At 39.5% G+C, this 103,162-nt stretch carries 93 protein-coding genes, 12 tRNA genes, 1 rRNA gene, 3 pseudogenes and 2 riboswitches (1 of these 111 only partly in view); of the genes and pseudogenes, 82 read left to right on the top strand and 27 right to left on the bottom strand.

Annotated features, from left to right (window positions below):
- Nucleotides 1-41: 41 nt before the first annotated feature.
- From rrf to J7E81_RS07510, 13 genes are all read left to right on the top strand, one after another.
- A 5S ribosomal RNA gene (gene rrf / locus J7E81_RS07570) occupies nt 42-157 on the top strand.
- 42 nt (nt 158-199) lie between these two features.
- Nucleotides 200-274 (top strand) — tRNA-Glu (locus J7E81_RS07565).
- A gap of 9 nt (nt 275-283) precedes the next feature.
- Nucleotides 284-359 (top strand) — tRNA-Val (locus J7E81_RS07560).
- Nucleotides 360-398: 39 nt separating this feature from the next.
- Nucleotides 399-472 (top strand) — tRNA-Arg (locus tag J7E81_RS07555).
- 77 nt (nt 473-549) lie between these two features.
- A tRNA-Met gene (locus J7E81_RS07550) sits at nt 550-626 on the top strand.
- Nucleotides 627-639: 13 nt separating this feature from the next.
- A tRNA-Ser gene (locus J7E81_RS07545) sits at nt 640-732 on the top strand.
- A gap of 178 nt (nt 733-910) precedes the next feature.
- A tRNA-Met gene (locus J7E81_RS07540) sits at nt 911-984 on the top strand.
- Between the two features lie 3 nt (nt 985-987).
- Nucleotides 988-1,064: transfer RNA gene (locus J7E81_RS07535), tRNA-Asp, on the top strand.
- A 42-nt stretch (nt 1,065-1,106) separates the two neighbouring features.
- A tRNA-His gene (locus J7E81_RS07530) sits at nt 1,107-1,182 on the top strand.
- A 19-nt stretch (nt 1,183-1,201) separates the two neighbouring features.
- Nucleotides 1,202-1,276, top strand: a tRNA-Gln gene (locus J7E81_RS07525).
- 8 nt (nt 1,277-1,284) lie between these two features.
- Nucleotides 1,285-1,358 (top strand) — tRNA-Cys (locus tag J7E81_RS07520).
- 11 nt (nt 1,359-1,369) lie between these two features.
- Nucleotides 1,370-1,443: transfer RNA gene (locus tag J7E81_RS07515), tRNA-Gly, on the top strand.
- Nucleotides 1,444-1,447: 4 nt separating this feature from the next.
- A tRNA-Ile gene (locus J7E81_RS07510) sits at nt 1,448-1,521 on the top strand.
- A gap of 287 nt (nt 1,522-1,808) precedes the next feature.
- On the opposite strand, the gene J7E81_RS07505 is transcribed toward J7E81_RS07510, so the two are convergent.
- Entirely contained in the window at nt 1,809-2,588 is a 780-nt protein-coding gene (locus J7E81_RS07505; RefSeq protein WP_251028502.1) for a Cof-type HAD-IIB family hydrolase, read from the bottom strand.
- A gap of 180 nt (nt 2,589-2,768) precedes the next feature.
- Nucleotides 2,769-3,734 (bottom strand): LacI family DNA-binding transcriptional regulator, encoded by a 966-nt coding sequence (locus J7E81_RS07500; RefSeq protein ID WP_215041536.1) that lies wholly within the window; start codon nt 3,732-3,734, stop codon nt 2,769-2,771.
- Nucleotides 3,735-3,932: 198 nt separating this feature from the next.
- On the opposite strand from J7E81_RS07500, the gene J7E81_RS07495 reads away from it, so the two are divergent.
- The 8 genes from J7E81_RS07495 (at nt 3,933) to J7E81_RS07460 (ending at nt 11,333) form a co-directional block, all read left to right on the top strand.
- Nucleotides 3,933-4,697 carry a sugar phosphate isomerase/epimerase family protein gene (locus J7E81_RS07495; protein ID WP_215041535.1) on the top strand — a complete coding sequence of 255 codons (765 nt, stop codon included), beginning with the start codon at nt 3,933-3,935 and terminating at the stop codon, nt 4,695-4,697.
- Complete coding sequence (locus tag J7E81_RS07490) at nt 4,694-5,653, top strand: sugar kinase (RefSeq protein ID WP_215041534.1); 960 nt, start codon at nt 4,694-4,696, stop codon at nt 5,651-5,653. Before J7E81_RS07495 ends, J7E81_RS07490 begins: the two co-directional genes overlap by 4 nt.
- Before the next feature lies 1 nt (nt 5,654).
- Nucleotides 5,655-6,941 (top strand): MFS transporter, encoded by a 1,287-nt coding sequence (locus J7E81_RS07485; protein WP_215041533.1) that lies wholly within the window; start codon nt 5,655-5,657, stop codon nt 6,939-6,941.
- 132 nt (nt 6,942-7,073) lie between these two features.
- Complete coding sequence (locus J7E81_RS07480) at nt 7,074-8,051, top strand: LacI family DNA-binding transcriptional regulator (RefSeq protein WP_215041532.1); 978 nt, start codon at nt 7,074-7,076, stop codon at nt 8,049-8,051.
- Nucleotides 8,052-8,159: 108 nt separating this feature from the next.
- A complete protein-coding gene (gene hxlA, locus J7E81_RS07475; RefSeq protein ID WP_215041531.1) occupies nt 8,160-8,804 on the top strand; it encodes a 3-hexulose-6-phosphate synthase in 645 nt (214 codons plus the stop codon).
- On the top strand, nt 8,801-9,346 hold the full coding sequence (hxlB, locus tag J7E81_RS07470) for a 6-phospho-3-hexuloisomerase (RefSeq protein WP_215041530.1): 546 nt from the start codon (nt 8,801-8,803) through the stop codon (nt 9,344-9,346). The genes hxlA and hxlB overlap by 4 nt, the downstream gene beginning before the upstream one ends.
- A 365-nt stretch (nt 9,347-9,711) precedes the next feature.
- The gene (desA, locus tag J7E81_RS07465; RefSeq protein ID WP_215041529.1) at nt 9,712-10,743 is read left to right on the top strand and encodes a Delta(5) desaturase DesA; all 1,032 of its coding nucleotides are present in this window, start codon (nt 9,712-9,714) and stop codon (nt 10,741-10,743) included.
- A gap of 74 nt (nt 10,744-10,817) precedes the next feature.
- Nucleotides 10,818-11,333, top strand: a complete 516-nt coding sequence (locus tag J7E81_RS07460) for a response regulator (protein ID WP_215041528.1) — start codon at nt 10,818-10,820, stop codon at nt 11,331-11,333.
- A 227-nt stretch (nt 11,334-11,560) separates the two neighbouring features.
- Here the strand turns inward: J7E81_RS07460 and J7E81_RS07455 are convergent, their stop codons facing one another.
- The 4 genes from J7E81_RS07455 to J7E81_RS07440 form a co-directional block, all read right to left on the bottom strand.
- Entirely contained in the window at nt 11,561-11,749 is a 189-nt protein-coding gene (locus J7E81_RS07455) for a hypothetical protein (RefSeq protein WP_215041527.1), read from the bottom strand.
- A gap of 134 nt (nt 11,750-11,883) precedes the next feature.
- The gene (locus J7E81_RS07450; RefSeq protein ID WP_374104004.1) at nt 11,884-13,092 is read right to left on the bottom strand and encodes an MFS transporter; all 1,209 of its coding nucleotides are present in this window, start codon (nt 13,090-13,092) and stop codon (nt 11,884-11,886) included.
- A complete protein-coding gene (locus J7E81_RS07445) occupies nt 13,088-13,519 on the bottom strand; it encodes a MarR family winged helix-turn-helix transcriptional regulator (RefSeq protein ID WP_374104003.1) in 432 nt (143 codons plus the stop codon). Before J7E81_RS07445 ends, J7E81_RS07450 begins: the two co-directional genes overlap by 5 nt.
- A 140-nt stretch (nt 13,520-13,659) precedes the next feature.
- Complete coding sequence (locus J7E81_RS07440) at nt 13,660-14,250, bottom strand: guanylate kinase (RefSeq protein ID WP_215041525.1); 591 nt, start codon at nt 14,248-14,250, stop codon at nt 13,660-13,662.
- A 342-nt stretch (nt 14,251-14,592) separates the two neighbouring features.
- Here J7E81_RS07440 and J7E81_RS07435 point away from each other — a divergent pair, with 342 nt between their 5' ends.
- Nucleotides 14,593-15,171 (top strand): hypothetical protein, encoded by a 579-nt coding sequence (locus J7E81_RS07435; RefSeq protein ID WP_251028501.1) that lies wholly within the window; start codon nt 14,593-14,595, stop codon nt 15,169-15,171.
- Nucleotides 15,172-15,269: 98 nt separating this feature from the next.
- Here the strand turns inward: J7E81_RS07435 and J7E81_RS07430 are convergent, their stop codons facing one another.
- The gene (locus J7E81_RS07430; protein WP_215041553.1) at nt 15,270-16,154 is read right to left on the bottom strand and encodes an SDR family oxidoreductase; all 885 of its coding nucleotides are present in this window, start codon (nt 16,152-16,154) and stop codon (nt 15,270-15,272) included.
- A 220-nt stretch (nt 16,155-16,374) separates the two neighbouring features.
- Between J7E81_RS07430 and J7E81_RS07425 the strand changes: the two genes are divergently transcribed.
- From J7E81_RS07425 to J7E81_RS07380, 10 genes are all read left to right on the top strand, one after another.
- Nucleotides 16,375-16,548 (top strand): hypothetical protein, encoded by a 174-nt coding sequence (locus J7E81_RS07425; protein ID WP_215041524.1) that lies wholly within the window; start codon nt 16,375-16,377, stop codon nt 16,546-16,548.
- Between the two features lie 207 nt (nt 16,549-16,755).
- The gene (locus tag J7E81_RS07420; protein ID WP_215041523.1) at nt 16,756-17,724 is read left to right on the top strand and encodes a LacI family DNA-binding transcriptional regulator; all 969 of its coding nucleotides are present in this window, start codon (nt 16,756-16,758) and stop codon (nt 17,722-17,724) included.
- 224 nt (nt 17,725-17,948) lie between these two features.
- On the top strand, nt 17,949-18,920 hold the full coding sequence (locus J7E81_RS07415) for an ABC transporter permease (RefSeq protein WP_215041522.1): 972 nt from the start codon (nt 17,949-17,951) through the stop codon (nt 18,918-18,920).
- Between the two features lie 12 nt (nt 18,921-18,932).
- The gene (locus J7E81_RS07410) at nt 18,933-19,832 is read left to right on the top strand and encodes a carbohydrate ABC transporter permease (protein WP_215041521.1); all 900 of its coding nucleotides are present in this window, start codon (nt 18,933-18,935) and stop codon (nt 19,830-19,832) included.
- A 262-nt stretch (nt 19,833-20,094) separates the two neighbouring features.
- Nucleotides 20,095-21,702 (top strand): ABC transporter substrate-binding protein, encoded by a 1,608-nt coding sequence (locus J7E81_RS07405; protein WP_215041520.1) that lies wholly within the window; start codon nt 20,095-20,097, stop codon nt 21,700-21,702.
- Between the two features lie 99 nt (nt 21,703-21,801).
- Nucleotides 21,802-22,782 carry a carbohydrate kinase family protein gene (locus tag J7E81_RS07400; RefSeq protein WP_215041519.1) on the top strand — a complete coding sequence of 327 codons (981 nt, stop codon included), beginning with the start codon at nt 21,802-21,804 and terminating at the stop codon, nt 22,780-22,782.
- A gap of 2 nt (nt 22,783-22,784) precedes the next feature.
- Nucleotides 22,785-24,263 (top strand): glycoside hydrolase family 32 protein, encoded by a 1,479-nt coding sequence (locus tag J7E81_RS07395; RefSeq protein WP_215041518.1) that lies wholly within the window; start codon nt 22,785-22,787, stop codon nt 24,261-24,263.
- Between the two features lie 16 nt (nt 24,264-24,279).
- Nucleotides 24,280-24,846, top strand: a complete 567-nt coding sequence (locus tag J7E81_RS07390; protein WP_215041517.1) for a YesL family protein — start codon at nt 24,280-24,282, stop codon at nt 24,844-24,846.
- A gap of 189 nt (nt 24,847-25,035) precedes the next feature.
- Nucleotides 25,036-26,001, top strand: coding sequence for a quinone oxidoreductase family protein (locus J7E81_RS07385; protein WP_215041516.1), 966 nt, complete (start codon nt 25,036-25,038; stop codon nt 25,999-26,001).
- Nucleotides 26,002-26,017: 16 nt separating this feature from the next.
- Nucleotides 26,018-26,839 (top strand): MBL fold metallo-hydrolase, encoded by an 822-nt coding sequence (locus tag J7E81_RS07380; RefSeq protein ID WP_215041515.1) that lies wholly within the window; start codon nt 26,018-26,020, stop codon nt 26,837-26,839.
- Nucleotides 26,840-27,178: 339 nt separating this feature from the next.
- Here the strand turns inward: J7E81_RS07380 and J7E81_RS07375 are convergent, their stop codons facing one another.
- Nucleotides 27,179-27,931: an SAM-dependent methyltransferase gene (locus tag J7E81_RS07375; RefSeq protein ID WP_215041514.1), complete on the bottom strand. Its 753-nt coding sequence runs from the start codon at nt 27,929-27,931 to the stop codon at nt 27,179-27,181.
- Nucleotides 27,932-28,092: 161 nt separating this feature from the next.
- Between J7E81_RS07375 and J7E81_RS07370 the strand changes: the two genes are divergently transcribed.
- Nucleotides 28,093-28,476 (top strand): hypothetical protein, encoded by a 384-nt coding sequence (locus J7E81_RS07370; protein ID WP_215041513.1) that lies wholly within the window; start codon nt 28,093-28,095, stop codon nt 28,474-28,476.
- A gap of 81 nt (nt 28,477-28,557) precedes the next feature.
- On the opposite strand, the gene J7E81_RS07365 is transcribed toward J7E81_RS07370, so the two are convergent.
- Nucleotides 28,558-29,091, bottom strand: a complete 534-nt coding sequence (locus tag J7E81_RS07365) for a GNAT family N-acetyltransferase (RefSeq protein WP_215041512.1) — start codon at nt 29,089-29,091, stop codon at nt 28,558-28,560.
- A gap of 39 nt (nt 29,092-29,130) precedes the next feature.
- A complete protein-coding gene (locus tag J7E81_RS07360; RefSeq protein ID WP_215041511.1) occupies nt 29,131-29,283 on the bottom strand; it encodes a hypothetical protein in 153 nt (50 codons plus the stop codon).
- A 241-nt stretch (nt 29,284-29,524) separates the two neighbouring features.
- On the opposite strand from J7E81_RS07360, the gene J7E81_RS07355 reads away from it, so the two are divergent.
- Both J7E81_RS07355 and J7E81_RS07350 read left to right on the top strand, forming a co-directional pair.
- A complete protein-coding gene (locus J7E81_RS07355; protein WP_251028519.1) occupies nt 29,525-31,018 on the top strand; it encodes a GNAT family N-acetyltransferase in 1,494 nt (497 codons plus the stop codon).
- Between the two features lie 242 nt (nt 31,019-31,260).
- Nucleotides 31,261-31,539, top strand: a complete 279-nt coding sequence (locus tag J7E81_RS07350) for a DUF1292 domain-containing protein (protein WP_251028499.1) — start codon at nt 31,261-31,263, stop codon at nt 31,537-31,539.
- Between the two features lie 133 nt (nt 31,540-31,672).
- Here J7E81_RS07350 and J7E81_RS07345 read toward each other — a convergent pair whose 3' ends face one another.
- Nucleotides 31,673-31,864 (bottom strand): hypothetical protein, encoded by a 192-nt coding sequence (locus J7E81_RS07345; protein ID WP_251028498.1) that lies wholly within the window; start codon nt 31,862-31,864, stop codon nt 31,673-31,675.
- 295 nt (nt 31,865-32,159) lie between these two features.
- Between J7E81_RS07345 and J7E81_RS07340 the strand changes: the two genes are divergently transcribed.
- On the top strand, nt 32,160-32,834 hold the full coding sequence (locus J7E81_RS07340; protein ID WP_215041509.1) for a YetF domain-containing protein: 675 nt from the start codon (nt 32,160-32,162) through the stop codon (nt 32,832-32,834).
- A 90-nt stretch (nt 32,835-32,924) separates the two neighbouring features.
- Here the strand turns inward: J7E81_RS07340 and J7E81_RS07335 are convergent, their stop codons facing one another.
- Nucleotides 32,925-34,289: a S8 family peptidase gene (locus J7E81_RS07335; RefSeq protein WP_215041508.1), complete on the bottom strand. Its 1,365-nt coding sequence runs from the start codon at nt 34,287-34,289 to the stop codon at nt 32,925-32,927.
- Nucleotides 34,290-34,589: 300 nt separating this feature from the next.
- Between J7E81_RS07335 and J7E81_RS07330 the strand changes: the two genes are divergently transcribed.
- Entirely contained in the window at nt 34,590-36,047 is a 1,458-nt protein-coding gene (locus tag J7E81_RS07330; RefSeq protein WP_215041507.1) for a DHA2 family efflux MFS transporter permease subunit, read from the top strand.
- 145 nt (nt 36,048-36,192) lie between these two features.
- On the opposite strand, the gene J7E81_RS07325 is transcribed toward J7E81_RS07330, so the two are convergent.
- Nucleotides 36,193-37,137 (bottom strand): aldo/keto reductase family protein, encoded by a 945-nt coding sequence (locus J7E81_RS07325; RefSeq protein ID WP_215041506.1) that lies wholly within the window; start codon nt 37,135-37,137, stop codon nt 36,193-36,195.
- 492 nt (nt 37,138-37,629) lie between these two features.
- On the opposite strand from J7E81_RS07325, the gene J7E81_RS07320 reads away from it, so the two are divergent.
- Nucleotides 37,630-38,055 carry an ASCH domain-containing protein gene (locus tag J7E81_RS07320; RefSeq protein WP_215041505.1) on the top strand — a complete coding sequence of 142 codons (426 nt, stop codon included), beginning with the start codon at nt 37,630-37,632 and terminating at the stop codon, nt 38,053-38,055.
- Between the two features lie 49 nt (nt 38,056-38,104).
- Here J7E81_RS07320 and J7E81_RS07315 read toward each other — a convergent pair whose 3' ends face one another.
- Nucleotides 38,105-39,028: a PD-(D/E)XK nuclease family protein gene (locus J7E81_RS07315; protein ID WP_215041504.1), complete on the bottom strand. Its 924-nt coding sequence runs from the start codon at nt 39,026-39,028 to the stop codon at nt 38,105-38,107.
- Between the two features lie 138 nt (nt 39,029-39,166).
- Between J7E81_RS07315 and J7E81_RS07310 the strand changes: the two genes are divergently transcribed.
- The gene (locus J7E81_RS07310) at nt 39,167-39,733 is read left to right on the top strand and encodes an MOSC domain-containing protein (RefSeq protein WP_251028497.1); all 567 of its coding nucleotides are present in this window, start codon (nt 39,167-39,169) and stop codon (nt 39,731-39,733) included.
- A 62-nt stretch (nt 39,734-39,795) separates the two neighbouring features.
- On the opposite strand, the gene J7E81_RS07305 is transcribed toward J7E81_RS07310, so the two are convergent.
- A complete protein-coding gene (locus J7E81_RS07305) occupies nt 39,796-40,500 on the bottom strand; it encodes a DUF421 domain-containing protein (protein ID WP_215041502.1) in 705 nt (234 codons plus the stop codon).
- 830 nt (nt 40,501-41,330) lie between these two features.
- Between J7E81_RS07305 and J7E81_RS07300 the strand changes: the two genes are divergently transcribed.
- A complete protein-coding gene (locus J7E81_RS07300; protein WP_215041501.1) occupies nt 41,331-41,504 on the top strand; it encodes a hypothetical protein in 174 nt (57 codons plus the stop codon).
- 82 nt (nt 41,505-41,586) lie between these two features.
- On the opposite strand, the gene J7E81_RS07295 is transcribed toward J7E81_RS07300, so the two are convergent.
- Both J7E81_RS07295 and J7E81_RS07290 read right to left on the bottom strand, forming a co-directional pair.
- Nucleotides 41,587-41,802: a heavy-metal-associated domain-containing protein gene (locus J7E81_RS07295; protein WP_251028496.1), complete on the bottom strand. Its 216-nt coding sequence runs from the start codon at nt 41,800-41,802 to the stop codon at nt 41,587-41,589.
- Nucleotides 41,803-42,034: 232 nt separating this feature from the next.
- Nucleotides 42,035-42,490 carry a DUF1284 domain-containing protein gene (locus J7E81_RS07290; protein ID WP_215041499.1) on the bottom strand — a complete coding sequence of 152 codons (456 nt, stop codon included), beginning with the start codon at nt 42,488-42,490 and terminating at the stop codon, nt 42,035-42,037.
- 114 nt (nt 42,491-42,604) lie between these two features.
- Between J7E81_RS07290 and J7E81_RS07285 the strand changes: the two genes are divergently transcribed.
- On the top strand, nt 42,605-43,132 hold the full coding sequence (locus J7E81_RS07285; protein ID WP_215041498.1) for a CcdC protein domain-containing protein: 528 nt from the start codon (nt 42,605-42,607) through the stop codon (nt 43,130-43,132).
- 69 nt (nt 43,133-43,201) lie between these two features.
- Here the strand turns inward: J7E81_RS07285 and J7E81_RS07280 are convergent.
- A pseudogene (locus tag J7E81_RS07280) lies at nt 43,202-43,609 on the bottom strand (PTS sugar transporter subunit IIA); the annotation flags it as partial.
- 335 nt (nt 43,610-43,944) lie between these two features.
- Here J7E81_RS07280 and J7E81_RS07275 point away from each other — a divergent pair.
- From J7E81_RS07275 to J7E81_RS07260, 4 genes are all read left to right on the top strand, one after another.
- Nucleotides 43,945-44,940, top strand: a complete 996-nt coding sequence (locus tag J7E81_RS07275; protein ID WP_215041496.1) for a LacI family DNA-binding transcriptional regulator — start codon at nt 43,945-43,947, stop codon at nt 44,938-44,940.
- A gap of 179 nt (nt 44,941-45,119) precedes the next feature.
- Nucleotides 45,120-46,568 carry a sucrose-specific PTS transporter subunit IIBC gene (locus J7E81_RS07270; RefSeq protein WP_215041495.1) on the top strand — a complete coding sequence of 483 codons (1,449 nt, stop codon included), beginning with the start codon at nt 45,120-45,122 and terminating at the stop codon, nt 46,566-46,568.
- Between the two features lie 63 nt (nt 46,569-46,631).
- Nucleotides 46,632-48,101: a glycoside hydrolase family 32 protein gene (locus J7E81_RS07265; protein ID WP_215041494.1), complete on the top strand. Its 1,470-nt coding sequence runs from the start codon at nt 46,632-46,634 to the stop codon at nt 48,099-48,101.
- A gap of 21 nt (nt 48,102-48,122) precedes the next feature.
- Nucleotides 48,123-49,091 carry a carbohydrate kinase family protein gene (locus J7E81_RS07260; RefSeq protein WP_215041493.1) on the top strand — a complete coding sequence of 323 codons (969 nt, stop codon included), beginning with the start codon at nt 48,123-48,125 and terminating at the stop codon, nt 49,089-49,091.
- 136 nt (nt 49,092-49,227) lie between these two features.
- Here the strand turns inward: J7E81_RS07260 and J7E81_RS07255 are convergent, their stop codons facing one another.
- Together J7E81_RS07255 and J7E81_RS07250 are read right to left on the bottom strand one after the other, a co-directional pair.
- Nucleotides 49,228-50,121, bottom strand: a complete 894-nt coding sequence (locus J7E81_RS07255) for an ROK family protein (RefSeq protein ID WP_215041492.1) — start codon at nt 50,119-50,121, stop codon at nt 49,228-49,230.
- A gap of 42 nt (nt 50,122-50,163) precedes the next feature.
- Nucleotides 50,164-50,598: an ATP-binding protein gene (locus J7E81_RS07250; protein WP_215041491.1), complete on the bottom strand. Its 435-nt coding sequence runs from the start codon at nt 50,596-50,598 to the stop codon at nt 50,164-50,166.
- Between the two features lie 315 nt (nt 50,599-50,913).
- Between J7E81_RS07250 and J7E81_RS07245 the strand changes: the two genes are divergently transcribed.
- The 4 genes and pseudogenes from J7E81_RS07245 (at nt 50,914) to hpaB (ending at nt 57,695) form a co-directional block, all read left to right on the top strand.
- Entirely contained in the window at nt 50,914-51,726 is an 813-nt protein-coding gene (locus J7E81_RS07245) for a UTP--glucose-1-phosphate uridylyltransferase (RefSeq protein WP_215041490.1), read from the top strand.
- Between the two features lie 27 nt (nt 51,727-51,753).
- The gene (locus J7E81_RS07240; protein ID WP_215041489.1) at nt 51,754-53,751 is read left to right on the top strand and encodes a galactosyltransferase-related protein; all 1,998 of its coding nucleotides are present in this window, start codon (nt 51,754-51,756) and stop codon (nt 53,749-53,751) included.
- Nucleotides 53,752-54,120: 369 nt separating this feature from the next.
- A pseudogene (locus tag J7E81_RS07235) lies at nt 54,121-56,039 on the top strand (beta-glucoside-specific PTS transporter subunit IIABC).
- A 204-nt stretch (nt 56,040-56,243) separates the two neighbouring features.
- Nucleotides 56,244-57,695, top strand: a pseudogene (gene hpaB, locus J7E81_RS07230) (4-hydroxyphenylacetate 3-monooxygenase, oxygenase component).
- 95 nt (nt 57,696-57,790) lie between these two features.
- Here the strand turns inward: hpaB and J7E81_RS07225 are convergent.
- A complete protein-coding gene (locus J7E81_RS07225; RefSeq protein WP_215041488.1) occupies nt 57,791-58,213 on the bottom strand; it encodes an HIT family protein in 423 nt (140 codons plus the stop codon).
- Nucleotides 58,214-58,575: 362 nt separating this feature from the next.
- Here J7E81_RS07225 and J7E81_RS07220 point away from each other — a divergent pair, with 362 nt between their 5' ends.
- From J7E81_RS07220 to J7E81_RS07195, 6 genes are all read left to right on the top strand, one after another.
- Nucleotides 58,576-59,817, top strand: a complete 1,242-nt coding sequence (locus J7E81_RS07220) for a multidrug effflux MFS transporter (RefSeq protein WP_215041487.1) — start codon at nt 58,576-58,578, stop codon at nt 59,815-59,817.
- 172 nt (nt 59,818-59,989) lie between these two features.
- On the top strand, nt 59,990-61,228 hold the full coding sequence (gene fabF, locus J7E81_RS07215; protein WP_215041486.1) for a beta-ketoacyl-ACP synthase II: 1,239 nt from the start codon (nt 59,990-59,992) through the stop codon (nt 61,226-61,228).
- A gap of 206 nt (nt 61,229-61,434) precedes the next feature.
- On the top strand, nt 61,435-62,613 hold the full coding sequence (gene trpB / locus J7E81_RS07210; RefSeq protein ID WP_215041485.1) for a tryptophan synthase subunit beta: 1,179 nt from the start codon (nt 61,435-61,437) through the stop codon (nt 62,611-62,613).
- Between the two features lie 110 nt (nt 62,614-62,723).
- Nucleotides 62,724-62,802: riboswitch (ZMP/ZTP riboswitch) on the top strand.
- 145 nt (nt 62,803-62,947) lie between these two features.
- The gene (locus J7E81_RS07205; RefSeq protein WP_215041484.1) at nt 62,948-64,147 is read left to right on the top strand and encodes a phosphoglycerate dehydrogenase; all 1,200 of its coding nucleotides are present in this window, start codon (nt 62,948-62,950) and stop codon (nt 64,145-64,147) included.
- 267 nt (nt 64,148-64,414) lie between these two features.
- On the top strand, nt 64,415-64,855 hold the full coding sequence (locus J7E81_RS07200; protein WP_215041483.1) for a YaiI/YqxD family protein: 441 nt from the start codon (nt 64,415-64,417) through the stop codon (nt 64,853-64,855).
- A 108-nt stretch (nt 64,856-64,963) separates the two neighbouring features.
- Nucleotides 64,964-65,052: riboswitch (cyclic di-GMP riboswitch) on the top strand.
- 43 nt (nt 65,053-65,095) lie between these two features.
- Nucleotides 65,096-65,968: an amidase gene (locus J7E81_RS07195; protein WP_215041482.1), complete on the top strand. Its 873-nt coding sequence runs from the start codon at nt 65,096-65,098 to the stop codon at nt 65,966-65,968.
- Between the two features lie 91 nt (nt 65,969-66,059).
- Here the strand turns inward: J7E81_RS07195 and J7E81_RS07190 are convergent, their stop codons facing one another.
- The 3 genes from J7E81_RS07190 to ahpC all read right to left on the bottom strand — a co-directional run bounded on the left by J7E81_RS07190 (nt 66,060) and on the right by ahpC (nt 69,783).
- The gene (locus J7E81_RS07190) at nt 66,060-67,283 is read right to left on the bottom strand and encodes a glycerophosphodiester phosphodiesterase family protein (protein WP_215041481.1); all 1,224 of its coding nucleotides are present in this window, start codon (nt 67,281-67,283) and stop codon (nt 66,060-66,062) included.
- Nucleotides 67,284-67,461: 178 nt separating this feature from the next.
- Nucleotides 67,462-68,991 (bottom strand): alkyl hydroperoxide reductase subunit F, encoded by a 1,530-nt coding sequence (gene ahpF, locus J7E81_RS07185; protein WP_215041480.1) that lies wholly within the window; start codon nt 68,989-68,991, stop codon nt 67,462-67,464.
- A 228-nt stretch (nt 68,992-69,219) separates the two neighbouring features.
- On the bottom strand, nt 69,220-69,783 hold the full coding sequence (gene ahpC, locus J7E81_RS07180; protein WP_098527060.1) for an alkyl hydroperoxide reductase subunit C: 564 nt from the start codon (nt 69,781-69,783) through the stop codon (nt 69,220-69,222).
- A gap of 374 nt (nt 69,784-70,157) precedes the next feature.
- Between ahpC and J7E81_RS07175 the strand changes: the two genes are divergently transcribed.
- From J7E81_RS07175 to J7E81_RS07085, 19 genes are all read left to right on the top strand, one after another.
- Nucleotides 70,158-70,811, top strand: a complete 654-nt coding sequence (locus J7E81_RS07175; RefSeq protein WP_215041479.1) for a hypothetical protein — start codon at nt 70,158-70,160, stop codon at nt 70,809-70,811.
- Nucleotides 70,811-72,514: a GMC family oxidoreductase N-terminal domain-containing protein gene (locus J7E81_RS07170; RefSeq protein ID WP_215041478.1), complete on the top strand. Its 1,704-nt coding sequence runs from the start codon at nt 70,811-70,813 to the stop codon at nt 72,512-72,514. The genes J7E81_RS07175 and J7E81_RS07170 overlap by 1 nt, the downstream gene beginning before the upstream one ends.
- Before the next feature lie 73 nt (nt 72,515-72,587).
- Nucleotides 72,588-73,115 (top strand): DUF3231 family protein, encoded by a 528-nt coding sequence (locus J7E81_RS07165; RefSeq protein ID WP_215041477.1) that lies wholly within the window; start codon nt 72,588-72,590, stop codon nt 73,113-73,115.
- 300 nt (nt 73,116-73,415) lie between these two features.
- Complete coding sequence (locus J7E81_RS07160) at nt 73,416-75,287, top strand: V4R domain-containing protein (protein WP_215041476.1); 1,872 nt, start codon at nt 73,416-73,418, stop codon at nt 75,285-75,287.
- Nucleotides 75,288-75,587: 300 nt separating this feature from the next.
- A complete protein-coding gene (locus J7E81_RS07155) occupies nt 75,588-76,772 on the top strand; it encodes an acyl-CoA dehydrogenase family protein (RefSeq protein WP_215041475.1) in 1,185 nt (394 codons plus the stop codon).
- 48 nt (nt 76,773-76,820) lie between these two features.
- On the top strand, nt 76,821-77,300 hold the full coding sequence (locus J7E81_RS07150) for a flavin reductase family protein (RefSeq protein ID WP_215041474.1): 480 nt from the start codon (nt 76,821-76,823) through the stop codon (nt 77,298-77,300).
- 21 nt (nt 77,301-77,321) lie between these two features.
- Nucleotides 77,322-78,137 carry an FAD synthetase family protein gene (locus J7E81_RS07145; protein WP_215041473.1) on the top strand — a complete coding sequence of 272 codons (816 nt, stop codon included), beginning with the start codon at nt 77,322-77,324 and terminating at the stop codon, nt 78,135-78,137.
- A 30-nt stretch (nt 78,138-78,167) separates the two neighbouring features.
- Nucleotides 78,168-79,151 (top strand): DODA-type extradiol aromatic ring-opening family dioxygenase, encoded by a 984-nt coding sequence (locus tag J7E81_RS07140; protein WP_215041472.1) that lies wholly within the window; start codon nt 78,168-78,170, stop codon nt 79,149-79,151.
- Between the two features lie 73 nt (nt 79,152-79,224).
- A complete protein-coding gene (locus tag J7E81_RS07135) occupies nt 79,225-80,115 on the top strand; it encodes an alpha/beta fold hydrolase (protein ID WP_215041471.1) in 891 nt (296 codons plus the stop codon).
- 101 nt (nt 80,116-80,216) lie between these two features.
- A complete protein-coding gene (locus J7E81_RS07130) occupies nt 80,217-81,008 on the top strand; it encodes a 2-keto-4-pentenoate hydratase (protein ID WP_215041470.1) in 792 nt (263 codons plus the stop codon).
- A gap of 82 nt (nt 81,009-81,090) precedes the next feature.
- Entirely contained in the window at nt 81,091-82,392 is a 1,302-nt protein-coding gene (locus J7E81_RS07125; RefSeq protein ID WP_215041469.1) for an MFS transporter, read from the top strand.
- Between the two features lie 85 nt (nt 82,393-82,477).
- Complete coding sequence (locus tag J7E81_RS07120; RefSeq protein ID WP_215041468.1) at nt 82,478-83,443, top strand: fumarylacetoacetate hydrolase family protein; 966 nt, start codon at nt 82,478-82,480, stop codon at nt 83,441-83,443.
- Between the two features lie 286 nt (nt 83,444-83,729).
- Nucleotides 83,730-84,386, top strand: coding sequence for a YesL family protein (locus tag J7E81_RS07115; RefSeq protein ID WP_215041467.1), 657 nt, complete (start codon nt 83,730-83,732; stop codon nt 84,384-84,386).
- Between the two features lie 67 nt (nt 84,387-84,453).
- Nucleotides 84,454-85,359 (top strand): carbohydrate ABC transporter permease, encoded by a 906-nt coding sequence (locus tag J7E81_RS07110; RefSeq protein WP_374104002.1) that lies wholly within the window; start codon nt 84,454-84,456, stop codon nt 85,357-85,359.
- A 30-nt stretch (nt 85,360-85,389) separates the two neighbouring features.
- Nucleotides 85,390-86,223: a carbohydrate ABC transporter permease gene (locus J7E81_RS07105; RefSeq protein ID WP_215041465.1), complete on the top strand. Its 834-nt coding sequence runs from the start codon at nt 85,390-85,392 to the stop codon at nt 86,221-86,223.
- Between the two features lie 51 nt (nt 86,224-86,274).
- Entirely contained in the window at nt 86,275-87,639 is a 1,365-nt protein-coding gene (locus J7E81_RS07100) for an ABC transporter substrate-binding protein (protein WP_215041464.1), read from the top strand.
- Between the two features lie 123 nt (nt 87,640-87,762).
- Complete coding sequence (locus J7E81_RS07095) at nt 87,763-89,583, top strand: sensor histidine kinase (protein ID WP_215041463.1); 1,821 nt, start codon at nt 87,763-87,765, stop codon at nt 89,581-89,583.
- A complete protein-coding gene (locus tag J7E81_RS07090) occupies nt 89,576-90,838 on the top strand; it encodes a response regulator (RefSeq protein WP_215041462.1) in 1,263 nt (420 codons plus the stop codon). The genes J7E81_RS07095 and J7E81_RS07090 overlap by 8 nt, the downstream gene beginning before the upstream one ends.
- A 172-nt stretch (nt 90,839-91,010) precedes the next feature.
- Nucleotides 91,011-93,824, top strand: a complete 2,814-nt coding sequence (locus tag J7E81_RS07085; protein WP_215041461.1) for a DEAD/DEAH box helicase — start codon at nt 91,011-91,013, stop codon at nt 93,822-93,824.
- Between the two features lie 19 nt (nt 93,825-93,843).
- Here the strand turns inward: J7E81_RS07085 and J7E81_RS07080 are convergent, their stop codons facing one another.
- Nucleotides 93,844-94,242 carry a (deoxy)nucleoside triphosphate pyrophosphohydrolase gene (locus tag J7E81_RS07080; protein WP_215041460.1) on the bottom strand — a complete coding sequence of 133 codons (399 nt, stop codon included), beginning with the start codon at nt 94,240-94,242 and terminating at the stop codon, nt 93,844-93,846.
- A 268-nt stretch (nt 94,243-94,510) separates the two neighbouring features.
- On the opposite strand from J7E81_RS07080, the gene J7E81_RS07075 reads away from it, so the two are divergent.
- From J7E81_RS07075 to pdxA, 4 genes are all read left to right on the top strand, one after another.
- Nucleotides 94,511-96,202, top strand: coding sequence for a sigma-54-dependent Fis family transcriptional regulator (locus J7E81_RS07075; RefSeq protein ID WP_215041459.1), 1,692 nt, complete (start codon nt 94,511-94,513; stop codon nt 96,200-96,202).
- A gap of 157 nt (nt 96,203-96,359) precedes the next feature.
- The gene (locus J7E81_RS07070) at nt 96,360-97,322 is read left to right on the top strand and encodes a 2-keto-3-deoxygluconate permease (RefSeq protein WP_215041458.1); all 963 of its coding nucleotides are present in this window, start codon (nt 96,360-96,362) and stop codon (nt 97,320-97,322) included.
- Nucleotides 97,323-97,361: 39 nt separating this feature from the next.
- Nucleotides 97,362-98,657, top strand: coding sequence for a four-carbon acid sugar kinase family protein (locus J7E81_RS07065; protein WP_251028495.1), 1,296 nt, complete (start codon nt 97,362-97,364; stop codon nt 98,655-98,657).
- A gap of 1 nt (nt 98,658) precedes the next feature.
- Nucleotides 98,659-99,666, top strand: coding sequence for a 4-hydroxythreonine-4-phosphate dehydrogenase PdxA (gene pdxA, locus J7E81_RS07060; RefSeq protein WP_215041457.1), 1,008 nt, complete (start codon nt 98,659-98,661; stop codon nt 99,664-99,666).
- 91 nt (nt 99,667-99,757) lie between these two features.
- Here the strand turns inward: pdxA and J7E81_RS07055 are convergent, their stop codons facing one another.
- On the bottom strand, nt 99,758-100,105 hold the full coding sequence (locus tag J7E81_RS07055; protein WP_215041456.1) for an MFS transporter: 348 nt from the start codon (nt 100,103-100,105) through the stop codon (nt 99,758-99,760).
- A gap of 188 nt (nt 100,106-100,293) precedes the next feature.
- The gene (locus J7E81_RS07050) at nt 100,294-100,872 is read right to left on the bottom strand and encodes a DUF2087 domain-containing protein (RefSeq protein ID WP_215041455.1); all 579 of its coding nucleotides are present in this window, start codon (nt 100,870-100,872) and stop codon (nt 100,294-100,296) included.
- Nucleotides 100,873-101,130: 258 nt separating this feature from the next.
- On the opposite strand from J7E81_RS07050, the gene J7E81_RS07045 reads away from it, so the two are divergent.
- The 4 genes from J7E81_RS07045 to J7E81_RS07030 all read left to right on the top strand — a co-directional run.
- On the top strand, nt 101,131-101,790 hold the full coding sequence (locus J7E81_RS07045) for a DUF429 domain-containing protein (protein ID WP_215041454.1): 660 nt from the start codon (nt 101,131-101,133) through the stop codon (nt 101,788-101,790).
- Between the two features lie 338 nt (nt 101,791-102,128).
- A complete protein-coding gene (spxA, locus tag J7E81_RS07040; protein ID WP_215041453.1) occupies nt 102,129-102,524 on the top strand; it encodes a transcriptional regulator SpxA in 396 nt (131 codons plus the stop codon).
- A 28-nt stretch (nt 102,525-102,552) separates the two neighbouring features.
- Complete coding sequence (locus tag J7E81_RS07035) at nt 102,553-102,687, top strand: BA3454 family stress response protein (protein ID WP_215041452.1); 135 nt, start codon at nt 102,553-102,555, stop codon at nt 102,685-102,687.
- A 131-nt stretch (nt 102,688-102,818) separates the two neighbouring features.
- A protein-coding gene (locus J7E81_RS07030; RefSeq protein WP_215041451.1) for an RrF2 family transcriptional regulator crosses the window boundary here: on the top strand, nt 102,819-103,162 show its 5' portion. The gene runs 70 nt beyond the window's last position; only the first 344 of its 414 coding nucleotides appear in the window; the start codon lies at nt 102,819-102,821; the stop codon falls past the right edge of the window.

The following is a 103,162-nucleotide window of genomic DNA, read 5'->3' as shown; positions in this document are numbered from 1 at the left end:
TTATCTAGTTTTGAAAGAATGAACTTCTTTCAATTAAATAGTCTGGTAATTAAGGCGAGAAGGTCACACCCGTTCCCATACCGAACACGGAAGTTAAGCTTCTCAGCGCCGATGGTAGTTGGGACTTTGTCCCTGTGAGAGTAGGACGTTGCCAGGCTAGGCCCCTTTTGGGGCTATTATTTTGTCAATTTTAGATAATGGCCCCTTGGTCAAGCGGTTAAGACACCTCCCTTTCACGGAGGTAACACGGGTTCGAGTCCCGTAGGGGTCACCATCTTATTATGGAGGATTAGCTCAGCTGGGAGAGCATCTGCCTTACAAGCAGAGGGTCGGCGGTTCGATCCCGTCATCCTCCACCATGATTTATTTACGAAAGTGAACATTCACTTTACTATCTTGCGCCCGTAGCTCAATTGGATAGAGCGTCTGACTACGGATCAGAAGGTTATGGGTTCGACTCCTTTCGGGCGCGCTTATTTGCGGGAAGTAGCTCAGCTTGGTAGAGCACTTGGTTTGGGACCAAGGGGTCGCAGGTTGAAATTTGATTATGGCGGTGTAGCTCAGCTGGCTAGAGCGTACGGTTCATACCCGTAAGGTCGGGGGTTCGATCCCCTCCGCCGCTACCATATAGTTTTATACGGAGGAATACCCAAGTCTGGCTGAAGGGATCGGTCTTGAAAACCGACAGGCGGGTCAAACCGCGCGGGGGTTCGAATCCCTCTTCCTCCTCCATATTTACTTAACTTTTTATTTTTTTCCTTTTATTATCGCGGGGTGGAGCAACGAGCGTTGCCTCAATGATTAAACTGCGAGTTGTACCCATCGAGCTGCTGCTTGAATAAGCTTTCTGAGATGGGGACAGTCAGTAACAAAACATGGAGCATACTCCAAACTTTATAATTTCTATTATCGCGGGGTGGAGCAGTCTGGTAGCTCGTCGGGCTCATAACCCGAAGGTCGTAGGTTCAAATCCTGCCCCCGCAATTTGGTCCGGTAGTTCAGTTGGTTAGAATGCCTGCCTGTCACGCAGGAGGTCGCGGGTTCGAGTCCCGTCCGGACCGCCATTTTTATACGAGTAGCTTTAGCTGCTATTGATATATATTTCGGCGATTGTGGCGAAGTGGTTAACGCACCTGATTGTGGTTCAGGCATTCGTGGGTTCGATTCCCATCAGTCGCCCCATTTATATTAAAAAAACTATTGGGCTATAGCCAAGCGGTAAGGCATCGCACTTTGACTGCGACATGCGTTGGTTCAAATCCAGCTAGCCCAGCCATTTTTTTAGGCAGCATAGCCAAGTGGTAAGGCCGAGGTCTGCAAAACCTCTATCCCCGGTTCAAATCCGGGTGTTGCCTCCAAAATGTATATTGCGGGTGTAGTTTACTGGTAAAACCTCAGCCTTCCAAGCTGATGTAGTGGGTTCGATTCCCATCACCCGCTCCAATATGGGCCTATAGCTCAGCTGGTTAGAGCGCACGCCTGATAAGCGTGAGGTCGATGGTTCGAGTCCATTTAGGCCCACTTAAAAAACTGATTTCCATTTGAAAATCAGTTTTTTTTTTGTACGAGAAGGAAATGCTGTTTTGATGAGGACAAAAGAAGAAGAGCAAAGCTATGTACGTCCTCATGAGCGTTCATGGGGACAAAGAGTAAACGAATTAAACCAGAAATGTCCACATGAAGAGCTTAAGAGGACAAAAATGAGATAACCCTCCAATTTTTTTAAAAACCCGCCACACTTTTTCATCTTCAGTTTCTATTTAAATAAAAACGAACAGTGGCCAGCACTGTTCGTTAACTCGCGGGTACTAAAGAGCAAGACTTTTTTCCAACAGTCCCACCTTCATAAGTCCATTGAGGATCCCATGTTGAGTGGAAGAGGTTGTTATGACTTCAGCCGCTGCTTTTGCTTCAGGCACGGCATTGCCCATAGCCACTCCTGTTCCTACCGATGTCAACATCTCAATGTCATTTAATCCATCCCCAAATGCAAAGGAATTTTCTTTTTCAATATCTAATACTTCTAGAAATTTATGAATCCCGATTGCTTTTGAAGCGCCGCGCGGGAGAATATCGAAGGCAACATCATGCCATTTGACGAAACTGAAATCAGCGAAGTAATCGATATATCGTTGGGCATCTTTTTCGCTGCAGTATAAATGACCTTGATAGATCGACAATTGATTAAAATAATCCTTATCTACCTCAGGATAAGGCATCATCAAGGAATCGAAACTAGCTTCAATAAATGGATGGTTTTTCTCATTCACTTTATAATCATTATGACTACAATAGGCTAAGGCATGGCCGTTACGAAGTGCCATAGCAGACATGGATTGAAGGACACGAGGGTCAATTGGGTTGGAGTAGACCTCTTTTCCTTGGTACACCACATATTGTCCGTTCATGGAAACATAAGAATCAATGTTAAGTTCCTTTTGAATCCAATAAAACATCTTAGGGACACGGCCAGTCGCAATGACGGTCTGAATCCCTTTATCTTGAAGGAGCCGAACAGCTTTCTTCGTGGACTCTGGAATTACCTTTTTATCATCTAATAACGTTCCATCAATATCAAAAAATACCAATTGGATTTGTCAATTTAGCCACCTCCGGTAAGATACAACACCGTCGTTACGCTCTAGTGAGTTAGATCACGCCGACGGTTGTTGCAGGTCTTGCAACTACATCATATTTTATGAAACGCGTTTCAGGTCAAGGGGAATAATTAAAAAGACTTGAGCCGCCAGGTCAAGTCTTTACAAAGCTTATACAGTTTCGCGTTCAATTAATGCAGCCGGAATCTCTTGATGAAGAGCCTCATGACTATCGCTAACAACCTGGAGAAATAGTTTCTTGCCAATCTCGATAAGAGGAATTTCAATCGTCGTAATCCGCATCATTTGTGCGATTGGCTGATTGTTAAAACCAATAATCGCGAGATCACTTGGTATGGAAATATTGCGTTTTGGTGCACTGGTAACAAGACCGGCTGCAACCTCATCACTTGTTAGCAGCATAGCAGTTGGCGGATTTGACAATTGTTGAATCCGGTCTAATACTTTATTTCCATCCTCAAAGTGCAGACAATGAGTAATAATATATTCCGGATGATAGGGAAGCTGATATTTTTCCATAAAATGCTGATAGGCCAATGCCCTATTTTGGCTATTTGTACCTGAACTGCGGTAGATGCAATAGCCAATTTTACGATGCCCTTTCTGGTATAGGTACTCAAGAGCTGTCATGAAACCTTGATAATGGTCAACAAATGTAGAAGGAACATTCCTGCCTCTTGTATCTTCACATAAAGTAATGGGCCCATATGTTAAATATTCTTCAATAGTGGCCCAGCTGGAGGTCCTTGAACAAATCACTAGACCATCAATCTGCTTTTGTTTAAGCATTTGCAGGGCTTCAAATTCTTTGTCCTTTTCATAGCTGGTCTGGAATAAGACCAGCTTATAGTTATGTCTTAATGCTTCTGCAGCGATCCCTTTTATTAAGAGAGAAAAATATGGATGGTCAATAAAGGGAACAACCACACCAACAAGAAAGGTCTTGCCCATGCTTAAATGGACAGCATTAATATTCGGCTGGTAATTACTTTGCTTAATGGCTGCTAAGACCTTATTTCTTTTTTCCTCGCTTACATAGGGGTGTTTATTTAACACTCTTGAAACAGTGGTTACAGAAACTCCAGCCATCTTGGCTAAATCTTTAATGTTCGTCATCTCATCACCTACTTATTAAGTGCTTGGTTAATACGATTATAGTACAAACACTGGGCATTCTATATAAACGAAAAGATTTTTAAAAAAATAACAGTTGCAAAAACGCTTACATTGGGTTTATAATACAGATAAATCGATTTACTAAATCGGTTTACTAAAACGTTTTAGAATAATATTCATCTAGAAAGGGTCTTGATTATGAAAAATGTGATTGTCCCGTTAAATGCTTTTGACAGCATCGATGTGACAACTAACGGTCAAGCATCATTTGTCAAACTGATTGCTGAATCCGGTGCTTATGGGATAGAGATTCGTCGTGAATTATTGCCTGCAGTAGTTTTACCGCTTGGTAAAATAAAGCGAGAAATTGATCGATATGGACTATTCACTGTCTATTCAGCTCCAATTGAATGCTGGAAAGAAGATTATCAGTTAAACGAAGATCAGTTGAGTTATATTTTTCAAGAAGCTGTCATCCTTGGTGCAAAGTGGGTAAAGGTTTCATTAGGACATTTTCAGCAAGATAAATCAAATATAGCTGAACTGGGAAGATTCCTGGCAAAGCAAAAGGATCTGCAGCTTTTGGTTGAAAACGATCAGACACCTCATGGAGGAAATGTTCAGCAACTTCAGGCCTTTTTTGAAAGCGTTGTCGACCAAAATGTGCCTGTCAAAATGACCTTTGATACAGGAAACTGGTATTATTCAAACCAGGATGTAGAGGATGCACTGCAAAAACTAGCACCCTATGTAAGCTATCTTCATTTGAAACAGGTAACAGAAACGCTCGAAACCGTGCCGCTTGAGAGAGAGGGTGAACATAGCTGGAAGCAAGTTATCAGTAGTTTCCCGGCAGATATCGTGAAAGCGCTCGAGTTTCCAATCGTACCGAAAGAGAAAACGAAGGATTATATTCAAATGATTATCGATATGTCAAGAGAAAGGGAGGCGTTAGTAAAATGAGACCGCTAGATGTAGTAACATTTGGAGAAGCGATGACAATGTTTATCGCTAATCAGCCGGGTGCGTTACACGAAGTATGTCAGTTTACTAGAGAACTAGCAGGCGCGGAAACGAATGTGGCGATTGGGCTGGCGAGGCTGGGACTTTCCGCCGGCTGGGCTAGTAAGGTCGGAAATGATGCATTTGGCAAATTCATCATTGATCGGCTAAAAAATGAAAACGTCAACATTGATCATGTATGGTTGGTTGACAAGTATCCAACAGGATTCCAATTAAAATCAAAAGTGCTCGAAGGTGATCCTGAGGTTCAATATTTTCGAAAAGGTTCAGCGGCAAGTCATCTTAATGTAGCTGATTTTAAAGAGGATTACTTTTTAGCAGCAAAACACATGCATATGACGGGGATTCCGTTAGCAATATCGAACGAGGCAAGAGAATTTGCCCATCATGCACTTGCGTTTATGAAAAAAAATGGCCGCACGGTTTCCTTTGATACCAATTTACGCCCAAGTCTTTGGACTTCACAAGAGGAAATGGTGAAACATATTAACGGAGTGGCTTTTCAAGCTGATTATGTGCTGCCGGGTATTTCTGAAGGTGAAATGTTAACTGGTTACAAAGATCCTCGTGATATAGCTTCCTTTTACCTTGATAAAGGTGTTAAACTGGTCGTGATTAAGCTTGGCAGCGCGGGGGCTTTTTATAAAACAGCATCTGAAGAAGGAACGGTGCCAGGCTTCAAGGCTGAAAAAATTGTCGATACCGTGGGGGCCGGCGATGGGTTTGCTGTTGGGGTTATCAGCGGATTATTAGCTGGGCTTACCATTAAAGAAGCAGTGATAAGAGGAAATGCGATTGGTTCCCTTGCTGTTCAAACACCTGGAGACAATGATGGTTATCCGACAAAAGAGAAACTTTTAGCTTATATAGAAAAAAATACACAGGGAGTGAAATAGGATGAAACGAACGATTGCAAAACAAAGATGGCTACGCTTAATTCCAATCGCCTTTATTACCTATAGCCTTGCCTATCTTGATCGGGCAAACTATGGATTCGGAGCAGCGGCAGGATTAGCAAAAGATCTCCATATTACACCTGGTACTTCCTCATTACTTGGTTCGCTATTTTTCTTAGGTTATTTCTTTTTCCAAGTACCTGGTGCTAGTTATGCCGAAAAGAAAAGTGCAAAGAAATTGATTTTCTGGTCCTTGATTTTATGGGGCGGATTAGCTTCGGCAACAGGTCTCATTACCAATATTAAACTATTGTTTGTCATCCGGTTTGCACTTGGGGTAGTCGAAAGTGCCGTTATGCCGGCGATGCTTGTATTCTTAAGTCACTGGTTTACAAAAGCAGAACGGTCCCGTGCGAATACCTTCTTAATTTTAGGTAATCCAGCCACTGTATTATGGATGTCGATTGTATCCGGATACTTATTAAACTCCGTTGGCTGGAGATGGATGTTTATCGTTGAAGGAATGCCGGCAATTATTTGGGCATTCATCTGGTGGAAATTAGTGAATGACAAGCCAAGAGATGCCAAATGGTTATCAGAAGATGAGAAACGCGAGTTTGAATTACAGTTAGAAAAAGAACAAGAAGGTTTGAAAGCGGTTAAAAATTACGGTGAGGCTTTTAAATCAAAACCAGTCATCTTATTAAGTGCTCAATACTTTCTTTGGAGCATCGGGGTTTATGGCTTTGTGATGTGGCTTCCTTCTATTATCAAAGCGGCACCAAACATGGATATTGTGACAACCGGCTGGTTATCATCTGTACCGTATATTTTAGCTGTTGTGTTAATGTTAACGGCTTCCTATTTCTCTGATAAAACATTAAATCGCAGTGGTTTCGTTTGGCCATTTCTATTAATCGGTGCAGTAGCATTCTATGCTTCCTATGCACTTGGCACAAGTCATTTCTGGATTTCGTTCATCCTGCTTATAATTGCTGGGGGTGCGATGTATGCACCATACGGACCGTTCTTTGCGATTATTCCTGAAATTCTGCCTCGAAATGTAGCCGGCGGGGCCATGGCGCTTATTAACAGTATGGGTGCGTTAGGTTCATTCGTTGGTTCGTATATTGTTGGTTACTTAAATGGAACTACAGGTGGGTTTGGTGCATCTTATATCTTTATGGCAGGTTCGCTATTCCTTTCTGCCATCTTGACTGTTTGGGCGGTAAAAGCTGCAAAAAAGGATCGCAGCAGTAAGCCTGCCGGTGTAGAAGTAACTGCTTAATTTAGAAATGAAACGGGGGATGACAGCAGGCAGTTTGCCAGCCGCTCATCCTTTTTTCTTTTAAAATTGGAAAATTAACCGCATTGCCGCTAAAATGAAGTCATCGACAGTGAATGAAAGAGGACGAGTAGAATGGAAAAAGTGACGATGGCAGATGTTGCAAAAGCAGCAGGTGTTTCCAAGAGTACAGTTTCACAGTATTTAAATAATCGCTTTGAATATATGGGTGAAAAAACAAAGATGAAGATTGAAGAGGCGATTAAAGCCCTTGGTTATCAACCCAATTATATTGCTAGAAGCTTAAAGCAAAAACGGACTTCGATGGTCGGGATTATTGTTGCAAATATTATGCATTATTTTTCAACTGAGGTTAGCAGGGCCATTGAGGACTTTTTCCAAGGCCATGACCTTCATGCAATAGTGTGTAATGCTGATGATGATCCTGAAAAGGAAAAGAAATACATCGAAATGCTGCGGGCCAAACAAGTAGATGGTCTGATTATCTTTCCAACAGGACAAAATAATTCATTATATGAAAGTTTGATAAGGCAAGGTTATCCGGTTGTCTTCGTGGACCGAAAAGTAGAAAATCTACCGGTGTTTTCGATCGTCACAGATAATCGCGAATCGACCTATCGTGCCATTCAGCAATTCGTGGCAAACGGGCACCAGCGGATTGCTTTTGCTGTTCAGCCGCTGATGGTGAGTACCCGGAAGGAACGTTTTGAGGGCTATCAGCAAGCGATGAAAGATGCCAATCTGGAAATAAATCCAAAATATGTGATTGAATCGGACATTTTAGAGATGAGCAGTAAGCTTGAAAGGCTATTTTCGATGGAGGAAAGGCCAACTGCGATTTTTGCTGGTAATGATCGTGTGTTTTTAGAGGTAGTTAAGTGCCTAAGAGCAAAAGGATTGAAGATTGGCGAGGATATTGAGTTAGTCGTCTTTGATAATATACCATTTGCACAGGTGGTGGAAACCCCGATTACCTTTATCGTTCAACCTGCTACGGAGATGGGAAAAAAGGCTGCAGAACTATTATTTGAACAAATCAATAAAGTAGATAGAGAATCGGAAGAGTTTGTTTTTCCAAGTAAGTTGGTATAGAGGAGAGTGTAGGTGCTCCCCTCTATCCAATTATGCTTAAAGGGTGTATACTTTTAATAAACCGATTTAGTAAACCGTTTTACTTTCGATGAAAAGGAGTCTATATCAATGAAAATACAATTAGCTTTGGACCGAATGGAGATTGATGAGGCCATCGAGCTAACCAGAAAAGTCGCTGATTCGATTGATTGGATTGAGGTGGGTACATCGTTAATCAAAGAATTCGGTATTGTCAGTGTCAAGGAACTGAAGCAGGCCTTTCCAGAGAAAACCGTCGTGGCGGATATTAAAACGATTGATAATGCCAGGTATGAATTTGAGATGTGTTTTAAAGCGGGTGCTGATCTAGCGACTGTCATGGGGGCAGCGCCGCTAGTTACCATCGATGCATGTATGGAAGTGGCCAGTCGATATAAGAAGAAAGTGATGATTGATTTATTGAATACCTCATCAGAACAAAAGAGGGCGTTAATGAAATACAAGGATGCAATTCTTTGTGACCATGTTAGTAAGGATGAACAAGAGGAAGCGGGCTCGCAGAATCATGGAACCATGAGTGGGCAGCCTTTTGTTGACCCGGCCATTCAAATGGCGGCTGCCGGTGGAATTACATTAGAGTCAATTGGTACGTTGAGAGCAACAATGAATCCAGCTGTCGCCATTATTGGATCGGCGATTACGAAAGCGGAGAATCCTGCTGAAGCGGCAGCAAAGTTTAAACAAGTATCCCAACAAGAGGAGGAGTTAGTATGATTGTTTCAACTATTTTAAAGGAAATTGAGACTGTATTACGTCAGGTGCCTGAGGAAAATCTGCAAGACTTGGCTGTTGAATTACAAAAGGCTAAGCGGATTTTTATTATTGGTGAAGGACGGTCAGGGTTAATGGCCAAGTCATTTGCGATGAGATTAATGCATTTAGGCGCAGCCGTATTTGTTGTAGGGGAAACCATCACTCCTGCGATTGGCGAAGGAGACCTCTTGGTCGCAGTATCAGGGTCTGGAACAACAAAAAGTGTTGTCTGGACGGCTGAAAAGACACAATCACTTGGCTGTCAGGTCATCGCGGTAACGACCAATCCCGAATCACCGCTAGCAGCGGCTTCTTCCAGCATCCTGCACGTTCCGGCAGCCACAAAATACCGCCGCGAAAATGAATTAAAAACAATCCAGCCGCTGGGGTCATTATTCGACCAATGCGTACACCTGTTATTCGACACGATCTGCCTGCAGTATAGTCAGCTAAGCAGCGTCAGCAACACCGCCGCCTTCGCCCGCCACAGCAATTTAGAATAGCAGGATGTTGTAAATGGTGTAAATGGTGCCTGACACCATTCGTGTACAGTGTCCATCCCATATGTACAATGATAGTGAACGGCTGCGAAGAGGCTGATTCAAAGGAGACCTTTGAATCAGCCTTTTTCTTTAGCCAAACTCTGAAAGGGAGGTGTCAATAAAAAATTTCTAAAATTTATTATGTAATTTATTCCAATTCCCATTCTAAAAACCGCGTAATATCAACGGTGCCTGACACCGTTTTCAATATATTCACCTTAAATATGACATTTATCATGGTTGTCATATGACACCTGCTACTAACATGTACATCATCCTTCCTCTATACTTTGAAGAAAGACTAAGAAGGAAGGGAATTTAAATAAATGACCTTATATGATACGAAAAATCTAAAGAAACAAGTCGCTCCGTTTGAGAAGTCAACAACTAAAGAAAGTATCTTTCAAATTATCAACACTGTGGTCCCATTTATTGTACTCTGGTACCTGGCCTACGTTAGCCTATCAGTTTCTTATTGGTTAGCTTTGGTTCCAGTTATTATTGCAGCAGGCTTCTTAACAAGGATTTTTATCATTTTTCATGACTGTACCCATTTCTCCTTTTTTAAGAGCCGCCGTGCGAACCGTATCCTCGGAACATGTATGGGAGTTCTAACATTGCATCCTTTTGATCAATGGGGACATGAACACTCGGTTCACCACGCGACAAGCGGCAACTTGGATAAGCGCGGAACAGGGGATATTTGGACACTGACCGTCGATGAATATTTAGCCTCACCACTGAAGACTCGTATAGCTTACCGATTCTACCGCAATCCGTTGGTGATGTTTGGATTAGGTCCCATTTATGTATTCCTTTTAAAAAATAGGTTCAATCGTAAAGGTGCAAGACCAAAAGAACGAAACAACACGTATTTAACGAATATCATTATAGTAGCCTTGGTTGCTTTACTTTGCTGGGCAGTCGGCTGGCAAGCGTTTTTGGTAGTGCAAGGTTCGATCTTCATGATTTCAGGAGCTGCAGGAATTTGGCTGTTCTATGTACAACATACCTTTGAAGACTCATATTTTGAGCATGATAAAGAGTGGGAATATGTATTAGCAGCAGTGGAAGGAAGTTCCTTCTACAAACTGCCAAAAGTATTACAGTGGTTAACAGGCAATATCGGCTTTCACCATGTGCACCACTTGAGCCCAAGGGTTCCTAATTATAAATTAGAAGAGGCGCACGCTAGTACATCGCCATTACAGCATGTTCCAACGATTACACTTGCGACAAGTCTCCGTTCATTGCGTTTCCGTCTTTGGGATGAGAAAGCGAAGAATTTTGTGACCTTTAAAGACATTAAGGCAGCTGCAAAAAAGAGGATTTCTGTTCAGGCAAAGCCAGAACTATAAAAAAGGCTGACTCCACTCTCACAAAGTGGAACAGCTGCCTACTACTTACTGGGCCAGATAAGGAGAGAACAAAGGTGATTCGAATTGTAATAGCGGAAGATCAGGAGATGCTGTTAACGGCAATCGGTTCACTTCTCAATTTGGAAGATGATCTAGAAGTCGTCGGACTTGCTGCAGATGGAGAGGAAGCCATTAGACTCGTTTATCGATTAAAGCCGGATGTATGTCTGATGGATATAGAAATGCCAGTAAAGAGCGGACTTGAGGCAGCCGAAATCTTAAAGCCACACGGCTGCAAAGTGATCATTTTAACCACCTTTGCTAGAAAGGGCTATTGGCAGCGTGCCTTAAAAGCGAATGTAAGAGGATATCTGCTAAAAGATAGTCCCAGTGAGGAGTTAGCTGGTTCTATTCGAAGCATTATGGCTGGAAAGCAGATCTTTTCTCAAGAACTAATCGACGAAGAATTCAATGGCTTCGAGCATGAAGAACAGGTTCAAACTGAAGCCCTCAATGAAAAGCTGAAGTTGGGGACTGTAAGAAAGTATCTTACGGCGTTAAGGGAAAAAATGAAACTCCCGACAGGATAAATAATTAAAAAAAGGAAGCCTTACATCACAACACTGTAAGGCTTCCTTTTTTTGAAGAAAGTTAAACAAACGTTTGATTGAAATGCGTAAAACCTTGATACCCAAGGGATCTAAAATTCAATTAAACGTTTAATTAATAATGGCTAAAAACTAATCAAACGTTTAATTAAACTGGTCTTAACCCTTGTTATAAAAGGAGTTAAGGGCCTATATTGGATTGAACAAACTCAGGTCTCTAGAACGATCTGTTTTTCTTTTTCTACTTCCAATGCAGAGACAATATAGGCAAATCCATTCATTAAAAAAACCATGACATTTGATTGAAGCCGTTCACTTTCTCCTAAATAGGTATTTATCAAAATGATAACAGAATACAAAATAACAAAATATAACGCCAGTTTATTGAAAATGGCCAACTAGAACAACCCCTTTATTTAGGATGCTTATTCTTATCTTATTTCCCTCAAGCAGGTCTTATGCAAGTCATGGACAATAGGCTGGAATCTTAGCTATAAAAATAGAGGCGAAAGCAATTCGCCTCCTACTTACATTATGCTACTTTATTTAAATTTGCTCTAATACCACTTTCCCTTTTGCCATGTAAGAAATAGTAAAGGGCAGTTGATACAAGAACTACTAAGCCAAGAATGACATACAACGATCTATAGCCTGTTGCTGGAATGATGAATCCTAGGATATAAGGTCCAAAACCTAATCCGGCGTCAAGAGCAATAAAGAACGTTGAAGTAGCCAAACCCATTCGGTGTGCCGGCGTTAATTTAACCGCAATCGCCTGTGTGCTTGATTGCATATTACCAAAGCCAAGACCAATCAAGGCACCAGCCACAAGTAAAATCAGCCCCGAGTTGACTGCACTAAGAAGCACCATACCACCCGCCAAAATGATAAAGCCGGGATACATAATATAATTCGCCCCTCTTGTGTCGATCAAGCGGCCAGTGAATGGGCGTGAAAATAAAACAGCAATCGAGTAAACAAGAAAGAAAAAGCTTGCGGCACTTACAAGGTTAATCTCATTTGCATAGAACTTAATAAAGGAAAGAACACTTGAGTAACAAAACGAGATGACAAGAGTAATAATGGCAATCGGCAGTGCCTTTGGCTCGATAAAGTTCGAGATTTTGAAACCCCTCGTTTCGACCGAAGACGGTTGTGTAGTCATGGTGATTGCTGGTATATACACAAACAATGATGTAACAAAACTAATGACCCCTAGAACAACGGAAAAAATAAAGATCATTTGGAAGGTGGTATACTGAGTCATAAATAACCCAATGAACGGACCAATTGCTGTTGCAAGAGTAGTACTCATGCTGAAGTAACCAATGCCCTCCGCTTTACGTGCTGCGGGAATGATTTGAGCGGCTATGGTACCTGTTGCGGTCCCGACGATACCGGCAGCCACACCGTGTAATAAACGGGTTATCAGCATGATGCCGATATTCGAACTAATTAAATAAAGCACGGTGGTTAAGATAAAGAAGACTAGCCCAATAAATAACGTTTTTCTGCGGCCGAGGGACTCAATAAACCGTCCGGTAAAAAGCCGGCCAATAAGAGAACCAATGATAAAAATTCCTGTCACCAGACCTGCCTGACTTGTTGATGCCTGGAACTGATCGACTGCATACTCGCCAATAATAACAATCAACAGGTAAAATACTAGGTTAATCAAAAAATTAACCCCGGATATAATAATAAAATCCTTCGTCCATAATCTTGATGTATTCACGTTAATTACCCCTTACTTTGTAAATATTATGTTGTATTTCCTCCATGATTTGGATGGTCTCTATTTGTTGCTGCTCAGTGATTCCTGCTAAAATTTCTTGCTCGTATTGGTCAATGGTTACACGAACATCTTGATATACTTTTTTGCCAGCATCCGAAAGCTGCATCCTTTTTTCCCGTTTATCTTTCCCTGGAACATGTTCTACATATCCAAGTTCCTCTAAACGGCTAATCGTTCTTGTAATGGTTGGCTTTTCGACACTCATATAATGGGAAAGTTCCACAAGCGTAGCAGTTCCATGTTGGGCTAAATAGTACAAAATCGACCATTGTGCTCTATAGAGCTGATGTTCAGCAAGATGTACATTAAGCCTGTTTTCAAATGGCCGGTACATCATTAGTAATTGATGAAAAAACTTTTGAGAAGTTTTTATGGCAAACACCTCTTATAATAAAAATAGTTACTCTGAGTAATAGTTATCTTGGGTAACTATATTACATTTATGTCTCCCATGTCCAGTCAATTAAAAAAAGGCAAACAGTGCCTGGCACTGTTTGCCTTCGTTGGAAATGATTAATAATCTGTTACTTCGAGATTCCGATCCAAAAAGGATTCAATCAATTCGCTGATTTGATAGGAAACCTGTGGGGAATCATAATTTTCATAAGCATATTCACAACTGTTCTTATAACTCATGGTCTCATCATAATGAGTCATATGCCGCTCGATTACATCATCCGCATCTTGACGGTCGTGCTGTCTTTGAATAACGGTATCACGGTCAGCATAGATAAAGATTCGGACGACTCCTTCTCCATACATCTTTTTCAGCTTTTCTGTTCCCTCAGGATTCAAGGTGAGATAGACATAGTCGTGGTTTTGAAACGCTTCAACAATGTCTTGTTCGCGAATTCCATAATGGAAACCATCAATTTCAACGCTTTCTAAAAATTCTTGTTGGGATTCCATCTGACTGAATGTTTCTTGGCTGACAAAGTGGTAATCTTCACCGTCTTTTTCATAGTGACGTGGGGAGCGGGTAGTATAAGAGATGACAGTTTCCATATCAAATGCTGTAGCGACCATTTTTGCAATTGTCTTACGTCCTGATCCATCGGGACCTGTGTAAACAAATATTTTTTCTTTACCTTTAATTTGATACATAATGGAGCCTCCTTTTAATAAATGAAAACTAGTTTCTAGTGGGTTTATGCAGGAAGTTATGGGGATTACGACCATTATAGCAAAAACATGATGTCAATAGATGGGTTTTTTGGTCGATTTTATTTTAAAACAGTGACTACAAATAGGACACACCCACTCTAACATGTTCTTCTCTATTCTATCATAACCTGAAGGGTTAATAAAAAAAAGTAATTAAATTTTATAAAATACATAAGTTTACCTTATGAGAACGATTACAATATCCCTCTTTCTTTTGAAATCTTCGTCCATTAAGTCACCTTTATTGTACAATAGGAGAGAGTACAGTATAGGGAGACAACAATGGATAAAAAAGAGCAATCATTACTGAAATTTTATTATGAAAAATTACTAGAAAACACGTTTGATGAGAAGGACCTATATGGGTTTTTACTAGCAATCCGGAAGCAAACTAAAGAGATTCGAAGTATACAAGAACTGACCGACTTTGTAATGCTGCGAGATCAGCATCAAGGTTATGTAACACAATACCTTCTTGAAACAAGAAAAAAATTTGAAAGCCTTGGGAAAACAAAATCAGCTTTCCGTATCGACGATGTGTTTTCGTTTAAAGAAATTAAAAATGGACTGAATAAAGCTTTAGCAGCTGTTGACTTAGCGGGATTATCAAACGAACAGGTAAATGATTTTGTGGCCTGCTTGATTTCAATTCTGCAGCAGGTGAAAATTATCGAGGATGACCGCGAGATTGGGAAGTTGTATTTTGCGTTATCTAATAGGCAGATCATTTTAATGGCAGAGGTTGAGGTTACTCAAAATCTATTTAAGAAAACCAATGCTGTATTTCCGGTTCTGACAGCGAACAATAGTTATATTGATATTAAAAAGCAAGACCGCTATGATACCATATTTGTTTGTTGATAAGGTAGTGGAGGTAACAAATCAAACTGGTAAGCTCGAGATTATGATTCCTGAATAATGGTATGGGCGGTGGGATGTGATCCTGCCGCCTTTGTTGTTTAGGAGGACATTAATTGCCCGCCGTTTACATGAAGTGTCTGTCCTGTCACAAATCGGGAATCATCAGAAGCCAGATAGACGTAAGTAGGGGCAAGTTCAAAGGGCTGGCCCTGACGCTGCATAGGGTTACCTGGGATTGGTACCTGGTCTGCAGAGAAGCTTGATGGAATAAGCGGTGTCCAGAATCTTCCGGGAGCAACGGCATTTACCCTGATACCTTGTTTTACCAGATTGCGGGCTAATGCCCTAGTAAAACCAACAATTGCGGCCTTTGTTGCTGAGTAGTCAATTAATTGCTCATTTCCATAATACGCGACAACGGATGCAGTATTGATAATGGAGCTGCCTGCTTTTAAGTGAGGAAGGGCAGAACGGGTTGTGTAAAAATGAGAATAGATGTTGACTTTAAAGGTATCGTCAAACTGCTCATCGCTAATATCAAGAAGGCTTAACTGCTGAAATTGGATGCCCACATGGTTACAAAGGATATCGAGCTGGCCAAAACTTTGGACTGTCTTCTCGACGATTGCTGCGCACTGCTGTTTTTCCCGAAGATCTCCAGGTAATAATAAACACCTTTGCCCGAGTTCTTCAATCCGGGCTTTGGTTCGGTTGGCATCCTCATGTTCGTCTAGATAGGCAATGGCCACATTGGCACCTTCTTTCGCAAAAGCAATCGCCGCCGCTGCCCCGATCCCGCTGTCCCCACCTGTTATTAGTGCCACTTTTCCCGTAAGTTTTCCACTTCCATGGTAGTTTGGATTTTCAATGATGGGACGTGGAACCATGAGTTCTTCCACACCAGGCTGTCGCAGCTGCCGTTGTTCTGGAACCGTCAGCGGAATGTCTTCGTAACGGGTAATTTTTCCGTAATGAGGGTACATAGGATAGTTGTGCGATGGATTTTGATGGTCATCGTGTGCCAATGGGATTCCTCCTAGGAAAACTTTTTTCTGTTAAAGTATGTTAACTGGGCGAACGGAGTGCATGGCTTTGTAGGGTCGAGACCGCGGTCAATGCGTTTTTTTGAAATTCACCAGCAAGGACGGGCTCATTTTGGATTCAGAGCGAATAACGTGGAGGAAAAGGAAGGAGGTTGAAACATTGCTATACTATCAACTAAGCCGGGAAGCCCAATTATTGTTGGTCGATCATTCTGACGAAAAAGTAGCGGTACAATACAACACCAATCAGCAGCCGGTTATAATGCCCAAAATCGGACCGCGGCCACCTTATTATTACAATCCTAGATATGAACCATATTATCCTCTTATCTAGAAGCCTCGCCATTATTGAGGCTTTTTTATGTGGGGTGAAGGAGCATTTACACGGCAAATGCGGGAAACGTGCATTTTTTTTTATAATTTTATAAAAACGTATTGAAACGTTTCCATGGTGATGGTAAGATAGGTTTATCAAATGGATGAAACGTTTCCAAAGGAATAATTGAGTTCATTAAATTGTATAAAATCGGAGGTAATGGTAGTGCCAAGTATTAAGGATGTTGCCAATTTAGCAGGGGTAGGAGTTGGCACTGTCTCTAGAGTCATAAACAATCATTTAAATGTGACACCCGAGACCATAAAGAAAGTAAATGATGCTATTAAGCAATTAAACTACATACCTAACGAAGTGGCAAGAAATTTTAAAATGCAAAAGTCGAAAATGGTTGCGCTTTTGCTTCCGAGTGTATGGCATCCTTTCTTCTCAGAAATGGCCTATTACATCGAAGATCAACTTGACCAAGATGGGTTTAAGCTTATGCTTTGTAATAGCGGGGGAAGGCCTGATAAAGAAGTCTATTACCTTGACATGTTCTACCAAAACAAAGTCGCAGGTATTATCGGACTCACTTACAATGACATTGAAGCAAATGTAAATACGGACATTCCATTTATTAGTATTGATCGTCATTTAGGAACAAAAATTACCTGCGTGACAAGTGATAACTATGAAGGTGGAAGGGTGGCTCTAAGAGAACTTGCAAAGGCTGGGGTAAAGAAAGCCGCATATCTAGGTATAACGAGTGATGCTTATAGTGAAGTTGTCCTGAGAAAAAGCGGATTCATAGATGAAGCAAAATTACACGGTATCGAATATGTCACATTTGAAGAAAACGACAATGGTTACAACGATGAAGCTTTTTTCAACCGTTTCTTTCAAAACCATGGCGATATTGACGGAATCTTTGCGAATACAGATATTCTTGCTGCTAAATACATCAAAAAAGCAAATGAAAAAGGCTTGAAAGTCCCTGAAGATGTAAAGGTCATTGGATATGACGGAATTCAGGACAATGATTTGTTTCATCCAATCCTTTCCACCATCAGACAGCCGGTTGAAGAAATGGCGAGAATGTCTGTCAACCTTTTGCTAAGAAAAATTGAAGGTGAAGAGCTGGAGCAAGAGATTTATCGAATACCAATTCACTATCGAAAAGGGGAAACAACGTAACTAATTTTTTTAGCCAAGATTGGAAACGTTTCAACAGGATAGAAGGGGAGTCATGAAATCAATGAGAATGACCGTCCCCCTTTTCCATGAATAGGTACTAAATTTTTTTACCTCTTGTTGGAAACGTTTCAACAGCTGAAATGGAGTCCATAAGCTAGTCTTGCTGCCCAATAGATTTCCTGCTTGAACATGTATTTATTTTAAAAAAAGTTGAGGGAGAGAATATGAAATTAACCTTAAAAGCTTCCACTAATTCCTTAAAACCATCTACCATTCCATTGGAGCGTTTAAACAAGAAAAGTAGAGTGAAAAGGATCATGGAAAACTATGAGCTCTATCTCTTTTTATTGCCAGCCATCCTCTATTTTATTGTATTTCAATATATTCCTATGTATGGTGTTTTAATCGCCTTTAAAGATTTTACCCCGTCACTTGGAATTTTAGGAAGCCCTTGGGTAGGTTTTGAACACTTCGAACGTTTTTTTCATTCTTATCAGTTTTGGGATTTAATTAAGAATTCTCTAGGGTTGAGTATTTTTCAACTTATCATCGGATTTCCGATGCCGATTATTATTGCCCTTTTGCTAAATCAAATGATTCATGAAAAATATAAGCGATTTGTCCAAACCGTCATTTATGCTCCGCATTTTATTTCCATTGTGGTACTCGCTGGAATGATGTTTGTCTTCTTTTCAGATAAAGGTCTAATTAATAGTGTTGTCACGTTATTCGGAGGAAAAGCGGTCGCTTTTATGTCAGAGCCGGATTGGTTTAAGCCCCTTTATATCGGTTCGGGAGTTTGGCAGGAAACAGGTTGGGCTTGTATTGTCTATCTTGCTGCGCTCGCAGGTGTCAGCCCGGAAATTCATGAAGCTGCAACGATGGATGGGGCAAATAAATGGCAGCGGATCTTACATGTTGATATTCCGGCAATTATGCCAACAGCCATTATTCTTCTCATTTTGTCTGTAGGAAATCTAATGAATATTGGTTTTGAAAAGGCCTACCTAATGCAGACGCCTCTTAATCAACCTGCTGCAGAGATTATTCCAACTTACGTTTATAAAGTAGGATTACAGCAAGCTGAATACAGTTTCGGCGCAGCGGTTGGATTATTTAACAGCATAATCAATTTGATTCTGCTCTTTATTGTCAACAAAACAGCCAAGAAACTTTCTGGCTCAGGGTTATGGTGAGGAGGCTTAAACATGGCAAGTACAGTAAAAAAAATAAAATCAAAAGAAGATAAAATATTTGACGTGGTTAATACCATTTTCTTATCGCTGATTTGCTTGGCGGTATTATATCCATTATATTTCGTCATTATTGCTTCCATCAGCAACCCGAATATGGTCTATAACGGTGAAGTTTGGCTTTTCCCGAAGGAAATCACTTTTGAAGGATACAAGCGTATTTTCAGTGACCCAAAAATTTGGCTCGGGTATAAAAACACGGTGGTATACACTGTTGTTGGAACGATTGTACAGGTTTCACTGACACTGATGGCAGCTTATTCGCTCTCACGCAAGGACTTTTATGGAAAAAGCTTTTTTATGATGGTGATCCTTTTCACGATGTTCTTTAATGGGGGGTTAATCCCAACTTATTTAGTAGTCAAGGATTTAGGAATGCTTAATACAATTTGGGCCATGATTCTTCCTAAGGCAGTCGCAGTTTGGAATCTGATTGTAGCTAGAAGCTTCTTTGAAGAGAATATACCGAATGAACTTCTTGAGGCTGGAAAAATTGACGGGTGCTCTAACACGAAATTTTTCCTAAAAGTGGTACTGCCTCTTTCCAAACCAATCATAGCGGTTATGGTTTTGTTTTATGCAGTTGGACAATGGAACTCATACTTTGATGCCCTCATCTATTTAAATGATGAGAGTCTTTATCCTTTGCAATTAATCTTGAGAAATATTCTGACCCAAAATCAGCTTAGCATCAAAATGTTAAGCGATCTTGATAACCTTGCAGCGCAGCAGCAGGTAGGAGAGATCATTAAATATGGAATTATTATTGTGGGAGCCCTCCCATTGTTAATTGTTTATCCATTTGTTCAAAGACATTTTGTTAAAGGTGTATTAATTGGCGGAGTAAAGGGATGATCTTTTAGATAACCGCAACCATTTCGCCATTATATAAAAATAGGCTGTGTTAATCTTGAATGTTGATTTCCGCTCCAGGCGGCTTCGCTTTCCGCGGGCGTGCCGGGGAGCCTCCTCGGCGCACTTGCGCCTGTGGGGTCTCCCCTGCCCCGTACTCCCGCAGGAGTCTTCGCCGCCTTCCGCTCCAATCAACGTGATAAAAATCAAAATAACCTTTAACACAGCCTGAAAATAAAAAATAATTATAAAGGGAGAGCACGACATGAAAAAGTCATGGGTAAGGAATTCACTGGTTTTATCAATTGGGTTATCTGCTATTCTCGCTGGCTGCTCGAATAGTTCAAATGGCAATGCAAGTGAAAAGAAAGTCAATGTAAAGATGAATGAAACTGGCTTACCGATTGTTGATAAAAACATAACGTTGAATTTTGTATCACCTAAATCTTCTTTAGCTCCAAATTTTAAAGATATGACACTGTTCAAAGAGCTGCAGAAACAAACTAATGTTCAAGTGAAGTGGAACAACATTCCAAGTGAAGGATATCAAGAGAAAAAAAACCTGCTGCTCTCAAGCGGGGATTTACCAGATGCTTTTTATAATTCCGGATTTACAGATTTAGATATTGTGAAGTATGCAAAAGATGGAACGATCATTCCTCTCGATAATTTAATAGATAAGTATATGCCTAACCTAAAAAAGAGATTAGAAGAAAGACCAGCTCTAAAGAGTGTCATCACTGCTCCTGATGGACAAATTTATTCACTGCCGAGAGCAGAGGAAATGGACCTTGTTGGACTGCCGAACACCATGTACATAAACAAAACGTGGCTGGATAAGCTAGGTTTGAAAATGCCAACTACTGTTGAAGAATATCATGATGTCCTAAAAGCGTTCCAAGATAAAGACGCCAACGGAAACGGCAAAAAAGATGAGATCGGGTTAACGTACCTATTTAATGGCTGGTGTGGAAACTTTGGTGATATGATTGCTGCTTTTGGTGTTCCTGATAATAATGACCACCGTATTGTCCGGGATGGAAAAGTCATCTTCAGCGCGGTGCAGCCGGAATATAAGAAGGCGATTGCTTATTACCATAAGTGGGTGAAAGAAGGAATCCTTGATCCCGAAGCAACCACACAGGATCAAGCAAAATTATTCTCAAAAGGAAAAACAAAAGACGAGACACTTGGTTCGTTTATTTGGTGGGAAGATACTGAACTAGTCGGAACGGACCGTCAGGATGACTATGCGGTTCTGCCGCCTCTTAAAGGACCAGATGGAACACCGATTGTAGGACGTTCTAATTACTCTGAATACAGCCGTGATGCTTTTGTAATCACGAAAGCCAATAAATATCCAGAAATTACGGCAAGATGGGTGGACCAGTTATATGATCCAAAAGAATCGGCTCAGGTTGACTGGGGTCCACTTGGTGAAATTTATGAAGAGGATGCAAATGGAATGCTTGTAAATAAAGAATTGCCGGCTGGCGTGGCAATGGGAGAATTCCGTCAAAAAGTAGCTCCTGGAGGACCATTCGTAGTATTAAAAGATGACTTCGGAAAAGTGGTTGACATGGAGCCGCGTGCAAAAGAACGTTTGGCAATATTAGATAAGTATTATCGTCCATATGCTGAAAAAGAAAACTATCCACAAGTTTTCTTTAATGAAGAGGATACCAAACGAGTCAATCAGCTGCAGACCGATATTACTCAGTTTGTTAATCAAAAACAAGCTCACTGGCTGCAAGATGGTGGAATCGAAAAGGAATGGGATAGTTATGTAAAACAATTAGACCAAATGGGACTTCCTGAGCTAATGAAACTATACCAAAAAGGTCTCGATAATTTTAATAAAAACAATAAATAGATCTTGGATTCATTAGAGGGCAGAACATAAAGGGGGCCGCCTTTGTTCTGCCTTGTCTTTTCTAAGGGACACAGAAAAATAAGGAGACAGGTGAACAACATGTACGATATTACAGCACTTGGGGAGGTACTGATTGATTTTACACCTTCCGGGTTTTCGGAAAATGGAGGGATTCTGTTTGAACAGAATCCAGGCGGTGCGCCAGCAAATGTTTTGGCCGTATTATCTAAGTTTCAAAAAAGAACTAGATTTATAGGGAAAGTTGGAAACGATCAGTTTGGAACTTTTTTAAGAAATACATTGAAGCAAATAAATGTGGATACTTCAGGGCTTGTGACCTCGACACATACCAATACAACTTTAGCTTTTGTCCACCTAGATCATACGGGGGATCGAACATTTAGCTTTTACCGTGATCCTGGGGCAGATACAACCTTAGAAGTGGAAGAGGTAAACTTTGACACGATTAAAGATTCACGGATATTTCACTTTGGCTCTGTATCAATGACGAATAACCCTTCTGCTGAAACCACCCTGGCAGCCGTTTCTTTTGCGAAAGAAAACGGTGTTCTTATATCCTTTGATCCAAATTTACGGGAATCGTTATGGGGTAATCTCGACCATGCCAAAGAGATGATGTTCAAAGGGCTTCAATTATCCGATATCGTAAAAATTTCTGAGGAAGAATTAGTGTTTCTTACCGGGATTAGTGATATAGAAAAAGGATCCAAGATGATATGGGAAAAGTATCAAGTTCCATTATTGTTTATCACGTTAGGTGGAAATGGCTGCTTTATCAGGCATGGAGAAAAAACAGGTCTAGTACCGGGATATGAAGTAAATGTCCAAGATACTACAGGAGCAGGAGACGGATTCCTTGGAGGAGTTCTTTACAAGGTTCTTGAGAAAGACGGTAAGATCGATAACTTATCAAAGGAAGAATTAACGGAAATAGCTTCGTTTGCTAACGCTGTAGGCGCATTAGCTACAACCAAAAGAGGTGCGATTCTAAGTATGCCTACTCTCGATGAGACAAATACACTTATTACTTCAAAGGTAACGACAAAGGAGAACATGTAACTATGGTATCTGAGAAATCTAATTTGTTAAGTTCAGAAAAGTACACAGAAAACTATCGGCCGCAGTATCATTTTACACCGGAAGCCAATTGGATGAACGACCCCAACGGGATGGTTTATTTTGAAGGAGAATATCATTTGTTTTATCAATATCATCCGTATAGCACAGTATGGGGGCCCATGCATTGGGGACACGCGGTAAGCACGGATTTGATTCATTGGGAGCATCTGCCGATTGCTTTATATCCTGACGAAAATGGTACAATTTTCTCTGGAAGTGCAGTAGTGGATTGGAAGGATTCCAGTGGATTTTTTAACGGAGGAACAGGCCTTGTGGCCATATTCACTTCAGCGGATGGACCAAAACAAACGCAAAGCATCGCTTACAGTACGGACAAAGGGAGAACTTGGATTACATATGATGGAAACCCCGTTTTAATCGATCATACTATCGCAGATTTCCGCGACCCAAAAGTATTCTGGCACGAAGAGTCACATAAGTGGATCATGATTTTAGCTGTTGGCAGCCATGTAAGAATCTATCTTTCAGATGACTTAAAAACTTGGGACTTTGCAAGTGAATTTGGCAGGGCTGCCGGTTCCCATGACGGAGTATGGGAGTGTCCGGACCTGTTTAAATTGCCAATTGGTGATACGGATAAGAAGAAATGGGTTATGATTGTCAGCATCGGAAACGATGAGGCGTACCCAGAAGGTTCCCGAACGCAGTATTTTGTTGGAGAATTCGATGGAAAAACGTTTATCAATGATAATCCCGATGAAACGGTTTTGTGGGTCGACTACGGCCGTGACAATTATGCAGGAGTAACCTGGTCGGATACATTGGACGAAAGACGGGTATTTATCGGCTGGATGAGTAATTGGAAATACGCCAACATCACACCGACGAAAGAATGGAGAAGTGCTATGACGCTGCCAAGGGAGTTGTCACTTCACAACATGCCTGAAGGCATCCGATTAACACAGACTCCTGTAAAGGAAATAGAAAGTCTTCGGAATGAAAACAGAAAATGGCAAGATATAATCATTCACTCAAATTCCGACAATGTGCTATCCGATTGTAAAGGAAAAGAAATCGAAATAGTGGCTGAGTTTGAACTGAATTCTGCAACTGAATTCGGATTTGAAGTAAGAAACTCAAATGAAGAAAAGACGATTATTGGCTATGATGCAGTAAAAGAGGAACTTTTTATCGACCGCGAGCATTCAGGTGAAACTTCTTTCCATCCGTTATTCGCTTGCAGACACTCTGCAAGAGTAGAACCAGAGGAAAATCGAGTGAAACTTCGTTTATTCCTAGACTGGTGTTCAGTTGAAGTGTTTGCTAATAGTGGTGAAACGATCATGACAGACCTAATTTTTCCGAGCAGCACAAGTGATGGATTAGCATTGTTTGCAAGTGGAGGAGATGTTACACTCGTCTCATTAGAAGTCTATCAGTTAAACTCAATCTGGAAATAAGAAGGGGAAGTCATCCATGAATATCCTAAATAGTCGAATGCTGAGGGGCATTGAAAGAATGGTAGACCTATTTTTATTGAATCTGATCTGGCTTATTGTTTGCATTCCAGTGGTGACCATTTTTCCAGCGACAACTGCGATGTATGGCGTGATTCGAAAATGGGTTATAGGCAAAGAAACAGACGGGGTTTTCCGAACCTTTTTCGGGTTATTCCGGGAAAGTTTTTTCCAGAGCATGGGACTCTCGTTCCTGTGGTTTGGATTAGCCTATCTAATTTTTCTCAATTATCAGCTGGTGCATTCGAACGAGCTAATGATGGGTATTCTTGGGGTGTTAGCTCTATTATTTTTATCGATAACCGTTTATTTATTTCCCGTAATGGCTCATTTTGAGACTAAGTGGAAACATGTTATTCGAAATTCACTTATAATGGCTATTTCTTATCCTTTGACAACAGTCTTGTTAATTGGGATTCTCCTGATTTCGCTTTATCTTATCTATTTAATTCCGGCAATGATTTTTATTGTTGGAAGCATTTCTGTTTATGGATCCTATACCGTCTGCCATAAGCTATTTACGTGATGCTGTTTAACCAATAAAAGGCTTGATGTTTGTTGCTGCAAACACAAGCCTTTTATATTTTTGTTATTAATACACTTTTTTTACCTTTCTTTCAGAGTGAAGCCTCCTTTTTATTACTTGCTTTCTAAAGGACATTTCTAAATAATAGTAGCGTAAACAAAAAATTTGGAACGAATGAGGGTATTTTAGTTGAAAGCATTAGTATTTAATACATTTGGCGGTCCAGAAGTTCTCGAATATACGGAAATTGATCATCCAATGATTGGTCACGAGGAGATTCTCGTAAACATGAAGGCGATAGGCTTGAACTTTGCTGATATATACAGAAGAAAAGGGAACTACCACTTAGCGGGCAAACCTCCTTATATTTTAGGGTATGAAGGGGCTGGTATGGTTGAAAAGGTAGGAGCAAAGGTAGAAGGGATAAAGGTGGGCGACCGAATTGCATTCGCTGATGTACCATATGCGAACGCTGAGTTCGTTGCTGTTCCATTTGAAAAAGCAATCCCAGTTCCGGAATCCATCTCATTGAAAGATGCGGCAGCTGTCTTGCTTCAAGGATTAACTGCACACTATTTATCGCGTGATAGTTATGCTGTGAAAGAGAATGACGTGGTTCTGATACATGCTGCTGCTGGTGGTGTAGGACAGCTGCTCGTTCAAATTGTAAACCTGCTCGGGGGAAAAGTTATTGGTTTAACATCATCTAAGGAAAAAGCGGCTGCCGCAAAGGATGCGGGAGCGAAAACGGTTTTCTTGTATCAGGATGATTGGAAAAAACAAGTGATGGAAGTAACCGGAGGCAAAGGGGTCGATGTGGTTTTTGACTCAGTAGGGTCGACGCTCTCCGACAGTTTTGAAGTTACACGTGTTGGCGGCACAGTTGTATTTTATGGAATGGCCGGAGGAGACCCAGCTCCTGTTGATCCAAGGATGTTAATGGATACATCGAAAACCCTGACAGGCGGAGACCTTTGGAACGTACTTACCTCCCGCGCGGAGCGGGTTGCTCGTTCAAAAGAGCTCTTCCGTTGGATGGGTGAGGGGAAAGTCCGAGTAGCGGAGCCCGCCGTTTTCGCACTGAAGGATGGGCAGGATGCTCACCGGCATCTTGAAAGCCGTAAAAGTACAGGGAAAATATTATTAATTCCTTAGAGGGGGGAGAGCTGCTATGATCCAATTTCAAAATGAATCGATAACGGTGTTTCAAAGTGCATTATTTCAGACGACCTGTACGGTAGCTGTAACAGAAGACCTCGTTATCGTGGTTGACCCGAACTGGGTTCCACATGAGATAGAGGAAATTAAGGAGCATGTTACACGGGTTCAAGGGGATAGAGAAGTGTATCTTCTGTTTACACATGGGGACTTTGACCATATCATCGGGTATCATGCGTTCCCTGGCGCGAAAGTGATCGGCAGCAAAGGACTGCAGGAACATCCGCAAAAAGAGCAAAAGCTAGAGCTGATTGAGCAATTTTATAATGAGTATTACATTGAACCTCCCTATAAGATTGGCTTTCCGGAAGTAGATTACGTGATTTGTGAAGATGGGGAGCAGCTAGTGCTGGGGGAGACGACACTGACCTTTTACCTTGCGCAGGGTCATACGCATGATGGCGTATTTATGTTAGTCGAGCCGCTTGGGCTATGGATTGCGGGTGATTACCTTTCTGATTTTGAGCTCCCGTTTATTTATTACAGTGCTAAAGCATATGAGGAAACACTTCGGAAGGCGGAACAAGTATTGTTGAATCATAGAGTGTCCTTGCTTGTGCCAGGGCATGGGCAAGCAACAGCTCGTCAGGAAGAGATGGAGCGACGGATTCAACTGTCTCAGGATTATTTGAGGCGCATGATAACGGCTGTGAAGGAGGAGGATGCTGTCCAGCTGAGTGGTTTGGAAAAGGAAATGCCATTTCCGTCTAACTTTACGAAGGAGTGTCATAAAGACAATGTAGAGATTGTGCGGAAGGAGTATTTTGGTGGCTGATGAAGGATATCTGTCGGAAGTAGTGATTCTATTAGACAGTTTCTATGAGCTTCAGTGAATTTTGTCTAATAGAATATTTGTAAAAAGACATTTTAAAAAATTAATGGATGAGTTTGTCCGATAGGGCGGGTCTATTAGACAATATAGATGACATTGGTTTGGTTTTGTCCAATAGACAATTGCCTATTGGACATTTTATATGCAGTCTTTTTGTTGTTGTCGAATAGACTTTTAAAATCAACCAAAAATATTCTCAATCAAGACCATGAAGGACAAATCCGAGCTAATCATCTAAAAAGTATTCTTCTAGAAATTTCCCTACTTAGTACGCCAACACTTCTACAAATTCCTATACAAATATAACCCAAACCCCAAAGTATCGCGGCCCCATTGCAAATAGGTCCGTCTCCAAGACCGGATCCGCTCTAGCATTGCCTCAACATCGGGGTCCTCTGGATGCTCCAAACAATAATTCTCGATAGAAGAGGAATAAAGCCACTCATAATCATCCCATTCTTCATCACCTGCCACATATGACCAGAGCGGGATTAACCCTAACTCCTCACCAGCCCTGACCGTATCAGCATGACTTTTACATTCAGATTCATCTGCACCGCCAAGCGCCTCTAAATACTCTGAGCTTGGTGACTGCTTCCAATATCCTTCACCAACTAAAATATAACCATTCTTTTTAACAAGATTTTTAAGTGTCATTAGCGTCTCCTCAAGACCACCCAAAGCGTGAGTCGAACCGATGCATACTCCCAAATCAAAACTCCCAAGTCCTAATCCTTTTACCGCCACACTTGCATCTGCAGCGATATAGTCAATGCTATCCTCTGGTATCCGCGCGGCTGCCCGTCGTTGTGCTTCTACAATTGCACCATCATACAATTCAATAGCCGTCCCCTTTACCTGATAGCCTTCCACTAAACGGATTAACAGTTCACATTTCCCGGCACCAATATCGATCACCTTATCGTTAGGCTTTAGAGCCGTCATTCCTATCATTTTCATGAGCTTAGCTTCACCAATAGGATTAGCAAATGCATGATCACGATGGGCTATTGCTGAAAATTTATTTCGATCCATTTTTTCCTCTCCTTTTATCATCACTAGTGCATAAACTAATTAATATTGTATCAATTTATTATAATCCAGGAATCTGTGCCACTGTTTGCCAATCTTTTAAAAGTTGAAACTTTGTCCAACTTTTTTCGTATATATAAGAAAGAAGAAAAGGAGATGTAGCGATGTTTTTAGCAGAACTCCAGCGAGAGGAAAAGACCGCTTTTCTTGAACTAGCTTTATTAATTGCATCCATTGATGGGAATTTATCGATATTTGAGACCACTATACTTAACAAGTACCAGAAAGAATTGGAACTTGAGAATTATGTACCAACAGGGATGGCTGTTGAGGAAATTCTAAAAACCTTCAAAAGTGAACGATCTAAAAATATCGTTTTAACTGAATTATTACAATTGATTTATTCCGATGGCGCCCTTCAAGACCAGGAGAATGAGATAGTCGGGCTTATAAAAGAACACTTTGGATTTGACCCTGATGAATTTGGGAGTTTCAAGGATTGGATTGATAAAATAAAGGAATTATCCTTAACAAAAGAAAAATTGTAAAGCCCTGGATCCAGTTTAATAAAGTACTGGGTCCTTTTTAATTTGCTAAAAAGTTTATCCATTATAAATCCAAGTCATTTTTTATGTTCTAACGTTTAACCACTCTTCCTCTAACATACTCATTTCCCATAAACTCCAGTATTCGTCCCCATTCTTACTTGAATCCCGAAGTAAACCTTCTTTCATAAAACCTGCCTTCTCGTAGCAGGCAATCGCGGCAATGTTAAAGTCAAATACCCCGAGGCTCACTCGATGTAAATGTAGTTGATCAAAAGCAATCTTAAGAATCGCCTTGATCATTTGCTGACCTATTCCTTTCCCTCTTATACCTTGACTGCCGACTAGCACTTTGCCAATTCTCGCGGAGTTACTTTTTCTGTCAATTCTTCCTAATGAGATATGTCCGATCACATCTCGGGTTTCTTGATCGATTACTTTATATACAAAGGTACTTGAATCTTCCTTATTGGCATTTTTGATGTATTCTTCTAATTGCTCTTCTGTTAAGGGGTAGTCGAAACCAGGACCACTCCATTGAAGCAGAAATGCAGGCGAATCAATCCAGCTAATCAGTTGGTGAAAATCTGCTCGTTCAAAATAGTGTAGTTCAATCATGAATGGGCCCCCTTTTTGGTAAATTTAAAAGATTACCAATCACTTTAACTGATCTTTCTTTAAATCAGTAAGCAATTCCACAATTTTCTCATTTGTCTTATTAAGTTTTTTTAACTGAGTTTCTATCGATAAAATAGTGGCAATGACCAGTAATGTAATTAGTAATCCTACTATTCCTAAGATAATTGTCATCTGCTCTCATCCTTTCAGAACCAGTATACCTTATAAAGTGTATTCTCCACCTTTCTAGGCAACTCCTTCTTTGAAGAAAATTGAGTAAGAATTTGTAATTAAGTATTTTATTGGGAACTATAAATAAAGAATAGTTTACTTTTTAAAAAATAAGGGTAAGACTCTTACGAGAGGGTGAGAGATAGTGACTGAAACAGATGTATCCAAATACGAAAAGAAAATTATTATCCGCAACATACGAATGGAAGATATTGATGAAATTATAGAATTAGGCAAGGTATGCTTTCCGAATATGGAACCTTGGAAGCGGGAACAGCTGAGCAGTCATATCCGCATTTTTCCTGAAGGCCAGTTCTGTGTGGAATATGAAGACAAAATTGTCGGCTCATGTTCAAGTCTTATTATCAATTTTGATGAATACAAAAACCAACACACTTGGAATACGATAACAGACAACGGGTATATCACCAATCATGACCCAGAGGGATTTAACCTGTACGGAATTGAGGTAATGGTCGATCCCGAATACCGCCGCATGAAGCTGGGCCATCGGCTTTATGAAGCACGAAAGGAACTGGCCCGCCAGTTAAACCTGCAAAGCATTATTATTGGCGGACGGATACCCAACTATCACTTATACAAAGAACAAATGACAGCCCGTGAATATGTTGATGCCGTTGAAAGACACAGCATTTATGACCCGGTGTTATCCTTCCAGCTCCTACAGGGTTTTAGGATTAAGCGGATTAATTCCCGATACCTGCCTGATGATAAGGCATCAGAGGCATTTGCGACGCTCATGGAATGGAACAATATCGATTACCATCCAAATTCCCGGCGCGTGTTTCGTGCAGCAGATCCTGTCCGAATCTGTGCGATTCAATATATGATGAAAAAAATTGACTGCTATGACGAGTTTAAGCGGCAGGTTGAATATTATGTCAACGTGGCGGCAGACTTCGGTTCTGATTTTGCGGTATTTCCAGAAATCTTTACCACGCAATTGATGTCCTATTTAGAAGAAAAAAGACCTGACCAGGCGGTAAGACTGCTAGCAACTCATACAGATCAATATATCGAATTGTTTACAGAACTAGCGGTTCGATACAATGTCAATATTGTCGGAGGTTCCCATTTTGTGGAAGATGATGGTGAGATTTATAATGTAGCCTATCTATTCCGGAGGGACGGGACGATTGAGAAGCAGTCTAAGTTACATATTACCCCGAATGAGCGGAAATGGTGGGGAATTTCTGAAGGTAATGAATTCAATGTATTTGAAACGGATTGTGGGAAAATCGCGATCCTCATTTGTTACGATATTGAATTTCCCGAACTTGGCCGAATGGCTGTCGATATGGGGGCCAACATTATCTTTGTTCCATTCTGTACGGATGACCGCCAAGGCTATTTACGGGTAAGGTATTGTGCTCAGGCACGGGCAATTGAGAATCAAATTTATACCTGTATTGCTGGCACGGTGGGGAACTTAACTCATGTGAAAAATATGGATATCCAATACGCACAATCGGGGATTTTCAGCCCTTCGGATTTTGAATTTGCCCGTGATGGAATTGTTGGGGAATGTGATGCTAATATCGATACGGTGGTTGTAGGTGACGTGGATATCGAAAAGTTAAGACGTTCACAAAAATCCGGCTCGGTCCGGCAATTACAGGATCGCCGGCGGGATTTGTATCGAATTGAATGGAAAAATTTAATGCGTGAATCATGAAAACAGGCGGACAGTATCAACTACTGTCTGCTTTTTTATAAGGTAAGAAAGTATAAAAGTTTTCGACTTTGAGAATTGTCCAGCTCCAGCGCCTAGCCCCTCGAGGTCACAAGCCAATCCGTCCAAAAGGTTAAAAAGCAACTTTTCGACCGGCTCGTCTTGTGCTTGTCGGGGCTGAACAAGGCGCTTTCGCTTTTCTTATGTTAAACCTCATAACGATTTACCCTGAAGGGAAAAGTATAATGAGAACCGATAAAGGGGTGGCACTGATGGTTGATGAACCAAGAGATTTTATTACAATTGAAGATAAGAAGGGCAATCGTAAAGAATTCGCTGTAGAGGCATTGTTTGATATGGAGGAAGAATCCTATGCACTTTTAGCGGCGGACGATGAAACAATTGTCATGAAGATTGAAGGAGAAGAGGGAAACCAGTATTTAGTGGGTATTGAAGATCCACTAGAAAGTGAAGCGATTTTAGATGCCTATCAAATAGCAGTCGAAGAGGCACCTGCGGAATAAGAAAAAATAAGAGAAAAGTCCTTATCGTGGTTAATGCCTTCGATGCAGGTAACCATGGATTCATATTTAACCTTTTATGAGCTGGACGATTAATCGTTCAGCTCTTTTTTATTTAAGCTTACTGAATTGAAATTTATCTAATCGGGTGTTTTATATATCTATCAAGATCGGTAATCTGAAGTCCTTTTTTAATAACGGACTTTTTAATCAGCTTAATTTCATAATACATCGCTTTTGATAAGATCTCTTTTTCGATATTTTTATTAATATGGAAATAAAACTGAGCTAATACATCAATTGGTAATTTATCATATAAGTTTGGCAAAAATATATCTCTCCAATTTAGGGATATTTTTCATACAACATCCATATGGCAATTAGTACAAAATAACTAACTTTTGAAAATATTATGTCACTTCTATATTAAAGGAATAGGAAATTTTTTCAACTCCTTTTTCAAAAAGAAGCTCTCCTTAAATAGGGATTCAGCCCCGAGGATCTCGTGAAAAAATGAGAGAGTTGGTACTGCTTAAGTAAAGAGAATACATAATAAAATCTGGGAAATGATAACACTATAAATTTAACGAATCATCTAGGGCTTATTTAGGAGAGAAAAATGTATGTATTTAGATATTGCTTTGGAATTAATAGTTGGCTTTTTTACCCTTCTCCTAGTATTAAAATTTTTAGGGAAAATTCAGTTTTCACAGATTACCCCGTTTGATTTTATCACTGGATTGGTCATGGGGAATTTTGTAGGGGATGCCGTATTTGATGATCGGATTGATATAACGGAAATCGTTTTCACCATTGTCTTTTGGGGACTGCTGATTTATTGTGTAGAAAAATCAACCCAAAAGTTTATGGCATTTAGAGTCATGTTTGAAGGCAAACCTGCATTATTAATTCAAAATGGACAAATCCTTTATCAAAGCTTGAAAAAGAATCATATTGATTTAAATCAACTGCAGCAGCAAATGAGAAAGCAAGGATACTTTTCGATCTTTGAGGCAGAATATGTTATTTTGGAACGGGACGGACAATTAAGCATTGTCCCCAAACATGAATACGGGGCTCCTACAAAAAAAGACCTAAATATTCCTAAAAAGAAAGTGAGTTTGCCCTTTGCTCTGATCATGGATGGAAAATTGGTTGTCGGAAATCTTAAAGAAGCAGGATTGACAGAAGAATGGCTTAAAGAACAGTTAACCAATCGAGATATTAACGATTATAGGGATGTATTATATGCAGAGTGGGAGGAAAACAATGGGTTAAACCTCTCTAAATATAACTAGTTTATAGTTGTGAGAAAATGAAAATGGCTCGGTTCAGTTGAACGGAGCCATTTTTTTATGAAAAATATGCAAGTAGAGTCGGTTTGAACACTACTTACTCTTTTTCTCTGCCATTTGGAGAGCTGCAGCATTGTTTATAATCCCATTCCCAAAGTAAGGACTTCGTGTGTTTTTACCTACCGGCTGCGCACTGCCAGTAATGATTTTGACTACATCGGTATTTTTCAGCTTTGGATCGACTGAACGGATTAGACCCGCTAAAGCGGCAACATGCGGTGCGGCCATGGAGGTGCCTGAAAGGGAGGCATATTCTCCATTGGAAAATGTACTTGGAATATCTACACCCGGTGCAGCGACATCCACATAATCTCCGAAGTTTGAGAACTCCGCACGTTTTCCATCCCAATCCACCGCAGCTACCCCCAAGACACCCGGATAGGCAGCGGGATAGCTTCGCTGGCTGGTATTATCATTACCAGCTGCAGAAATGACAACGACATTTTTTTCTAATGCGTAATCAATCGCACTTTCTAAGATATCACAACTTTGATAATTTCCAAGGCTTAAGTTAATCACATCTGCATCATGGTCGACCGCCCAGCGGATTCCTTTTGCAACGTAAAAAGAACCACCAGTACCATCGGCGCCCATTACCTTAACAGGAATAATCGGGTTATACCACGTAATTCCTGCCATACCCACACCATTATTTGTATCGGCAGCAATAATACCGGCCACATGTGAGCCATGGCCATTATCATCATCTGGCTTGTTGTTGTTATCTATGGCGTTATAGCCGGTTGTTAAACGCCGCGCCAGGTCAGGATGATCAAGGTCCACACCCGTATCAACTACTGCAATTTTCACCTTTTTGGAACCGCGGCTAAGGTTCCAGCCCCGTTCTGTCCCAATTGCCGGCAAATTCCATTGATAACTTTGGTAATAGGTATCGTTGACCTCATTTGGTATAAAAATATAATGAGGCTCTGCATATTCAACCGCTTGATTTTTGATAAAATATTTTTCCAGTTCATTAGTAGATAAAAGGTTTGATTTAAAAATATAAACGGTTTCATGTTGTTCTCTCAGGCTTCCATCAATGTCTTTTAGATATTGATTTATTTTTTCTTGCGGAGGAGTTGTCTTGAAATTGACGACGATTTCTTTTTCATAGTAATGGCTTTTGTCCTGCTTATTATGGTGAATCACCTTGATTGCCGGGCTGTTGTTGAGCCTGTGGACGAGCTGGTGATTGGTTTTAATCATATTAATTCTTTGAATTTGGCCGTTCGGATGTTGAATGTTTTTTACCTGCAAAGGCTTGCTGCCGATATCTGTGCGGGTGATAGTATTGTTTCGCTGTTCTCCTTTATCTAAGAAAAACGGCCGTATCGTAGCAAACAGAATAATGCCTAATCCTAATGTGAAAATACCGAGAATGAACCTATTTCGCATTCCTTCACCTCAAGTGTAAATATTTTATTAATAGCATGTTACAATTAGACACTTTTATGAATGGGTTGGGAAACTAGTTTAGGTATAGGTGGATTTACCAATGATTGTGTCAAACTTGTGAAAAAAGACTTGACGTATGGAAAAAAATTTTGTTATTGTTATAAACAGACCGGTTGGTTTGGGGAGGTGGGCTCTGGGAATTGGATACAAAATCGTTGATAATGAACATCTCGACGGCACTCTTTCAACAACACGGATATTTCGTAAGTAATACTATATCTATTAAAGGAGTTTAAATAAATGAGTGAACAAATCACAACAGGATCGATCACTAATCAACAAGTTCAAACAGGTTCAATGGTAAATAAACAAATTAAAACAGGTCCAATCATGGCAGCCCTTTTTGTGGCGGGATTTGTGGGGCTATTTAGTGAAACAGCATTAAATATTGCCTTGGGGGATTTAGGGAAAATATTTAACACAAATGCAACAACGATTGGATGGTTGGCAACAGGCTATTTCTTAACATTAGGTATTTTAGTACCGGTAACAGGTATCTTGATGCAAAAGTTTACAACCAGACAAATGTTTTTGACTTCTATATCATTATCCCTTATCGGGACCATTTTAGCAGCAGTAGCACCTGCATTTAGCCTTTTATTGACGGCACGTGTGGTTCAAGCAGCAGGCTTAGCCATTGCTTTACCTTTAACGCAAAATGTTATTTTTACGATTTTTCCTCCAAATAAACGAGGCGCTGCAATGGGAGTTATGGGCTTAGTCATGTTAGCTGGCCCAGCACTTGGCCCAACAATTGCAGGACTTATATTAGATACATTATCTTGGCATTGGATTTTCTTGGTTACCTTACCATTCTTACTGTTCTCTCTTATTTTTGGGGTGCTTTATTTGCCGAATGTTAATGAGGTTCGTAAGGTTTCAATTGATACAGTATCGGTTATTCTTTCGACGATTGGATTTGGCGGGGTCGTTTACGGATTCAGTATATCTGGTGAAGCAGGTTGGACGAGTGCAACAGTTCTAGGATCTATCATTATTGGATGTATAGCACTGATTATTTTTGCCATTCGTCAAACGAAAATGGAAACTCCTATGTTGAATTTAATTGCATTTAAGTACCCACTTTTCGTTCTTGGAGTCTTTATGACTTTTATTACGTTCTTTAATATGTTGTCCATGCTGGTCATCTTACCGATGTATATGCAAATGGCTCTATTAATTGCGGCTTTTACAACAGGACTAATCCTGCTGCCAGGAAGCTTACTTAACTGCGTATTAGCTCCAACGATTGGACGTTTATTTGATAAATATGGTCCAAGAGCGGTTATTACGCCTGGTACCATTTTAGTAGCAATTGGTTATGTGTTCTATTCACAATTTGGTGCAGACACGGCGATATGGAGGGTAGTGGTAACACATATTATTATGATGTTAGGTATAGGGGCAGTTCTTGCTTCTGTCCAAACTAACACGTTAAATTCGCTTCCGAAACAGTACTATCCAGATGGAATTGCGCTTACTCAAACACTTCAACAGGTAGCTGGAGCAGTCGGTATTGCTGTACTGGTATCCATTTTTTCTGCCAAAGAAGATAGTTATTTAGCAGTTGCCGGCAATGGCAACGAACTGCCACAGGCAGCAGCAGCGGGTTCTTCCGTTGTATTTTCCATTAGTTTAGTATTAGCGGTGGTCAATGTTGTCTTATCGTTATTTATTAAAAAGCCTCATCATTCTTAAATATAGATATTTCAATTGGTCTACGATTAAGCTCTTTTTTATATCGTATAGCTTCAAATAGAAGTAGATAGGACAGATGGTAAATAAGGAGGAAACGAAAAAGAGCATCTGCTAAGCTAGTAGCAGGTGCTCTTTCAATTTTTGCCTATGGGTTTAAAATTTCATGAATTTGTTCAAGGCTTTCAGTAGATAAGGTCACGCCAGAGGCCTTTACATTTTCTAACAGCTGTTCCGGACGGCTTGCGCCAATAAGGGCACTTGCTACATTTGGCTGTCTTAAAATCCAAGCAAGTGCAAGCTGGCTTAAACTTAGTTCCTCTTCCGCAGCTATATTCTTTAATTGCTCTATTTTATCAAGGTTTTGCTCTGTAAGCACATGAGATAGATTTAAATCTTTTTGCGCCGCACGGCTTCCTGTTGGCGGCATTTCACCTTTTTTATACTTTCCTGTAAGCACACCCTGTGCTAAAGGAGAAAAGACCACCTGGCCGATTCCATGTTTTTCACTTACTGGAATGACTTCCTTTTCAATATATCGGTGAAGCATGCTGTAATTAGGCTGATTGACAACAATCCGATCCAACAGCTTTTTATCAGCAATATGGACGGCTTCAGAGATTTGTTCAGCTGTCCACTCACTAACACCTAGATAAAGAACCTTTCCCTGACGGACAAGATCATCAAGTGCACGCAATGTTTCTTCAAGTGGGGTATCCTGGTGAAAGCGATGGCAATAATAAATATCGATATAATCCATGCCAAGGCGTTTTAGGCTAGCATCACATTGCTCTATGATATGTTTACGAGAAAGACCATGATCATTGGGTCCCTCACCCATATTTCCAAATACTTTTGTTGCTAGAACATAAGAGCTCCTTGGATATTTGCTTAATGATTTTCCAACAACCTTTTCTGCCTCACCTCGTATGTAAACGTTTGCGGTATCGAAAAAATTAATACCTAATTCATAAGCTTGATCAATTGAAGCAACAGCATTTTGTTCTTCCACATATCCGCCATAGGTAAGCCAACTTCCAAGACTGATTTCACTGACCTTTAATCCCGTATTGCCTAAACGTCGATATTGCATTCACCGTTTCCTCCAATACATTTCACTTTTAGGTACAATCTGTAAAAATAGTAGTCTAACAATTCAAACTATACTATAAAATTATGGTTAGGTCTAATGTTAACTATGTAATAATTTTGTGAACTGATGAGATTGAGGGCAGGGCAGCCAATAGAATCTTATTGACGACCGTAGTTCAAAAAAATGAGGCACTGGGGTAGCCAATAAAGCGAATTGACGACTGAAGGTTAAAAAAATGAGGCACGAGGGTAGCCAATAGAGCGAATTGACGACTGAAGGTTAAAAATAACGAGGCACGAAGGTAGTCAATAGAGCGAATTGACGACTGAAGGTTAAAGAAAAGAGGCACGAGGGTAGTCAATAAAGCTTATTGACAACTGAAAGTCATAAAGGCGGGGTCCGAAGGTAGTTAATAGTGCTTAAAAGACTGAATCGGGGTAAGAATCTGGGCGAATACTTTAAAATACATTATTTTAGGGAGGGTCTTGTTTTATGAAGGTTTTATCAATGAAACAGCCTTGGGCTAGCCTTTTTGTACTAAGAGAAGCCACATATGAAACCAGGACGTGGAGAACCACTTACCGGGGCCCATTGGCCATCCATACAAGTAAACAGATAGATAAGAAAGCCTGCTCCCACCCAGCTATTCAAGCTTTGCTCGGAAAGCATGGATATAAGGTCGATACTCTCCCAACCGGACTAATTATCGCGACCTGTGAGCTAATTAATTGCTTAGTGGTAACCGACAACCATTCCACATGGGCCGTCCTAGAAAATGGCACCATAGTATCAGAAAACTCCTACTACTTGGGAGACTTCAACGTGGGAAACTATGCATGGGAAGTAAAACACATGCAGCTGCTACAACAACCGATCTCCGCAAAAGGACACCTAGGCTTATGGGAAAACGATATGTAAGTGTCAGCCACCAGTGGACACTGTCTTTTTGTGGTGCCTGACACCATCGTTAAACTTCACATTTTTCTTTAAAGTTGCAGCGCTGGCATTTGTTGGATGAGTTCTTCTCAAATTGGTCTATGTGTAATGGCTTATTCCTCACAGGATTTTCGAGATAGCCAAGCATATGATAGATGCTTTCATTCATTAATACTTGAGCGGAGTCAATCTCAAACTGGGTTAACTGATATTCCTGGTTTTTGCCTGTTAACAAATACTCATTCCGCAGGACGATGTCTTTAATTGGGATCCCTTGTTTCTGGGTGAGGAACAGGGCATAAAGGGCAAGCTGCTTCCGGTCTTCCTCTGACTCTTTACCAGTTTTCCAATCGACCACAACCCATTTTTCCTGACTTACATCCTTGTATACAAAGTCGAGAACAACAAATACATCCACTCCGTTCACTTCAAAGGTTTGAAAATCCTCTGAGTGGAGAACCTGCATTTCTAACTTGTTCAAAATATCTTTATAGGTTTTACTCCTAAAGAAGTTAGCCGCACATAGCCGCAGCTTCGTCTTGGCAGAGCTAATCTCATCAGGGCTCAGCCCTTTTCCGTAGTAGATTTCATGAAGCATCTGATATCGCTTCGGCTTCCGAATCCAGTGTGTGCGGTTTTTGGTTGAATCGAGATAGGCCTTATTAAGGTGGTGCGTTACCAAATCAACCATTTCCCTCTCAGTAAGGAGTGTTTTCCCATTTAGAAAATTTTTGAGCTGCTGGTCAATCACCTTATGGATGACATCCCCTAGAAGAATCGGGATATTCTTAATATTTTTAAGGCGATAAGCGGTCTTGTTTTCTTCAGGGGCTTCATACTCCCAGCCATTATGAGATTCATAGTATTGATGATAATACTTTCGGGTGCACTCTAAGAAGGTCTTATGTCTGGAATTGGACCAGGAAAATTCGGGATAATCACGGTAAACGTACATACTTGGCTCCTCTTCACTAATTATAAGCATAGATTCATTGTATTGGCAGAAGGCTGTAAAAATCAATTGGCATGTTTTAGGATTCAATATGGTACTATTGAATTAACATCTTCTACAAATAGAAGTGGAGGTATTTATTTGAAAAAGGCACAAGCAACCATTATAGCACTATTAATAGCAGACCTTCCAGAGACCTTCGTAACTAGACGGATTTCCGAAACACTGCTCGAATTCGGCGGAATACGGGGTGACCGCCATTTTGGGATAACAAGTAAGGCTGATTCAAGACAGCCTATGTTTCCAAGAGGGACGGAAATCCTCAACCGCAGGCAAATTACGATTGTCTCCCAAGAGGAATTACAGCAAATTGCTGATGAACTTGGAATCGACCAGATCAAACTGGAGTGGCTGGGAGCTAACCTGCTAGTAAAGGGATTTCCAGATTTAACGAAACTCACGCTTGGCTCACGAATCCTTTTCCCAAGTGGAGCAGGATTAATTTGTATGGGGGAAAATATGCCTTGCACCTTGCCAGGTGAAGAGATCCAACAGCATTATGAGGGCCATGACAAGCTTGCCACTCGTTTTGTCAAAGCAGGCTATAAGCGAAGGGGAATTGTTTGTGCAGTTGAAAGACCGGGGCTGATCCATGAAACGGACGAGGTACAAATTCTACTAAATGACTACGCCAACCCCATGCAGTAGAAGGATCCAACATTTCGAAAAGTGGGACTGTGACTGACTCAAAGTCACTTTGAGTCAGTTTATCACTTATATAAAAAAACTTTTAGATTATCTTTAGAATCAAGGGTTGCGAGCAAAACGTTGTTAACCTCCGTTTGATATATTCGTTCTAACGCGGTATTAACCCAGTTAAGATCCTTATGTATTTGTTTTAGCTCTTCTGAATTAATTCTGCCTTCCTTAATAATAATCCTTGGCAATTCAAATGGTTCTGTGGCCATTTTACAGGCAGCTGGCGTAATGGGTTCATATTTTGGGTCTAAAAAGACAGAGATTTTCCCATCGGCTTCCCAGATTGCTAAAGCCACCTTCTTCAGGTCATTTACTTTTTCTTCCCGTAATTCTTCTAATAAATCATCAATGGTAATCCTTGCTTTCTTTAATCCTTTGAGAAAAATTTCTCCGTCCTGAACGAGGGTGATCGGGGCATGGTTAACAAGCCGTCTAAACCATGGGATTTTTAGACTAAGAAAAATACCGCCAAGATACAGCACAACCAATACAAATGTTGTTGTCAGAGAGCCCTTTAACTCAAGATGGTGGTCTGATAAGGGATGGGCAATAATATTTCCAATCACTAACGCAATCACAAAATCAAGGAGTCTTAACTGGGAGATGGCCCGCTGTCCTAAAACTCTAACCACGATCAGCAAAAAGAAAAAAACCACGACAGCTCGAAGAATCCATTCCACCATAGTCAGTGTATCTTGGGCTTGAGCAAAATTCATAGAGGACACCGCCCTTCGTACCTAAACTCCCGCTTAGTTTAACACTGATGGTGATTTCATAATCCTTTATAGACATTAATTTTTTTAAAAAAATTAGAAGGCCCAGTCCAAACATTAGGGACTGGGCCTTTTTCTACAAGCCAAAGGTCATAACAACATAAGGACTATTTTTCTTCTTCAGTATAGGCTTCTACTGTCGTATCTCTACATTCCCAGCATTCAGTCCTATTTCTCTCCATAATCGATAACTCTTTTCCACAAGAAATGCAAATATCCATAGGTCAAGATTCCCCTTTCCAGTGAAAATGTTTTACAAGTATATGAGTACAAATAATCAAATATGTCACGGTACTTACAGTTTATGTGGGGGATGTGCTTTTGCCCTTGTCTAGTTTAATAATTTTTTGGTTAGGAAAAATGAATTTTAATTATGAGCGAGGTTGGGACGAGTATTTAAGGTTTTTTGAAAATGTTAATTAGTTGGGCAGGATAATAGATGGAATGAATATTTACAGTGGAATGATTCAGTTAAGGACAAAGAAGAGTGCAAAGTGGAACCAAAATGACCAAGCGGGTTAGGAATTCAATCATTTGGTAACTCCTTTATGAGTATTTAATAACCACAGTATAGGCAATTTTTGTAAAAGGAAGATAGGTTAAATGTAAATTTACTGTAAAATCTTTTGGGAGTAAGACATTCCTCCTAAATACTATGTCAACCAGTTGATTTTGGAGACCAAGCAGGGGCACTGCACAAACAAACATAAATTTATCATGAAAAACCGAAGGATTGCAGATAATTTATATATTAGACCCTAAGGAGGAGCCCAATGACCACAAACAATTTTGATCCAAACCTTAATCCAACCGCTAAGAAGAACCAAGAAGAGAAACTTGAAATTAGCTCAACAGGTTATGGACTTGAATCAGTTTCAAAAGAAACTGGAGAAGCGCATAATAAACAACAAACAGCGGAGACCAACCAGTCCTGCGGAGGTTTATAAACTAAAAAAGGATAAAGCCAAAATCCCCCAAACTAACAATTTGGGGGATTTTAGCGTAAGCTGTTAGCTCCTAAACAATAAACTAATCCTGAAGATTTAATCCATGTTGCAGAACTGTCTCTCTAATTTTTTCAGGAGAGACCTGGGTTTCATTATATTCAATTTTCACTTCACCGTCCGCAGTGTCTACCAAGGCTCTCTCAATACCTTCGATCTGCGAAAGGACAGACTCCAGTGATTGAATCGGCTGTTCATTGACAGCTTCTTTTACATAAATAGTTAGATTAGCCACAAGCATCTTCCTTCCAGTTTATTAGCATCTCTCTTATGAAGATTTCCTAATAAGAAAGAAATATTCTCACTATTTTTAAAAAGATAGAGTGAAAATGATGCAGTTCAAAAATTCTAATAACCCTCTGCCTAAATATTTTGCGAAATGATAACAGAAAACTATTTTTGACCAGCATCAACTAAGATTAAACAGGGTCTGGAGATGACATCTTATAGTAATCTCGTATATAATCACATTACTATTTTACATACTTTTCCCGCAAATCGGCAATCCCCTCTTTGCACACTCCATAGGAAAGCCAGGAGCATCCCTTACATAAATAATCCAAATCCTCTGGTTTGACTTTTTCTGCCGTTAATTGAACTAAATAGGACTTATGATAGACAGCCCCTTCGATTAATTCCAGTTGACGGATGACATTAAGGTCCATTGTTAGGACATGTTCATTGGAACCTGCACTTGCCTCACAGGTTGTTTTTCCCTTATGGGGGCACGTACAACAAGTATCATCAAGTGCGGCGACAACCTTTATTGGGAAATCTTGTTGCTCATCCCTGATTTGCTCGACGATTGCGCTCATCTTCCTTACAAACTCAGGACTATATCCCATGCCGCGAAAGCCATGGACGCATAATAAATGGTGACCTCGTAAGTTCAAACTCAACCCTATCACTCCTTTGATCTCATTATACATATTTTCTGAATTTTGATAAAAACAATGGTTGTGTACTAAATATTTACGTTATATGTTACATATATATGGAAATTATACTTCGCTAACTACTTATTTCTAAATTGGAGGTAAAACATGTATTCTATCGTCATCATTATCGCTTTGTTTTGTTTCGTTATCTATAGGAGGGTACGCCGAAATATTGGCTGGCAGGAACTAAATCCAAGAAAATTAGTGGTCAGGACCTGTATTTTCTTTATAATTGGGCTGATTTTTTTCTCCGGAGGACTTACTCATCCAATCAGCTTAATTTCAGATGTGGTGGGGATTATAGCCGGGATTCTGCTCGCTTACTATGGGGCTTCATTAACAACGTTTGAAAAGCGGGAAAAGCATTACTACTACCGCCCCAATACCTTGATTGGAAGTACAGTTACCTTTATCTTTTTAGCTCGATTGATCTACCGATTTTATCGTATGTATACTTCCGGGATTCTAACAACGTCCGTATCAAACCAACAACCGTCTAGTTATCAAAACATCAGTGCAGCAGTTGGAAGTTCTTGGACAGCAGGATTATTGCTGATTATGTTTGCCTATTACATTTTCTATTATTTGATCTTATTAAAGAAGAAGAAGCAATTAACTCATACAGAGAACTAACATGGAGTGATTCTTGCTATGTCAGCTCTAACAAAGCCTCTCTTAAAATTTAAGAGAGGCTAAACAGGATTAACTAATTCTGATTCCCTGTTCATCATGGATGATTTTTTCATTATCACTTAAGTTTGTAAATACTACTGGGGTAATAATGGATGGAACCTTATCTTTAATCAATTCAAAATCAACCTCGAGCAGCTTTTGTCCTTTTTTTACTGTTTGCCCATCTTTAACAAAGGCAGTGAATCCTTCACCTTTTAAGCTGACGGTCTCCATTCCTACATGAATTAAAATCTCCCTTCCATTATGATCGACAAGGGTCACAGCATGTTTAGTTGGGAATACACTAATGACTTTCCCATCAACTGGCGAAACTACCGTTCCCTTTGTTGGCTGGATGGCAAAGCCATCTCCCATCATTTTCTGTGAAAAAACAGGATCTGGAACAGATTCAATTGGGAGCAGTTGTCCTTCTAACGGTTGTAAGATAAATGGATCATTTTCAGACGTCTTCTTTTTAAATAAATTTTTAAACATGTGTAAAACCACCTTAATGATTATTTTTACTGTGCTAAAATAGTTCGCAGAAAGGAACCGGTTCCAAAAATAATTAGCAGATAGAAATAATATTCAATTTTATTTTAAGGAACAGCAGGAAAAAGTTCAACCGTTTTATTCTAATTGACTATCATAATGGAGAAAATGATTTATACTAAAATAAATTACTCTAAATTAAATAACCTGGAAAAATGATTAAAATTTAACCGGTTGAAATAAAATATATAATTTTGCTATATGAAAATGGGGATGAAACGATGAAAACTATTGCAGACATTGCCCGATTATCTGGTGTTGCCAAGAGTACGGTTTCCCGGTACTTAAATGGTGGATCTGTCAGTGAATTAACGAAAAAAAAGATTGAACGAGTGATAAAAGAAACTGGTTATATCCCCAATACATTTGCCCAAAGTTTAAAGGCAAAGAAACCGAATATTATTGGGACCATTGTGCCCAGGCTGGATTCTTATGCTACGTCGCAGACGTTAATAGGAATTGACCAACAGCTTAGGGAACTAAATTACCAAATGTTAATTTCAAATACTAGCCAGGATCTGGACCGTGAAATTGAAAATATATACACAATGGCTAGGCAAAAGGTCGCAGGAATTATTTTATTGGCCACACAAATTACGGATACGCATTTTGAAGCATTTCAACAGCTGCAAATTCCAATATTGCTTGTTGGACAAGAGCATAAAGAGGTATATAGTGTCATTCATAATGATTATGAGGCAGGGTATGATATGGGCAGGTATATCTTGTCTAAAGGCCATCGGAAAATTGCCTATTTAGGTGTCACAGAAAAGGATATAGCGGTAGGAGTGAAGAGAAAGGAAGGCTTTAGAAAAGCCATCCAAGAGGCTCGGGGCTGTGAAGTTAAATACTATGAAACAAGTTTTAGAATGGCTGAATCCATCACCATAGTACCCCAAATTATTGACGAATTTAACCCATCTTTAATCGTTTGTGCTACCGATAACATCGCTCTGGGTGCAATAAAAGCTGCCCATTTAAAAGGGATCAGGATCCCAGAGGATTTGTCGATTACAGGGTTCGGCGGGTATGAAGTAACAGAAATTGTACACCCTAGTTTAACCACTGTTAAGTTTTATTATAGAGACGCTGGGCAAGTGGCAGCTCAAAGCATGGTTCGACTGTTGAGCAGTGAAGATCTGCCCCCAGTTATTTTTTCTAAATATAAAATAATTGAAAGGGAAAGCGTTGACAACTTATATAATCATAAATTATAATACGTATGGAATCGGTTCCAAAAGGAACCTTTTAATTTGAAGTTAATTAGAACCGGTTCCATATTTTATTTTTAAAACAATTTGGAACCGGTTCCGTTGTTTTGGGATTTATTATTTATTTTTTTGCAGCGAATTGGAACCGGTACCAACCAAAAAGCTATGATAAAGGAGAATGAGTGATGAACCACAAGGAAGTTGCAGTGGCCATTTTGGCTGCAATCGGAGGAAAAGAGAACGTATCTGCTGCTGCACATTGTGCCACCAGGCTGCGTTTAGTATTACATGATGAAGACAAGATTGATTCAGCTGATTTGGATGCTATTGAAACGGTTAAAGGAACATTTTCAACAGGGGGACAATTCCAAATTATCCTAGGTGCTGGAATTGTGAATGAAGTGTATAAGCATTTCATTCATCTTGTTGGTATTTCCGAAATGTCTACAAGTCAGGTAAAAACTGCAGGGGTCAAAAAACAAAATCCACTCTTACAGCTCATCAAATTGTTATCTGATATTTTTGTACCGATCATCCCGGCTATCGTTGCAGGCGGTCTTTTAATGGGATTAAATAACCTATTAACCGCAAAAGATTTATTTATAGCTGGAAAGTCGTTAATCGACGCGAACCCAGGTATCGCTGATTTAGCAGCCATGATTAACACCTTTGCAAACGCTGCCTTTGTGTTCTTGCCAGTTTTAATCGGTTTCTCAGCTACGAAGCGATTTGGCGGTAATGCCTTTTTAGGAGCAGCACTTGGAATGATTATGGTTCATCCCGATTTGTTAAATGCTTATGGATACGGAGCTGCTTTAATCGACCATAAAGTCCCTGTATGGAATATACTTGGCTTTGAAATTGAAAAAGTAGGGTATCAAGGAACAGTATTACCAGTACTAGCTTCTTCCTTTATCCTGGCGAAAATTGAAGTAAACTTACGAAAAGTTATTCCATCTGCGTTGGATAACTTATTAACACCCTTACTTTCTATCCTTGTAACAGCGGTACTCACATTCGCATTTGTTGGTCCAATTACAAGATCTGCTGGTAACCTTTTTACAGATGGAATTGTTTGGTTATATAACACGACTGGATTTGTTGGCGGCGGGATCTTTGGATTCTTCTATGGTCCAATTGTTATCACAGGTATGCACCAAAGCTTTATAGCGGTTGAAACCCAATTACTATCTGATATTGCCAAAACAGGCGGTTCGTTCTTATTCCCAATAGCTGCCATGTCAAACGTAGCTCAGGGAGCTGCAACTCTTGCTGTTTTTCTTATAACGAAAGACAAAAAGATGAAAAGTATTGCCTCTGCTTCAGGTATTTCCGCATTGTTAGGTATTACAGAACCTGCCATGTTTGGTGTCAACTTAAAGCTAAAATTTCCGTTTATCGGAGCGATTAGTGGAGCAGCTGTCGGCTCCGCCTTTGTCACTTTCTTTAAAGTAAAAGCTGTGGCAATGGGAGCAGCGGGTCTTCCAGGTATTATTTCGATTAAGCCAAATTCCATCCCTTACTACTGTATGGGTATGGCCATCTCGATTGTTATAGCATTCATGTTAACAATCGTATTAGCCAAAAGGGATGCTAAGAAGAATTCAGTGAACGTGGAAAAACAGGCAGCATAATGAATAAAAGGTGAAGGGGGAATCAATTGATTCTCCTTCATTGCTTAAAAGGAGTTAACAAACATGGTGTGGACAAAAGAGCAGCGTTATCGCCGGATAGAAGAAGCAAGCAGGGAAGAACTCTTGAAATTGCAATCAGAGGTTATGGGCTGTGAGTGGCGTCAAACCTTTCACATCCAGCCAGAAACAGGTCTACTAAATGATCCGAATGGATTTTCATATTATAACGGCGAATATCACCTATTTTATCAATGGTTTCCGCTTGGACCTGTCCATGGTTTGAAATACTGGTACCATACGAAGTCAAAAGATTTGGTTCATTGGGATAATGTCGGGATCGGAATCGAACCGACGAATCATTATGACAGCCATGGGGCCTATTCAGGAAGTGCAGTCGAACATGAAGGTAAATTGCATTTACTTTATACAGGGAATACACGTGATGAGAATTGGATGCGACATCCTTACCAATGCCTTGCAATTATGGATAAAACGGGGGAAATTAAAAAATGGGACAAGCCTGTTATCTATGATGTACCTCGCGGCTATACGGATCATTTTCGTGACCCTAAAGTTTGGAAAAAGGGTATTCACTTCTACGCGGTTATTGGAGCTCAGCGGGAAAATCAAACCGGATGTATCGTGTTATATCGTTCGGAGGATTTGCTGAGTTGGAATTTTGTAGGGGAATTGCAAACCAGTCTCCCCTCGTTTGGCTATATGTGGGAGTGTCCGGATTATTTGGAATTGCAGGGGCAGGGTGTTTTGATTTTTTCCCCTCAGGGACTGACCCCTGATGGAGATGAGTTTCAAAACATTTATCAATCTGGTTATATACTTGGTGAACCATTGGATCTAAAAAATAGAACCCTAACACACGGCTCTTTTCAAGAATTAGATAGAGGTTTCGATTTTTATGCACCACAAACGATGTTAGACCCAGACGGACGGCGGATTTTAGTTGGATGGATGGGGCTTCCGGAAATTGATTACCCGACAGATAAAAGTGGATGGGCCCATTGTTTGACATTACCTAGAGAATTATCCATTCGGGAGGGGAACCTCATTCAACAGCCAGTAAAGGAGCTTAAAAAACTTCGCAAACGGCTCTACGTCATAAGGGATGTAATCTTTGATGAGAAGAAGGTCTACGAACATTTTAATGGCACATCTTATGAAATGGAATGTGAGTTTGAAAGTTTTGATGCGGAGGCTTTCGGTGTTGAATTCAGGGCGGGAGAACAGGAAAAAACGGTTGTTAAATACGATACCGCTCAAAAGAAGGTTATTTTAGATCGCACCTTTTCAGGGGAACCAGTTGGCGAAGCGTATGGGACAGTGAGAAAGTGCCCGATGGAGGGCTCAAAAATAAAGTTTCACCTCTTTGTGGATATCTCTTCTGTTGAGATCTTTATAAACGACGGGGAAGAGGTATTTACAAGCCGAATTTTCCCGAATGCTGACAGCAAGGAGATTCGCTTTTTTGCAGAAGGTGGAAGAGTATTATTTCAAGCGAGTAAATGGGACATTTAGTAAGAGGATGGGGTGAAGAACTTGAGAACTATGTATTCAATTGGTGAGGTATTAATCGATTTCATTCCTCTTCAAAAGGGAAGAGCCTTAAAAGATGTGACTGCATTTGAGCGGGCGCCTGGCGGTGCTCCTGCAAATGTTGCAGCAGCGGTGGCGAAATTTGGGGGAAAGTCTTCGATGATAACTAAGTTAGGTAACGATGCTTTTGGTGACTTTCTTTTAGAGCAGCTTCAGCAGGCTGGTGTAAATACTGATAAAATTTTAAGAACAAGTGAGGCAAATACTGGGCTTGCCTTCGTCTCGTTACGTTCTGACGGGGAGCGGGATTTTTCTTTCTACCGCAATCCTTCTGCTGACCTTTTGCTTCAAGAGAATGAAATAGAGGAAAATTGGTTTAATAACGGGGATATTCTCCATTTCTGTTCTGTCGATTTAGTGGAAAGTCCAATGAAGCAGGCACATGTTAAGGCCATTCATTTAGCAAAGGCTAAAGGAAGTCTGATCAGCTTCGATCCAAATGTACGGCTCCCACTGTGGAGAGATCCTGAAGATTGCAGAAAAACCATTTTGGAATTTATTCCAACCGCACATCTTTTAAAAATATCAGATGAAGAGCTGGAGTTCATTACAGGGATCCAAGACATAGACCAAGCCATCCAATCTTTATTTGTTGGCGACGTAAGGGCTGTCATATTTACAAAAGGTTCTCAAGGTGCAGAACTATATGCAAATGACCAACGCTATCAATCAGGCGGATTTACAGTGGATGTAGAGGATACCACTGGCGCAGGAGATGCTTTTATAGGGGGATTTTTATATCAACTGTTAGAAAAAAATGTTAGACAACAAAGCCTTGAAGAAATCTTACATCACCATTATTTGGAAATTCTTGCCTTTGCGAATGCAAGTGGCGCACTTACAACGGCTGGTAAAGGGGCCATTTCCTCTCTTCCGACAAAGAAAGAAATCAGTCAATTACTTCAAAAATAGATGGAATTGGCGATAACAAGGAATCATCTCAAAACTCGATTAATGATGAATAATTTTTATGAGAAGGAGACAGATGGCAGTGAATTTCTCCACTGCCATTTTTTACAAAATCAAAATAAGTTCGTTGCTTATTTTCTTAAAGGGTACGTCTTCTGCGTTGCTTTTGTTTAAAATGATACATAGCACCGATCATCCCAGCGTCATTTTGATGCTTACAACTTTCGATTGGTATCTTAATTTCTTTCCACCAATAAAGCTGGTCAAGTTGATGATTAATATGATTTATTAAACCTTGTTGAGCGAATACCCCGCCGCCGATTAGTATTTTTTGAGGATTTAAGGTTGCCGCTAAGTTGAAAATTCCATAACTAAGGTTTTTTATCCAATCATCAACTAGTCTTCTCACTGAATAATCATGTTCAGCTTTTTGAAAAATAGTCTCGCCATCCACTTTTTCTGCTTCACTAATTCCCTTTAGATATTTATAGTTACGAATTAAGGCTGTAGTAGAAGCATTGTTATGCATAGCATCCCCTGATGACTGCGTAATCATAAATCCAAATTCGCCACCTCGAAAACTATGCCCCTGCAAAAGTCTTCCATTTATAAAAATTCCGCCGCCAATTCCAGTACCAACCGTCATACAAATAAAATCTGTACATCTTTTTGCATTCCCACTCATTTTTTCTGCAATAGCAGCACAGTTACCATCATTTTCAATTTCAACAGGCAGGGAAATCCTTGCTTCCAGTAACTTTTTAAGATTTTGATTATTTAAGGCTGTTATAGCTCCTGCTTGTTCTGAATATCCTGTATCGGGATTAATAAAACCCGGCAAACTAACAGCAACCCCCAGCACATTATGATTATTTTGATAGGTCCTTATGGTATGAACCATCCTATCAAGAAATTTTTCTAGATTAGAAGAGGGGGTATCATAGCTTCCTTTTGAAAGAATAGATCCATCCTCTACTAATACGCCATGCTTTACCATTGTCCCGCCAATATCAAAAGCAATATACTTCCTCACCTTTTTTCCTCCTAATTATGCCATGGTTATCTTCTATTACTCTTAATCGTTTACCATAATGATTTTTCCCTCATCTGAATCAGGTGTCTGAAATTCCTTGTAAATTTGTTTTAATACCTCTTGAGAAAGTCGTTTCTCCGATTTATTTCGTTCTTTACACGTTTGATAATCCGTATCAACGTAGTAAATCTTTAAAGTAAGCCCGAATTCCTTAGCGACACGTATCCATCTTTTTCGACGGTCTCTCGTCCTGTTTGTAGTATCAACAATCACTTTATGTCCACTTTTTAGTAATGACCTTACCATGAGTTCAGCACTTTCCCACACGAGCGGTTCAGCTTCCGCTTTATAAACTTCACCATGTAAAGCTAACCTGATATCATCCAGAGATACCCGTACCCACCCTTGGCTTTGAAGTATCCTCGCGTAAGTTGATTTTCCGCTTAGCGGCATCCCGCACATAATAGCCAATTTCAAGCTATATCTCTCCCTTATCACATACTTGCCAGCACTCTATTAGACAAACAACCAGATTGTATTTAACACTTTCAAGTGCATTACTTTATGAAATGCAAGTTGGAGCGATTTTGACAGGGACAAATTAACCTGTAACGTCTTACGAAAAGTAGTTATTTTTGATGAATATCCTAATTTTGTGTGAATTTGTGATACAAGCCGCTTCCATTTCGTGACAAGTTACATAAGTATAAAAAGCCAACATAATAATTAATCTAAATTTCTATCAGATTATATTTTTTACAGATGTATATTAAAAGAAGGAGAGGAAAACTTATGGTGAGGAAAGCGATTATCCCTGCAGCCGGATACGGTACAAGGAGCCTTCCTATAACAAAGGCAATACCTAAAGAAATGTTTCCGTTAGGCTTAAAACCGGCCATTCATTATATTGTGGAGGAGGCCGTTCAGTCTGGGATTGAACAACTATTAATTGTAATTTCTAATTCAAAGCACTCTATTTTGGACTACTTTGACCATTCATTGGAGTTAGAGGCTTTTTTAAAAAGCAAAAATAAAGAACATATGCTTAAACATTTAGAACTTCCAAATATCGATATTTTATATATAAAACAGCACCATGCTAACGGACTTGGTGATGCAATCCGACTTGGAAAAGAATTTGTAGGAGACGAACCGTTTGGTGTGTTATTACCAGATGATTTTGTCATTTCTAATCAAACTCCTGCACTTAACCAATTAATTGATGAATATAAGAAAACCAAAAGTAGTGTTTTAGGATTAAAACAAGTAAAGCAAGAGCAATTAAAAAATTATGGGGTCATACAAGGAACACCTAATTCGAGCCTGATTGAAATTGAAAATATAGTGGAAAAGCCTAAACAAAATCCACCTTCAGATTTAGCTGTTATTGGAAGATATATTTTTACTCCAGCCATTTTTCAATGCTTAGAGGAACTAAGGGAAGGTGTTGACGGAGAATTTCAGCTGACAGATGCGATTAAAAGTTTGCTAGAAATGGAACCGGTATATGGAAAAATTGTATCTGGAGATCGGTACGATTTAGGGAAGTTAGGGGATTATATCGAACTAATGAAAATCATGAGCAGAGAACAATCACTTGAATAATTTCCGTATGAGAAGGAGAGAGTTGTTGTGTTAGAAAAAGTTTCAATTATTATTCCTTTCCAATCGGATTATGGCCCAAGAGCAAAGGCGTTCGAATGGATTAAACGATATTATGCCCGTGTCATGCCGGAAGCAGAAATATGTGTAGGATTAATGTATGGCGGGGAGATTAATAAATCTAAGGCTGTTAACCTAGCTGCTAAAAAGGCTACGAGAGATATTTTCGTCATCGCGGATGCGGATGTTGTTTATGACCCTAACCTGATTGTGAATTCAATTAAATTACTGAATGAGGGCGGCTTTGTCGTTCCTTTTACAGAAGTCTATAATGTTGAAATGGAAGGTACGGAGAGACTGCTAAAGTCAAAACCAGATTGGCCAATAGAGGTAACAGCTGAAGAATGTACCAAATCCAATTGGGTTTATGAAGGATTTGCTGGAAAGCTTTTTGTCATATCAAGAGAAAACTTCGAAGCAGTTGGCGGTTTTGATGAACGATTTATTGGCTGGGGTGGAGAAGACGATGCTTTTTCCCATGCAGCTCGGACGATTTGTGGAAATCTAATCAATTTGGAAGGGAAAGTATTTCACTTATGGCATCCGGGTTCAAGCTATCAAACAAATCCACACGGTATAGATAATGCGAAACTTCTTGGACGTTATGAACGTGCCAGCGGCGACAAAGAGAAAATAAAGGAGCTCATTAAGGAACGGAATAGGACTCTAGAAGAACATCAAGATCATACACTAGTTAATTATCAAAATATCTTACCAGAACCACCAAATAGCAAAATTTGTTTTGCCGTCCTTGTTCATGAAGATAGAGAGTTAGTCAAGCAGTTAATTGACAATGTCCGATACTATTGCCCCAACAGTACAATAGTTTTATATAACGGGGGAAATGATCCAACACTCTGTGAGGGATTAGGCGTACCTGTTTGTCCTTATAGCCATAAGTTAGTGCGGGGATGGACGACCATTTATTTTATGGAAGTAATGGAATGGTTAGAAGAATTGGGAATTGAGTATAAATATTTTATTAATATTGATTCTGATGCACTGTTCATTAAAAAAGGATATGAGGAATTTATTCAATCCCAAATGAAGGATGCCGATTATATGGCGGTGAAGCTAAGAATTCCGGAAGAAGATTGGTATATCGGAAATGAAATGAAGAAAGACAAAAACAGGTGGAAACAATTATTTAATCTCAAACCGTACTATGGAGTTTTTAATGTCGGCCAGGTAATTTCCAGACCGGTAGTGAAAGCACTGCTGGATCCAGAAAGAAAACAAAAGTTAAAAAATGCTTTAATCGAAACCATTTCTTTTGGTACAGATGAAATATTTTACGTTAACATGGCAAAGGAACTTGGATTCAAGGTGAAAAAATATCCCAATACAATGGACACAAGGATGATAAGATATCGTCCATACTTTACCATAGATGAAATGATTTACTGCCTAAATCAAACTGAAATTAACGGTCTGGCTCATCCCGTCATTCGCGACCAAGCGGATCCAGTTAGGAAATTAATCCTTAATCTCGACAAGGAATATAATACTAGACAGTACAAAAGCAAGGAATATCCATGGTATGATAACAATAACGAAAATTATTCTGTTTCACTTCCAATTAAAAGTACATTTGGAAATTTAGAACTGGTTGCCCGGTCGAACTCTTCCTTAGTCCACTATTATCAGTTACCGGATGGCAGCTGGAAGAAGAGTGAAAAGTTTGCAAAAGGTGTTACAGGAGATCCGATATTTTTCGAAAATAAATCAGGCCAATTTGGAGTTGTTTGTAAACTAAAAACGGGTGGAATGGGATTTTGGATGAGGGATAACAAAGCGGATGGCTACCCTTGGTATGGACCAACAATTTATAACATAGAGGATGTAGACCCGATTATGGGCTGTAAACTACCGAATGGCAAAAATATCATTGTGTATAAGGATGAGGACAAATATTTTTATTGGGCACTCGACAGTGAACGATGGGATAAGGTCTTTCCTTCTAAATAATATAAATGGTTAGAAAAGTGTTATGGATGGGGAAACCAGAATAGGGTTGCTGTTTTACCGTCTCCATTTGGCGCAGTATCACTATTCTGGTTTTTGATAGACTTCGTATTAATCTTTTGAAAGAGGTCATAAATATCTCAGAAAATATAAAAATGTAAACGTTGACATTTTGGTGTTCCATGCTAGAATAAAAGTATAAATTTAATAAAACATTCCCTTTTAGGATTGTTACTGTCCGGCAGGCAAAACCTAAATTACTCAAAGTATGAGAATGCTATGTTCTTATATTCTGAGTAGTTTAGGTTTTTTGTTTTTCTTGGACTGAAAGCGGATACAAAAATGGCTTTATAAATAATGGAGGTGTTTTTGATGGCTAAAAAAGATTACACAGGATTAACAAAGAACATTTTAGAGCTAGTCGGCGGGAAAGAAAATATTAATAGTGTGTTTCATTGTGTGACAAGACTTCGTTTTAAATTAAAGGACGAGAAAATCGCCAAAACAGAGGAAATCAAAAATCTAGAGGGCATTGTGACCGTTATGCAAAGCGGCGGGCAATATCAGGTTGTTATTGGTAACCACGTACCAGATGTGTATGCAACATTCTTACAAGTAGCGAATATGAGTGCTTCTTCAAATGACGATTCAAGCAAAGATGAGAAAGTTGGAATGGGTGCCAAATTCATCGATATGATTTCAGGCGTGTTCACGCCGATTCTTGGTGTGCTAGCTGCAACGGGTATGATTAAGGGTTTAGCTGCCCTAATCCTTGCTTTAGGCTGGGTGTCAGCAACATCAGGAACGTATAACTTACTGAATATCGCAGGAGACGGTTTATTCAATTTCTTACCGATCTTTTTAGGCTACACAGCAATGAAAAAATTTGGTGGAACGCCTTTTATCGGAATGGCCATTGCTGCGGCTTTGGTGCATCCAACATTGTCAACGTTAACAGCAGGAAATCCACTTTATACACTATTTAAAGGAACGTTATTTCAGTCTGATATTCGCATTACGTTCTTAGGTATCCAGTCATCATGATGAGCTATGCTTCATCCGTTATTCCGATTTTACTATCATCCTTCTTCGCAGCAAAAGTAGAAAAAGGGTTCAAAAAAATTGTTCCCGATGTGGTAAAAACTTTCGTTGTACCATTTTTAACGATACTCATTATGGTTCCATTAACGTTCTTAGTGATTGGACCAATTGCTACATGGGCAGGCAGTCTTCTTGGTGCAGCAACATTATGGATTTATAAGTTAAGCCCTGTTGCCGCTGGTTTAATCATCGGAGGGTTTTGGCAAATATTCGTTATCTTCGGACTTCACTGGGGACTTGTTCCAATCGCCATTAACAACTTAACAACGTTACATTACGATCCAGTTCTAGCAACAACCGTTATGGTATGTTTCGCACAAATTGGTGCCGTTTTAGCGGTTATGTTAAAGACAAAAAACAAAGGATTGAAATCACTCAGTGTTCCAGCGTTCATTTCAGGTATTTTCGGTGTAACCGAACCAGCTATTTACGGTATAACATTACCACTTAAGAAACCGTTTATTATGAGCTGTATTGGTGGTGCAGTTGGCGGTGGTATCATTGCTGCTATTGCAGGGAAATTGTGGATGTTTGGCGGAATGGGGATTTTCGTTTTCCCAGCCTTTATCAAACCAGGTTCATCACTAGATATGTCTTTCTATGGGGCAATCATTGCATTAGTGGCAGGATTTGCCGTAGCGTTTATTTTAACGTATTTATTCGGTTTCAAGGATCCAGCAAATAAAGAAAAAATACCTAATGAACCAAAGGCATCAAAAGTTTTTGATAAGAACCGTACTCAAGTGGTCGCAAGTCCATTAAATGGAAAAGTAATTCCATTAAACCAAGTAGAAGATGCAGCATTTTCAAGTGAGGTAATGGGGAAAGGCGTTGCAATTGAACCTACAGAAGGAAAAGTAGTTTCACCAGTAAATGGTTTGGTAACGACCCTATTCAGAACCAAACATGCCGTTGGCATTACATCCGATAATGGCATGGAAATCCTCATCCATGTTGGCATGGATACTGTTCGATTAGAAGGAGAACACTTTACCGCTCATATAAAACAAGGCGACACCGTAAAAGCAGGAGATTTATTAGTCGAATTTGACATCGCAAAAATTAAAGCAGCAGGCTGTGAAGTAACAACGCCAATTATCATCACCAATAGTGCAGACTATGCAGAAATAAATCCAACAGCAAAAGAAGCAATCGAACAGAAAGAAACATTATTAACCGTTTGTGGTTAATGGATAAGGTGCATAGGGACGGTTCTGCTGCTTCGGAAGCAAGAGAACCGTCCCCGTGCATCTTTTTTTGCGGTGGATTGGACATTTTCTCCATTTTAAAACAAGGCTTTTCCAAGCGGAACAAGCTTTTGTTCCTTATAATACAATGATATTAACAGAGCTAGTACGTTTTCGGAGTAATTACTATTAGGGAGCAGGGGGAAAATGGGAACTATTAATGGAAAGGATTTTATTGAACGTTTAAATAAGCTGGAAAATGAAATTTGGTATGACGGTGCAAAAATCAAAGGGGCCATTTCGGAGCATCCTGCCTTTAAAGGAATTCTGAAAGAAAAGGCTTCTTTGTATGACTTACAGAATGATCCCGAACTAAAAGAGGAAATGACTTTTCAGTTATCAGATAAAGAAGAACCAATAGGATTATCTTATTTGCAGCCAAAAACAGTAGAGGATTTAAAAAGAAGAAGGAAGATGATCGAACACTGGGCCCGATTCACCCATGGAATGATGGGAAGAAGCCCAGACTATATGAACACAGCTGTAATGAGCTTCGCCGCCTCAGCCAGACTGCTAAAAGACAAGGAAAATTGTTTTCCTGAAAATATTCAATCTTTGTATGAACGAGCCATGAAACAAGACCTCTCGTTTACCCACACATTTATTACCCCTCAAGTCAATCGTTCTCAGGGATATTTGGAACTTTCTGATCAGCCCATTTCTGCTAAGGTGATTGATCGAACTGAACAAGGAATCATTATAAAAGGGGCTCGCCTGCTCGCTACTCAAGGGGGGTTAACAGATGAAGTCCTGGTTATTACTGCTCCTAGATTATTTCTAGACCCAGATGAAGCCTTTGCCTTTTCCATCCCTTCCAATACAAAAGGATTAAAATTTATTTGCAGAGAATCATTTGTAGGAGGAGAGTCCACTTTTAATTATCCCCTTAGTTCGAGATATGAGGAGATGGATTCCATCGTAGTCTTTGATAATGTACTAGTTCCATGGGATCGAGTATTTTATTACGATAATGTGGAAGCCGCAAATGATTTCATGAGCAAAAGCTCTTTTCACACCTTTGCCTACCATCAAGTTGTGACCAGACAAATTGTTAAAACAGAATTTATTCTCGGCGTTACGCAACTTCTTGTCAAAACGATAAATGTAAGTGAATATCAACATATCCACGAAAAGGTTTCTGAAATCATCATCGGTCTTGAAACCATGAAGGCATTAGTTGAGAAATCAGAAAATGATGCAGAGCTGGATGAATGGGGCTTTATGCGCCCTAGTATGGTTCCGTTACAGGTCGCATGTAATGTTTTTCCTAAAATATATCCACGTTTCATTGAAATTGTACAAATTATCGGGGCTAGTGGTATGGTCTCATTACCAACTGAGAAATCCTTTGATTCAGAAATAAGAGCAGACCTAGATCAATATTTACAGGCACAATGTATGAATGCGGAGGACCGGGTTAAGGTATTCCGCTTGGCATGGGATCTTACCATGAGTTCATTTGGTACAAGATAGACTCAATATGAGCGTTACTTTTTTGGTGATCCTATCCGCCTGTCCAGTAGCTTGTATAGCACTTATCTAAAAGATAACCATGTTGATAGAATCAGTGAATTCTTAAATCTAACTAGTAAAGAGTGAAAAAAAGAAACAAGTTGTAATAATTGGCATGAACGACTTGTTTCTTTTAATAGATATTTGTTAGGTGATCTTCAAGACTGAGATGGAAATTTACGTTATAAAGCCTTTTTAATCGTTTCAATCATATTCTGATATTCTTCATCTGTTAAATATGTTTTTCCTGGGTTCATTTCAAAAGTGGAACCCCAATTTTCTTTATTTTCGTATTTAGGCACAATATGCATATGTAGGTGATGCAGGGTATCTCCATACGCTCCATAATTAATTTTATTAGGATGGTAAGCCTTATCTACGGCGGCAGCTACCCTCTTTACATCGTTCATGAAAGCAGCTAATTCCTCTGGGTCAAGCTCAAATAATTCTTTGACATGATCCTTATAGACCACATTACACCGGCCCGTATATGTCTGTTCTTTAAAAAGAAAGAGGGTTGAAACATCTAGCTTAGCTATTTCAATCATCAGGTTGTCGCGTCGTTCATCCTCCATGCAATACATACATTGTTCATTTAATTCCATACTTTTTCATCCTCACCATTCTGTCATGTTGTTTCATAGTCACCTAATTATACGCCTAATTATTGCCCAAGGGAAAACAGGGGTAAACATGGGGACGGTTCTCATGCTTACGAAGCAGGAGAACCGTCCCTTTGCTCCCCGCAAAGAATTTTATGTGTTTAAACAAATATTAAATAAACATATATTGTTGGAACATTTAAATTTCTATATAATTGTGAAGTTCAATAATGTGCAACATGCAACAAATGGATAAGTCAGAATGAAATAGACATTTGTTTTCAGGTATTAAAGCAAATTATCAAAAATTTAGAGTAGATTGTCAGCCTAATAAGATTACGCTGTTTCAACCGGGAGGCAAAGGGATGAATCTGAAAACAGAGAATAAATTAGAAGAAAGAATTAGTACTAATAGTGAAAAACAAATTGGGATTGTTATCGTACTAGGTTTTTTATCTGCACTTGCTCCATTTTCCATGGATATGTACCTGCCTGCTTTACCTACTTTGACTTCAGATTTACACACTAGTACGTCTTTAGCACAACTAAGTCTGATGTTCTGTTTGTTGGGACTTGCATTTGGACAATTAATTGCGGGACCAATAAGTGACGCTCGCGGCCGCCGGATCCCGCTTATTATCGGGATGGTCATCTTTATCGTCTCATCACTTCTTTGTGCATTTACGTCCTCCATTGAGGTTCTGATTATTTTACGGTTAATTCAAGGTCTTGCTGGTTCTGTTGGACTTGTTATTTCACGTGCTGTTGTACGGGACTATTACACAGGTAACAAGATGACCAAATTTTTTGCTCTTTTAATGCTAGTGAACGGGATCGCGCCGATTGTTGCTCCTATAATAGGAGGGCAGCTGCTTCGTCTTACATCTTGGCAAGGTATATTCCTCATACTTGCTACTTTAGGGATAGGACTACTGGTGGGCGTAATCTATAAATTGCCTGAAAGTTTACCGCTGGAAAAACGTCAGACGGGAGGAATTAAGCAGACGCTTTCTTCTATGCAAACCCTTATAAGAGACCGAGTATTTATGGGTTATGTATTGTCGCAAGGTTTTATAATGGCCGCTATGTTTGCCTATATTTCTGGGTCGCCATTTGTTTTACAAAAATTCTATGGTATTTCCCCACAGGCTTATAGTGCTATTTTTGCGACTAACAGTATTGGTATCATTTTTGCCTCACAACTTAGTTCTAAGCTATGTCAACGATACGGAGAAAAGAAGGTACTTGTCAGCGGGTTAATACTTGCTGGTCTAGGAAGCTTGCTTTTGCTAATGATGATTCAGGTTGAGGCAGGGTTAATCGGGTTACTTCCTCCGCTTTTCATAGTTGTTTCGTGTGTAGGTCTCATTGGTCCTGCCAGTACATCTTTAGCAATGGAGAGACAGGGCAAACACGCAGGGAGCGCATCTGCCCTAACAGGCTTGGCACAGATGGGGCTTGGCGCAATAGCAACACCGATAGTTGGACTTGGGGGCAGCAACACAGCGACTCCCATGGGACAAGTTATTATATTTTGCACAGTGTGTGCGCTTCTCTGCTACCTAGTGCTGGTTCGAGATTGTAAACGTGGTTACAATAAGGCGTAGTGAAACAAGGGGACGGTTCTCCTACTTCTGCTTCGAGGAGCAAGAGAACCGTCCCTTTGTTTGCTCCTTATTTGTCCAACACCCCTATTTTCGTTAGAATAGAAGGGATGGACGAAGGGAATAAAGGTATTTGTGATACTTTTTAATAAAAACGGGTGGGGGAGAACGTTTAATGAATAGAGTTGTGATTACAGGTATTGGAGCCGTCACTCCTTTGGGGAATGATGCTTTCACTACATGGGATAACATTAAGAATGGAATATCAGGTGTTGGTCCTGCAACATTATTTGATATCGAAAAAGTAGATGTGAAAATTGCCGCTGAAGTAAAAGACTTTTCCCCAGAAGCATTTATGGATCGAAAAGAAGCTAGAAGAATGGGACGTTATAGTCAGTTTGCTGTGGCCGCAAGTAAAATGGCTGTCCAGGATGCGGGCATTCAAATCGGTGAGGATATTCAGCCTGAACGGGTCGGAGTTTGGATTGGCTCTGGAATTGGCGGTTTAGGTGAGTTTGAGGAACAACATAAGAAATTTATTGAAAAAGGCCAAAGAAGAGTTAACCCATTTACGATACCAATGTTTATCCCGGATATGGCGGCAGGTCAAGTTTCCATCGAACTCGGCGCAAAAGGAATCAACAATTGTTCCGTAACCGCTTGTGCATCAGGTGCCAATTCAATCGGCGATGCCTTTCGGGTGATTCAAAAAGGCGACGTGGATATGATGATTGCCGGTGGAACAGAAGCAACGATCACAGAGATGACTGTTGCCGGCTTTTCTAACATGACTGCTCTTTCAAAAAATCCAGATCCTGCTACAGCAAGCCGGCCTTTTGATAAGAATCGTGACGGTTTTGTAATTGGTGAAGGTGCGGGGATTGTCGTGTTAGAGGAATTAGACCATGCTTTAGCCCGTGGTGCTCACATCTATGGAGAACTAATCGGCTATGGGGCTACAGGGGATGCGCATCATATTACAACCCCTGCACCAGACGGCGAAGGGGCCCAGCGCGCAATGAACTTAGCCTTAGCGGATGCAGGAATAGAACCAGAACAAGTGGACTATATCAATGCCCACGGGACATCGACTTATTATAACGATTTGTATGAAACATTAGCGATTAAAGAAGTGTTCAAGGACCATGCTTATAGGCTTTCGGTCAGTTCGACAAAATCAATGACAGGCCACTTATTGGGGGCAACGGGGGCAATTGAGGCGATTTTATCTTTATTAGCCATTAAGGAAGGGATCATTCCCCCAACCATTAACTATGAAACACCGGATGAACAACTAGACTTAGATTATGTCCCTAATGTGGCAAAGACGAAGGATGTACAAGTCGTTCTTTCAAATTCATTAGGTTTCGGCGGACATAATGCCACATTGATTTTTAAAAGATTCACGGCGTGACTAAATTAGTGCCTGATTATCGTTAGGCCAAATTCATTTATACTAAAGTACCTTTGGGGAATTTCCGAGGGTACTTTTTTTATTTAGAAACTTACGACCATCCTAATAAAAATAATTTGCTAGAATGGAGTAAAATGGTAAAATAGTAGTTAGAATATTCAGTTTTAAGTGAACTGAAACATAGATTAGAAGGAGACGAGGAGAGCATGGAAAAGGTTAGTGTAGAGAGCAAAGGGTATTTTGGTGAATTTGGAGGAAGCTTTGTTCCAGAGGATTTGCAAATCGTAATGAACGAGTTGGAACAACAGTTTTTGCGCCATAAGGATGATCCTGAATTTATCGAAGAATATAAATATTATTTAAGAGAGTATATTGGCAGAGAGAATCCTTTAACCTACGCTGAAAATTTAACGGAAAGAATCGGCGGAGCAAAAATTTACTTAAAGCGAGAAGACCTGAACCATACAGGAGCCCATAAGATCAATAATGCGATCGGGCAAATTTTACTAGCCAAGCGAATGGGTGTTAAGCGGATTATTGCAGAAACTGGAGCAGGCCAGCATGGAGTTGCAACAGCAACAGCGTGTGCAATGTTTGGAATGGAATGTGTGATCTATATGGGCAAGTTAGATACCGAACGGCAAGCACTTAATGTTTTCCGGATGGAATTACTAGGTGCCAAGGTTGTTCCCGTTTCAAAGGGGCAAGGCCGTCTGAAGGATGCTGTTGATGAGGCTTTAGGAGATTTAGTCCAAAACTATAACAATACGTTTTATTTATTGGGATCTGCTGTCGGACCGCATCCGTATCCAACGATGGTCAAACATTTTCAGGCGATTATTAGTGAAGAATCCAAACGCCAGATCCTTGAAAAAGAAGGAAAGCTGCCAACTGCAGTCATCGCTTGTGCGGGCGGCGGAAGTAATGCCATTGGGGCATTTGCTCACTACATTGACGAAGAGGATGTCCGGCTGATCGGGGTAGAACCAGCGGAGGCTCCAACCCTAAGTGAAGGGGTACCAGCCGTCATCCATGGGTTTAAATGTTTAACGTTATTAGACGAAAAGGGAGATCCGAAACCAACCTACTCGATTGCCGCTGGGCTTGATTATCCTGGTGTGGGTCCAGAGCATAGCTACTTAAAGACAAGCGGCAGAGGTGAGTATGTAACGGTTACGGGACAGGAAGCCCTAGATGCATTCCTATTACTTAGTAAGACAGAAGGGATTATTCCAGCACTAGAGAGCTCTCATGCAGTAGCCTATGCAGTTAAACTAGCAAAAGAATTAACAGCGGATGATGTGCTGATTGTGAATTTATCTGGACGCGGCGATAAGGATGTAGAGCAGGTTTTTGGTATGTTGAAAAATAAAGAGAATGACTGATGCTCATAGTCAACATTACTAATCTTTAAAAAGTAAAAACATTGTTTTTAATATGTTTATTTTACAATTGAAAAGTATTAGAATATTTGTTAAAATACAAATAAATTAAAAAGACCTTGTGTAACTGGCGAAACACGGATAACCGTGAGGGAGCACATGGTGTCGGAGCCGTTCGCCTGGGCAGAGGTAAGGGAAGAATAGTTTTCCCTTACCTCTTTCTATATACCAGGAGGCGGTCTTCCATAATAATGTAATTGTGAAATTCTGTACAATGTAAAGTTTATTTTGATTTAATATTTTCATAAATTATCCTATCTGAAGAGAGGTATACCAAATGAGCACACTAGTAGCAGACAACGTGAAGACAATTAAAACATTAAATAGCATCGCGGAAAGCGGGCTAAAGGTATTTAGTAAAGGGAATTTTACCATTGATAATGACAGTGAGAACCCTGATGCAATTGTTGTTCGCAGTTTTAATATGCATTCACTGGATTTCGGAGATAACTTAAAAGCAATTGCACGTGCTGGGGCTGGTGTCAATAATATTCCCGTCGACAAATGTACCGAGCAGGGAATCGTTGTTTTTAATACACCTGGTGCCAATGCGAATGCGGTAAAAGAGATGGTATTAACGTCATTGATTTCTTCCTCTCGTAACCTTTTTGCAGGTGTAGCTTGGACAAAGACATTAGAAGGCGAAGGAGACCAAGTGCCAAAGCTTGTGGAAGCAGGCAAGAAGCAATTTGTCGGGAAAGAAATCAAAGGAAAAACACTGGGAATTATTGGGTTAGGTGCAATTGGTGCACTTGTAGCCAATGATGCTCTCGATTTAGATATGGATGTGATCGGGTTTGATCCGTTCATTTCGGTTGACACAGCTTGGAACTTATCTCGTAATGTACAGCGTGCCATGACAATTGAACAACTGTTTGCTGAGTCAGACTATATTACGGTTCACGTGCCTTTAACCAATGATACAAAAGGAATGTTCAATAAAGATTCCTTCGGCATTATGAAGCCTGGTGTTCATATTTTGAATTTCTCACGCGGTGAGTTGGTGAACGAAGTCGATATGGCGGTGGCATTGGAAGAAGGAGTTGTCGGTAAGTATATTACGGACTTCCCGAATGAAAATGTATTAAAAATGAAGAATACAATTTCCATTCCACACCTTGGTGCTTCTACAGCAGAATCTGAGGAAAATTGTGCCATCATGGCAGCTCGTCAGGTGAAGGAATTTTTAGAAACTGGAAACATCAAAAACTCTGTTAATTTTCCAAACGCTGAACTTCCTTACACAGGAAAACGTCGTGTGGCAGCTTTCCACCGAAACATTCCGAACATGGTTGGGCAGATTACTTCAGCTATTTCCAGCTATAATTTAAATATTGCTGACATGGTAAACAGAAGCCGCGGCGAATTTGCCTATACCATGATTGACATTGAAAATAAAGTAAATGGGGAAGTGATTCCTGGGTTGGTGGAAAAAATCAACCAAATCGAGGGAATTGTCACATCCCGAGTGATCTAAGGCTGCTTTTTAGATTAGTTTATTGAATAGGATAGAAGGAGGCATGCAGGGATGAAATTTCCCGGCATGCCTTTTTGGTCGTTCTAGGGCAGCGTTAATCTTTACAGGAATAATATAGTTGACAAATATCTCTTGAGTTTAATAAACGCTTTCCCTTTGGAAGCATGAGAACCGTCCCTTTGCTTACCTTTGCTTACATAGTTTGACAAAAGCACAATTAATCAATAGTATCACTAGTATTCGAACTTCTTTAGGGGAGAGATTCAGATGAAAATTTATGTGGATGCCGATGCTTGTCCGGTTAAAGATGTTGTTATTTTTGAGGGTAGGAAGGCAAATATTCCTGTTATTCTTGTTACAAGTTTTTCTCATTTTTCTAATGCAGAGCAACCTTCTGGGGTGGAAACCGTTTATGTTGATTCTGGAGCAGATGCAGCCGATTATCGGATCATGAAGCTGGCAGAAGCTGGAGATATTATTATTACGCAGGATTATGGTCTTGCTTCGCTAGGTTTAGCAAAAGGTAATATAGTCCTCCATCATAAAGGGTTTCGCTATACAAATGAAAATATTGACCAATTATTACAAACACGCTATTTTAGTGCAATGGCTCGAAAAAGCGGAAAACGAACAAAAGGACCAAAGCCCTTTACAGCAGAGGATCGGGAGCAATTTAGGACTCTTTTTAAAGAGGTTATTTCTAATTAGTCATAACGAAGAAAAAAGTTCAAATTTATTCAAAAATCTTTATATCGATAGATAAATAATTATTATATAATTTAGACCTGAACAAATGATGTTTTTTAGAAAAAATAATTCTGATAAAGGCAAACTTCTCAGAAAGGGAAGGACGCAAAGCCATGAGCCTAACCGCAGTCTTAGCGTACGGTCGTCTGGCTGCCAGGTTCCATTCTGTGAGCCTTGGGTGACAGAATGGAGGGGAATATAGTGAAAAAACTAGTAATCTCAGTAGTTGTCTTTTTCTCGATTTTTGCTGGAGGTTTAGGATGGAATGTCAAAGCATCGGATACAGAAACGCTGGCTACATGGCTTTGGAATCCATGGAAATTGGTGAATGATGAATCAGGTACTCTCTCTTTCCTAGAAGGAAAGCACGTGAACAAAGTTTATTTGCAAATTGACCGTGATATCCCGCTAACCGTTTACCGAAGTTTTATCGAGAAAGCCTCTGCCAAGGGAATGAAGATATACGCTCTAGATGGCGGACCTAACTGGGTGGCGCCGAAGGGCGACAGAAACGTAGACCTTTTAATGAATTGGCTGAAGACTTATCAAACTGGATCCTCTTCTGATCAACAATTTGCTGGTGTTCACTTAGATGTTGAACCTTATTTATACAGCGGCTGGTCAACCAATCAGGCTGCTACAGTAAAATCCTATCAATCATTATTACTAAAAGCGAACAGCAGTGCAGTTTCTTTAACACTTCCTTTAGAAGCAGACATTCCTTTCTGGTTTGATGAGACTTCCTATAAAAACACCTATGGAAAAGGAACACTTGCTGAATGGGTGATAGCCAATACAAATGGTGTCACCATTATGGCTTACCGTGATTCAGCATCCATGATTATTGACTTAGTCAAAAATGAAATAGCCCTTGCGGGAAAATACAATAAACAGCTTGTTATTGGTGTAGAAACAGGACAGACGGATGAAGGTGGAGCAACTTCCTTTTTTGAAGAAGGGGAAGCATACATGAACCAGGAATTGGCCAAAGTAAAAAGCTTCTATACCGGTACGCCTGGGTACAGCGGAGTAGCTGTTCACCATGTTGGCAGCTGGGAGACAATGAAACCATAAAAAATAGCAGCGTCCGTCAATAGTTGATGGGGCTGCTATTTTTTGTTTTTATATAAATTAATCTTAGAATTAGAGTGTTTGTCATACTTCTTTATTGGCCTTTTACTGTTTTCTCAGGTTCTGTTTGAAACGAACCGGTCACGTGATATTGGCTAGAGACCGCATGAGCCCGGTAATAATATTTTGTACCAGGCTTTAATCCGACAAATTCAACGCTTACGATAAAATCGTGCTGATCATCAGCATGGCTGGTTTTAACAAGAAGATTTGTTTTAAAATGGCTGTCAGTTGAAATTTCAAATTGTACTCTTGTATCTCCATTGGTACGAGCCCACAAAATAGCGGATGAGTTGGTAACCTTACCGTTTGCTGCTCCATGTGAGATAAATGGCTTTTCTAGTAAATCCACGAGTTGGTCGGTCGTATTGGTGAACGCACCGTCCACACCAAGCGAAAGCAATGAAACCATTTCATACTGAGAATCGACGGTCCACGGATGGACGAGAAGGTGATTCAGATGAGCGGCCTTCATCAACTTCCGAGACACAAACCCCTTATAGGGACCGATTCCAGCAGCATATTCCGAGATTCGCTTGAATTCTTGGTGCAAATTCTTACCTGCAAGCGTCCTTCCTTTATAAAGCTGAATCACTTTTACTTTAGGAGCGAGGCTAATCAATTTACGAAGACTTTGCTCACTGAATGATTCCAAAAAAAGATTCCGGTCATCGAGAACTTGGGTCTTTTTTAAAGTTTCTATTACTAACTCTTCCATTCCTGGGTACACGCCCGGTGTTTTTGTTTCAATATAAATACCGACTCTTCCATTTTCATGCTGTTTCACAAATTGGATGGCCTCCTCAAGGGTGGGGACATGCTGCCCGATGTATTCCTTTTTTGCCTGAGCGGGATATGCACGATTAAACCAAGAACCTGCATCCAAACGTCTGATTTCTTCGAGTGAAAAATCGCTTACCCGCCATGGGGAACGATTCGGAAAGAGTTTTTTGGCATTGGTCGTCCTTGACAGTGTCTCATCATGCATGGCAATTAACTGGCCATCCTTCGACATTTGTAAATCTAATTCTATATAATCAGCCTTCATTAATATTGCCTGCTTATAGGTTGCCAGTGTATTTTCCGGTCCGTAGGCAGACGCCCCTCTATGAGCAATAACAATAACATCCGTGGAAATAGGGCGCAAGTCCATTTGTCTATAGTTAATCTTTGTGCTTTGAAGTGGCTGTGCTAAAACGAAGTAGGGAGAAGCTGTAATAGAAAGACAAACAAGACCAGCAAGCAAGCTTTTTTTCATCCTCATTCAACTCCTAACAAAACAGCAAAGTACCTGGAATATTAGCCTATCCAAGTAAAGGCTGCATTATTAGGGGGAAGGGATGCGTTCAGAAATGATGAAATGAATTGTACCTTTATAGATAACAAAAGGGAATTGGATTCATCCATTTCCCTTAATGTGTACGTAAATGCAAAAATTAATTTCGGATCAGATAATCGAATGCCCCTAAAGCGGCGGTAGCACCTGATCCCATTGATATAATGATTTGCTTATATGGGCTATTTGTACAGTCTCCTGCCGCAAACACTCCAGGGATACTTGTTGCGCCATGATTATCTACCACAATCTCACCCATGCGTGTACGTTCAAGTGTTCCTTCCAGCCAATCCGTATTTGGAACAAGACCAATCTGAACAAATATACCCTGCAATTCAACATGATGTTCTGCTCCTGTTTCACGGTCAATATAAGAAATGCCATTTACCTTGTCAGTACCGGTAATTTCTTTTGTCTGCGCGTTCTTTATAACCGTAACATTAGGCAGGCTGTAAAGACGGTCCTGCAGGACGGAGTCAGCTTTTAATTCTGGCGCAAATTCAAGAACAGTTACATGGTTGACAATCCCTGCAAGATCGATGGCTGCTTCAATACCGGAATTACCGCCGCCAATAACAGCAACATCTTTTCCTGCAAACAATGGACCATCACAGTGAGGGCAGTAGGCTACCCCTTTGTTTTTAAACTCTTCTTCACCAGGGACACCAACATTACGCCAGCGTGCACCAGTCGAAAGGATGACCGTTTTACTTCTTAGAACAGCACCGTTTTCAAGTTCAATGGCAATAAAGTCTTTCTTCTCTAAACGCTTAGCACGCTGTAGGTTCATGACATCGACATTGTACTCTTTTACATGCTCTTCAAGACTTGCTGCTAGTTTAGGACCTTCTGTATATTTTGTACCGATAAAGTTCTCAATTCCTAGAGTGTCCATAATCTGGCCGCCAAAGCGTTCAGCGACAATACCAGTACGAATCCCTTTACGTGCCGCATAGATCGCTGCACTTGCACCAGCAGGACCGCCCCCAATAACAAGGACATCAAATGGTTCTTTGTCAGAAAGCTCGGATGCATCTGAACCACTGCCCATCTTGGCGATGATTTCCTCAAGTGTCATACGGCCGCTGCCGAATGATTCCCCATTTAGGAATACAGTTGGTACAGCCATGATGTTTTTGCTTTCTACCTCTTCTTTAAACGCTGCGCCATCAATCATCGTATGCGTAATGCCAGGGTTTAGCGTACTCATGATGTTTAAAGCTTGGACAACATCAGGACAGTTGTGGCAGGTAAGACTGATGTAAGATTCGAAATGATATTCGCCTTTAATGTTTTTTATTTGGTCAATAAGCTTCTGATCAACCTTAGGAGCTCTGCCGCTGACTTGCAATAGAGCTAATACTAATGAAGTAAATTCGTGTCCAAGCGGCACACCAGCAAAAGTGACACCAGTATCTTCACCGGCACGATTTACACTAAAGCTTGGTGTTCTTTGTAATTCAGTTTTCTCGACTTTAATATGGGATGACATGTTGGCCAATTCGTCGACCAAATCTAGCATGTCGCGAGAAACGTCATCGGAACCTGCACTTACTTTAAGCAGCACGTCTCCCTCCATCAGTTGAAGATATTGGGCTAATTGAGCTTTTATTTCTTTATCTAGTATCATAATCTCACTCCTTAAATTTTTCCTGCGAGTCAGTTGAGTAGTAAGTAAATAATAATAATTCTAATTCAATAATTATTATCATATAAAAATAATTACCAGTCAAGAGAAAAATCCCAATATCACTAGGTTTTTAAAAGGTAATACTGTAAATCCAAAATAGTAGTTTCAATATGTACTAAAAAGGGAATTGGAAGCTTCCAATTCCCTTAGATTTTTTAAATGTACTGCTTAGATTTTACCTACAAGGTCAAGACTTGGCTTCAGTGTTTCTCCGCCTTCTTGCCATTTAGCTGGGCAAACTTCACCTGGATTGTTGCGAACATATTGTGCTGCTTTAATCTTGTTAACGATAGTGCTAGCGTCACGACCGATGCCATCTGCATTGATTTCCATAGCTTGAACTTTACCGTCGGGATCGATGATGAAAGTACCACGCTGTGCAAGACCTTCTTCTTCATCTAATACATCAAAGATGCGAGAAATCTTTTGATTAGGGTCACCAACCATAATGTATTCAATTTTGCTGATCGCTGGTGAGTGATCATGCCATGCTTTGTGAGTAAAATGAGTATCTGTTGATACAGAGTAAACTTCTACACCAAGATCTTTTAATGTTGCGTATTGATTTTGAAGATCTTCTAACTCAGTAGGGCATACGAATGTGAAATCTGCTGGATAAAAGCAAACAACATTCCATTTACCTTTAAAGTTTTGTTCAGATACAGTGATAAAATCACCATTATGGTAAGCTTGTGCTGTGAATGCTTGTACTTCTTTTCCGATTAATGACATAATCAAAATTCCTCCTAGAAATAATTTGATAGTTTTTGGTAAACTATAATAATTCTAATTCAATAAGTATTATCGTATACAAGCTAACGTATTGTCAAGCGGAATGTATCAACTATACAGATACTTTGTTTAATAATAAGTATAGGGAATAATAATTTCTCTTTTATCCATTATTATTCTCATTTAGGAAGCAGGGGGACGGTTCTTTTGCTTCCTTCACATTCAGTGGTACAACCCACAATATGAACTAGCTAAAAAGTTGAGAAATAAGTTGCCATTTGAAACTTAAAAACTTCCTGACATAGAAAAACGAGCTGATAAATAATATTAGGAATGGTATGATTCATTCTTATTATTAGAAGGGGAGAGGGGAAATGGGGATTAAGGGAAGTGACAGAACAGACGATTGCTATATAAGGTCCACTTTCGAGTCACTTGTTCAGGCAATTATTCCAGCAACTCCTCACACTGCAAGAATACTAGAGCATGTTCAATTACCAGGGGCATTGGAATTGAAGGTTTATGAATATGTAATTTGGATTTTGGACCATTCAATTGCCCCTCCCGTGAAAACAAAACTAAACATAAGATCAATGACGAGGTCAACCGCTGAACTGTTGGACGAGGGAGCGATCCGACTAATTAAGACCCGACAGAATGTCTATCCTCTTATTATAAATAGTTTACATTGTGGAGGTCCGTTCACAAAGTTATCACTGGTTGACCGGTTAAGGTCCCTTACCCTTATTGAACGCCTGGAATTGAATCTTGAAAACTTAAGTCCTCCTTATCAAAATAACCCGACACTTATCCACACTATGATTGATGTACTAAATCAACTCACACTGTTTGGCTTCTATTCAGAATGGACAGGATACGGAACAACAGGTCAGTCTACTCCTGAGTTTAGAAAAGTTGATTACTTTCCACCTGGATGGGTCCAGTCCCATTATCCGGGTCCGTCTTTTGCATACCGTGATTTTCGAGGGTTTTTAGCATTTATGCCACATAAAAAGGGGAAGGTCTAATGGGGAATCAGGATGTGATTGTCATTGGAGCAGGTGGTGGAGGAGCTGTTATCGCAAAAGAATTGGGAGAAAAAGGTTTAAAGGTATTGGTCCTGGAAGCCGGGCCATGGTACGGTAATAAAAAGTGGCCTCATCCAAATAGAGAACCCGGAGATAAATTTAGCTCATCACCGGCTGATTTGGATATAAATCTATATAAACAATTATTAAACAAGTATGAAATGAATATGAATGATCTGGTTTCCGGTAGGTTTCGCTGGGGGCCAGCAGATCGAAGCCGGGCCCAATGGTTTCGGAATGTGAAACAGAAAGGTTTGATTTGGCAATGCGCTGGTGTCGGAGGAACAACTCAAACCTATACGGCCAATTGTCCCCGGGCATATCCAATAGCTATAGATCATGTATGGCCCATATCTTACCGGGAACTTATCCCTTATTATGAAAAGGTTGAGGCGGAATTGCCAGTGAATTTTGCGCCGGTAACGGCCAAAGAAGAATTATTTTATTATGGTGCTAAGAAGGCGGGGTGGCCGATGATCCCTGTACTGGATGTGACAGTCCCTGGATATAGGCCGCAGCCTAATGCCATCTTACCTCCCAATGAAAACATCACCAACCCCAATATTCCTGATGAACAACTAGCCTGGATGGAAGGATGTACACTTGCTGGACACTGTATCAACGGCTGTCCTCATGGTCCGTCTATGGATAAAATTGCAAAACGCTCAACAAATGTCAGCTATGTTCCGCTTGCCTTACAGACTGGAAATGTGAGAATACGTCCCAATACCTTTGTGGTAAAAGTCCTTACAGAAAAGAACGATTCTAATGGAATGCGGGCCATTGGTGTAAACATAAGGGACACATGGACAGGAGAACAGGAAGAGGTAAGAGCGGAAATTGTGGTAATGGCTTCCGGAAGCATCGAAAGTCCACGCCTTTGGTTAAATTCAGGCTTACCGGACAATCCCTGGGTGGGGAGAGGTTTGGTAAACCATTATATGGACTGGGTATCCGGAGTCTTCGATGAAAAAGATTTGCTTTCTATAGTGGGAAGCCCTGAACTTAATCCCTTTGTGGGACATACATGCGGGGCAAGACTGGATGTTCCAGGAGTGGGAGCGTTACAGTCGGTTGGGATGAGCCCAGGATTGACTGCTTCTTTTTATGGGATAAGTGAATCGGGGTATTCTTTTTTACACTCTGCTAAAACAGACGATTTATGGGATATTGAAGGGCGCCTGGTTGGATATGGATTAAAAGAGTGGATGAACTCCTACCGTAAAACTTTAAATATCTTAGTATCTACTGCCGATGATGTGGTTCAGCGAAACGGAGTTACAGTTGATCCTTACGTTAGCGATGAAAATGGGCCTGTCCCTGTTGTTAGCTATAGACCCACCCAACCATCTAGAAAAAAGCGCAAAGAGATGGTAAAGTTGGCAGCTGATTTGTTACGAAAGGCAGGAGCAAAAAAAATTATTTGGTCTAATTGGCCTCCGGGCATGATGATTCATATCGAAAGTACAATGAGAATTGGTTACGTGGTCGATCAAAATTGTGAATCATTCCAAGTAAAACGGTTATATGTTGCTGACAACAGCGTCCATTTTAATAGTTTAGGCGGACCGAATCCAACGCTTACAACACAGGCCTTGGCTCTACGCACGGCAGATAGGCTTTTTCAAAGGTATTTTAATTAGTATGGTTTAGTTTTCATGTGGGAAGAATACCATCAGAACAAATATATCCAAAGTTTGGTGGGATTTTAGAAATATGAATCTATTCGATGTAATTCATGATGCATTCCAACCTTTTATGGACGGGGAGAAAAGACCTTTGAACGTGATGGAGGTTTCCAACCTTTGGTTTTTTCTTTTAGGTACGGAAACGACATTACGTAGTGAAGAAATCCACTACAATCTTTCAGAAGATCCTGAACTAAAACAACTATTAAAGGATATAAGGGAAACTGTGCATATACCAATTAGAAATGAAATTAAAGAGTTTCTAATTAAAGAAGGTATCCCATTGCCGCAAAAAACTTCTGAAAAACCAATCGGTAATTTTTCGAATATACCGGAGGGTGCAAAATTAAATGATGAAGAAAGAGCAAATCTAATGTCCTATAATCTTGCTTCAGGTGTGACGTATGCTGCCAGAGGACTCTCGGAGTCAATTCGTGCGGATGTTGGTTTGATTTTTTCGAAAATTATTTTAAAGAAAACTATGGCTGGCTTAACTGTAAAAGATTATTTAGAGCGTCATAAGTGGCTCAGAGTACCGCCTTATTATAAAGCGTAGGAAGCAAGGGGACGGTTCTCTTGCTTCTTTTTGTAGAAGAAAGAGAACCGTCCCCTTGCTTCCTAAAAGGGAAGTTGAAAATCGGTCAGCTTAATGATTCAAAAAAACAATTATGAAATGAACTCTAATTATGTAAAGTTCAGCAACTATCTTTCCAGTAAAATGATTTGAAGTAATGAGATATTTTCATTAGAATAATATGTGTACGCTTACATCAAAAACTAGCGGCTGAAAGCTTAGTAAGGTAATGTTACAATTACATGCCTTAAATGTTAAATCTATCAAACAGGATGTGTTGGCATGACCGTTAAAATCTCAGAAGAAAGTTATAGCCATGAACATGTTAATGCTGATCGGAAAATAATCACATCTGCTTCCGTTTTCGGTATTCTGAGGGAACAGCTGGTTAAAAATATTGGCATCAAAAGGATAAAGGGATTTTTATTTCATTATGGCTGGGAAATGGGAGTTAAAGTGGCCAATGAATCACTAAGGACTGAATCCTCTTTAGAAAATCTCATCCGGTTTGGACCAATCCTCCACATTCAAAATGGTCATATTAGTGGGATTAAACATGATTGCACGTATGACCTAATGGAAAATAAACAAATTCAAACTTTTTATTCATCTGGTACTTGGTACGATTCCTATGAGGCCGAGGAGCATCTTAAACGCTTAGGACAGTCAAAAGGACCAGTTTGTCATACGTTAATTGGTTTTGCGAGCGGCTTTATGTCTACCGTATTTGAGGAGCCGCTTTTGGCTAAGGAAATTGCTTGTGTTGGCAGGGGTGATTCGGAGTGCCGCTGGGTGATGAAGCCAAAAAAGGAATGGGAAGAGGAACCTCAGGAAGAGGATGGACTTGATTTTTACAATGAAACACCGATTGTAAAGGAACTTGAGCTAACCTACGACCAATTACTTGACCAAAAAAATGTTGTCACCCGCTTGGCCCATTTTCAAAACCAATTAACAGAGGAGATTATCAATGGCAGCGACTTGCAGACAATCGCTGATATGGTTTATGACACGGTGCAGATTCCTATTATCGTAGAAGATACGCTTCATCAAACAATTACCTATTCGGGGCTGGACCAGGAAAAATATATGGTTATCAAGCCAGATATGGAAAGTTATCTTCAAAAATTACAATTAATCACAAAGCCGCCGCATTTACCTTTTAGAAAAAAAATCATCAAAACCTCCATACAAGAACGTCTGATTACTCCAATCCTTTTACAAAAGGAGGTAATCGGTTATTGCTCCTTTCTCTATGAAGATATGAAAAATCATTATCATGAAGAAGATTATTTATTTTTAGATCGATTTGCCAATGCGGCCTCTCTGATTCTCTTAAATGAAAAAACAAGGTTTGAAACATTTGAAAGAATGAAAGGCAGTTTTCTTGAACAAATCCTAGAGGGCAGCCTGCCTGAAAGTGAAGTCATCAAGCGGGGGAAGTATACCGGTGTTAACCTGGAACAGAAATATTATATAGCAGTGATGGAATATCGGAAAACTCAAGGCTCGATAAAAGATGACTTCCTTTTGCAGGAACAAATATTTGAAACGACATTCCGCTATTTTAAGGACAAAAAACATAATATTTTGGCTGGGCACCGTGAAGGCAGCATGGTGTTATTAATGACAATTGAAACATTCCAAAAGAAGACGATTCAAAATGTGATGCAGGAATACTTCGATTATATGAATCATACCTATCCCAAGGGTCTATTTAAACTGGGCATCAGCCGCTTAGGGGAGGATATAGGTCAAGCTTCTCGATGCTATGAGGAAGCAGCCATTGCGTTAAGATTAGCAGTCAAGCAGAAGATGGTTTCATTTCAATCATTAGGGATCGTAGGGGTGTTAATTAATTCAAAGAATATCAGTGGGATCAAAATGATCGCCGCGCAGGAGCTTGGACCATTGAATAACATTCAGGATCCCAAAATGCTGGAACTGTTGAAAACGTTATATAGCTTTTTGTTGAACGGAGGCAAGCTTGAACAAACCATGATCGATCTGGCCTTATCGATGAGCGGGCTCCGGCATCGGATCAGCCGGATTGAAGGCTTGCTTGAAAAAGATCTTCGCGACCCAAAGGAGATGCATCAATTGCTGTTAATCATTAAATCGTTAATTGCTATAGGGGAAATTACGTTCGATTAGACGCCATCCGGCTTAAGCCGGGTGGTTTTTTCTTAGACCTTTTTTCGTAATCTAGGGGAACTAGAATGTGTCGCCGCAACAGTACTTTTGGGGTGATGAACAATAAGTGTCTATTTAATATAAAAACATGAACATTCTCTGTCCTAGATGGAATATTTCGAATTGTATTAAACTTTATTTACAAGTTACAAACAGTCGTTACTTTGCTGAACTGCAATTGTAAGCGATGCCAAATATTATTTACGCAACGGACATGGTCCATAACCTATTAGTTTTAATAAACAAAAAGGGGTGCAGAAAATGACAAATCAAGTATTAAACGAAACACCTGTCACTGTTGAAGATTTACTAGAAGGCGCGGAACGAATCGGTAAATTAGCTGAGCAGGAGGCGGCTGAGGCAGAAAAAAATGCAACCATTTCGCAAAACGTGGTGGATCTCATTAAAGAAACTCAAATTTCTCGGATGATGCTTCCAAAGAAATATGGCGGTCCGCAGGCAGATTTGAAAACGTTTGCTAAGGTTGTTCGCAAGGTAGCTAATTATAATATTTCAGCAGCATGGCTGACCTATCTCTATCCGCTTCACAACATGCTCCCAGCTTTTCTCCCTGAAAAAGGTGCAGACGAAATCATCAATACGGGCGGATTGATTGCCGATATCTTTGCTGCACTAGGCAAAGCAGAACAGGATGGCGATGGTTACCGCATTAGTGGAAAATGGAGCTTTGTCAGTGGCATCAACTATAGTGATTGGGTTGGTGTCGGGGTCATGATTCAATTCCCTAACAGTGAGAAACCTGTATATTGCCTGCCAATGTTGAAAACTTCTGAAGTAGAAATCGTCCGTAATTGGGACACGTTCGGGTTAAGAGGTTCAGGAAGCAATCAGATTATTGCCAATGATGTATATGTGCCAATGGAGCGAATTCTACGATTAGACCAAGCGGAACTAACAAGGAGACCGCCTTTAGATGAATATGATACGAATTATCCCTTCTATCATGTCCCGTTCTTTCCATCTTTCTATATTGGATTTCCTTACATGGCCCTCGGCGGAGCAGAGCGGATGCTGAAGGAATTTAAAGCATTCACGGAAAAAAGAGTACGCTTAATGGATGGTGTAAGGGAAAGTGAGTCACCAAGAAGCCAGCGGGTATTAGCCGAAATGACAACTGATTTTCAAATCGCCGAAGCATTAATGGATAAGTATATTGATCTGCTAGTGGACTATGAAAAGAATGACTGTCAAACACCGCCTTCTGAATTTTTTGCACTGCGCACCAAAGCGATTAAGCTTTGTGTGGATATTGCCGTTAGATCGCTGTTAACGCTGGGCGGTGGTGCGTTGTATAAAGGCGGACCAATGGAATTGTTCTTAAGGGATATCATGGCAGTTGCTACACATAAAACGTCTTTATATGAAGATGCAGTTGCTGCATATGGGCAAGACTTATTTGGTTTTGAGAGCGGCGTCAGAGGATAAAGTGAAAAAATTTTGATAGAGAAATTTTACTAAGGGAGGATTTTTATAATGGACGATCGTCAATTTCGCACGGCAATGGGCAGGTTTGCAACTGGGGTAACTGTTATTGCAACAGAGGTAGAGGGAAACATTCATGGAATGACTGCAAATGCGTTTATGTCGGTATCACTTGATCCAAAGCTGGTCGTCATATCTATCGGCGAAAAAGCAAAAATCTTAAACAAAATCAAAGAAAGCAAGATTTTTACAGTTAATATCTTAGCAACTGAACAGAAAGAGCTTTCGATGATTTTCGCAGGCCAATTGAAAGAACATAAAGAAGTGGAGTTCGCTCGTCTTGATGGGAAACCAGTATTGCCTGGCTCTGTGGTACAGGTTGCCTGCGAAGTATCTGCTGAGCATGTGGAAGGTGACCACACCTTGTTTATTGGCAGGGTAACCGATATTCATCTTGAAGACAAAGAGCCATTGCTATTTTACAGCGGCCAGTACCGTTCATTAGTGGAAGAGCAGCCCGTTATGCTTTAAAAAACTTGAGAGGAGACCAGTATGAAAACCATTCATTTAAACCAGCGTAATTTGGTCTATTGGCAGAAAAAGAAGAGTCCGATTGTAATGGCACTTGGTTGTTTCGATGGTCTCCATCATGGACATTGTGCTGTTATCAGCACTGCCTATCAAAAGGCAAAGGAAAGACAAGTGCCGTTAGCTGTCATGAGTTTTTTTCCTCATCCGAAGACCGTGGTTTCAAAAGGAAAAGTTCGGGTGCATTATTTAATGCCGCTTGCGGAAAAAGAGGAAAGGCTTAGGGATATGGGCGTCGATACTTTCTATATTGTTGAATTTAATCAAGAGATGGCCAGTTTATCGCCGGAGCAGTTTGTATCGGAATACCTGAATGGTCTTGGTGTGGTTCATGCAGTTGCCGGATTTGATTTTTCCTATGGTTCCCGCGGTGCCGGTAATCTGGAGCGTTTGAAGCAAGACTCAGGCGGCCGGATTGATGTAACAAAAGTAGCCAAAGTAGAAATAAGGGGCGAGAAAATCAGTTCTACCGGCATTCGTGAACGGCTGTTAAACGGGAAGGTGGCCGAACTGCCTGAGTTTCTCGGCCAATACTATGAAACGCTCTGCGAATGGAGCGGAGAGGCATTGACACCCTATCCTTATTACACACTTCCCGCCCCCGGATGCTACCAGGTCAGATTGAAAAATAACAATGGTTCCGTTCATCGGGACATCATGATCATGAACGATGGAATCACGATCAAGTGTGCAGATGAAATTCCTTTATTTTTAAAAGGAAAGATTTCGATTGTCTGGCAAAAGGAAATCGTTGATTCTAGGAAATTACGTATTTCTTAAAAACGATTAAATAAGAAAGGTGTGAATTGAATGGCTAAAATTATTGCAGGTGTGGCGATGTCACATAGTCCGATGATCATGACAAATGAAGCCAGTGGCGGAGAAAAAGGGCAGCGGTTCCTCCATACAGCGGATGAAATGAGGAAATATCTCGAAGAGTCAGGCGCGGATGTCATTGTATTAGTGTCTGATGACCATTTTAACAGCTACTTTTATGACCATATGCCTTCTTTTACGATAGGAACAGGCGAATGTGAAGGCTGGGGGGATTGGCAGCTGCCGAAATATAACATTCCCGTACAACAAGAATTAGCAAAACATATTCTTCACACCAGTCTGGAGAATAATATTGATTTTGCTTTTACGCTAAAAATGAAGGTAGACCACGGCCACACACAAGGAATTTACTTTTTAAACCCGGATCTCCAAATTCCTGTGGTTCCGATTGCTGTTAATACCTCGGCACCGCCATTGCCATCGATGGACCGCTGTTTCCAAATTGGTGAAGTGATCCGTAAAGCGATTGAATCTTGGGATCAAGATTTGAAGGTAGCAATTGTTGCTTCAGGTGGATTATCTCACTGGGTGCCGATTCCCAAGATTGAGAGTGAAAAACCGGAAGACCAATTCTTAATAAATGTTTTAAAAAATGGACGTCAGGAAATCGATCAGCTCGATGAATATCTAAAATTACGGGAAACGAATGTAACCCGAATTAAATCAGGTCCTGTTAACGAGCAGATTGACCGGGAATTTTTGCGCTTGGTCACCGAAAAAGATTATACAACATTAAGAAACTGGAGTGCCGCTTATATTGAGGAGCATTTAGGCAACGGAGGTCAGGAGATTCGTAACTGGCTTGTCCTTCTTGGTGCCCTGAAGAACTTTGATGCAAGTGTTGCCTGCTATGAGCCAATACCAGAATGGGTAACAGGTATGGCCATCGTTCAGTTTAGTCTGCCGGTTGGCCCAGAAAATCGTAAAGCCTCATCTGAACAAGAAGTGAGCATTTAATGTTGAGAGCAAGAAATCCAATGGGGGATCAACCTCCATTTCTAACGATGATTTTATAAAAGGGGAGATTTAAATGACAATTTGGACAGACTTAGCTGATTTGGAATATAAACTTTACTATTTAGATGCGGATGGTATTAAAACCCGAGTTCTGGAATCCGGAACAGGGGAGCCATTGATTTTGCTTCATGGTACCGGAGGTCATATTGAGGCGTATGCAAGGAATATCCGAGGTTTGAGCGAGCATTTCCGCGTGATTTGCATCGATATGGTCGGACACGGCTACACAGCAAAGCCAGATCGTCAATATGGTATTGATTATTATAGCGAGCATTTATTAGGCGTGATTCAAGCATTAGGTTTATCAAACGTATATCTTTCAGGGGAGTCGTTAGGCGGCTGGGTGGCTGCATGGTTTGCGGCTGAACATCCGGAATATGTGAAGGCGATGGTGCTGAATACGCCTGGTAACGTTAATAATAAACCTGAAGTCATGCAGCGTTTGAAGGATTCTACGTTAAAAGCGGTACTTGAAGCAAACTATGAAAATGTTAAAACAAGACTTGAGTGGTTAATGTATGATAAAAGCTTGGTAACAGATGAATTGATTGAATCCCGCTACAAAATTTATACTCAAGCCTCTTATCAAGAAGCGGTTCATCATATCGTCTGCCTGCAGGATATTGAAGTACGAAAGCTGTACAGCTGGGATCCGTCATGGTGTGGAAAAATCAATGTTCCAACATTGCTTGCTTGGACAGACCATGATCCAACTTCTACCGTTGAGGAAGCAAAGCCTATTCAGGATATGATTCCAAATAGCGAGCTGGTTGTGATTAAAGATGCAGGACACTGGCCGCAATGGGAAAAGCCGGAGGAGTTTAACACTATTTTAATTGACTTCCTATTGAAAAATGGGAAAGAAACAGCTAAACAAGCGAATCCTGCATTAGCATCTAAATAATAAAAACAACCGTGGAGAGCGCAATTGAATTGATTCATAAGTTTTACCTATTTTTGAATCTATCAATTAGCGCTCTATTTTTTATAAAAGGAGTTATAACTATGAGTAACCAGGTCATTCATCGAGTCCAGCATGTATACGAATTGCTGCAACAGGCAGAAGTCTCGAAAGAATCTATTCCACCACTTACTAAACAATATCCAGATTTGACCATTGATGAAGCTTATCAGGTCCAGCTCCGAATGATTGATCAAAAAGTGCAAAAGGGACAGAAAATTGTCGGGAAAAAGATTGGGTTAACCTCTGTTGCGATGCAGCGGCTGTTAGGTGTTGATCAGCCGGATTACGGGCATCTGTTAGACTCCATGGAAGCAAGTAATATGGGAACCATCCATTTAGATGAGCTTTTTCAGCCAAAGGTAGAAGGCGAGATTGCGTTTGTGCTCAACAAGGATTTGACTGGACCGGATGTCACGGTTGAGGATGTGCTTGATGCAACTGAGTACATCGCACCTGCATTGGAAATCGTTGACAGCCGGATTACCGATTGGAACATAACCTTAGCAGATACAGTAGCCGATAATGCGTCAAGCGGTATGTTTGTGATTGGGGATGAACGGTATTCGGTAACAGATATTGATTTGCCATCCATTGAAATGAATTTGTTTAAAAATGGAGAACGGATAAATACCGGCTATGGTTATGATGTGTTAGGCCATCCTGCCAAATGTGTTGCCTGGCTGGCTAATAAATTAACCGAATACAATGTTGCTTTGAAGGCGGGAGAGGTTATTTTATCAGGTGCCTTATCAGCAGCAATCGCCGCCGAAAAAGGGGATCGGTTTACTGCTGGATTTTCACATATTGGTAAAGTTGAAGTTATGTTTAAGTAAAGAAACTAGGACCTATCCATTGGGGAGTGGACAGGTCCTCAAGTAATCATTCATTATGGGAGAAATTTGAGGAGGTCCTTATATGGAGCAAAAGAAACGTACGGTATCAAAAAAAGCATGGGTTATCATTTTCTTATTATTTTTATTGACCGTTATTAGTAATGCAGATAAGGCCATTATCGGGTTTGCTTCGGTGCCGATTATGAAGGAACTAGGATTAACTCCACAGCAATGGGGCGTTGTCGGAAGTGTTTTCTTCTTGCTATATTCGCTTTCAGCTATTTTAGGGGGAAGCCTGGCAGATAAAATTGGCGCAAAAAAAGTCATTGCCATTATGGTTGCCGTTTGGTCGATCGTTCAATTTTCGACGATCTTTGTCAGCAGTTTTACTTATTTGTTAGTAACCAGAATTATCTTAGGGGCTGGCGAAGGACCTTCTTACTCCTTAGCGATGACCGCTGCCTCAAAGTATCTCCCAAAGGAAAAGCTGGGGATTGGGTTAACACTCGTTTCAATTGGAGGACCGCTCGGTGTCGCTGTTTCAGCACCTGTTTTAATGCATCTTATCATGAATTTTGGCTGGCGCTCAGCGTTTATCACAACAGGGGCAGTTGGGTTTCTTTGGATTATAGCATGGTTATGGGCAGCTAAAGAGAAAGCGGTTACACAAGGAGAACCTGCTCCGGCCAAAAATACATCAAATGAAGCCACTGTTGGAACAGAAACAAAATTCACCTCTGTTTTGTTTTCGAAAAACTTTATCTTCGTTGCTTTATGCGGTTTTGCCACTTATTGGTCGTTTACGATTGGTTTGAACTGGCTGCCAAACTATCTGGAAAATGTCCGTAAACTTAGTGAAGAAACCTTAAGCATTGTCGTAGCATTGCCTTGGATTATGATTACTCTGTCACAGATTACCTTTTCATTCATTTCAGATCGGATTTATCATAAGACAAAGAGCGTGGTAAAGGGACGGATTTTTGTCCTGGGGCCCGTCATGGCAGCAGGAGCCATCTGCTATTTCTTAGGAGCGATTGTCAGCTCAAATATTTTATCGATTGCCTTATTATCACTAGGGTTAACATTCGGATGTATTACCTTAGTGATGGGGCCAGCTATTTTAGTTGACTTGGTTTCCCCTCGACATCAAGGGAAGATTCAAGGCTGGTTTATGGCTTTAACTTCATTGGGCGGTATTGCCGGTCCATATGTAACGGGGTGGTTAATTGGAAACTCAGCCAGCCAGGCAGCAGGCTTCCATCACGCGTTCCAATTATGCGGACTGATTCTGCTTGTATTTGGCGGTTTGGTGTGGTTAGCAGTTCGTCCGAAAAAATTTGAAGATTCTGCACTATCAAATGCGAAATCATCCAATGTCATGTAAAATAAAGTAAACAGGGTGAAAAGTGAACAGCCCTAGGGCTGTTCACTTTTGGTCTTAATCTATTAAAAAGTGAGGGGTTTTGCTGATGGGTATGCAGGTGGTTCGTTTCAATCAGAATGGGAAAGAGCAGTGGGGCGTTGTAACAGAGGAAAGGATTCTCGTGTTACCAAAGGCTTATCAGAGTTTAGCTGAATTCTTAGAACAGGGAATAGAGGAGGCACGAAAAGTAAATGAAACAGGTACTGATAAGACCGTTTCATTGGCGGATGTGGAGCTCTTAAGCCCTGTCACCAAGCCGGCAAGAATTATCTGTCAGGGGACTAACTATGCCACTCACCGTTCAGAGGCAGGACTTGATGCCAAGAGAGCGCCCTTTAATTTGTTTTTTAGCAAAGCGGACAGTGCATTGTGCGGAGCGGACAGTGAAATTGTTCGTCCTGAACATGTGAAATTATTAGATTATGAGATTGAACTGGGATTGATTATTGGCGGAAATATTACCGGACCTGTCGAAGTGACAGATGATAATCTCCATCAATATATTGCAGGCATTGTGATTGTGGATGATGTCTCCGCTCGTGATGTTCAGTTTACGGAAGGCCAGTGGTTAAAAGGAAAAAGCTATCGGACATTTGCTCCCGCAGGTCCTTTCCTTTATTTGCTCGATCCAGAGGAGGTGCCAAAGATACATAACCTGGAGTTAAATCTATGGGTGAACGATGAACTGCGCCAATCAGCCAACTCCTGCCAGTTGTTGTATAAACCTGCTGAAACTTTGACCGAGCTCTCTGAGATCATGGACCTATCAAAAGGTGATTTGATTCTAACCGGGACAACCGGCGGCGTGGCCCTAAATATCACACCAGAGGTCAACAATCGTCTCGCTGACTCCACTTTAACGGCGCAGCAAAGAACGGATATTATTATAGAAAGCCAGCAAAAGAATAACGAAAAATATCTGAAAGAAGGCGATATCATCCGCTGCCAAATCAAAAGCCCAGATGGAACCATTGATTTAGGCGAGCAGAGAAATAAAGTTGTCACAAGATAAAGAAGCAGAGGGACGGTTCTCTTGCTTCCTTTTTGGGAGGAAGAGAATATCTATTTTTCGTTGGTTAATAAATTAGTGGATTTAAAATGGGTAACTAGAGGCTCTCAATTCAAGGTGAGATTATCTTGAATTGAGGGCCTTTTACTTTTTGAATTTAAAACGGAAATTTTTTAAAATGTCAAAATATTTTCGAAGTAGTCAAAAAAATCTATATAAATACTTTCATAATTTTCTTACAATTATTAATATAGTTACTGAACAAAATAAAACCAATAGGAGAGGAAAGATGGAATCTACTAGACTAATTAATAATATAAATGTTGCTTGTGACTGGGTTATAAAATTACTATATCTTAATCTCCTATGGATCCTTTTTACGATAGCAGGGCTGATAATAGCTGGAATCTTTCCGGCAACAGCGGCTATGTACACAGTGATAAAGGGTTATCAAGCGGGTGAAAATGTAAGTGCTTTCAAGTTGTTCAAAAAGGTATATAAGGAGGAATTTAGCAGGGCGAACCAGTTGGGAATGGTGCTTTTAATCATACCGGTTATATTTTATACTGATTGGCTATTCACCAGCTATTTATCCGGAACCATGGAAATGGCGGCCAAAGGAATACTCCTTGGCAGTGCTTGCTTATATGGAATTACGTTACTATACGTGTTTCCAGTTTACCTGTTGAACAGAAAAGTCTTTATTTCGATAAAAATGGCATTCCTAATCGGAATCACTTATCCGTTAAATACATTTATGATGCTTATTTCGATAGCTTCTTTATTATTCTTATTTGTTTTCCTTCCAATGGCAGGTTATCTCTTTTTAGCAAGTGGTTTAGCATGTATTGTAACCTTTTTTTCTTTAAGAGTATTTCAAAAAGTAGAGGTCCAAGCAGGGGACAAACAAAAGCAGAGTAAGTCTAAATGGGTGATGAACAACTAAACAATTAAGTGGGGTGAGAGATTTGAGTGTTGAAGCAAAAACAGTACTAGAGAAAGTTGAGCATCCGGTGAAAGCCAAGAAAAAAGGTAAAAGTGCCATTCAAATGCGAGAGAGCTGGACAGGGGTTTTATTTGTTTCCCCGATGTTAATTGGGGTCAGTATCCTTACGTTGCTGCCAATTTTGGCCACATTTATGTTAAGTTTTGCAGATTGGAATTTTATTGTTGGCTTTAAATCGATCAAATGGGTTGGATTGGACAATTTTAAAGCACTCTTTGAGAATGATGTGTTCCTTAAATCTGTGATGAACAATTTACTTTTCCTTCTGACCGTGCCACTAACAATGATGTTCGCATTGATCATTGCCATCGTCATTGATAAACACGTGTATGCAAAAAGTTATTTTAAAGTTGCCTTTTTCATGCCTTATATTTCAAGTATCGTGGCCATTGCTGTAGTTTGGCAGGTTCTATTTAATCCAACGGAGGGGCCAATCAATCAGGTTTTACTTTCACTTGGCATTGAAAATCCACCAACTTGGATCGCGGACCCTGATTTCGCCCTTATCTCTGTGATGATCATTCAAATTTGGGCATCCATTGGGTTTAGCATGATTATTTATTTAGCTGGATTACAATCGATTCCAAAAGAGTTATATGAAGCAGCCGATATGGATGGGGCAAGGGCATGGGATAAATTTAAACATATTATGCTGCCAGCCTTATCGCCGACAACATTTTTCCTATTAATTACCGGAATTATTGGTACTTTTAAAGTATTTGATTTAATTGCTGTGTTAACAAAAGGTGGTCCGATTAATTCTACTACTATGCTTGTGTGGCATTTATACGAGAGTGCGTTTGTTAATTTAAAGATTGGGTATGCCTCCGCGATTGCGGTTGTGCTATTCGTCTTCGTACTCATCATAACCTTAGTGCAGTGGGTCGGACAGAAAAAATGGGTGAATTATTAAGAAATGCTAACTGAACGAGGAGGGATATCCATGAAGAAAAAAATAAATATCAGAAAGATCATCATTACGATTATTTCCTTTATCGTAAGCATAGCCTTTTTGCTGCCATTTTTTTGGATGCTGTCGACTTCATTTAAGATTGAAGCAGATGTATTTAAATTTCCAATCGAGTGGATTCCAAAGAGGTGGCATGGTATTGAAAACTATCAAGAAGTTTGGTTAGGAAAATATCCTTTTGCCTTATATTATTGGAATTCTATTAAAATTACCGTAATTACAACACTTATTTCCGTAACCGTTTCCGCAATGGCTGCATATGGGTTTTCAAAAGTGAACTTTCCAGCGGGGAAATTTCTTTTCATTATTGTGTTGACAACCTTTATGGTACCGCAACAATCCATCTTAGTACCTCAGTTTATTTTATATCGTTATTTGGGCCTTTTCGATAGCCATTTAGGATTAATCCTTTTGGGAAGCTTTAGCGTTTTAGGAACGTTTATGTTAAGACAATTTTTCATAGGAATTCATTCGGATTATATTGATGCAGCCAAAATTGACGGGGCCGGTCATCTTCGGATTTTTTGGTCAATTGCTTTGCCTATTGTCCGCCCGGCCATCGCGACATATGCAATTTTACGCTTTATTTGGACATGGAATGATTATCAGAATCCATTAATTTTCTTACGGACAGATGGATTATACACCATACAGTTAGCCATGCAAAAGTTTACCTCACTAAATGGAGAATTTTATTCATTAATCATGGCAGCTGCCGTATCATCAATCCTTCCTCTTATTATTGTCTTTATTATTGGTCAGAAGCAGGTAATTGAAGGTATCGCACTTGGCGGTGTTAAAGGTTAATTCGGTTTCACAGTATCAAAATATAAATAATAACTAGTAGGGGGTAAGAGAATGAAAAAAGTTTTATTATTGTTTTTAAGCCTTAGTTTAGTTGTAGGCATTCTGGCAGCCTGCAGCGGTCAGAAGCAATCCTCAAGTTCAGGTGAAAAAGGGGAACAGGATCAAAAATCGAAGGAACCAGTCACGATTAGATTTTATACACATGGTACTGAAGATGGCTATGCGTGGAATAAGACAATCAGTGCTTTCGAAAAAAAATATCCTAATATTAAAGTAGATGTGGTTCAGTTAAGTGAAAAGCAGGATGGACAGGAAGCATTGAAGAAGATTGATTTAGCAGCAGCTTCTGGTGAAGAAATGGATGTCGTCATGTTCACCAATACCCCTGAATATGCACAACGCGTGAATTTAGGCATGCTTGAGCCCCTTGATGATTTTATAAAAAAAGACGGCGGCTATAAAGTAGCAGATGAATATAAACTTAACCCAATAGTCAATGGTAAATACTATGGCCTTCCAGGGAAGTATGTTTCATGGTTTGTCTTATTAAATAAAGATAAGTTGGATGCAGCAGGCCTTGAAGTGCCAAAGAGTTGGACATGGGATGAATATATGGAATATGCTAAAAAGCTAACAAAAGATGGAAAGTACGGAACATATTTTCATGGTCCATGGCAGGGTGCGTGGGCTAACTATATCAATTTAAGAATGCAATCCGAGGAAAAAGATGCTGGTTTCTTGAAAACGGACGGCACTTCAAATATGGATAGCCCTCTTTATAAGGAATCTTTAGCTATGCGCCTAAAAATGGAGAAGGAAGATAAGTCGGCCGTTCCATATTCCTCCATGATTTCTCAAAAAATGAATTACCGTGATCAATTCTTTACACAGCAAGTAAGCATGATTGTAACGGGTACCTATATGATTGCAGAACTTGGAGGATCAGAGCGATTCCCTGCTGAGTTTAATGTTGCCGTTGCTCCATTCCCGCAAAATAAAGTGAATGAAAAAGGGGCATACTCGCCAGCTGACGGGGATATCCTAGGCATTTCGGCTAACTCAAAACATAAAGAGGAAGCCTATAAGTTTATAAGATGGTATACAACAGAAGGACAAGTTGCTCAAGGAATTAATATCTCATCATGGAAAAAGACAACAGAAGATCAAACAATCAAATTAATCGATGATACCATTGCAGGAGCACAAAATCCTGAGAAGGTAGATAAAGATTCTTTAATCCACTCTGTTCAAACAACGATTACAGCAAAAGGTGGAAAACCTGTACCATATCAGAAGGAGATTGATTTGGCACTATCGACAGAGTTTGAAAAATTATTCTTAGGTAAACAAAGTCTTAATGAAACAGTCGCAAGCTCTAAGAAGGCCGTACAAGAGATTATCGATAAAAATAAATAGGTGCAGCTTAACTTACTTATATGAAATACTGGTATTTTCTTACTTTGAAAGTTAAGTATATAATAGAGACAGGGGCGATGCCGCTTTTTCAGCCCCAATCATTCCTTACGAGGAGGTTGGTGGATGAAAACGCATATGAAACGAATGGCATCGTTCCTGTCTTTTCGTGATAAAGTGCTGATTATAGCGATTACATGCTTAATCCTTCCTGCGATTATTACATTTACAATCTATAACTATTTAACAAAAGACGCTGTAAAAGAGCAGGCTAATATCAGTGCTCAAAATGAGTTGGAATTAACAGATGAATACTTTAAAAAAGTATTCGAAGATATGCTGTATACACTTAACTTTATTCAGCTTGATACAGAGCTTAATGCGATCTTAAAAGATCCAATCAATAATAAAATGAATCATGATGTGGCAACAGATTATGAAGAATTCATTAATGATCAAAAAGTTCAACAGACATTGGATACAATTACATTAAAGGATCAAAAAGTATATATAACCATCTTGCTGAATCATGGAAAGTATTACACGAACTACTCCTTCCGTGAATTTAATCCACTAGACATAAAAAAAGAATCATGGTTTATTATTTTAAATAGACTGAAAGGTTATCGTTCCATTTGGATTGCGCCCCAGCCGACTATGATTGCATCGGAGAGGAAAAATAATTCCTTTCAACTATCTGTTGCAAGACCATTAAGGGATAGTAATTCAGGAGTCTATGGATATGCCATGGTAACCATAATGGGAAATAGAATGAACGAAATATTAAGCAGTGAAAATGCAGATCATAATATGCTGCTCCTAAATGAACAAAATCAGCTCATTGCAAAGAATCAGCCATTTCATTTGAATTTGTCTAAGCAATTGAATGAAATAGCGGAGAACTCTTCAAAAGATGTAATGACGATAGAGGGAAAAGAGTATTTAATCAATACTCGTGAACTATCGATTACAGGTTGGAAATTAATCTCGCTTATCCCTTATGATCATGCAATCTCAAAAATTAATTCAATTTTCAAACGAGTATTTCTTTTTCAATCTCTTTTTTTTATTGCATTTCTACTCTTACTTATATACCTTTTAAGCAGATTATTGAATCGGTTGGTTGAATTACGAAATGTAGCGAAAAAAGTCCAGAAAGGTGATTTGTCTATACGTTCAATCGTAAAGGGGCATGATGAAATAGCAACGCTCTCTTCCTCATTTAATCAAATGCTGGATAAGGTAAATGAAGTAATTGAGGAGAATACGCTGACACAGTCAAGAAAGCGGGAAGCAGAATTAGCCATGTTACAGGCACAAATCAATCCACATTTTTTATTTAATGTTTTAAATTCTATTAGAATGAAAGTTTTATTAAAACGTGATTCTGAAAGTGCGGAAATGATTAGTTCCTTATCAAAACTTTTAAGAATGACGTTTGATAAACATAAGGAAATGATTACTTTTCAAGAGGAACTGGAGATTAATAAAGATTATATTCGGATAATGAATATGCGCCAAAGAAACCGAATCGAATTAAGAATGGCTGTTTCGGTTGAAACCCATCCTATCAAAATTCCTCGATTAATCCTCCAGCCTATCATTGAGAATTCTATTATTCATGGATTAAGTGACCGTGAGGGGTTTATTTTAATAAAAGGGAATTATCTAAATGGTGTATTGATGGTTGAGGTTGAGGATAATGGTGCAGGTATGAAGATGGAGCAGCTTTCCGCCATTGGAGAAACTCTCCATAAGTCAGTTCCTGACACATCTGCGTTAAGTGATTCTGGAAAGGGCTTTTCGAGTATTGGGTTAACAAATGTAAATGAACGAATGAAATTAACATTTGGTGAAGCCTTTACCATGCATGTGGAGAGTGAACTGGATAAGGGAACCAAAGTAACCATGTATATCCCAATTAGAGAGGAGCAGAAGCATGTATAAGGTGATGTTAGTCGATGATGATTATCCTGTGCTGGAATTCCTTTCAGAAATGATTAATTGGGCAGAACTTGGGCTGGTATTACAAAGTATCCATGTAAATGGATTGAGTGCTTTACAGGAAGCCGAAGAAAATATGCCGGATATCCTCATAACAGATATTGGTATGCCAAAGTTAAATGGTATTGAACTTACAAAAATATTAAAGGAAAAAAATCCTTCATTACTAGTGACAATTCTTTCGTGCCATAATGAATTTAAATTTGCTCATCAGGCACTTAAATTAAATGTCCAGGAATATATTCTGAAAGATACATTGGATATAGAAGAAATTATAGTTTTGCTGCGCAAGTGTGTTCAGATCCTTGATAAAGAAAATAACAGTAAAAAGAAGCAGTTACAAATGAAAAGGACCATTGAGCAAAATAAAGGATTAATGAAAGAAAGATTTATAAATAAATTAGTTCATCAACCCATCCACAGCGTGGAAGTGTGGCAGGAAGAAGCTCAATTGCTAGGGTGGGGGGCCACTCAAACGTATATGATTATCAAATGTACAATAAATAATTACCAACCTGTCATCCATTATTTTCAATCAGTCGCATTACTTAATTATTTTGTTCATTCTGTTATAACAGAGATAATCGAACAAGAAGCGGAAAATGCAGTTCATGGCCAATTTGAAAAAGAGATGTCCTTTCTATTTGTTCCACTAAGATCTGCTCCAGAAAGGGACATGCTAAAAACAAAGAAGTTGTTGGAAAAGATAAAGATTACCTTTCAAGACACGTTTGATATAGCGCTTTCATTTGTGGTAGGAGGCCCTGCTGCAAATCCCTTAGATATAAAAATCCAAATGAGAAAACTGATTGAGCTAAATGTTTCAAAAATCAGTTCTAATGTTGAAATTGAAAATGCCTGTAAATATATTTTTGAAAATTTGCACCGAAGAATAACGTTAGAGGAAGTAGCAAACTTTCTGCATCTTAATTCCAGTTATTTTAGCAGGTTGTTTAAAAAAGAAGTGGGCGAAAATTTTGTTAAATATGTTGTTAAACAAAAAATGAATCGTGCAAAGGATTTATTAGACCAAACTAACTATTCCATTCTTGAAATTAGCGATATGTTAGGTTATGAGAATCAGAGTTATTTTAATAAAACCTTTAAAGGCAGCGAAGGGATTTCTCCGATTGAATATAGGGGTCTCACCAACAAAACCCGAATTTTCAACGTTAAGGAAGCTGAATACAAAAGGTAGTGGGCGTATTAGATCTTAAAAGATCAAGGCTCTTTTAAGAGATAAAATTTAGAGAAAGATCCTCCATTCATTAAAATAGAGGATCTTTTTATTTACCACCAAATATAGTACAATTTTCACAAGTATCCAATAAATAACAGTACTTAATGGTAAAAGTAGTCAGGAGAATCCCATGGAATCGGTCGAAAAGAAACTAATTGTTAACTCAGCAAAGGGTAATTTATTAAGAGAGTTAGTCAAATCAATGAGAGAGTGTGAGAGGTTTTACTTTAGTGTTGCTTTCATAAATTTCAGCGGCCTCCAACTACTCCTAGATCCTTTAATGGAAGCAGAGAAAAGAGGAATTAAAGGTAGAATTATCACTTCCACCTACCTTAATTTTACCGATGCAAAGGCGCTAGAAAAAATTAGAGAGTTTAATAATGTTGATTTAAAAGTTTTCGTTACTGATAAAGAAATTGGATTTCATACGAAAGCATACATATTTGAGTACAAAGATAGTTATAAAGTGATAATTGGTTCATCCAATATTACTCAAAGTGCACTGAAAAGCAATATTGAATGGAATGTTGAAATTATAACTAAAGAAAATGGCCGTTTTATAAAGGATGTTTTAAAGGAATATGATTTCCTTTGGAATATGAGTGAGAATGCCGACGAGGATTTTATTAAGAGATACGAGGATTTTTTAAAAATTTTCAAGAGTACTCAAATCACTCATCAAATGATTTATGAAAATAAACAGTATATTGTTCCCAATAGAATGCAAAAGCGAGCTACAGAAAATCTCGAAAGACTGAGGAGTTTTGGAGAGACGAAAGCACTCGTCATTGCTGCAACAGGTACGGGCAAAACCTACATGTCTGCCTTTGATGTGAAGAGCTACAAACCTAAGAAACTCCTTTTCATTGTACATCGAGAAGAGATTTTGAAAAAGGCAAAGGATACTTTTGAAATGCTCTTACCGAATGAGGGCCTTTCTTTTGGCTTACTAACAGGTAATCATAAACAAAAGAATGTGGATTATGTTTTTGCAACTATCCAGACTATTTCCAAATGTTATCATGAATTTGAAAGCGAAGAGTTTGAATATCTGATTATTGACGAAGCTCACCATGCAACAAGTCCAACTTACCAATCAGTACTTAATTACTTTGAGCCGAAATTTACCTTAGGGATGACCGCAACCCCGGAACGTAGTGATGGCTATAATGTGTTTGATCTTTTTGATAATAATGTTGCTCTAGAGGTTCGTTTACATGAGGCTTTAGAGGATGAGCTGGTCATTCCGTTTCACTATTTTGGAATAACAGATATCGAAGGCATCGATCTAAGTGATGTAGACATAGATGATATCACTGAGATCACCAAGCGACTTAAGGTCAATGAACGAGTTGATTTTATTATTGATAAGATGGATTTTTATGGGCATGATGGTGAGAAACGAAAAGGGTTAGGTTTCTGTGTAAGTATAGAACATGCTCAGTATATGGCGAGTGAATTTACTAAACGAGGCTATAAAAGTGTATGTCTATATGGTGCCGACTCGCCACAAACTCGAGAAATGTACATTAATCGATTAGAAAATGACCATGATGACTTAGAATTTATTTTTACTGTCGATATTTTTAATGAGGGTGTTGATATTCCCACTATTAATACCGTTTTAATGCTAAGGCCAACCAATTCTCCTATTGTGTTTATTCAACAATTAGGGAGAGGCTTACGAAAGCATGCGAATAAAGAATTCTTAACTGTCCTTGATTTTATCGGAAACCATAATAAGACATTCCTAATTGCTTTGGCGTTAAATGGCAGCCGATACTATGATAAGGAAAGCTTAAAAGTAGCTGTAGCCACTGGGTTCGCAAACATTCCTGGCTGTACTCATATTCAAATGGATAAGATTTCGGAAGAAAGAATTCTAGCTCAAATTGACAAAGAAAACTTTAATTCCATGAAGTATCTAAAGGAAGAGTATTTTGAATTTAAAAAGCTTAATCAGGGCAGGATACCTTATTTACTGTTGGATTATCTGAAGTATGACGGTGCGCCAGATCCCATCAAATTCATTGACCGGGAAAAAACGTATATCTCATTTATTGCGAAGGTAGAGAAGGATGACTACTTAAAGGAACTCTTACAAAATGAGGATTTTGAAGGGACGTTAAAAGAATTATCAAGTAAACTTCCAATAAAAAGAATTTATGAGTTTGTCATCATTAGGTATTTGTTAGAACATGAAGAAATCAACCTAGAAATTGCAAAAAACCAAATTCTAAAGATGATTAGTAATGTAGATGATGATAGTCTATTACATGCGTTTGAATGTTTAAATCAAAATTATTATGACAGTGGCCAGATTAAGAATAAACCGGGATTGGTTCATTATAGCAACGGTAAATTGACTAAAACGCCTCTTTTTAAAAATCTATTAGAAAATGTGGATTACAGAAGGTTTATTGAAGATATCATCACCTATGGAATTTTTCGATACGAGCATGAGTTTAAAGGGAAATACTACGGTGTCCCACATTTTAAACTTTATGAGCAATATCAAATGATAGATGCGGCATTACTTTCTAACTATCGAAAAATTCATAGTTCCTTTAGAGGTTCGGGCTTGCTGGCGAATGGAAATGAGTATTTCCTATTTATTGACCTACATAAAGAAGAGGACGTAAAGGAAAGTATCAATTACAAAGATAAATTTATTAATCCTCATGAATTCCAGTGGCAGTCTGTAAATAGTACCACCCAGCAGTCTGAGAGAGGGAAGAATATTATTTTTAATAAACAACGAGGGGTTAATCTTCATTTATTTATTCGAAAGTATAGAGAAATTGATGGAAAGACGGAGCCTTATATTTATATAGGAAAAGGAAATTCCGTTTATTTTGAAGGGGATAAACCGATTACAGTAAGGATGGAATTAGAAAATGAAGTTCCTGCAAGTCTTTATACAGAGTTTACAAAAAAAGTGTAGTCTTCTCATTTTGAGAAGACTACTTTTCATTGATTAGTTGTTCAACTGCGGGAATATCAGCTGGGGCCCATTTAAGTGAATCGAGATTTTCTCTTTTTAACCAAATGAGTTTTGAATGCTCACTCTTTGTTGGGGTACCTTCAACAACTCTACATTTGATTGAGATTAAATTGATAATAAACGTTTCGTATTCATGGGTATTGTCATTAAATACTTCTTTGTATGTCTCAATTTTACAATCTAACTCTTCAGTAATTTCTCTCTCTAATGCTGAGAAAATGTCTTCATTTGCTTCTACTTTCCCACCAGGGAACTCCCACATATTTGGTATAGACATTTCAGGAGATCTTAGAGCACATAGAATTTCTTGGTTTTCATTTTCAATAATCGCTGCCACTACTTTTACAAGCTTTTTCATGCTGCCTCCTATTGGTAGTTATTTATTAGTAATAATATCATCTTTTATTTAAAAATTCTTGTTGAGAGAGTGCTGAAGCACCGATACTGATTGATACAAAAGTTAATCAAACAATTAATTGCATAGTTAAAACGCCTGGTACATATAAAGTGTCGGAAAACATTTCTAGTTGATAGCTTTTAAACTCAATAATCTTCTGCACATTGCAATCCCCTTCGACTTATGCTATGACTAGACTAGAATTTAAAGGATATAGGTTGTGGTACGAATGAAGATAAAAGCGTTGTTTGTGGCCCCGTATGCCGCTATGGAGAATTTAATAGAAGAGTGTCGGTATGAAGAGACCGAAATAGATCTCCACATTAAAATTGGAAATCTTCAGGAAGGCGTTGCTTTAGCAAAAAAGGCGGAAGCACAAGGATTCGACGTCATCATCAGTCGTGGTGGAACGGCAAAGCTGATTGGTGAAGCGGTTGGCATTCCGGTTATCGATGTCCATATTTCTGGTTACGATATGCTTCGAGTCTTCACGCTTGCGAATGATCTTCCCAGGAAGAAGGCGATCGTTGGTTTCCCAACTATTACTCTTGGAGCAAAAGCGATTATAGACCTTTTGGATATTCCAATAGATATTTTCACGATTAATGATGAAAGTGAAACAGAGCCATTACTATCAAGGTTAAAGCAAGAAGGTTATCAACTCATCATAGGGGATGTCGTAACGTTTGAAACAGCTTCAAGATTGGGGTTGCTAGGAATATTGCTTCAATCGGGAAGGGAAGCCATATTTGATTCATTTAAGGAAGCGAAAATGGTGGCAAGATGGATGCTGAATAATAAGTTGGAAATCGAACGATTAAAGGCTTTATTACATGTTACTGCAAAAGACTTTATGCTTCTTTCTCACAATGGCGATATTGTCTATGAACAATGGACTACTTTCCACTCAAGACCCATAAATGAAATTCCATTGATTATGGATACAAATCAGGATGAAGCTAGTGGGAAGGAAATCTCCTATATCAAAGATAATAATGGGGAAACATTAAAACTAATCAAAACGAAAATAATGACAACAGAATCCTCCTATCTTTTTTGTCAATTTTCTCATTTGAAGATTAATCCTGAATCAGAAGAAATTATGAAGGTCAATGTGCTGGCTCCCCCGCCAATTATTCAACATAGTAAAGCAATGAATTCATGTCTAAATATGATTGATCGCTGTCTTTCTCACACTAGTTTTATCTTAAATGGAAAAAGGGGTACCGAAAAGGAATTGATTGCTCAGTATATTCATTACCATAAAACACATGGGAACGGCTTATTTGCTTCGATAAAAGCATTGGATTTACTAGATATCAGTCTTGAAAAGGTAGATAAGGATATCAAAACCATCTATATTCATTCTATTGATCTTTTAGATGAGGCATTAAGAGATGAGCTTTGGAGAAAAATCGGGTCTATAAAAGTTAGAGGAATAACAATTATTATTGGAATGATCGAACTACAGCACTCTTGGGAAATATATAGTGATGATATTATTCGGATTTATATCCCTTCTTTGGCTGAACGGAAAGAGGATTTAAAGGAGCTTGTGACGTCGTTTATTCTTCATTTTAACCAAACGTTAGGGACATCTGCCATTAAAATGAGAGAAGATGGGTTAGCATTATTGGGGGAGTATGATTGGCCAGGTAATGTAGGAGAATTAAAGGCAATATTAAAAGATGCCGTTCTCATGGAAAAGGGTTATGTTATTGAAAAAGGATTAGTTGAAAGTCTGTTACAACAGAAAGGATCCGCAGTGGAAATTTCCTCTGATTTTTTGACGGGGACCTTAGAAGACATCGAGAAGAAGATTATTGAAAAAGTGTTAGAAGAAGAGGAATTCAACCAAACAAAAGCAGCTAAACGCTTAAATATCAATCGCTCCACACTTTGGCGTAAGTTAAAAGGTTAATTTAATAAACGTTTAAAAATGCAACAGTTTTATTTCATATAAATTTATTTGAAATAAAACTGTTGCATTTTTTGTCGAATGGAATTAGAATAATAAATGTAATCGATTTCAAATATTTTAACTGTTGAAAAATACAACATAAGGGGATATGATTAAAATGAGAATTAAAGCAGCGATTGATAAAGTTCCAGGCGGTATGATGTTAATACCTTTACTTATTGGAGCGTTAATTCGTACATTTTTACCTGGAATTTTTGATTTACCTGAATTTAAAAGTTCTTTTACAGGGGGATTATTAACAGGAACTTCAGCTCTACTAGCAGCATTTTATATTTGTTTAGGTTCAACTATACGATTCCAAGCAACCGGTTACATCTTGAAAAAAGGGGTAAGCTTATGGGTTGGTAAAATTGGAACAACATTTCTTATCGCTTTACTGATTAAAGCCATTTTTCCAGATCAGAACCACTTATTCTTAGGGTTATCTGCTTTAGCAATCATAGCCGCATTTTCTGATACAAACGGTGGACTTTATATGGCACTTATGGGGCAGTTAGGAAAGAAAGCGGAGGATGTTGCAGCTTATTCCATTATGTCTCTTGAATCTGGTCCATTCTTTACGATGTTAATTCTTGGTGTTGCTGGATTAGCAAGTTTCCCACTGTTAGCATTTGTGTTTGCTATTCTTCCTTTATTACTTGGAATGATCCTCGGAAACCTTGATGAAAAAATGCGGGAATTCTTAAGTAAGGGACAAGACGTTATTATTCCATTGTTTTCTTTAGCCATCGGTGCTGGAATTAACTTAACTAATGTCGTGAAAGCTGGATTTTCTGGTGTCATCTTAGGTGTGGCGGTAGTCGTTGTTACAGGAATAATCTTATTTATCATTGATCGTATTACAGGAGGAAACGGTATAGCAGGTATTGCTGCTTCATCAACTGCTGGAAATGCTGCAGCTGTACCAATGGCTGTTGCGGCTGTTTATACCGGATATAGTGAGATTGCAGCTACAGCAACACTTCAAGTTACAGCAGCTGTTATTGTTACTGCCATTTTCACTCCGCTGATTACGACTTGGTTTGCCAAGAGGGTAGAGCAACGAAAAGCAACAGTTTAACTTTTGTGGAAAGAAAGAGTAGTAAAGGAGTCGTAAATTATGCAACGTTTTTACATTATTGCGGATGATCTAACAGGAGCAAATGATGCAGGTGTGCAGTTATCGAAGATTGGGATATCCTCTACCGTGTTCCTTGATTATAAAGATTCTATTTTACAATCAACAGAGGATGTTGCAATAATTGACACCGATAGTCGTGCGATGAGTGAAGAAGTTGCTTATGAAACGATTTATAATGCAAGTTCTATTTTTCGAAAACAAGGATATGAACAAGTGTATAAAAAGATAGATTCAACTTTAAGAGGCAATGTGGCCGCTGAATTAGCGGCTCTTGTTTCTGTTTATCAACCTGAAATTATTGTTCTTGCTCCAGCTTTTCCAAAAATGAATCGTCAAACGATAAATGGATATCAATATGTGAACGGTGAACGTGTCTCTGAAACAGAATTTGGCAGAGATCCGAAAACACCGGTAAAAGATAGCTTTATTCCAAATTTATTAAAAAAATATGTAGACGATCCAATTTGTCTAATCGAACAAGGTTTATTAAACTCCTCAAACGAGAATTTTAAAAATAAAATTGAAGAGAATACAAGGCAGGGCACTACTTGGTTTATTTGTGACGCATCAACAGATGAAGACTTAAAGATGATTGCAGATACATTTGCACGGTTTAATAAAAAAACCGTTTGGGCTGGATCAGCAGGATTGATTGAATATTTACCAAATGCCTTACAGCTAGAGAAGGCGGAATTAAATCAGCAAGAGGAACTAGCCGTCACAAAAACATTAACGGTATCCGCAAGTCTATCCTTGGTTACAAAAAATCAGCTTGAGATGGTAAAGAGGTTGACAGATACTTATTTTGTAGAACTAGATCCTGTTAAACTAATCAAAAAATCCTATAGAATATCAGATATTATTGAAGATTTTACGAAGGAATTCAACAAGCGGCATTTTGTATTATTTGTGGATTCGTCAGATGAAAATCGAGAGGCTACTAAGCAGCTTGGAGCAGAACTTTCTATAGGTAATACACAAATTAGTGAAGCTATTTCCATGGAACTTGGCGTTATTGCTAATGCCATTGTTCAATCAATGCCCGATATTAATGGATTGATCCTTACTGGCGGGGACTCCGCAAAAGCGGTCTGTAACCAACTTAATATGAATCAAATGCAACTGTATACTGAAATAGAAGCGGGACTACCTTTAGGGAAATTAGGTAATGCAGCCAACGCTCGAAGGTTCTGGACGGTTACAAAGGCCGGCGGTTTTGGAAATGAACATTCATTACTAAATGCTTTGAAATATATGACAAGAGAGGATGTTTGAAATGGTTGAAACCAAACCAATTATCGGAATTACAATGGGAGATGGGGCAGGTGTAGGCCCTGAAATTATTTTAAAAAGCCTTCAAAATCAAGAAATATATGATATATGTAATCCAATTGTCATTGGTGATACCAAAATTCTAAATCGCGCAAAAGGATTTGTTAATAGTGATTTAATGGTTGAAACGATCACTGATGATCAAATTGATGGACTTCCGTTTGAACGCGGAATCGTCTACTGTTTAGACCTTAATTTACTTAGCGAAGACTTACCTGTTGGACAAGTGTCCGCCGAAGCAGGACATGCGGCATTTGAATACTTAGCAAAAGCGATTGATTTAGCGAATAACCACAAGATTGATGCCATTTGTACAGCTCCTTTAAACAAAGAAGCCTTGCACAAAGGGGGACATCGATATCCTGGGCACACAGAAATTCTCGCTGATTTAACCAATACAAGTGAGTTTTCGATGATGCTTTCTGCTCCAAATTTAAAGGTTATACATGTGACAACACATGTCGGTATTATTGATGCTGTTAAAATGATTAATCCAGAACGGGTCTACCGTGTGATCAAGTTAGCTCATGAAACACTTACTAAATCCGGAACTGAAAACCCAAGAATTGCCGTTTGTGGAATCAACCCGCATGCAGGTGAAAATGGCTTATTTGGTTACGGTGAAGAAGAAGAGAAGGTCATTCCTGGTGTCAATAAGGCGAAAGAGGAGGGAATCAACGTTGTTGGTCCTTTACCAGCAGATACATTATTTTTCCGAACCGTTCGCGGCGATTTTGACATCGTTGTCGCTATGTACCATGATCAAGGACACGGACCAGTTAAAGTATTAGGCTTAGATGCCGGCGTAAACATTACAGTTGGCTTACCGATTATTCGAACAAGTGTTGACCACGGAACCGCATTTGACATTGCAGGTAAGGGAATTGTCGAAGAAAAGAGCTTAATGGAGGCAATCCGCCAAGGTGTAGAACTTGCACCGAAAAGAAAATAGAATTCTCAGAGGGATGCTGATTTAATAAGTTTAGTTTCTTATTAAATCTCAGCATCCTTTTTTATATGGCATCTCGGTTCAAACAAAATCGTTATGAGACAGGCTGCTCTTCCGATAGGCTTTCGTTGAAATCGCAGCCAGAATAACAATTGCAATCAGTATATACGCAATCCCACCAATTCAATCCTAAGAATCGTGGTGAAAGATAATTTAGAGCAACCCCAGCTAAAAGCATCGACAGACCTAGTATAGTGTTTCCAATCGTTGCGAACAATCCAAACATCATTCCTTGGTGCTCCTCAGGAATTTCTTTCATCAACACGGTATCGAAGCAGGCATTCCCAAACCCCGACACAAAAGCAACAAGACAAAATAGCGGAACGGCAAAGACGACTAAGTGGGTTCTGGTTAATAATAATAGAAATGTTCCTTCAAGCATTAAACAGACTAAACCGGTGACTAAGAAATTTTTTCTAAGTCGATTGGCGGCTGGTTAGCTTAACGTTAAACTTCTGATACTGTTTTTCTTTTCGTAAAATAACCATCACAACCACCTTCTTTTATGGGATCTAATTTTATAGTCATCTAATTAGTTGGATGAAAAATAGAGCGCCGGATGACGCTCGTTTAGCTCAACCACCATAATTCAACAGGGTTTAATTCATATTGATTATTTTCACGGTACATATACTGATACATGATAAGCTCACGCCGTAATGTAGCATAATCCTCATGAAATTGCTTTAAATATTCATTGATTTCTTTTTCAGGATACACTTTTCCAAATTCTAATCCTTTGACCATATGCTCAAGCACAACCAGCTTTTTCTTTCGTTGGGCCGGATAATTTTTTAGTTTTCCATCTTTGGTGAAGAAGTTATTAATAATAGCTGCCCGTTCCTCAGCCGTAACCGACATTTCCATACTTGCTTTTCCCCTTGTGCCAGCTGTTAGAATCGCCTTAGCACTGCTTTCTAATATTTTCGTATTAAGTGAAAAATAGATGGTGTTTTTGTCTCGCTTTTCTTTTATCAGTCCAACTTCTCTAAGCTTTGCCATATGATGGGTAATCGTTGGCGGTTTAAGTCCAAGCTTTCCAGCAATCGCTTGGCCATGCAGAGGACCCTGTTGGAGCAGGGCAATAATACGAATTCGGGTAAGGTCGCCTAATGCTTTATGAAATTCCACAATTTTGTTTAATTGCATTCTTAATACACCTACTTTAATAAATATCTAATTAGATAATAATTGAATTAGATATATTAAGCAATGGGTAATTTGGTTGAATTGACAATTCTTTAATTTTTCTTCCTAATTTTTTATTGATGGATAAAATTGTATGACTTAATTAAAATGTAATTGAATCTTTTGGAAAGTAAACGAACATTTCACTGAAAAAGATATAGGCAATACCATAGAAATTAATTCGAAATAGATCTTATTAAAGAAAGTGATGGTTGATGGATGAGAGTAATAGGCATTGATTTATCAGGGCCGAGTAACCATAAAGATACTGTTCTTACTGTATTTGAAAAACAAGGTAGCCAATTAAAATTTGTGAAATGGATCAGTAACGTTGGTGACCAGGTGATCTTAAATGAAATTTTAGCTCAGAGTCAATCAGGTGAAGTTGTGGTAGGCATAGATGCCCCGTTATCCTACGAGGATGGGGGCGGAGACAGGCAAGGGGACCGTGAACTTAGAAAGTTTATTGTCGGATTAGGGATGAAGCCAGGATCAATTATGCCGCCTACTTTAAATAGAATGGTTTATTTAACGCTAAGAGGAATAAAACTGACAAGAGAAATTGAGAATCTTAACACTCCTTACCCTGTCTCCATTGTCGAAGTACATCCTGGGGCTGTAATGGGTTCACGGCTGTCCAAAAATGATTTTGAGCTAGTGCTGCACTATAAACAAAATCTGTCATCCCGAAGGTTTATTTGGGACTGGCTTAAACAGCAAGAACTAATAGGACTCCCTGTATTAGTCGAGGAACCAAGTCATTGGATTGATGGCTGTGCTGCCGCATTGGGTGCTTGGCATTGGAAAGATCCCTCGTTAAAACCGAGCTGGTTATATAAAGCTTTGCCGCCGCTGCATCCATACGATTATTGTTGCTAATTAATAGAGGATTGTGGCAGGTTGTTGTCTTGGCTGTTAAAGGGAGTAGCTGCTTGGAAGAGCTTCCTGTATCCATAATTGCTGTAAAATATTTCTATTAATCCAACACCTTCCATTTGACATTTTTAACTGTAAATAATAAAATTACAGTATAGAAAGTGGTAAATGAGTTAGAAGGTTGTTTTTTTTTACTGAACTGTAATATTTTTTATTACATTTTAAGGGTATGTAAAGTTAGGATGTATAAAATAAAGCTATGTTTCAGCCAACTCAAATTGGGGTACCTATCTAACTGATACCTCACGTAACCAAAATTATATGTAAGGAGTGTTTAACGCATGGTAACTCTTTATTCGACTCCAAGCTGTGGTTCTTGCCGAAAAGCAAAAGCGTGGCTCGAGGAACATCATATAGACTATATCGAAAGAAACATATTATCTAATCCCCTTACCGTAGATGAGATAAAATCGATTCTTCGCTTGACTGAAGAGGGAACGAGTGAAATTATTTCAACTAATTCAAAGACATTTCAGGAACTAAATATAAATATTGAATCTCTCCCGCTTAATGAATTTTACACATTAATCATGGAGCATCCGAAGATGTTGCGCCGTCCAATTATTCTGGATGAAAAAAGATTGCAGGTTGGATATAACGACGAAGAAATCCGGAGCTTTCTGCCCCGTAAGCTTCGTACATTTTTGAATACCGAATTACAAAGAATAGCCAATTAAAGATTAAATAATAAAGGAGAAATAAGAAATGATTGAAGTATTCGTAACAGTTAATTATAAAGAAAGAAATTATCATACAAATGTCCTTGTGAAAAAGGAAATGGCCTGGGATAAAATTAAAATGATTGCAGAAGAACAAGTTAAAAAACAATGGAATGTTTAAATTTACCCTTGCTCAAAGGAGATATCAAGATTTAATTATCTAGATATTTGACAAGCTAATCTGGAACGGTTTAGTATTAATGATGCTAAAAATAATGGTACTATTGTTTTTATTTCTTAGGAGGGCAGGCCATGAATAGTGATTTTACACTTGCCATTCATAGTTTAACTTTTCTTGCGCTGCAGCCCGACCGGATGTCGACAAGTGATGCTATTTCAGCGAGTGCCTGTGTACACCCTGTGCGGATTCGTAAAGTGCTAAGTTTGTTAAAAAAACATGGAATTATAAAATCAAAAGAGGGACCTGGCGGCGGATTTTTGTTTGCTCTGGAGCTAAATGAAGTTAATCTTTGGGATATTTACAAGATCACCTCTGAAGGAGCTTTGCAGCCAAAGTGTCCTGATTCAAATGAACGATGTATTGTTGGTGCAAATATGCAAAGAGTTTTATTTTCTATATTCTTAGGTGCTGAAGA

Origin of the sequence: Bacillus sp. ISL-18 (assembly GCF_018613415.1) — a bacterium.
Taxonomy (GTDB): domain Bacteria; phylum Bacillota; class Bacilli; order Bacillales; family Cytobacillaceae; genus Neobacillus.
This window is presented reverse-complemented; position numbering and strand designations above follow the sequence as displayed.

Coding starts and splice junctions, on each gene's coding strand:
- desA (WP_215041529.1), top strand. CDS start 9,712: ATGACCTTATATGATACGAAAAATCTAAAGAAACAAGTCGCTCCGTTT.
- J7E81_RS07365 (WP_215041512.1), bottom strand. CDS start 29,091: ATGATTGAACTACACTATTTTGAACGAGCAGATTTTCACCAACTGATT.
- J7E81_RS07330 (WP_215041507.1), top strand. CDS start 34,590: ATGAGTGAACAAATCACAACAGGATCGATCACTAATCAACAAGTTCAA.
- J7E81_RS07485 (WP_215041533.1), top strand. CDS start 5,655: ATGAAACGAACGATTGCAAAACAAAGATGGCTACGCTTAATTCCAATC.
- J7E81_RS07480 (WP_215041532.1), top strand. CDS start 7,074: ATGGAAAAAGTGACGATGGCAGATGTTGCAAAAGCAGCAGGTGTTTCC.
- J7E81_RS07440 (WP_215041525.1), bottom strand. CDS start 14,250: ATGTATCAAATTAAAGGTAAAGAAAAAATATTTGTTTACACAGGTCCC.
- J7E81_RS07370 (WP_215041513.1), top strand. CDS start 28,093: ATGTTTTTAGCAGAACTCCAGCGAGAGGAAAAGACCGCTTTTCTTGAA.
- ahpC (WP_098527060.1), bottom strand. CDS start 69,783: ATGTCATTAATCGGAAAAGAAGTACAAGCATTCACAGCACAAGCTTAC.
- J7E81_RS07400 (WP_215041519.1), top strand. CDS start 21,802: ATGTACGATATTACAGCACTTGGGGAGGTACTGATTGATTTTACACCT.
- J7E81_RS07325 (WP_215041506.1), bottom strand. CDS start 37,137: ATGCAATATCGACGTTTAGGCAATACGGGATTAAAGGTCAGTGAAATC.
- J7E81_RS07205 (WP_215041484.1), top strand. CDS start 62,948: ATGAGCACACTAGTAGCAGACAACGTGAAGACAATTAAAACATTAAAT.
- J7E81_RS07320 (WP_215041505.1), top strand. CDS start 37,630: ATGAAGGTTTTATCAATGAAACAGCCTTGGGCTAGCCTTTTTGTACTA.
- J7E81_RS07050 (WP_215041455.1), bottom strand. CDS start 100,872: ATGCAATTAAACAAAATTGTGGAATTTCATAAAGCATTAGGCGACCTT.
- J7E81_RS07145 (WP_215041473.1), top strand. CDS start 77,322: ATGAAAACCATTCATTTAAACCAGCGTAATTTGGTCTATTGGCAGAAA.
- J7E81_RS07495 (WP_215041535.1), top strand. CDS start 3,933: ATGAAAAATGTGATTGTCCCGTTAAATGCTTTTGACAGCATCGATGTG.
- J7E81_RS07435 (WP_251028501.1), top strand. CDS start 14,593: ATGGATAAAAAAGAGCAATCATTACTGAAATTTTATTATGAAAAATTA.
- J7E81_RS07130 (WP_215041470.1), top strand. CDS start 80,217: ATGAGTAACCAGGTCATTCATCGAGTCCAGCATGTATACGAATTGCTG.
- J7E81_RS07265 (WP_215041494.1), top strand. CDS start 46,632: ATGGTGTGGACAAAAGAGCAGCGTTATCGCCGGATAGAAGAAGCAAGC.
- fabF (WP_215041486.1), top strand. CDS start 59,990: ATGAATAGAGTTGTGATTACAGGTATTGGAGCCGTCACTCCTTTGGGG.
- J7E81_RS07245 (WP_215041490.1), top strand. CDS start 50,914: ATGGTGAGGAAAGCGATTATCCCTGCAGCCGGATACGGTACAAGGAGC.
- J7E81_RS07160 (WP_215041476.1), top strand. CDS start 73,416: ATGACCGTTAAAATCTCAGAAGAAAGTTATAGCCATGAACATGTTAAT.
- J7E81_RS07165 (WP_215041477.1), top strand. CDS start 72,588: ATGAATCTATTCGATGTAATTCATGATGCATTCCAACCTTTTATGGAC.
- J7E81_RS07390 (WP_215041517.1), top strand. CDS start 24,280: ATGAATATCCTAAATAGTCGAATGCTGAGGGGCATTGAAAGAATGGTA.
- J7E81_RS07350 (WP_251028499.1), top strand. CDS start 31,261: ATGAGAACCGATAAAGGGGTGGCACTGATGGTTGATGAACCAAGAGAT.
- J7E81_RS07065 (WP_251028495.1), top strand. CDS start 97,362: ATGCAACGTTTTTACATTATTGCGGATGATCTAACAGGAGCAAATGAT.
- J7E81_RS07220 (WP_215041487.1), top strand. CDS start 58,576: ATGAATCTGAAAACAGAGAATAAATTAGAAGAAAGAATTAGTACTAAT.
- J7E81_RS07360 (WP_215041511.1), bottom strand. CDS start 29,283: ATGACAATTATCTTAGGAATAGTAGGATTACTAATTACATTACTGGTC.
- J7E81_RS07105 (WP_215041465.1), top strand. CDS start 85,390: ATGAAGAAAAAAATAAATATCAGAAAGATCATCATTACGATTATTTCC.
- J7E81_RS07415 (WP_215041522.1), top strand. CDS start 17,949: ATGAAATTAACCTTAAAAGCTTCCACTAATTCCTTAAAACCATCTACC.
- J7E81_RS07095 (WP_215041463.1), top strand. CDS start 87,763: ATGAAAACGCATATGAAACGAATGGCATCGTTCCTGTCTTTTCGTGAT.
- J7E81_RS07080 (WP_215041460.1), bottom strand. CDS start 94,242: ATGAAAAAGCTTGTAAAAGTAGTGGCAGCGATTATTGAAAATGAAAAC.
- J7E81_RS07190 (WP_215041481.1), bottom strand. CDS start 67,283: ATGAAAAAAAGCTTGCTTGCTGGTCTTGTTTGTCTTTCTATTACAGCT.
- J7E81_RS07315 (WP_215041504.1), bottom strand. CDS start 39,028: ATGTACGTTTACCGTGATTATCCCGAATTTTCCTGGTCCAATTCCAGA.
- J7E81_RS07395 (WP_215041518.1), top strand. CDS start 22,785: ATGGTATCTGAGAAATCTAATTTGTTAAGTTCAGAAAAGTACACAGAA.
- J7E81_RS07500 (WP_215041536.1), bottom strand. CDS start 3,734: ATGACGAACATTAAAGATTTAGCCAAGATGGCTGGAGTTTCTGTAACC.
- J7E81_RS07085 (WP_215041461.1), top strand. CDS start 91,011: ATGGAATCGGTCGAAAAGAAACTAATTGTTAACTCAGCAAAGGGTAAT.
- J7E81_RS07270 (WP_215041495.1), top strand. CDS start 45,120: ATGAACCACAAGGAAGTTGCAGTGGCCATTTTGGCTGCAATCGGAGGA.
- trpB (WP_215041485.1), top strand. CDS start 61,435: ATGGAAAAGGTTAGTGTAGAGAGCAAAGGGTATTTTGGTGAATTTGGA.
- J7E81_RS07305 (WP_215041502.1), bottom strand. CDS start 40,500: ATGAATTTTGCTCAAGCCCAAGATACACTGACTATGGTGGAATGGATT.
- J7E81_RS07125 (WP_215041469.1), top strand. CDS start 81,091: ATGGAGCAAAAGAAACGTACGGTATCAAAAAAAGCATGGGTTATCATT.
- J7E81_RS07275 (WP_215041496.1), top strand. CDS start 43,945: ATGAAAACTATTGCAGACATTGCCCGATTATCTGGTGTTGCCAAGAGT.
- J7E81_RS07115 (WP_215041467.1), top strand. CDS start 83,730: ATGGAATCTACTAGACTAATTAATAATATAAATGTTGCTTGTGACTGG.
- J7E81_RS07375 (WP_215041514.1), bottom strand. CDS start 27,931: ATGGATCGAAATAAATTTTCAGCAATAGCCCATCGTGATCATGCATTT.
- J7E81_RS07335 (WP_215041508.1), bottom strand. CDS start 34,289: ATGCGAAATAGGTTCATTCTCGGTATTTTCACATTAGGATTAGGCATT.
- J7E81_RS07175 (WP_215041479.1), top strand. CDS start 70,158: ATGGGGATTAAGGGAAGTGACAGAACAGACGATTGCTATATAAGGTCC.
- J7E81_RS07170 (WP_215041478.1), top strand. CDS start 70,811: ATGGGGAATCAGGATGTGATTGTCATTGGAGCAGGTGGTGGAGGAGCT.
- J7E81_RS07405 (WP_215041520.1), top strand. CDS start 20,095: ATGAAAAAGTCATGGGTAAGGAATTCACTGGTTTTATCAATTGGGTTA.
- J7E81_RS07225 (WP_215041488.1), bottom strand. CDS start 58,213: ATGGAATTAAATGAACAATGTATGTATTGCATGGAGGATGAACGACGC.
- hxlA (WP_215041531.1), top strand. CDS start 8,160: ATGAAAATACAATTAGCTTTGGACCGAATGGAGATTGATGAGGCCATC.
- J7E81_RS07490 (WP_215041534.1), top strand. CDS start 4,694: ATGAGACCGCTAGATGTAGTAACATTTGGAGAAGCGATGACAATGTTT.
- J7E81_RS07340 (WP_215041509.1), top strand. CDS start 32,160: ATGTATTTAGATATTGCTTTGGAATTAATAGTTGGCTTTTTTACCCTT.
- J7E81_RS07380 (WP_215041515.1), top strand. CDS start 26,018: ATGATCCAATTTCAAAATGAATCGATAACGGTGTTTCAAAGTGCATTA.
- J7E81_RS07090 (WP_215041462.1), top strand. CDS start 89,576: ATGTATAAGGTGATGTTAGTCGATGATGATTATCCTGTGCTGGAATTC.
- J7E81_RS07430 (WP_215041553.1), bottom strand. CDS start 16,154: ATGTACCCTCATTACGGAAAAATTACCCGTTACGAAGACATTCCGCTG.
- J7E81_RS07155 (WP_215041475.1), top strand. CDS start 75,588: ATGACAAATCAAGTATTAAACGAAACACCTGTCACTGTTGAAGATTTA.
- J7E81_RS07300 (WP_215041501.1), top strand. CDS start 41,331: ATGACCACAAACAATTTTGATCCAAACCTTAATCCAACCGCTAAGAAG.
- J7E81_RS07285 (WP_215041498.1), top strand. CDS start 42,605: ATGTATTCTATCGTCATCATTATCGCTTTGTTTTGTTTCGTTATCTAT.
- J7E81_RS07410 (WP_215041521.1), top strand. CDS start 18,933: ATGGCAAGTACAGTAAAAAAAATAAAATCAAAAGAAGATAAAATATTT.
- hxlB (WP_215041530.1), top strand. CDS start 8,801: ATGATTGTTTCAACTATTTTAAAGGAAATTGAGACTGTATTACGTCAG.
- J7E81_RS07295 (WP_251028496.1), bottom strand. CDS start 41,802: ATGCTTGTGGCTAATCTAACTATTTATGTAAAAGAAGCTGTCAATGAA.
- J7E81_RS07140 (WP_215041472.1), top strand. CDS start 78,168: ATGGCTAAAATTATTGCAGGTGTGGCGATGTCACATAGTCCGATGATC.
- J7E81_RS07150 (WP_215041474.1), top strand. CDS start 76,821: ATGGACGATCGTCAATTTCGCACGGCAATGGGCAGGTTTGCAACTGGG.
- J7E81_RS07120 (WP_215041468.1), top strand. CDS start 82,478: ATGGGTATGCAGGTGGTTCGTTTCAATCAGAATGGGAAAGAGCAGTGG.
- J7E81_RS07135 (WP_215041471.1), top strand. CDS start 79,225: ATGACAATTTGGACAGACTTAGCTGATTTGGAATATAAACTTTACTAT.
- J7E81_RS07055 (WP_215041456.1), bottom strand. CDS start 100,105: ATGCTTGAAGGAACATTTCTATTATTATTAACCAGAACCCACTTAGTC.
- J7E81_RS07200 (WP_215041483.1), top strand. CDS start 64,415: ATGAAAATTTATGTGGATGCCGATGCTTGTCCGGTTAAAGATGTTGTT.
- J7E81_RS07290 (WP_215041499.1), bottom strand. CDS start 42,490: ATGTATAATGAGATCAAAGGAGTGATAGGGTTGAGTTTGAACTTACGA.
- J7E81_RS07045 (WP_215041454.1), top strand. CDS start 101,131: ATGAGAGTAATAGGCATTGATTTATCAGGGCCGAGTAACCATAAAGAT.
- J7E81_RS07035 (WP_215041452.1), top strand. CDS start 102,553: ATGATTGAAGTATTCGTAACAGTTAATTATAAAGAAAGAAATTATCAT.
- ahpF (WP_215041480.1), bottom strand. CDS start 68,991: ATGATACTAGATAAAGAAATAAAAGCTCAATTAGCCCAATATCTTCAA.
- J7E81_RS07355 (WP_251028519.1), top strand. CDS start 29,525: ATGGAAGATATTGATGAAATTATAGAATTAGGCAAGGTATGCTTTCCG.
- J7E81_RS07100 (WP_215041464.1), top strand. CDS start 86,275: ATGAAAAAAGTTTTATTATTGTTTTTAAGCCTTAGTTTAGTTGTAGGC.
- J7E81_RS07070 (WP_215041458.1), top strand. CDS start 96,360: ATGAGAATTAAAGCAGCGATTGATAAAGTTCCAGGCGGTATGATGTTA.
- J7E81_RS07075 (WP_215041459.1), top strand. CDS start 94,511: ATGAAGATAAAAGCGTTGTTTGTGGCCCCGTATGCCGCTATGGAGAAT.
- spxA (WP_215041453.1), top strand. CDS start 102,129: ATGGTAACTCTTTATTCGACTCCAAGCTGTGGTTCTTGCCGAAAAGCA.
- pdxA (WP_215041457.1), top strand. CDS start 98,659: ATGGTTGAAACCAAACCAATTATCGGAATTACAATGGGAGATGGGGCA.